The following is a 115,000-nucleotide window of genomic DNA, read 5'->3' as shown; positions in this document are numbered from 1 at the left end:
AGCCAGGATCAAACTCTCAGGTTGAACTCACCGCCACTGCCGGGACCGAAACCCCGAACACCGGCGATGATCAACGGGAACCGTCACCCAAGACAGTCCCGAGAACCTAAGCTTTGAACCATGTGATTCTCTGCGTAGCTTCCAGGATGCTCGACTAACAGCTCCGATATGTGCCCCGAACCGGGCCATACCGCGCCGCCGCCTGCGCATCCCTTCTCTCATACGATCAACTTGTCAAAGATCCGGGCGATTTCGAGAACCGAAACCACAGGCCCATTTGCAAAATGGGCCGAAACTCTTGCCTCAACCTTAAACCCGGAGACAGAATTTCGACGCGCTACAGCGCGTCGTTCGATCCATCCTCGGTGGGCTGATCCCTCTGCGTGTCGGCGGCGTCGGCCACCAGCGCTTCGGTGAGGCGGTATATAGACCCGGCGGTTTTGGCCCGCAACAGAAAAAGCTGCCACGGGGTGAAGTTTTTTTGACCGGCGCGTGACACCCCCTGGTCAGGCCAAGCCCAGTTCCCGCAGTTCGGCGAGGATATGGGGCGGCAACTCCCCTTCCGGCCCTGCGTCGTCCAGGTCGGGGGGTGCCGCGTCCGGCTCGAGGTAGCGCCAGCCTTGGAACGCCTTCTTGGATTGCGGCAGGGTCGCGACGAGCGTGGGGTCCAGGATGATGCGGCACCAGGTCTCCCCTTCGTCGCCGTCCATCATCTCGAAATCGAGCACCCGCTGCCGGCAGCGGACCTGGCCCTTGATGACCCAGTAGATGGACCCGCCGTCCGTGACCTCGTCGGGCCGCCTCGGCTTGCGTCGGGTGTACGCCGGAACGACGGCGACGCCGTCGCGGACGAACCGCCGTCCCTGCTGGACTTCGGCGAGATGGTCGGGATCGCTGATGCCGACCGCCAGTTTGATCAGGTGAATGGGCATGGAGTCCGAAAAGCTGGCGATGATCGTGTGACCAGCACCAGATAGCATACCGTGCCGCCGGATACAGGGGGCGCGCGAGTAAACAGATATGTGCCCGTTTCGAGCCTTGGGGAAAGGTGCCGAGCGGCGACCGTGACCTTGCATGGTTCCTGGTGAACGGGAGCATGCCACGACCGACTCTCTACCCGATAGAACACTTCGCCCACCAATCTTTCCGGTCGTGGCGATGATGATCACGGAACCGTGGTAGTAGTTCTCCGGTCTTGGGAGCATAATCCGTGGAGTTCGGCAAATATCGTTATCCAGCCGACGCATCGCCTCCTATGATCCGCCGCGGCCGATCAGGCCCGACGGGAAGCCGTACGGTACGCGGACTTGGCAGAGCGAGGCTTGATGACGTCCTTTGACCTGATCGTAGTCGGAACCGGCTTCGGGTCTTCCTTCTATCTGCACAAATATCTTCAGCACGCGAGGAGCGATGCGCGCATCCTGGTGCTGGAACGCGGAGGGAGCCAGGACACGAACTGGCAGGTGGCCGAGCGGCGGAATTCCGACATCGACCATACCGCCACTTTCCTCAAGCAGGGGATGCCCGACAAGGCGTGGCGCTTCACCATCGGCTTCGGCGGCGGCTCGAACTGCTGGTGGGCGTGTACGCCGCGCATGATGCCCAACGATTTCAGGCTGAAAAGCCTGTACGGTGTCGGGCGCGACTGGCCGATCTCCTACGACCAGCTGGAACCCTGGTACCAGGAAGCCGAGGAGATCATGGCGATTTCCGGTTCCGACACCGGCACGCCCTTTCCCCGCTCAAAGGCCTACCCCCAGCCGCCCCACCGCTTCACCGACCCGGACCGGCTGCTGAAGGCGGCGTACCCCGACGGCTGGTTTCCGCAGCCGACGGCGCGGGCCAGGGTCGCCACGGAGTCGCGGGCGGCCTGCTGCGCCAACGCCGTCTGCAATCTCTGCCCGATCAGCGCCAAGTTCACGGTAGCCAACGACCTGGCCGGCCTGTACCGGGATGATCGCGTCACCCTGCTGCTCCGGGCGGAAGCGCTCGCCGTCGAGACAACGGGCGGGATGGCGACCGGAGTGGTCTATCGCCGGGACGGAGCCGAGCATACCGCGCGGGGCGATCTGATCGTGCTGGGCGCCAACGCCATATTCAACCCGTTCATCCTGATGAAATCCGGCCTCGACCACCCGCTCCTCGGCCGGCGCCTGCACGAGCAGACGTCCGTCGACGCGCTGGTGTATCTGGACGGCGTGGATAATTTCCAGGGAAGCACGTCGATCACCGGTCACGGCTACATGCTCTATGACGGGCCGCACCGGTCCCGGTACGGAGCCTGCCTGATCGAGAGCTGGAACCGTCCCGAATTCCGCAACGAGCCCGGCCGCTGGAGGCAGATCCAGCTGCTGAAATGCATCGTCGAGGACCTGCCCCTGGAACGGAACCGCGTCGCCCTCTCGACCGAGCACCCGGACAAACCCGTCCTTCACTTCGAATCCCGGAGCGATTACGCGATGCGGGGCATTGCCGCGCTGGACGAGGCGCTGCCCAGGATCCTGGAAAAGCTGCCGGTCGAGCGCGTGGAGATCAAACGGCCCGTCAACGTCACGGAGGCGCATGTCCTGGGCACCACGGTCATGGGCGACGACCCGTCCGACAGCGTCATCGACGGCGACTTGGTGCACCACCGGGTCCGCAACCTGATCGTCGTGGGAAGCGGAGCGTTCCCGACCGGCGCCCCGGCAAATCCGTCCCTCACCATCAGCGCGCTGGCGCTCCGCGCCGCCGAACACCTGCATCGCCCCGGAGGGCGTTCCTCATGATGCGGCTGTCCCGAAGGGCCCTGCTCGTCGGAGGCGGGGCCGTCGTCGCCGTCACCGGCCTGGTCGGCGGAGTCGTGGCGAAGAACATCGACCCTGCGGAAGCCCTGATCCGCGCCGTGCTCCGGGACCGCTTCCCGGATATCCAGGTGACCGAGGACGATCTCAGCCGCTTCGCGTCGGATTACCTCACCCACAAGGTAGCCCCGGAGGAAGTCTGGCTGCTGCGCCTGGCGGGATCGATGCCCGGCGTGAGCCTCAGCCACCAGCTGAGGGACCGCCTTCCGGGCGGCGTACGGGACAAGCTTGCGGCGTTCGAGAACAGCGTCATGAACATGTTCCTACTGTCGACCGACTTCTTCCTTCGCGGGCCCGAAGCCGGGCCGGTGGTGAGCTACGTCGCCTACGCCGACCCTCTGGTCAATCCCTGCATGAATCCCCTGGCCCGTTTCGACGCCTGACGGCGGGTCTGGGTCGTTCAAGACCGAGGGTGCGTCCATCCGGTCAGGGGACTTCACCGACCATCAGGACCTTTTTCCTTTCGAGGAAGGCGGCGTCGTCGAGTTTCGTCACGGAGTTGACGTAGCGGTGGGTCCGGAGAGCCGACGCCGCGCAAGCCGCCTCCTCGACGGCACACCATTGCGCCCGCCGCTCCCCGATCAGTTTTTCCGCATGCTCGTTTCGAAGGTAGAAGCGCGTGCGGTCGACGACCACCGGCTGGTAGTCGTTTCGGAACTCGGGGATCGCGTAGATCTTCGAGTTCACGCCCCAGTGCTGATGGACCTCGATCGCATCCGGCCGCTCCTCGGCCAGGATGGCCGGCAGGGCCGCGTAACCCTGCCTCGCCAGCTTCCGGCTCGCCAGGAGGCCGAGGTCCACGACGCGGATCCGATCGCAGCACAGGGCGAGGCCGCCGACGTCGGGGGTGGCGAAGGTGATCATGTCCCTACCGAGCAGCCGTCTGAGGTGATCGACCGCGAGCCCGGTCCTGCGATAGGTCTCGGGAGTCGTGCCGTAGGCCTCCGCGACCTCGCCGCCGCCGCCGGACAAGGTCCGTGCCATCTGGGCGATCGGCTGCCTGGCGCTGACGATCCAGCTGAACAGGATCGTGAGGGCGCACACCGCGACCAGGGCCGGGCGCGCGGAAACCGTCCGGGCCGGGTCCGCCAGCCTGTCGTAAACGAGCCCGAAGATGAGCAGGACGAAAGGCAGGGCGAGGAACTGCATCCGGCCCACATAGCCCCAGTTCTTCCCGATCAGGATGGCGAACAGCACGACGGCGGCGACCGGGGCCGCAAGGGCAAGCACGTCGTTCCGCGCAGATCCCAGAGCTCGGAGCCGACCGGACAGCCCGCTCCACGGGATGATGAGCAGTGCCGACACCGCCAGGACCATGGGAAACAGCGTCGCCGTGATCTCGACGGCGGCGATCAGGCGGAGCTTGACACCCTGGAGGCCGGACAGGCTGTACGGGACGTGCATCTTGGCATGTACGGGATTCGGGAAGACGTCCCCGAAAACCGAGTACCGGACGATGGCATGCAGGCCGACGACCGCCATGCCGGCGGCCGCCAGGAGGATGAAGCTTCTGTACCGCCCCCGGAGGAGGAGCGGCGTCAGCAGCGCCGCGTAATAGATCATCGCCTCGAAGCGGGCGGTCAGAAAGACGACGATGGCCACGGCCAGGAGCAGACGGTTCTCCCGAACGTACAGCGCATGGAACAGCGCAAGCCCCGTGGCCGTCAGAAGCGTCATCTCCATGCCGTTAGACACCTCCGACACCGCCGGCCCGAACAGGGAGAAGACGAGCAGGATCGCAAGCCTGGTCCGCGGGCGCAGGCCGAGATGCCGGGCGATCAGCCAGACGAGGACGGTGGCGACGCCGAGGAACAGTCCGGCCGCCATCTGCGAGGCGTGGATCGCCCCTTCGAAGCCGGGCCGGAAAAGCGCCATGGCGGCGTTGATCAGGAACCACGCGGTGGAGGAGTATCCCTCGACCACCTCCGAAACGGACGTGAGCGCGATGAGGCCGCTTTCCGCGAAGGTGCGCGAGTAGGCGAGCGTGATCGCTCCGTCGTCCCAGGCATGGACCCCGACCAGGCGGGTGATGAGCACGATCATGACGAACTGCGTCCCGAGGGCCAGCGCCAACTCGGGGAACGGCGACCGCGCCATGACGCTCTCACGTGTCATGATTGCCGGCGTCAGGGGATCAGTCCGCATTGCGGTCCCGCGATTATGTCAGACGCGCGATCCTACGCGGAACACCGGTCATCGGTTGCCATGAATAGGGATATCCGTCGAACTCGCCCGGATTAGACAGGCCCGTCGCGATCAGGGCGGTCCGTAAGGCGAAGGGCGATGACCCAACACCTTCGAGCCGAGTTCCAAGGGATCAGGCGGCGATCTGGTTGATGCCGCGGCAATGGGCCTCGAACGCGTCGGAGATGAATTCCGGCCGCTTGTAGTAGCCTTTGATCCAGCTCGCCAGCATGCACAGTTCCTCAAGCTTCACGATCTCGTCGAGCGTGCCTTCGGGAAATCTGATCTGGAAGCTTTCGGCGATGAACTCCAGCACCTGCTCGACCTGCTCGATGGTAAGCCCCATGTCGGTCTCGAGAGTGGCTGTCCGGACCAGGATCTTCTCGTCGATACCGAACTCGTCCCGGATCAGCTTCACGATCCAGCGGAACATGTTCATCCAGTTCTTGACGTCTTCTGTGGATCTCGACATGGGTTCCATCAACCCACGCCGGGACAGCGGGGCCTCGTTCGGATCGAATTCACAACAGGTTAGCGCAATTCCGTTAAAAAAAGTTGTCAGCCCGATCGGACAAAAGCAGTAAAGACGCTAGGCGTTAGGTCAGGGAATCCATCCGGTAAGGCGCCACCACAGGAAGTTCAACGGCGTCAGGACCGCCAGGGTGACCAGTGCCAGCGGGATCGACAGGCGGAGCGCCTCGGCGACCCGGACATTCCCGAGTTGGAGGGCCACCACCAGCGGCGGCACCTGGTAGGGAAAGAAGACGACCGAGAAGCCCACCACCTGCGTCATGATGACCGTCACCAGCGGCCAGCCCGTGGCGCCCGCCAGTTCGCCGGCCAGGGGAGACAGGATCGCTGGCAGGCCGGGCATGGTCGATATGACGCCCAGCGCCGCCGCGGCCCCCGTCAGGGACGCGAAGTTGAGCGCATCCGCCCCGGGTTCGAGGGGAATGACCGCGAGCAGCCCGGCGCTGAGCACAGCGCCCAGCCCGCTATGGGTGACCAGGGCGGCCATCCCCAGCACGCCGGCCACATAGATGAGCGAGGCGAAATTGACCGAGCGGCTGAACTCCGCCGCCGGCACCAGGCCGCTGACCGGCATCAGGCAGACCAGGGCCGCCGTCAGCCCGACCCAGGCGGGTGAGATGCCGTGCAGGAAGTCGGTCGTCCAGAACCCCAGCGTCACCACCAGGATGGCCGCCAGGCGGCGCTCCGCCGCGGAGAGCGGCCGCCGTTCCCGCTCCCCGGCAGCTGGATCGGGCCGGTCGGGGAACAGCCTGCACAGCAGCGCCACCAGCACGACGCCCTTCAGCAGGCCGGTCACCGGCATGTGGAGCCACAGATAGCCGCCATAGGTCAGGGTCACCCCGAAGACCGTCTCGACCGTGCCGGCCATGACCATGTTGGGAACGTTCGCCGGCAGGATCGCCGCCGGGATCATGTAGGTGCCGAACGCCGCGGCCAGCACCATGGCGGTCCGTCCGCGCCGCCCCGCAACGAACCCGACGCGGTCGGCCAAGGCCAGGACGATCGGCAGCAGCAGGACGACCCGGCCCATGGTCGAGGGCATCAGGAAGGCGATGCCGCCGGAGATCGCGACCACCCCGGCGATCAGCCGGGGATAGGACGAGGCCAGGGCATCCACCAGCGTCCTGGCCAGCCGCTCGCCCAGTCCGGTCCGGGTCACCGCGACTCCGACCACGAGGCCGCCGAACACCAGCCACCAGGCGGTCGACTGGAATCCGGCGAAGATCACGTCCGGCGGCGCGATCCGCGCCAGCATGGCCAGCGTGAAGAACACCAGGGCGGTCACGAATTCGGGGACCACGCCGGTGGCCCACAGCCCGACGGTGAGAACCACCAGCCCGGCCGCCCGCCCCGTCGGCGGCTCCAGCCCGAACAGGGCCGGCACCAGGGCGAGCAGCGCGGCGAGGATCGCGGCGAAGGCGGCCAGGACGGGGGCGACGGGCAGCGGCCGGCGCACCCGGCCGGAAGCGAGGACGCTCAGGATGCGGCTCCCGCCATGGCGCGGCCGACCTTGGAGGCGTTGGGCCGCCCGAGCCGTTCGGAGATCCAGACGCCGGTGGCGGCGACCCGGTCCAGGTCCACGTCCGTTTCGATGCCGAGGCCGTTCAGCATATAGAGCACGTCCTCGGTCGCGACGTTGCCGGCGGCGCCCTTGGCGTAGGGGCAGCCGCCCAGGCCGGCGACCGAACTGTCGATCACGCCGATCCCGGCCTCCAGGGTCGCCAGGATGTTGGCGAGCGCCTGGCCGTAGGTATCGTGGAAATGGACCGCCAGCCGGTCGATCGGCACCGCCCGGACGACGGTGTCGATCAGGTCGCGCGCCTGCCCCGGCGTGCCGACGCCGACCGTGTCGCCCAACGAGACCTCGTAGCAGCCGAGCTTCATCATGCGCTCGGACACGTCGGCCACGACCCCGGGCTCGACCGGCCCCTCGTAGGGGCAGCCCAGGACGCAGCTGACATATCCCCGGACGCGGATGCCCTGGCGCAGCGCGGTCTCGACGACCGGCCGGAAACGCTCGAAGCTCTCGTCGATCGAGCAGTTGATGTTCTGGCGGCTGAACGACTCGGACGCGGCGCCGAAGATCGCGATCTCGTCCACGCCGGCGGCCATCGCGGCCTCCAGGCCCTTGGCATTGGGCACCAGCACCGGATAGGAGACGCCGGCGCGGCGATGGATGCCGGCCAGCACCTCGGCGGTGTCGGCCATCTGCGGAACCCATTTGGGAGAGACGAAGGCACCGGACTCCACGACCGGCAGGCCGGCCTCGGTCAAACGGTCGATCAGCTCGATCTTTACCGCCGCCGGAACGATCCCCTTTTCGTTCTGCAGACCGTCGCGCGGGCCGACCTCGACGATCTTGATCTGGCTCTTCAGCCCGGTGAAGGAGCCGGTCGTTGGATTTGCCATTTCAGACCTCCGTCATGGCGAACGCGATGCGGAGCTGGAGCCCCGATCCGCGATGGATGGTTCCGGCAGTGAAACAGATCTCCGCCGCCTTGTATGCCGGCCGAATGCGCATCTCCCGCCTGATCACCGCGCCGGTCGTTCCGATGGCTGATGATCGCGCTGAAGCCGAACGGCAGCAGCAGGATTCCCAGCAGGATCTCGGCCGCGGTGATCAGGCGGGAGAAGCCGGTATGCGGCTGGATATCGCCGTAACCCACGCTGCTGGGCGTGACCAGGGAAAAGTGGAGGCTCTCCGGAAAGGTGATGTCCCGGGGCACGCCGCCGGACCAGGGAGGTTTCCCGCCCCGATGATTCCTATACGTGCCAAGCCGACCGGTCCAGTGCGGCACCGTGTCCGGAACCGCCCCGGCCCTCCCCTGTTGGGTGCTTCTACCGGGTAGGGCCTTTGCCGGATCCGCCCTGCCCCAGTGACAGAGGACACCATGCTGAACCACTTGAGCATCGATCAGATCAAGCAGATCGCGGAACTTTCCAACGAGTGCCGGGCGATCCGCGACCTTATCCTGAACAAGACGTACCAGACCGACGTCGACGAGGTGCCCCGAGCCAAGGGCGAGCGCAACCCAAGCTCGTTCGACAGCCTGGAAGTGGTCGAGGCGGCGGACGACAGCGGCAAGTACCAGCGGCTGCGCGGCATGATCGCCGACCTGCCGCAGGATGCCCAGATCGAGCTGCGGGCGGTGATGTGGGTCGGCCGCGGCGATTTCGCGGCCGGCGAATGGGACAAGGCGATGGCCCGGGCGGACGGCAGCGCCAGCGAGACGGCGATCGACACCATGGCGGAGAAGGCCGACCTGCACGACTACCTGATGAAGGGACTGTACAAGCTCGACCTGCTCTGATTCCCGCGATGCCGCTGGCGCGCGGCGGCTACCAGCCGCCGCGCGCCAGCCACTGCTCCACCTGGTGGAGCCGGTCGGCACCCCAGAACGCCTCCCCGTCCACGATGAAGAAGGGGGCGCCGAACACGCCGCGCCGGATCGCCTCGTCGGTTTCCGCCCGCAGCCGGTCCTTCACCACTGGGTCCTGGATCCCGGCCGCCAGGTCGGCGGCGTCGATGCCCAGCGGTCCCGCGGCTTCCGCTACCTGATCGGCCGTGGTCATGTCCCGTCCCTCGCCCCAGTGGGCGTGATAGACCGCCTTGGCGAGATCGCGGGCTTTTCCGGGATCTCGCCCCTCGAGCCACCAATAGGCCCGCGACGCCGCCAGCCCGTTGAGCGGCACCTTGGCCGGCATGGTCATCGGCACGCCCAGCAGCCGCGCGAATCGCGGCGCGTCGTGGGACAGGTAGTCGCCGCGCAGCGGCTGCTCCATCACCGGCTTCATGCCGCTGACCTTGAACACCGCCCCCAGCAGGATCGGGCACCAGCGCACCTTGCGGCCATGGCGTTCCGCGATCCCGTCGATCTGGGTGGCCGCGAGATAGCCGTAGGGTGAGGCGAAGTCGAAATAGAAGTCGATCGGTGCGGTCATCGGCGCGTTTCCCCTGATTTTCCGAGCACCCTATCGGGCTCGGCGGACCGGGACAAGCACCCTTAGACCGGCTTTACCTTGGCGTCGAACGAGTAGCCGAGGCCGCGTTCGGTCCGGATGATCTGGGGCTCCTTCGGGTTCGCCTCGATCTTGCGGCGCAGGCGCAGGATCAGAACGTCGATGCTGCGGTCGAACACTTCCGCCCCGTCGATCCGGGTCAGGTCCAGCAGCTGGTCGCGCGACAGCACCCGCTGGGGCTGCTTCACGAAGGCGGCCAGCAGGGCGAACTCCGCCTTGGTCAGGTCCACGTCGCGGTTGTCGGGCGACGTCAGGCGCTGCGATGTCAGGTCGAACCGCCAGCCGGCGAAGCTGACGGAGGCCCGCAGCCCGTCGGCACCGCGCGCGGCCCCCTCCCCCACCCGGCGCAGCACGGCCTTGATGCGGGCCAGCAGTTCGCGCGGGTCGAACGGCTTGGTGAGGTAATCGTCGGCGCCCAGTTCGAGCCCGACGATCCGGTCGACCGCCTCCACCTTGCCGGACAGGATGATGACCGGAAGCTGGCTGTCGGCCCGCAGCTGCCGGACCAGCGCCAGCCCGTCGCCGTCCGGAAGCCTGAGGTCGAGGAGGATCAGGTCGACCGGTTCCGCCGCCAGCACCCTCTCCATGGCGGCCCCGGTCGCCGCCAGCGATACCCGGAAGCCCTCCCGGGTCAGGTACTCGGAGAGCATGTCCTGGACCTGTTCGTCGTCATCGACGGCAAGAATATGTGTCACGATACCCGGCCCGGATTGACGATGTCGCCAGGCCGCGGGAAAAGCCCCGGACCTACTCCCCGAAAGAGATAGGCCAACATGAGATCGACACGCAACAGCGGTCGAACCCCGGGGCGTGCGTCCTTTTGGATCGGGGCGTTCCGGGCCGCCGTATCGGACGGTCAGTCCTCGGCGGCGATCTGCCGGCCGATGATCAGCCGCTGGATGTCGCTGGTCCCTTCGTAGATCTGGCAGACCCGGACGTCGCGATAGATCCGCTCGACCGGGAAATCCTCCAGGTAGCCGTAGCCGCCGTGGATCTGGATCGCGTCGGAACAGACCCGCTCGGCCATTTCGGAGGCGTAGAGTTTCGCCATGGCGGCCTCCTTCAGGCAGGGGACGCCGGCGTCGCGCAGGGATGCCGCGTGCAGCACGAGCTGGTGGGCCGCCTCGATCCGGGTGGCCATGTCGGCCAGGCGGAACGACACGGCCTGGTGCTCGATGATCGGCACCCCCATGCTGCGCCGCTCCTTGGCATAGGCCAGGGCGTGCCGGTATGCCGCGCGGGCCATGCCGACGGACTGGGCGGCGATGCCGATGCGCCCTCCCTCCAGGTTGGCGAGCGCGATGCCGTAGCCGCGGCCCTCCTCGCCGAGCATCAGGTCCGGCGTCAGGCGGCAGCCCTCCAGCACGATCTGCGCCGTGTCGGAGCAGCGCTGGCCCAGCTTGTGCTCGATCCGGGCGACGGTGTAGCCGGGCGTGCCGGTCGGCACGATGAAGGCGCTGATGCCCCGCTTGCCCGCCGTGGGATCGGTCACCGCGAAGACGATCGCGACTCCGCCGTTCCGCCCGTTGGTGATGAACTGCTTGGTGCCGTCCAGGACCCAGTGGTTGCCGTCCCGCCGCGCCCGGGTGCGGATCGCCGCGGCGTCGGACCCGGCCTCCGGCTCGGTCAGGCAGAAGGCGCCCAGCATCTCGCCCCGCGCCATCGGGCGCAGGAACCGCTCCTTCTGGTCGGGCGTGCCGAACTTCAGGATCGGCATGCAGCCGACCGAGTTGTGGACGCTCATGATGGTGGACACGGCGCCGTCGCCGCCGGCGATCTCCTCCAGCGCCAGCGCGTAGGAGACGTAGTCGGAGCCGGCGCCGTCCCACTCCTCCGGCACGACCATGCCGAGCAGGCCGAGCCTGCCCATCTCGGCGAGCGCTTCCGCCGGAAAGCTCGACGTGCGGTCCCATTCCGCCGCGAAGGGAGCCAGCCGCTCGGCCGCGAACTGGCGCGCCATGTCGCGCACCATGGCCTGTTCCTGGGTGATCAGCATGTTTCCCGCCCCATGTCCATACCTTGATCCGTGACGCGCCGCGCCGTCACTTCTATTTCGATCTTCATGCGGGGATCGATCAGGCCGCAGACCACGCAGGTCGCCGCCGGCCGGATCTCCCCGAACACCTCGCCCAGCACGGGATGGAGGGCATCCCAATAGGACGCGTCGGTGATGTAGTAGCGCGCCCGCACCACGTCCTCCAGGCCGGCGCCGGCCTGGGCCAGCGCCGCCGCGATGGTGCGGAAGGTCTGGCGCGCCTGCTCCGCCACGCCGTCGGGGATCGTGCCGGCGGCATAGTCGAACCCGGTGGTGCCGGCCACGAAGATCCAGTCGCCGTCCACCACCGCACGCGAGTAGCCGGCGATCCGCTCGAACTCCGAGCCGCCGGAAATCAGCCTGCGCGCCGTCATTTCCCGGTACCGCCTTCCGTCAGTTCAGCCGCTCGACCGCCATGGCCGTCGCCTCGCCGCCGCCGATGCACAGCGACGCCACGCCGCGCCTGAGGTCGTGCTTCCGCAGCGCCGCCAGCAGCGTCACCAGGATGCGGGCGCCCGACGCTCCGATCGGGTGGCCCAGCGCGCAGGCGCCGCCATGGACGTTTACCTTGTCGTGGGGCAGGTCCAGCTCGCGCATCGCCGCCATGGCGACGACGGCGAAGGCCTCGTTGACCTCGAACAGGTCGACGTCGCGGGCCTGCCAGCCGACCCGGTCGAACAGCTTGCGCATGGCGCCGACCGGCGCGGTGGTGAACCAGCCCGGCGCCTGGGCGTGGGTCGCGTGGCCGGCGATCGCGGCCAGCGGCGTGACGCCGCGGCGCTCGGCCTCGGACCGGCGCATCAGCACCAGCGCCGCCGCACCGTCGGAGATCGAGCTGGAATTGGCGGCGGTCACCGTGCCGTCCGGGCGGAAAGCCGGCTTCAGGGTGCCGATCTTGTCCGGCACCGCCTTGCCCGGCTGCTCGTCGCGGGTCACCGTCGCCTCGCCCTTGCGGGTCCGGACGGCCTGGGGGGCGATCTCGGCGTCGAAGGTGCCGTCCTCGACCGCGGTGCGGGCGCGGGTCAGCGAGGCTACCGCATAGGCGTCCTGGGCCTCGCGGGTGAACTGGTAATGCCGGGCGCAGTCCTCGGCGAAGGTGCCCATCAGGCGGCCCTTGTCGTAGGCGTCCTCCAGCCCGTCCAGGAACATGTGGTCGAGTACCCGGCCGTGGCCCATGCGGTAGCCGCCTCGGGCACGGTCCAGCAGGTAGGGGGCATTGGTCATGCTCTCCATGCCGCCCGCCACCATCACCGCATTGGTGCCGGCGGCGATCAGGTCATGGGCCATCATCGCCGCCTTCATGCCGGACCCGCACATCTTGTTGATGGTGGTGCAGCCGACCGACTCGGGAATGCCGGCGCCGAGCGACGCCTGGCGGGCCGGCGCCTGGCCCAGCCCGGCCGGCAGGACGCAGCCCATGATGACTTCGTCGACCTGGTCCGATGCCAGCCCGGCACGCTCGACGGCGGCGCGGATCGCGGTGGCACCCAGTTCCGGCGCGGTGGCGGTGGCGAGTTCGCCCTGGAATCCGCCCATGGGCGTGCGCACGGCGGCGGCGATGACGATCGGGTCACCGTCCGGATATCGGCTGGTCATGGGATTCCCCCTCGGTTGTTCGCTCCGGCTGTCCCGCCGGTCAGGCCCCGATGTGACCCGACCAGCCGCCTTCGCGCAAGCGATCGATGAGGGAAACCGGTACCGGGCCGCCCTACTTGAGGCGGGGCAGCGGGATCGACGCGCCGCCGCCCCCGGGCGCCAGCTTGGTCTGGATCGGCGAGACCACCACGTCGATGTCGGTCCGCTTGGTGTCGTCCTTCTGGATGCTGATCCGGATCGTCGCCACCCGCTGGTCTCGCACGAAGGAGATCGAGGTGCGGCGGGCGCGGACGATGGCGGTTTCCGCCCAGCCCATCTTGGGCATCTCGGTCCGGTAGAACTGGGTCACCTGGATGACGGAATAGGGAGCGTTCAGGATCACTTGGCCGGTCCAGTCGTCGTCGTTGCCGACCAGGACGGTGTCGTCGATCGCGAAGCTGCTGCTCGGCGGGACCGGCAGCTGGGGGATCGTCAGCACGTCGGGGGGAATGCCCGGGGCGCCGTTGCCGGGAGCGTTGGAACCGGACGACGGCGGCAGGGGCTGCGCCACGGCCGGGACCGCCGCCGGACCGGCAAGCCCGACGAACAGCAGGAAAAGCAACGGGGCGGCGGTCGCCGCCCGGCCTTGACGAGCCATGCTATACCTCAACAAATCTAAACCGTGCGGTCCTGTTTCGACCAGAAAATCACGACATGAATCCTGACGGTGGAAGCCCGCCATCCGCCAGCAATCAATAAGGCTCATAAATCACAAAAATTCTCCTAATATGCAAGATTTAGGCGGCCTTCTTCGGGCCGGTCGCCGACAGGGCCGGATCGGCCGGGAACGGAGTCTGCGCCGAAAGTCATATGACTTATTGCCGGTTTAAAAGTGCTGCGGAACTCTGTTAAGAATCGCCCACACCAAACGGACCGCTTGAACAAAAGCGGCCATCGAACAGGGAAGAAACGCTCTTAAAAGGAGCTTGAGACTAGATCAGACGGCCCAGAAGAAGGTCGTTCCAGAAAGTCCAAGATTAGGCCTCGGCAGCGCCGGGGCTTTTTTATTGCCGAAATCCTGTCCTGCTTCCCCGCCTTGGTCGCCTGGCGCAGTTTTTTTGCTGTGCAGCATCGTCACCGGCAGGCGCGCCAGCGTCCCATGTCCAGGTGGAAATGGTCGCGGTGGGCGGCGTTGTAGTCGGGTCCCAGCACGGCGTTGAAGAACCGGCAGGCGCCGTCGTTCACTTCCCGCAGGAAAGCCCCTTCCGCGCTCCGGGCGTCGCTCCAGTGGCGGGCCAGCGAAACGATCCTGCCGTCGTCCAGGACGAAGCCCCGGATGTCGATCGCGTTGGCGGTCGCATGCTCGCTGCGCCGCCCCGCCGTCCGGCCATAGACGTTCCGGCAGTTGTAGGTGCCGACATGGTTGACCCGCGCCACGCCCGTGCCCAGGTGACGGCGCGCCGCCGGGTCCAGCACATGGCGCTCGAACAGGTAGAGCGCCGCGATCAACGGGCAGGTCGCGACGAACGCGCTGCTGTAGGCGGCTGCGACCTGACCGACCCGGGCGGTATCGACCAGTCCGCAGCCGTTCTCGACCGGCCGCTGCGGCTGGGGCACCGCGCCGACGCCGGCCTGCTCCAGCGCTGCGAAGCAGGCGCCGGGCTCCTCCCTCAACCCGGCAAGCTGGATCCTCGTGAAAGCACCGGGTTCCTCCCTCAGGTCGAGCGGCCCCCAAGGCGTCCACGAAGGCGGCACCGTAACCAACCCAGCATAGATCAATGCAGCTGCAGCACCCGTCATGATGCCGACAAGAAAAAGCAAGAACCTGACCATGGCGGTACCATATAGTCGTCCAGAGGCTTGCAACCAGATCCGGAAACTCCATCGCAGCTACTCGCCATGCTTTGGCCGCAACGGCGCCATAATCAGAGGCAGCCCTTTTTTGTCACGCATCCCGGGACTAATTATCCGCGTTGAGTGTTTTTCTTCCCGGGCGCGCGGGCCGTGATCTGCCGCCGCGCCCATCACCGGATCCAGTCAGGATATATGAACGACGAACCGCTCCGCCCGCGCCCCGCGCCGGGACTCGACCGCCGCAAGTTCCTGCTCGCCACGGCCGGCGCCGGTGCAGCCGGTCTGCTGCCGTTCCGGCCCGGCCTGGCCCAGGACGCCGGCCCGCAGCAGGAAACCGCGCCGGGGGCGCCGGCCGCGCCGGCTCCCGCGTTCACCTTCGACACCGTGCGGGAGCTCGCCCGCGAGTTGGCGAGGCGTGACTATTCGGACGACCAGGGCCGGGTGCCGCAGCCCCTGCGCGACCTGTCCTACGACCAGTACCGCGACATCCGGTTCAGGCCCGACCAGGCGGTCTGGCGCGGCGACAAGCTGTTCCAGCTCCAGTTCTTCCATCTCGGCTTCCTCTACCAGCGTCCGGTGCGGATCAACCTGCTGCGGGAGGGCCTCGCCAGCCCGGTCGAGTACCGGGCCGACATGTTCGACTACGGCGCCAATACGTTCGGCGGCAGCCTGCCGGCCGACCTGGGCTTCGCCGGGTTCCGGATCCATTATCCGCTGAACCGCCCGAACTATGCCGACGAGCTGGCGGTCTTCCTCGGCGCCAGCTATTTCCGGATCCTCGGCCGCAACCAGATCTACGGCAATTCGGCCCGCGGGCTGGCGGTGGACACGGCGGCGCCGAGCGGCGAGGATTTCCCCGCCTTCAAGGAGTTCTGGATCGAGGAGCCGGGCGCCGACGCGACCCAGCTGACGCTCTATGCCCTGCTCGACAGCCGAAGCGCCGCCGGAGCCTATCGCTTCGTGCTGCACCCCGGCACCGACACCCAGGCCGACGTGACGGCGGCGGTCTTCCCGCGCCGCGACATCGCCAAGCTGGGCATAGCACCGCTGACCAGCATGTTCTTCTTCGGCGAGAACCGGACCCGCACCTTCGACGATTTCCGCCCGGAAGTGCATGACGGCGACGGCCTGCAGATCGAGACCGGGCGCGGCGAGTGGATCTGGCGTCCCCTGGTCAACCCCAGGGACCTGCGGGTCAGCTCGTTCAGCGACGAGAATCCGCGGCGTTTCGGCGTGGTCCAGCGGGACCGCGACTACGACCACTACCAGGACCTCGAATCGCTCTACCACCGGCGGCCCAGCTACTGGGTCGAGCCGGTCGGCGAATGGGGCAAGGGACGGGTCGAGCTGGTCGAGATCCCCACCGAGGAGGAGATCAACGACAACATCGCGGCCTACTGGGTGCCCGAGCGCCCGGTCCGGGCCGGCGAGGGCCTGGACTTCGCCTATCGCCTGCGCTCGGTGCTGGAGACCCCCGGGCAGCCGCCGCTGGCCCGCGTGGTCTCCACCCGCATCGGCTCGGCGCGGGTACCGGGGCGCCCCGACCTGCCGAAGGAGGGACGCCACTTCGTGCTGGAGTTCCAGGGCGGCGAGCTGGAAGCCCTGCGGCCCGAGCAGCCGGTGGAGGCCGTCGTCACGACCACGGCCGGCGAGCTTCGGCCGGTGATCGCCCACCGCAACGGGGAGACCGGCGGCTGGCGGGTCTTCTTCGACCTGCTGCCCGACGGCAAGCCGGCCGACTTGCGCTGCGTGCTGCGCCTGCGCGGCCAGACGATCAGCGAGACCTGGGTCTATCTCTGGTCGCCCGCCTGATCCCGATAGAGCTGCCCTTCAGATGGAAACAACACCCATGTCCGACGCCAAGACACTCCGGCGCACGGCGCTCTGGCGCCGGACGCTCTATTTCGCGCTGGTCATCCTGTCGACGCTGGCGGCCTCGTACCTGATGGCCGACGTGCTCAGGGCCAACGGCTTCACCCCGATCGAGATGGCGATCTTCGCCCTGTTCACGATCAGCTTCGCCTGGATCTCCACCTCGTTCTGGACCGCGACGGTGGGCTTCCTGGTCCGGCTGATCGGGCGCGACCCCGCAGGACTGGACCCCACCAGGCCGGTGGACCTGACCGCCCGGACGGCGATCATCATGCCGATCTACAACGAGGACCCCGACCGGGTCTTCGCCGGCCTGGAAGCGACCTGGCGCTCGCTCCAGGGCACCGGCGAGGACCGGCATTTCGACCTGTTCGTCCTCAGCGACACCCGCAAGCCGGAGATCGCGGCGGCCGAGGAGGCCGGCTGGGCCGCGCTGTGCCGCCGGGTCGGCGGCGAGGGCCGCATCTTCTACCGCCGGCGCGAGGACAATACCGGCCGCAAGGCCGGCAACATCGCCGACTTCCTGCGCCAGTGGGGGGCCGCCTACGACCATATGCTGGTGCTCGACGCCGACAGCGTGATGTCGGGCGACACCATGGTGGCCCTGTCCAAGCTGATGCAGGACAACCCCGGCACCGGCATCATCCAGACCCTGCCGGCGCCGGTGAACCAGGAGACCCTGTTCGGCCGCATCCTCCAGTTCGGCAGCCGGCTGTACGGCCCGGCCCTGGCGAGCGGCCTGTCCTGGTGGCAGCTGGGCGAGGGCAATTACTGGGGCCACAACGCGATCATCCGCACCGGCGCCTTCATCGAGCATTGCGGGCTGCCGGTGCTGTCGGGCAAGGCTCCGCTGGGCGGCGAGATCCTGAGCCACGATTTCGTCGAGGCGGCGCTGATGCGGCGCGCCGGGTGGCAGGTCTGGATCGTGCCGGAGCTGGGCGGAAGCTTCGAGGAGCTGCCGCCGAACAGCATCGACTATGCCGTGCGCGACCGCCGCTGGTGCCAGGGCAACCTGCAGCACCTGCGCCTGCTGCCGACCCGCGGCCTGCATCCCTTGAGCCGGCTCCACCTGATCATGGGCGTGCTGGGCTATGTCTCGTCGCCGCTGTGGCTGCTGCTCCTGACGCTGAGCACGATCGACATCCTGCACCAGACGGTGACCGGCCACAGCTATTTCCAGCCCGGCTACAACCTGTTCCCGGACTGGCCGGTCTCGAAGATGGCGGAGACGATCTCGCTGTTCGGCGTGACCATCGCGATCCTGCTGCTGCCCAAGCTCTACAGCCTGATCCTGACGGTGGCGGACCCGGCGCTCCGGCGTGGTTTCGGCGGGGCGGGCAAGCTGGGAGCCAGCGCGTTCCTGGAACTGCTGTTCTCCATGCTGCTGGCGCCGGCCATGATGCTGTTCCACACCCATTTCGTCGTGGCGACCCTGATGGGCCGCAGCGTAACCTGGAACGCCCAGGCCCGCGGCGAGCGCGGCCTGAGCTTCCGCGAGGCGCTGGGACGGAACGGGCTGCACGTGGCGCTGGGCCTCGCCTGGGGCGCCCTGGTGCTGAACGTGGCGCCGGACTTCTTCTGGTGGCTGGTGCCGGTCATCACCGGCCTCGTCCTGTCGGTCTGGCTGACCGTCTGGACCAGCCGGACCGACGCCGGTCAGGCGGCGCGCCGCGCCGGCCTGTTCCTGACGCCGGAGGAGACCGATCCGCCGGCCGAGCTGCGCCGGCTGGCGGCGGCCGAGTCGGAACCGACCTCCGACATGGACGCCTCCGACATGGACTCCAGGGAAATCATGCGGGTGCCGCCGACCCGGCCCAGCGCGATCATCGAGCAAAGCTTGACGAACTGGACTCCCCGGGGCTTGAAGAACGGGCAACGGCCGGCCATCGAGGAGTCATGGCAAAGCTGAAGACCAAGAATCCCTGTACCGACGTCTGCAAGTACGACAGCGACAAGGTCTGCAAGGGCTGCGGCCGCACCCGGGCCGAAGTGAAGGCGTGGAAGTCCTTCTCCGACGAAGAGAAGGACGCCATCAACCGCAGGGTCCGGGAAACCCACCTCAAGGGCAAGGACAGGAAGAAGTAGGGGTATCAGGCGACGCGCCGGCCCTCGCGCCAGACCGTCAGCACCACCGGCAGGTCGCCGTCGAGCCTGACCCGGACCAGGTCGGCGCGGCGGCCCGGCTCGATCACGCCCCGGTCGGGCAGGCCCAGCATGTCGGCCATGTTGGCGGTCACCGTGGCGATCGCCCGGTGCAGCGGGATGCCGACCACGCCATGGAGCAGGAACGCGGCATGGAGCAGGCTGGACGGGACATAGTCCGAGGACAGCCCGTCCAGCAGTCCCTGCCCCGCCAATTCCGCCGCCGAGGCGTTGCCGGAATGGGAACCGCCGCGCACCAGGTTGGGAGCGCCCATGATCACCCGCATGCCCGATTGCCGCGCCGCGCGGGCAGCCTGGAGGGTCGTCGGAAACTCCGAGATCGTGATTCCGGCGGCCACCGCCTCGGCGACATGGTCCTCGGTGGTGTCGTCGTGGCTCGCCAGCCGCAATGCCCGCGGGCGCGCCAGTTCCAGGATCTGGTCGCGGTGCAGGCGGGCGTAGCGGTGCTGGCTCTCGATCCTGCTGTCCAGGTGGGCCTGGAACTCCGCCTCGGTCCAGTTCTTGGACCGGTAGAACAGGCGGTACTTGGACATTTCCGCCCATTGCCGCTGCCCCGGCGTGTGGTCCATCAGCGACACCAGCCGCAGCAGGGGATGGTCCGCGAACTGCTGGAAGATCTCCACCACTCCGGCGTCCGAGACCTCGCAGCGCAGGTGGATCAGATGGTCGGCGCGCAGCAACCCCTGACCGACGCAGGCGCCGATCGCCCAGACCGCGTCGGCCAGCATGCGCCGCCGCTCCCCGCCGCTGTCGTAGTCGCCGACCGACACCGCGTCGAACACGGTCGTGATGCCGGCGCCCGCGACCTGGAGGTCGTGGGCGATCACCGCGGCCTTTGGCGACGGCCACGTCACGCCGGGGCGGGGCGAGAAATGCTTCTCGAGATTGTCGGTGTGCATCTCGATCAGGCCGGGCAGCAGGAAATCGCCCTCGAAGTCCAGCGCGCCGGGAAGGTCTCCGGCGGAGTCGTCGATCGCCGCGATCACGCCGTCGCGGATCGAGAGGCTGCCGGTCGCGATGCCATCGCGCCCGACGATGCGGGCATTGGTGATGTTGGTTTCCATGCCCTTGCGAACCGTCTATGAAGGGATTCATCTAGATGACTGCCGTTGCCCGAGTATGTGGAGCGGCGGCGATGTTGTAAACAATCCATATCGGCAACCTTCCCCGGGGATGCAGCCCACATGAACCTCGACCGCGGCGCCGGAATCGCCCTGTGGCGACAGATCGCCGAAGAACTGCACGGGGACATCGAGCGCGGCACCTTCCCGCCCGGAAGCCGTCTCGCCACCGAGGAGGAACTGGCCGCCCGCTTCGGCGTCAACCGCCATACCGTCCGGCGGGCCTGCGCCCTGCTCCAGGACCAGGGCCTGGTGCGGATCGAGCAGGGCCGCGGCACCTTCGTGCAGGAAGGCGTGATCGACTATCCGCTGACGGAGCGGACCCGCTTCAGCGAGAACATCCGCCGGCAGGCGCGCACGCCGTCGGGCGAGGTTCTCCGGGCGACGGTGCTTCCGGCCGACGCCGCGACGGCCAGGGCGCTGGGCCTGGCCGTCGGCGACCCGGTATCGCTGGTCGAGCTGCTGTCGCTGGCCGACGGCCAGCCGATCGGCATCGCGGCGCATTATTTCGCGGAAGCGCGCTTTCCCGACCTGATCGCCACGTACAACGAGGCCGGCCGGATCACCGAGACGCTGCGCCGGCTGGGGGTCCCGGACTATACCCGCAAGACCACGCGGGTGACGGCGCGGCTTCCCGACAGCTACGAGATGCGCCACCTGAAGATCGCGCGCACGACCCCGGTGCTGGTGACCGAGGCGGTCAACATCGACCCCGCCGGCCGGCCGCTGGAATTCGGCGTCGCGCGCTTCGCCGGAAACCGGGTGCAGGTGGTGGTGGACGGGTGATCCGTAACGGCCCGATCGCGGAATTTTCATTTTGATCGGTTGTTCATGTAAACGAGCACCTGATTTCCGGACAATGTCATGATCACGCGCGGTCCAATCGTCGCCCTGTCGCTTCTGGTCATGGCCTGCGTGCCGACCACCGGCGAACGCTATTCCCCGGATTGGGGTGGATATTCCGGCCGAAGCCAGGTCGAGGATCTCCACTGGTCCTGCCAGGCCGGGAACCGGCGTGCCTGCGTTGCACTGGGGGCGGCCATCGAACGGCAACAGGATGCCCGGCGCGACATCTGGGATCGGCGTGACCCCTGGGATCGATACGGCCGCCGGGATCGGCGCGACCGTGATCGGCATCGCTACACCCGCGACAACCGCTTCGTTCCGGCTCCTCCGGTCCGGCGTGACATCAGTCCGCCTGACCTGGGGGCAGCCGCCGAACGGCGTCGGGACGCCGAGCGCAACCGGACCATGGACCGCAACGACCGGGACAACCCCTTCCTGAACGACCCCCGCTTCCAGCGCGACGACGATCCGCGCGACCCGGGGGCGGCCGCCCGGGAACGCCAGGGCGGTGGCAATGACCGCGACAATCCCTTCCTGAACGATCCACGGTTCAGCGGTCCCGCGCAGTGATTTCCATGGCCACTAGAGCTGTGCCCGATCGGGTTGAACTGCTTCGGGCCACGAAGCCTGCCGTTCCACTCGCCGCACCGTGTTGCGCCATGGGCGCAACCTACGGCTCGATGCAGGGTGAAGGCGATGCGGGCCGACGATCGTAGGTTGCGCCCACGGCGCAACGCATCGGATCGGGCACAGCTCCAGCGGGAGTCAGGTTCTTGAGGCGGACCGCCCCATCAGCCCCCGAACCAGCCGCTTGACCGCCGGCAACCGCCCGCCGGAGCCGTGCGCGGCTTCTATATAATCGAACATCATGGCCGAGTCGGCCGGTCCCAGCGGATCGTAGTGCGGCCGGAACCGCCCGCCGCGTACCGCGACCGCCTTCAAGGCGGTCATCTCCAGCAGCCCTTCCGCCCCGCGCGTGGTGCCGAAGCCGCTGGCCCCGCGCCCGCCGAAGGGCAGCCTGGGATCGGCGGTCGGGACGATCAGGTCGTTGACCGTCACCGCCCCGGCGCGGATGCGGCCGGCCAGGGCCAGCGCCCGCTTCTCCGGGCCGAAGACGGCCGCTCCCAGGGCGTAGTCGCAGTGGGACGATGCCGCCAGCGCGTCCTCCTCGCCGGCGACCGGCACCAGGGAGAGGACGGGCGCGAAGATGTCCTCCCGCAGCAATCCAAGCTCAGGCACGGCGTCGGCGACCAGCAGGGGCGCCATCTCCGGCTCTTCCGCGCGGAACGGGCGGCCGATCAGCCGGCAGCCGGCCGCCTCCGCCTCCTCCACCAGCCGGGCGACCTGCTGCCGGATGCGTTCCGGCACGGCGACGGGCGCCGCGTTCAGGACCAGGGGAGCCAGCCGGCGTTCCAGGTCGAGCGCCAGCGACCGGTCGGCGAAGACCCGGCGGGGCGCTATGCAGGTGGCCCCGCCGTTGAGCCGCACCCCGTAGGCCAGCGCCCGGGCCGCCATGTCCGGATCGGCGCCGGGCAGCACGAAGACGGCGTCGTTGCCCGACAGTTCCATCACCGCCGGCGTCAGGTGCTCCGCCAGGTCGGCCGATACGCGCCGGCCGGTCGCGACCGAGCCGGTCAGCACCACCTTGTCCACTCCGGCGGCGATCGCTTCCCGCCCCGCCTCGACCGAAGCGTCCAGCAAGTGGCAGAGACCGTCCGGCAATCCCGCCTCGCCGAGCAGGCCGAGCAGGGCATCCATCGGAGCGACGCAGCCGGGCGCCGGTTTGACCAGGACCGCGTTGCCGGCGGCGAGCGCCTGGACGATCTGGACGCCGGGCAGGAACAGGGGATAGTTGGACGGTGCGATCACCAGCACGACGCCCAGCGGGTCGCGCCGGATTTCCGCCGCCACGCCGAACAGCCAGGCCGGCCGGCCGCGCGATCCCAGCTTGCGGGGCGCCAGCAGGGCCACCGCCTCCCGCTCCAGGAAGCGGCAGGCGTCGAGCAGCGGCAGGATCTCCAGCGCCGCGGTCTCGCCCGGTGCCCGGCCGGGACGCTCGCCGACCGCGTCGGCCAATGCCCGGGCATCGCGCGCGATCAGGCGGCGCAGCCGGGCGACCACGTCCAGCCGGCCGGCCACGGCGGTTCGCTCCCAGGCGGCCTGGGCGGACCGCATCTCCGGAATAATCTCGGCGCCGCCGCGAGGGTGCTGGACTTCGGGAGTCATCAATCCAGTTTCTGTCGTGCCATGACGATCCATTATGCCCCATTCCTTCCGGCGGACTCTCGCCAAACTCCCCATCGATTAAAACCAATCGAAAGAGCTTACCCATTCGCTCGCGAAGCGGTCTTAACCGGGCTGGAAATGGGCAGATACGTCGAACCTCGCCTCATTCAACAAACAGGGAGCGGATTCCAGAATGCCGAACGGGTCCCCGTATCCAGTGTCGCGACGCCATGGTGACGCGCCATGAGCCGCCGGATCGTGATCGTCGGTGCGGGACCGGGCGGTCTCGCGTCAGCCATGCTGCTGGCCAAGACGGGAGCTGATGTCACCGTCGTTGAGCGGCTCGACCGGATCGGCGGCCGATCGTCCACCATCGAGGCGGAGGGCGGCTACCGGTTCGACATGGGCCCGACCTTCTTCCTGTACCCCCGTGTCCTGAAGGACATCTTCGCCGCCTGCGGCAAGGACCTGGACCGCGAGGTGGACCTGATCCGGCTCGACCCGCAATACCACCTGGTCTTCGAATCCGGCGGCGAGCTGAAGGCGTCCGGCAATCCGGCCACCATGGCGGAACAGGTCGCCAAGCTGTGCCCGGCCGACGCCGCCAACCTGCCGCGCTTCATGGCCGACAACCGGCGCAAGCTGGCGGCCTTCCGGCCGGTGCTGGAGAAGGCCTTCTCCAGCGCGCTCGACCTGCTCGACCCGGCGCTGCTGAAGTCGCTGCCGCTGATGCGGCCGCACCAGTCGGTCGATGCCGACCTGGGCCGCTATTTTTCCGATCCTCGGGTGCGGCTCGCCTTCTCGTTCCAGAGCAAGTACCTCGGCATGTCGCCGTTCCGCTGCCCCAGCCTGTTCACCATCCTGTCCTTCATGGAATACGAGTTCGGCGTGTTCCATCCGCGCGGCGGCACCGGGGCGGTGATGGCGGCGATGGCCCGGGCCGCGACCGACATGGGCGTGCGCATCCGCCTGTCCGAACCGGTCGAGGAGATCCTGTTCGAGGGCCGCAAGGCGGTCGGCGTCCGCACCCCCGCCGGCGAGTACAAGGCCGACGCGCTGGTGCTGAATTCCGACTTCGCCCAGACCATGAGCCGGCTGGTGCCCAACCACCTGCGCCGGCGCTGGACCGACGAGAAGATCGAGCGCAAGAAATTCTCCTGCTCGACCTTCATGCTCTATCTCGGGATCGAGGGCGAACTGCCCGACCTGGCGCACCACACGATCTACCTGACCAAGGATTACGCCCGGAACATCAAGGAGATCGAGGACGGGCTGGAACTTCCGGCGGAACCCAGCTTCTATGTCCAGAACGCCTGCGTCACCGACCCGGAGCTGGCGCCCAGGGGGCACAGCACGCTCTATGTCCTGGTCCCGGTCGCCCACCGCACCGGCGGGATCGATTGGCAGCGGGAAAAGGCGCGCTACCGGTCGCTGGTGCTGAAGCGCCTGGAACGGATCGGGCTGACGGACATTGAGAAGCGCATCCGGTACGAGAAAATACTGACGCCCGAGGGATGGGAGAACGACATGCAGATCTATCGCGGCGCCACCTTCAACCTGGCCCACTCGCTGGACCAGATGCTCCATCTCCGGCCGCGGAACCGGTTCGAGGACCTGGAAGGCGTCTATCTCGTCGGCGGCGGGACCCATCCCGGCAGCGGCCTGCCGGTGATCTTCGAGAGCGCCCGCATCACCAGCCGCCTGATGGCCGACCAGCTCGGCCTTTCGCACGACTGGGAGGCCGGGACCCGCATGGCGGCCGGCCAGACGGCCCTGATCGAGGAGCGTGCGTCGTGAGCGGCCGGAACGGCGGCCAGGCCGGAGGCAGGATCGGCGTGATCGGCGGCGGGCTGGGCGGCCTGGCGGCGGCCTGCACCCTGGCGGCGCGCGGCCACAAGGTCGTGCTGTTCGAGGCGAACGCCTGGGCCGGCGGCAAGGCCGCGGTGCTGGAGGAGAGCGGTTTCCGCTTCGACATGGGGCCGACCATCCTGACGGTGCCGCGCGTCCTCCGGCGGATCTTCGCCGAGGCCGGGCGCGACATGGACCGGGAACTCGACCTGGTGCGGCTCGACCCTCAATGGCGCTGCTTCTTCGAGGACGGCTCCGTCCTGGACCTGGTCGAGGACGTCGAGACCATGGCGGCCGAGCTGGACCGCTACGCTCCGGGCAGCAAGGCGGGCGCCGGATACCGCGACTTCATCGCCCGCTCCAAGCGGCTGCACGAGGTGTCCGACCGGTTCTTCTTCTGGAAGTCGGTAGAGGACATCAAGGACACGCTGAACTTCAAGGCGAACCTGAACGCCTCCACCCTGTCGGACGTGCTGAGCCTGCGCATGGGCTCCACCGTCGCCGGCACGGTGCGCAAGCACGTCCCCGACGCCCGGATCGCCCAGATGCTGGACCATTTCGTCCAGTATGTCGGATCGTCGCCCTACGGCGCTCCGGCGGTGCTGTGCTCGATCGCGCACATGCAGACCGACGGCGGCGTCTGGTACCCCATGGGCGGCACCCGCGCCGTGCCCCTGGCGCTGGAGAAGCTGGCCCGCGAGCTGGGCGTCGAGTTCCGGCTGAACACCGGGGTGCGGAAAATCCTGACCTCCCAGGGCCGCGCCACCGGGGTCGAGACCGCGTCGGGCGAGACCGTGGGGCTGGACGCCGTGGTGTCCAACATGGACTCGGTGCGGACATACCGCGAGCTGGTCGGCGGCGAGGTCGGCGTCAATTTCGAGCGGAAGCGGAAGCCGGAGCCGGCCTGCTCCGGCGTCGTGCTGTATCTGGGCCTCGACCGCGCCTACGAGCACCTGGCCCACCACGACTTCGTCTTCTCCCGCGACGCGGAGGAGGAGTTCGACTGGATCTACCGCAAGGGGGAGCCGGCGCCGGACCCGACCTGCTACATCGCGGCCCCGGCGCGGACCGAGCCGGGCGTCGCCCCGCCCGGCGGCGAGGCGCTCTACGTCCTGGTCCACACCCCCTATCTCCGCCCGCACCATGACTGGTCCAAGATGCTTCCGGCCTACCGCCGGGTGATCCTGGACAAGCTGGCGCGGACCGGCGGAATGAAGGACCTGGAAAGCCGCATCAAGGTCGAGCGCTGGCTGACGCCCCAGGACATCCACGACCGCTACCGCGTGCTGAACGGCGCCATCTACGGCCTGGCGAGCCACGGCAGGTTCTTCGGCGCCTTCAAGCCGGGCAACAGGAGCCGCGAGCTGGCCGGACTGTACCTGGCGGGCGGCGCCGCCCATCCGGGTCCGGGCATGCCGATGGTCATGATGTCGGGCTGGATCGCGGCCGACACGCTGGACCAGGACATGGGCGGCGCCGCGCAGCCGGCGGCGTTCGAGACGGCTCCCCGGCCGACGGCCAGCGTGGCATGACGCCGGCCGAGGCGGTGCGGTCAGCACGGTCGCCCCGCATCGTCCGGCTGTTCGGCCCCTACATGTGCCGCTACGTCGCGCGCCGCTTCCACGGCGTGCGGCTGGCGCGCGGCACGTTCCCCGACCTTCCGCCCGACCGGCCCGTGATCGTCTGTTCCAACCATCCCTCGTGGTGGGACCCGGCGATGTTCATGGTGCTGGCGACGCTGCGCTTCCCCGGACGCTTCGGCTACGGCCCGATGGAGGCGAAGGCGCTGGAGCGGTACGGCTTCATGCGCCGGATCGGCCTGTTCGGGATCGAGCCCGGCACGCCGCGCGGTGCGGCGACCTTCCTGAAGGTCTGCACCGGGCTGCTGGACGATCCCCGCACCATGCTGTGGATCACGGCGGAGGGGAGCTTCACCGACGCCCGGATCCGGCCGGTCTCCCTGCGCCCCGGCATCGCCCATCTGGCGCGCCGGGTCGAGGGCGCCTCGGTCGTGCCGCTGGCGCTGGAATATCCCTTCTGGGACGAGCGCACGCCCGAGGCGCTGTGCCGCTTCGGGCCGGTGATGCGGAGCGGCGGCGGCACGGTCGAGGAATGGCAGGCCCGCCTTGAATCGGCACTGGCCGAAACCATGGACGCCCTCGCCGCCGACTCCATGGCCCGCGATCCCGCCCGCTTCGAGCCGCTGATGAAGGGCGCCGCCGGTGTGGGCGGCGTCTACGACCTGTGGCGCCGCGCCAAGGCGCTGGCCCGCGGCGAACGCTTCCACCCCGAACACGGCAGGGATCACCCGTGATGGAGAATTTCGCCTGGGTCTGCGCCTGGCTCGCCATGATTCCGGCCGTGATGACGGTGTGGAACCTGCTGCTCTACCGCCCGCCGCCGAAGTCCGGCCAGGCGCCAGGCGGAGGGCGGGCCGGCGTTTCCGTGCTGATCCCCGCGCGCAACGAGGCGGACAAGATCGAGGCTTCCGTCCGGGCGGCGCTGGCGAGCGCCGGGGTCGACCTGGAGGTGGTCGTGCTGGACGACCATTCCACCGACGGCACGGCCGACGTGGTGCGCGCCATCGGCGACCCGCGCGTGCGGGTCGAGCAGGCCCCCGCCCTTCCCGCGGGGTGGTCGGGCAAGCAGCATGCCTGCTGGCATCTGGCGAAGCTGGCCCGATATCCGCTGCTGGTCTTCGTCGATGCCGACGTGAGGCTGGCGCCCGATGGCCTCGCCCGCATGGCCGCGTTCATGGCGAAGCACCCCGCGGCAGGCCTGGCCAGCGGCTTCCCGCGCCAGGAAACCGGGACATGGCCGGAGCGGCTGGTCATTCCGATGATCCATTTCCTGCTGCTGGGCTATCTGCCCTTCATCGGGATGCGCCTGTCCGGGGCGCCTGGGCTGGGAGCCGGATGCGGCCAGCTCTTCATCGCCCGCGCCGATGCCTATGCCCGCGCCGGCGGTCATGCCGAGATCAAGCAGTCGCTCCACGACGGGATCAAGCTGCCGCGCGCCTTCCGCCGCGCCGGCATCCATACCGAGCTGTTCGACGCCGACGAGATCGCCACCTGCCGCATGTACCGCAGCGGGACCGAGGTCTGGCAGGGCTTCACCAAGAACGCGACCGAGGGGATGGCAACCCCCGTCGGGCTGCCGGTCTGGACCGCCCTGCTGGCCGGGGGCCATATCCTGCCGTTCCTGCTGCTGCCGGGCCTGCTGCTGTTCGACGGCCCGCCCGAGGCGCTGTTCCCGGCCTGCGTCGGCATCGCCGTGGCGCTCGGCACCCGCCTCGCCCTGGCGTTCCGTTTCGAGCAGAGCATCGCCAGCGCCTTCCTGCATCCCGTCGGCGTCACGATCATGCTGGCGATCCAGTGGTCGGCCCTGTGGACCTCGCTGCGCGGCCGGCCCTCCACCTGGCGCGGGCGCGCTTATCCCACGGGCGAATCATGATGATCGGGCCGCCCGACTGTTGCACCTGCAAATGCCGTTTGACCGGAGCCCCGGATGCCTACCGCCGCCTACATCAACGCGATCGGAACCGCGGTTCCAACCCATGACGTCCACGACAAGTTCGTCAGCTACGCCCCGGCCCTGCTGACCGACGAGCGCCTGCGAAAGCTGTTCCGCCGGATGGCGGAGCGGTGCCAGATCGAACACCGCTATTCCTTCTTCGAGCCGGACCCCGACCCGGAGGTCCTGGATACCGGCGGCTTCTTCACGCGCGGCGCCTTTCCCGACACCGCCACGCGGATGAAGTTCTACGAGCGGCACGCGCTCGGCCTCGCCACCGCCAGCCTGGAAGCCGCCGGGATCGAGCGGCACCGCGACGGGATCACCCACCTGATCGTGACGTCCTGCACCGGCTTCTACGCCCCCGGCCTGGACCTGGAGCTGGCGCGCCACTTCGGCCTGGACCCGTCGGTGGAGCGGACCATCATCGGCTTCATGGGCTGCTACGCCGCCATGAACGCGCTGAAGGCGGCCCGGCACATCGTGCGGTCCGAGCCCGGCTCGAAGGTCGCGATCGTCAACCTGGAACTCTGCACCCTGCACCTCCAGGAGACCGCGGACATCGAGGAGATCCTGAGCTTCCTGATCTTCGCCGACGGCTGCTCCGCCTGCCTGGTCAGCGCCGAGCCGGACGGGATCGAGCTTCAGGGTTTCCGGGCCACGGTGATCCCCGGCAGCGCCGACCAGATCACCTGGCATATCGGCCGCAACGGCTTCGACATGCGGCTGGCCGGGACCGTTCCCGGCACCATCGGCCAGGGGCTTCCCGACGCATTGCCGTCGATCCTCCAGGGCCGCAGCCCGTCCGACGTGGAACTGTGGGCGGTCCATCCCGGCGGGCGCTCGATCCTGGACGCCGTCGCCGGGGCGATAGAGGGAAAGGGCGACCAGCTCTCCGACTCGCGGGCGGTGCTGCGCGACTACGGCAACATGTCGTCGGCGACGGTCATGTTCGTGCTGAAGCGCATGCTCGACCGCTTCCGCGATACCCGAATGGGCGGCAACGGGCTGGGCTGCGCCATGGCCTTCGGGCCGGGGCTGACGGCGGAAAGCATGCTGTTCCGCCTCGCCGCGGCATGACCGCGTCCACCGACCTATCCCGGCGGAGCACCCGGCCGGAGCTGATGGACACGGAGGAAGTCGGCTTCGAGGAGTTCCAGCACTGCCTGCGGGACCTGCGCCGGATCAACCTGTGTACCCTGGCATACCGCCCGACCCTGACCTGGCTCGACCGGGTGGTGAAGCGGACGGGGCGGAGCAGGCTGCGCATCCTGGACGTCGGCTTCGGTTATGGCGACATGCTGCGGGAGATCCACCGCTGGGCCGGCCGGCGCGGCGTCGAGGTCGAGCTGTCCGGGGTCGACCTGAACCCCTGGTCCGCCCGGGCGGCCGGGCTGGCGACACCGCCGGACGCCGGGATCGACTATCGGGTCGGCGATCTTTTCGACCTGCCCGGGAGCCATCATGCCGACGTGGTGATCAGCGCGCTGTTCACCCACCACCTGGAAGACGAGTCCCTCGTCCGCTTCCTGCGCTGGATGGAGGATCGTGCCGGTCTCGGCTGGTTCAGCAACGACCTGCACCGCCACGCGATCTCCCATGCCTTCGCCCGCGCGATGGTGGCCACGCTGCCGGTCAACCGGCTGGTGGTCCACGACGCCCCGCTCTCGGTGGCGCGGGCCTTCACCCGGGCCGACTGGGAGCGCGTGATCGCCGAGGCGGGCTTCGCGCCGGGAGAAGTCTCGGTCGAGTGGTTCACGCCGTTCCGCTACGGCGTCGGGCGGATCAAATGAACTCCGCGATCCATGACGCCGTGATCGTCGGCGGCGGGCCGGCCGGCGCCGCGTCGGCCTGCCTGCTGGCGAAGGCCGGGCGCTCCGTCGTGCTGTTCGAGCGGGAGGCCGGCCCGCACCACAAGGTCTGCGGCGAGTTCGTCAGCGTCGAGGCCGCCGCGTACCTGGAGCGGCTGGGCCTGGACCTGTTCCGCCTCGGCGCGCAGCCGATCCATTCCGTCCGGCTGGTCCGGGGTTCGGCCGAGTCCTCGTCCCGCCTGCCTTTCCCGGCCTTCAGCCTGTCGCGCGAGGTGATGGACGAAGCCCTGCTGCGGGCGGCGGCGGACAGGGGCGCCGAGATCCGGCGCGGCGTCGCGGTCCGCTCCCTGGCCGAAGGCGAGGATCGCGTCACCCTCCAGGCGGACGGCCCGGTCGCCGCCCGGGCGGCGCTGCTCGCGACCGGCAAGCACGACCTGCGCGGCCACCGCCGGCCGCCCGGCTCCATCAACGACCTGATCGGGTTCAAGCAGTATCTGACGCTGGCGCCGGAACAGGCGGCACGCCTCGCCGGGCATGTGGAGGTGCTGCTGTTCCCCGGCGGCTATGCCGGTTTGCAGCCGGCGGCGGACGGAAGGGCCAACCTGTGCCTCGTGGTCGCCAAGCCGGTCCATGACCGGGTCGGGCGCCGGTGGGACAGGCTGCTGGATCATCTTTGCGAGGAGTCCCCCGCCTTCGCGGCCCGGCTGGCCGGCGCCACGACCTGCTGGGAGCGCCCGCTGTCGATCTACGGCATTCCCTATGGCTTCGTGCATCGGGGCGACACCGCGTCCCGGCGGCTGCACCGGCTGGGCGACCAGCTCGCGGTGATCCCGTCCTTCTGCGGCGACGGCATGGCGATCGCCCTCCACTCGGCCTTCCTGGCGTCCGACCGGGTGCTCGCCGGGCAGGCGCCGCTCGACGGATCGGCTTTCGCCGGGCAGATCCGCACCGCCACGCTGCTTGCCCAGGCGATCCGCCGCCCGGCGCTCCAGGGGATCGCGGCCGGTACCGTCAGGCTGGTGCCGGGACTGCTGAAGGCGATAGCATATGCTACCCGCGTTCCCCAGCAAGCGATCCCATGACCGCCCGCTACGCCCTTTACTTCGCCCCGCCCCCGGACAGCGCCCTGTGGAAATTCGCCAGCCGCTGGCTCGGCCGCGACGCGGCGACGGGCGAAACCCTCGATCCGCCGGACGGCGTGTCCCCGGACTGGACCGCCGATCCGCGCCGCTATGGGTTCCACGCCACCCTCAAGCCGCCCATGGCGCTGGCCCCGGGCCGGGACGAGGCGGAACTGCTGGCGGCGGCCGCTGACTTCGCCGCTGGCCATACCCGCTTCACCGCCCCCTCCCTCCGGTTGGCGGAGTTGGGCCGTTTCCTTGCCCTGATCCCCTCAGCCCCGTCGGAGGCTCTGGACGAGTTCGCCGCCGAGTGCGTGCGCGCCTTCGACCCGTTCCGCGCCCCGCCGCCGGCGTCCGATCTGGAAAAGCGCCGCGCCCATGGGCTGACGCCGCGCCAGGACGATTATCTCCGGCATTGGGGCTATCCCTATGTCTTCGAGGAGTTCCGCTTCCACATGACCCTGACCGGCAGCCTGAACGACGATGCCAGGACCGCCGCCAGGAGCCTGCTGGAACCGGCGGTGGCACCCTTCACCCCGGACCCGCTGGTGATCGACGCCCTGTCCATCTTCAAGCAGGACACCCGCGACGCCCCGTTCCGGATCATCGCCCGGTTCGGCCTGCCATAGAAGACGCTGGAGCGGGGGGAAGAGATTTGGCCACAGATGAACGCAGATGGACACAGATAGTATATTGACAATTAATCGCGGTAGGGACGCCCGTTACCGGGCGCCCCCCGCACAGAACCGGACGTGCCCGATTAAGGCATCCGGCTCCCACCTTGGGTGTTTGACGCGAAAGCGGTTTCCGGGCCAGGGATGGATGATGCGCGGCCGTGGCAGCCAGTGATCGGCAAGGCGCGTGAGCTTTCCCACGGTGTCTTGTCCTTCTGGCTGCGCCGGCGCAGCGCCCTCATCCACAGGACGCCGACATGGTAGCGCAGGTTGGCAAGGGCCCGGTAGTTGGTCGGGACGGCGAAGTAGGCGTAGAAGCCGCTCATCACCTGTCCCAGCCACCGGCCTTGCTCCGGGATGCCCTGGTGCCGGCGTCGCCGGAGTTCCTCCTTGATTTCCTTGAGCTTGGCCTGCTTGCGCTGGCGCCGGGTCTGGCGTTTCAGCAGGAAGCCGCCACGCCGGGACCGCCCACAGATGTGGGTGAAGCCCAGGAAGTCGAAGGTCTCCGGTTTGCCCGCGCCGCGCCTGGCCCGGTCGGCAGCTGCCTGCCGGCCGAACTCGATCAGGCGGGTCTTGTCGGCGTTCAGTTCCAGGGCGAACCGCGCCAGGCGCTCCCGCAGGTCCGCGAGGAACCGCTCGGCGTCCGACCGGTGCTCGAACCCGACGACGGTGTCGTCGGCGTAGCGCACCACGGCCATGGTCCCGGTCGCGTGGCGCTGGCGCCACTGCCGGACCCACAGGTCGTAGACGTAGTGGAGATAGACGTTGGCCAGCAGCGGCGATGCCACCGCCCCTTGCGGGCTGCCGGCCGTCGCCGGCTGCCGTTTCCCCGTCTCGTCCACCACGCCGACCGTCAGCCACTTGCGGATCAGCCGCAGGACGCGGGCATCGCCGATCCGGTGTTCCAGGAACCGCATCATCCACATGTGGTCGATGCTGTCGAAGAACGCCCGGATGTCTGCATCCAGGATCCAGTTCACCCGGCACTCGCCGATCGCCACCGCCAACGCGTCGAGCGCGTCGTGCTGCCCCCGTCCCGGCCGGAAGCCGTAGGAGAAGCCGAGGAAGTCTTCCTCGTAGATGGCGTTCAGCACCTCCACCAGCGCCCGCTGGACGATCTTGTCCTCCAGCGCCGCGATCCCGAGCGGCCGCATCCGGCCGTCCGGCTTGGGGATGAGATGCCGGCGTGACGGATGCGCCCGGTAGCGGCCGGAATGCACGCGGTCCTTCAGGTCCGCCAGCCGTTCCTCCAGCCCCTCCGCGTACTCCCGCCACGTCATTCCGTCCACACCCGGAGCCGCGTCCCGCTTCAATGCCCGATAGGCAAAGCGCAGCAGGTCGGTATCCACGTGCGTCAGAAGGGTGGTGAACCGCTCCTCCTTTCGCTCCCGTGCCGCTTGACGTATGCGCTCCAGCCCCGAGAGCACGGGTGCCCGGTCCTGAGCCCGGCCCGTGTGCGGCGGAGACGCATTCCCCTCGGCCCCACCCCTTCCCTCCACCGGCTCCGCGTCCGCGTTCGCCGGTTTCACAGGTACTATGGATGGGTCTGACCTCTTCGGCGCGTGCATCACCGGCTACGGCTCCTCGCCTTCCCGGTGCGGACCGCCAGGCCATCGGCCCGTGGTCACGCCGAAGATCTCCCGGTTCCCGCTCGAGGAGCGTCCGCACATGCCAGGGTCTCTGACCACGCCGGACCGCCGGGGTGCTCGCATGACGCGCCCCGCCGTATCGCCTTCCAGGCACAGAACCCTGTCGGCATCCGGGATCGAGATTCTTACGCGGCTCAATGGCTGGCCTATGCGCCCCCCTGTCAACGCTTCGCCGTCGGCCTCACGACCGCCGCCGCATGACTCGGGGCCGGTGTGGATCGCTACTCCTTCACCGTACAGGACTTTCACCCGCTACTCCTTGCCGGTCTCCCGGCGCTCTCTGCGTCCATCTGCGTGTATCTGTGGCTATATCATGATTCCTGCCTGGACAGTACTGGAGCGGGAGAGAAACATTTGACCACAGATTACGGCGATATACTCAGATCATCCAGTCCGTATCTTTGTCCATCGCCGTAATCTGTGGCAATAGCCTGAGTCACATTTGCGTCATTCCCGCTTTGCCGCCCTGGTCGGTTCCCCGCTCCCTGATCCGGCTCTCCTGCCAGGGCCAGCGACCCTTGATCTCGACCTCCAGGGAGAAGCTGAGGAACGTCCGGATCAGGACGATCACGCCGAGGGCGCCGACGGTGCTGAAGTCCAGGGGAGCCGCGACCGTCGCGATGATGTCGGCGGCGACCAGAAGCTCCAGGCCGATCAGGATGCCGCGGCCGAGATTGGCCCGGTATCGCTCGTAGGCATCGTTCCAGCCGGCGGCACCGAAGCCGTCCCGGATGAAAAGCGCCGTGGCGATTGTCGCCCCCAGGACGATCACGGCGATCCCGACCGCCTCGATCCCGCTCGTGACCAGTTCCGCGATGTGGACGATCGTGCCCCGGGACTCCGACAGGAAGCCCCCGACCTCCTGGGCGTGGGCCGCGGAGGCGCCGAACAGGCTGTAGAGAAGCAGGCAGGCCGCGAGCATGGGAGAGATCCTGTGTGTCCGTTCCCCGGGGAACGGGCTTGCTCACCCAAGGTTCAGGCGTTTTTCCGTGAGCAGGCGGTTGAACCGGCTGCGGGGCTTCAGTTCGATCCGCCGTGCCGCCAAGTCACGCGCCACCTCCGTCCGGCCGGCCCGCTGCGCCGCCTCCAGCAGGGTCAATGACAGGACGTCGCGCTGGGCATCGCTGCCGCCGAGGCGGCGGGAAATCGCCGTCAGGGGCAGCAGCAGGTCCGTCGCGGCGGCATGGTCGCCCCGGCCGAACGCCAGCAATCCCAGGCTGGCCGGCAGGCCGACCTCCCGGGTCATGGCGGCGTTGGCGCCGGATCCGGCCGCCCGGGCCGTCAGGGTCGCGACCAGCCGGCCGGCGGCGCCATCCCGTCCGGCCGCGACGAAGGCCATCATGGCGTGCATGTCGTTGAAGGCGTAGTAGCCATCGCCTGCCATCGGCTCCCACCCGTCGGCGACCTCGCGCCAGCGGTCGCCGGCGTCGATCCCGGCCAGGTGCAGCCGCCACAGCAGCGCCGTCGCGTCCGACAGTTCCAGCCCGATCGCCTCCGGCCGGGGCCGGACATGGCGGTCGTAGATGTCCAGCACGGCCCCGGTCTCGCAGCGGTCGAGATGGTGGAGCGCCAGGTGCCACCAGTTATGGACCGCCAGCAGGTTGTCCGGCGCCCAGTCCGCCTCGCGATCCCTCATCCAGGCGATGCCCTCGCCGGAGCGGCCCTGCATCTCCATCACGTGGGCGACGGCGTGGATCGCCCAGGGATTCCGCGGGATCAGCCCGACCGCCCGGCGCCCCGTCTCCTCCGCCGCCGCGAAGTCGCCGTTCTCCTCCAGCCCGAAGGCGTGCATGCCCAGCACGTAGCCGTGGCCCGGCAGGCCCGGATCGGACCGCGCCAGCACCCCGGCGGGCCGGTCGCGGAGCGCCGCCGAGTCGCCGACGAAGAAATCGGCACTGGTGGGCGAACTGGAGGGCCGCCAGGTCGCCGGGATGGTCCTCCAGCACCCGCCCGTAGAGTTCCGGCGTGCGGTGGAAGTCGCCGTCCAGCCAGGCCCGCGCTGCGGCGATGTGGCCGCGCTCCCGGTCGTTGGCCCGCGCGGCCAGCGCTTCCGCCGCCTCGACGCTGCGGCGAAGCTCCGGCTCCACGGACTTTTGCGCCGCGATCAGCAGAAGCCCGGCGCGGAAGCAGTGGCCCATGACGAAGTCCGGGTGCTCCTCCAGCGCCCGATCGATCACCGCCAGCGGATCGGTGAAGTAGCCGTTCATCAGCGCGACCGCCGCGTCGAGCCGCTCCACCGCCGCGGGGTCGTCGGTCGAAAGGGGCTCGCCCCGCCGGTCCCTCATGGCGCCTTCCCCGGCCGGCTCAGAGGCCCTTGGTCGAGCCGCCGTCCACGTCGATCAGGGCGCCGTGGATGAACTCGCCGCCCTCCCCCGCCAGGAACGTGACGACCGAGGCGATCTCGTCGGGCTCGCCGAACCGCATGACCTTCTGGGCCTGCACCATCCGGCTCGCCGCCTCCTCCGTGTCGATGCCGTGGGACTGCGCGAACTGGCGGATGCGGGTCTCCAGCCGCTCGGTCCGGATCGGCCCGGGATTGATGCCGTTGACCCGGACGCCGTCGGCCAGCCCCTGGTCGGCGAGCGCCTTGGTGAAGTTCATCAGGCCGGCATTGACCGAGCCGCCGATGGTGAACTCCGCCGTCGGGGTCCGGCCGCCCGAGCCGATGATGTTGATCACCTGCCCGCCGGTCCGCTTCAGGTGGGGCCAGGATTCGCGCGCCAGCCGGACCGCGCCGAAGAATTTCAGCGCGAAGCCGTCCTGCCAGTCGTCCTCCGACAGGTCCAGGAACGGCCCGCGCTTGGTCGCCCCGGCATTGTTGACCAGCAGGTCGAGCCGGCCGAACATGTCCACCGCGGTCTCGACCAGCGTCTCGGCAAGCTCCGGCTCGCGCAGGTCGCCGTGCAGGATCTCGATCCGCTGCCCGGTCTCGCGGGCCAGGTGGCTCGCCAGGGTCTCCAGCGCGGTCGCCGTCCTGGAGGTGATCAGCAGGTCGAAGCCGGCTTCGGCCAGCGCGGTGGCGATGGCCTTGCCGATCCCCCGGCTGGCTCCTGTCACCAGGGCGACGCGCGTCTCTTCCGTCATGGAGGTCTCCTTGCGGCTTCGGGCCGGCAGCGTGAGGCTTGGGGGCCGCAGGAACCATACGGAGCTATGGGGTCTTTGCCAAGCCCGGCACCGGCCGCTCCAGCCCGGGAATTCCGGCCAGCAGCCGCTCGATCGCCCGGGCGACGCCGAGCACGGCGCGGTCGGCGCCGTAGCGGCCGCAGATCTGGATGCCGAACGGCGTCCCGGTCGCGTCCAGCCCGCAAGGCACCACGACGATCGGGTGGCTCAGCACCGTCAATCCGTAGGTGATGGCGAGCCAGTGCATGTAGTTCCGGGTCGGCGCCCCGTTGATCGTTTCCGGATACCACTGCTCGACCGGGAAGGGCGGGACGGCCACCGCGGGGCAGATCAGCACATCGACCCCCTCCATGAAGGCCACGAACCGGCTGAAATACCGGGTCTGCTCGGACATGGCCCAGGCGACGTCGCGAATGTCGAGCTTGAGGGCCGATTCCATGTTGGCGACCACGTTGGGCGCCAGGGCGTCGCGGTGCTTCTCGAACTTTTCCCGGTGGGACCCGACGAAGATGACCGAGCGCAGGATCTCGAACACGGTGTCGATCCCGGCGAGGTCGGGCCCCTCCTCCGCCACCGCGCCGAACGCGCCGGACATCCGCGCGACCGCGGCCCGGAAGGTCGCCCGGATGCCGTCGTCCACCGGGGCGAAGCCCAGGTCCTCCGACACCGCGACGCGCAGGGACGCCGTGTCCACCTCCGGCAGGGTCAGGAAGGAAGACGGATCGGCGCAGCCGGGCAGCGGGTCGCGCGGGTCGGTGCCGGCCATGGCCGACATCAGCAGGGCGGCGTCGGCGACGGTCCTGCCCATGGGGCCGTCCACCGAGGACGGCGACCAGGCGATGCCCCGGCGCTCGCTGGGGACCATGCCGGGCGACGGGCGGTAGCCGGTGATGCCGCAGAAGGCGGCCGGCGTGCGCAGGCTGCCGCCATGGTCGGAGCCGGTGGCGAGCGGGACCATGCCGCAGGCCAGCGCCACCGCGGAGCCGCCGGACGAGCCGCCGCAGGTGCGGGCGGGGTCGAACGGGTTGCGGGTCGCGCCGAACACAGCATTGCGGGTATTGGCGCCGGTGCCGAATTCCGGCGTGTTGGTCTTGCCCAGCACGATGGCGCCGGCCCGGCGCACCGCGGCGACGACCCGCTCGTCCTCCGCCGGGACATGGTCGGCATAGAGCCGGGAGCCGTAGGTGGTCCGGACGCCGCCGGTGTCGCTCAGGTCCTTGATGCCGATCGGCAGCCCGTGCAGGGGACCCAGCGGACCGCCGCCCATGACGGCCGCCTCGGCCTCGGCGGCCTCCATGCGCGCCCGGTCGAAGCAGCGGCTGACCAGGGCGTTCACGGTCGGATCCACGGCCTCGATTCGGCTGATGCAGGCGTCCACCAGCTCGCGCGGGGATATCTCCTTGCGCCCGATCATCCGGCGGAGGGTGACGGCGTCGAGATCGCACAGGTCCTGGGAAGTCATCACGTTTCCTCTTTTCTGCCGGCCCCCGGGGCCGGTTCGCGTGCCCTTACTACGCTGTCTATCAATCACGCCTTGCGAAGTCCCGGCAATTTGGTGAAATTGGCGCTCCGGATCTTTCGTATTAGCCTTTTCAGTCGCGTTCCGCGGTCAGGATCACCGACATGTCCCATTCCGGCCAGACCCCGGCGCCCTCCGCCGGGGAGGCGAAAGCCGCACCGCAGTCGCTGCTGGGCTGGATCTGGCGCTCCTACCTGCGCACCGCGCTGATACCGCTGCTGTTCGTCGAGCTGGCGCTGATCGGGATCTACCTGTTCTCCAACGCCCTGATCCGGGACGAGAACCTGGAGGCGATGCGCGCGGTCGCCCGCGACCAGCTGACCCGCACCGCCCGCCAGGAGGCGGAGACGCTGAACGCGACCCTGGCCGGGATCAGCTCCGCGACCTCCCTGCTCGCCCGCCAGGCGGAGCTGGCTTACCGCACGCCCTGGCAGGCCCCGCCCGAGGAGGTCGAACGCTACGCCTACGGTCCGCAGGGCTCCTGGTACACCATTCGCGACATCGGCCTGGGTGCGGCCTTCTACAGCGGCATCGTGCCGGTGGGCGAGGCGGAGCGGGCGAAGGCGCTCCGGCTGTCGCAGCTCGACCCGTTCCTGAAGAACCTGCAGCAGACCAATCCGCTGATCGCCCAGGCCTATCTCAACACCCGGGACAGCCTCAACCGGATCTACCCGTATTTCGACGTCTCCGGCCAATATGCCGAGCTGATGGACATTCCGTCCTTCAACTTCTACTACGAGGCGGACGCCGCCCATAATCCGGACCGCCGGACGGTCTGGACGGACGTCTATGTCGATCCGGCGGGCAGCGGCTGGATGGCGTCGGCCATAGCGCCGGCCTATGCGGACGGCGTGCTGGAAGGCGTGGTCGGCGTGGACGTCACGGTGGGCCGGTTCGTCGAACGGATCGCCGGGCTGCAACTGCCCTGGGACGGCTACGCGGTCCTGCTCAACCGCGACGGGGTGCTCCTGGCCGTGCCGCCCGCCGCCGAGCGCGATTTCGGGCTGACCGAACTGACCGAGCACCACTACGACAAGGCCATCATGGCCGACACCTTCAAGCCGGACGACTTCAACATCTTCCGGCGGCCGGACCTGGCCCCACTCGCGGCCCTGGTCGGAGCCTCGGGCTCCGGAGCCGGCACCCTCGCCCTGGGCGGGGAAGGCGGCGGTTCGCGCCTGGCTTCCTGGGCGACCATCGGCGAGACCGGCTGGAGGCTGCTGGTGCTGGCGCCGGAGAGCAGCATCTTCGCCGACGCGACGGCGCTGAAGGACCGGTTCGACCGTATCGGCCTGATGCTGATCGCGGCGGTGACCCTGTTCTATGCCGGCTTCTTCGCCATGCTGTACCGGCGCGCCCAGGGCATGAGCCGGGCGATCTCCCGCCCGCTGGCGGAGGTCGACGCGATCACCGACCGGATAGGCGCCGGCCAGGACCTGGAGCAGGCGCCCCGCTTCGGCATCCTGGAGCTGGAACGGACCGCCGGCCGCATCGTGGCGATGGGGCACCGGCTGGCCGAACACCGGCAGGCGATCGCCGCGACCACGGGCGCGCTGGAGGCGCGCAACCGCCTGCTGGCGACCATGCTCGACACCGTGCCGGTACCCCTGTTCATGCTCGATCCGTCCGGGCGCTATATCGGCTGCAACGGCCATTTCGCCGCCTTCGCCGGGGTGCCGCGCGACGGCGTGGCGGGACGGACCCCGGCCGACCTGTTCGGGGCGGCGGCGGCTCAGTTCGCCCGCGACGCCTCGGGAGCCGGCCGGGACGGCGGACCGGAGGAGGACCCGGACGGGGGCCGGACCCGCCAGTACGAGGCGGTGCTGCACGACGCGGCGGAGGGCGAGGACCGCACGGTGATGGTCGGCGAGGCCGCCTTCCGCGGGGCGGACGGCGCGGAGGCCGGCATGGTCGGCACCTTCTTCGACGTGACCGAGGCCCAGCGCGCCGCCGACACGCTGCGCCGCGCCAAGGAGCAGGCAGAGGCGGCCGACCGCAGCAAGTCGGAGTTCCTGGCCAACATGAGCCACGAGTTGCGCACCCCGCTGAACGCGATCATCGGCTATGCCGAGATGCTGGCCGAGGATGCCGAGGACCGGGGCGACCAGTCCTACGTTCCCGACCTGGAGAAGATCCGATCCAGCGGCAAGCACCTGCTGTCCCTGATCAACGACATCCTGGACCTGTCCAAGATCGAGGCCGGCCGCATGTCGGTCGACATCGCCCCGTTCGACGCCGACCGGCTGGTCGAGGAGGTCCGGGCGATCTCGACTCCCCTCGCGGACGCCAACGGCAACCGGATCGAGGTCGAAGCCGGCCCCCTCCTGGGGATCATCCTGTCCGACCAGACCAAGCTTCGGCAGATGCTGCTGAACCTGGTGGGGAACGCCTGCAAGTTCACCTCCGGCGGGGTCATCCGCATCGCCGCCCGTACCATCCGCACGCCGGCCCCCGCCGTGGAGTTCGCGGTCAGCGATACCGGTATCGGCATGACGCCGGAGCAGCTGAGCCGGCTGTTCCGCCGCTTCACCCAGGCCGACGCCTCGACCACGCGGCGCTACGGCGGGACCGGGCTGGGGCTGGTGATCAGCCGGCATTTCGCCGACATGCTGGGCGCCCGGATCAACGTGTCGAGCGAGCCGGGCAAGGGCAGCACCTTCACCATCACCCTGCCGGCGGAAATTCTCTCACCGGCGGCGCCAGCGGCCGCGGAGTCCCGGCCGGATGCCGCGGCGATCGCCGGACCGTCCCCGGCGGCGCCCGGACGGTCCGTCCGCGTGCTGATGATCGACGACGACCCGGCCCTGCACGACGGGGTGGACGCAGCGGTGGAACGCCTGCGGGCCGCCGATCCCTCGGCCGGCACGCTGATGGTGCTCCACGCCTTCGGCGGGACCGAGGGGCTGCGGATGGCCCGCGCCTTGCGGCCGGACATCCTGGTCCTGGACGCGGAACTGCGCTGCCGCGACGGCCGGTCGCTGCCGGAAAACCTGCTCGGGGAATTCGGCATGGCCTGCCCGCCTCAGATCCTGCTGGTTCCGTCGGGCTCGGAACCGATCCCGTTCAACCTGCTGGCCGACGCCGCCGAGTGCCTGGCCAAGCCCGCTTCCGCCGACGCCGTCGCCGAGGCGATCCGCCGCGTCGCCTCCACCGGCGCCGCGATGCCCTCGGCGGAAGTCACCGGCTCCAGCGCCTGCGACGTGCTGGTGGTCGACGACGATGCCGTCGCCCGCGACGTGCTGCGCCGGACCCTGGAACGCGCCGGCTTCACCGTCGCCGAGGCCGAGGACGGGCTGGCGGCGCTCGACGGGATGCAGACAGGCCGGCCGCTGGTCGTGGTCCTGGACCTCGGGATGCCGGCCCCGGATGGCTTCCAGGTGCTGGAGGTGATGCGCGGCGACGGCCGCCTGAACGGCATCCCGATCGTCGTCGTGACCGCGCTGGACCTGGACGAGGAGCAGGCCGTCCGAATGGACGGGCAGGTTGATCGTGTGTTACGTAAAGGTGCATATGAACGGGACGATCTGGTCAGGACGATCCGCCGGCTGATCGTCGGGGAGCAGGCCGACCGCGAACTTGCCGATCTTGCGGGACCGTGACGGGGGGCGTCGATTGACTTGTATCCTGATCGTCGAGGACAACGACCTGAACCGCGACATGCTGTCGCGGCGCCTGACGCGACGCGGGTTCCGGGTGATCGTGGCGGTGGACGGTGCCGCCGGGGTGGAGACGACGATCCGCGAGCATCCCGACCTCGTCCTGATGGACATGAGCCTGCCGGTGATGGACGGGTGGCAGGCGACCCGGACCATCAAGGCCGATCCGGCGACCGCCGCGATCCCGGTGATGGCCCTGACCGCGCACGCCATGACGGAGGACCGGGAGCGCGCCATGGCGGCCGGCTGCGACGAGTTCGAGACCAAGCCTGTCGACATCGACCGACTGCTGGCGAAGATCGAGTCGCTGCTGGCCCGCTTTCCCGCGGTGAACGGGTCATGAGCGGCGTTCCGCTCGGCGTCGAGGCGGCCCATGGCGAACTGCGGCGGCTGACCGGAAGCATCGCCGCCCACGGCGCCCGGGTGACGGAGGCCGGACCGTCGATCACCGACGAGGACGACGTGAAGATGCTGGGCTACATCACGGTCTCGATCGAGTCGCTTCGGGAGCTGACCGGCACCGGCACCCCGAACGACCTGCTGAGCCGGCCGCACCGTCACGCCATCCGCAATTGCCTGAACGCGATCAAGGGCGGTGCCCAGCTGCTGGTCGAGGGCGCTCCCGACAACGGGCTGGAGCCGAACGGACCGGCCGCGCGCGCCGCCGAGGCGATGGCCGAGGACAGCGACGCCATCCTGGCCTGCCTGGACGCGGTCCGCGTCGAAACCGGGTCCGAGTGACGGCGCCCCCCGCTCAGACGTACAGCCGCTCGCCCTCCAGGTCCTTGTAGAGATCCGCGACGTACTCGCCGTACCCGTTGTAGAGTCGGGTCGGCACCATCTCGCCCGTGCCCAGCACCCGCTCCCTGGCCTGGCTCCAGCGGGGATGGGGCACCTCCGGATTGACGTTGGCCCAGAAGCCGTACTCGGCGGCCTGGATCTGCTCCCAGAAGCTGACCGGGCGCTGGTCGGTGAAGGTGAAGCTGACGATCGACTTGATCGACTTGAACCCGTATTTCCAAGGCACCGCGAGTCGCAACGGCGCGCCGTTCTGCTTGGGCACCGGCTTGCCGTACATGCCGGTCACCATGAAGGCCAGCTCGTTGGTCGCCTCGGCCAGGGTCAGTCCCTCGACATAGGGCCAGGGATACCAGAACTGGCGCTGCCCGCTCGCCATGCCGGGGTCCTGGAAGGTCCGCATCACCACATACTTCGCGGAGCCGAGCGGCCGGGCGAAATCGACCAGGGCCTTCATGGGAAAACCGCTCCAGGGCACCGCCATCGACCAGGCCTCGACGCAGCGGTGGCGGTAGAGGCGTTCCTCCAGCGGCATCCGCTTCAGCAGGGCGTCGATGTCGACGGTCTGCTCCTGCTCGACCATGCCGTCGAACGTCACGGTCCAGGGACGCAGCTTCAGCTTCTGCGCCGCCCGCCAGATGTTCTTCTGGGAGCCGAACTCGTAGAAATTGGTGTAGGTGGTGGATTCCGCCGGGTCGGTGATCGCGCGATCCAGCGTGAAGCGTTCGTTGCGCGGCACCGGGTAGAGGCCGGCGGTCGGATCGTCCGCCGCGACCTCCGTCTGGCCGAACGCCGGACCGCCCGGGATCGAACCGGCCGCCGCGATGGCCGGCGCGGCCACGGCGGCCTTCAGCAGGCTGCGCCGGCTGAGGAAGACGTCTTCGGGTGTCGCCGCCGAGTCCGGCAGCTCCCACCCCCGTCTGGATCGGATCAGCATGGCATTCCTTCCTCGGCAATCTGCGTTCGGGTCCGCAAACCCGTCGCGTGCAGATTTGACCTTGGAGCGGTGCGCGTGCAAATCAAGTTCGGGTGATCGCGCCGTGACGCGCGATCACCGGGACCCCGACGGACCTCAGCCTTCCAGCATGCTGCGCAGCATCCAGGCGGTCTTCTCGTGGAGCTGCATGCGCTGGGTCAGCAGGTCGGCCGTCGGCTCGTCGCCGACCTTCTCGGCGGCCGGGAAGACCGACCGCGCGGTGCGCACCACCGCTTCCTGGCCGGCGACCAGCTGGCGGATCATCTCCTCCGCCTTGGGCACGTCGGTCGCCTCCTGGATCGAGGTCAGGGCCGAGTACTGGGCGTAGCTGCCGGGAGCCGGGAAGCCCAGGGCGCGGATGCGCTCGGCGATCAGGTCGACCGCCAGGGCCAGCTCGTTGTACTGCGTCTCGAACATGAGATGCAGCGTGTTGAACATCGGCCCGGTCACGTTCCAGTGGAAGCTGTGGGTCTTCAGATAGAGCGTGTAGGTGTCGGCCAGCAGCCGGGACAGGCCCTCGGCGATCTCGCGACGGTCGTTCTCGGCGATGCCAATATCGATCTGCATTATTCGTCCCCCTGGAAAACCGGATCGGAACCTGATCCGTATCACAGATGTGGGGCTTCGGCCGCGAGCCGGCAAACAGTCTTTTTAGAATCGTTCCAAACTTCGTGGCATGCGCTGAACGCATGGCGCAACGATCCAGCCGCTGCACCATCCGGCGCGGCCTGCTGCATTTCGGCGCATTGCAAAGCCGTCAGTCGACCTGGGTGCTCAGCACTTCGGGCGGTCCGTCCGGGTCGAGCGCCGTGCAGGCCGCCGTCTCGGGGTCGAGCCAGGGGTTCGCCAGGGTCTCGTCCTCGTCGGCTTCGGGCAGCAGGAGGTGCATTCCTTCGCGTCCCGCCAGCTCGGCCTGGTCGGCCGCGACCTTGCGCGCTCCCGCCTCGTCCGGCGCGCGGATGATCAGCCGGCGGGTCTTGCGGTAATGCTCCCATTTGCGGGCCAGGGGGAGCACGGGTTCCAGAACGAAGAACGGCATCGATTCGTCTGTTCCTTCGGCCGCCGGCGGTCGAATGCCGCCGGCGGGGGTGGGGGTCGGCTCGCCCGATCAGCTCATGGACGAACGAAGCATCCAGGCCGCCTTTTCATGGGCGTCCATGCGATGGTTCATCAGGTCCTCGGTGACGGTGTCGTTGGCCTCGTCGCAGATCTGGACGACGGCGCGGCAGGCCTGGGTGACGGTCTCGTTGTCGCGCACCAGCTGCTCCAGCATGCCGCGCGAGTCCGGCACGCCGTGCTCGTCCTCGATCGTGCTCAGCTTCAGGATCTGGCTGAGGCTGCCCGGCGCGAAATAGCCCAGGGCACGGATGCGCTCGGCGATCTCGTCGACCGCGGTGGTCAGGTCCGTATACTGCGTCTCGAACATCTCGTGGAGGCTGTGAAACTGGGCGCCGGTGACGTTCCAGTGAAAGCCATGGGTCTTGCCCAGCAGCGTATAGGTATCCGCCAGCACCTTCGCCAAGCCGTCGGAAAGCGCTTTCCGCTTGTCTTCGGGAATGCCGGTATGGACAGCCATCGGTTCATGGGACTGCGCGGTCGTACTTTCGAACGCCATGGTCTTCTCCTTGAAACATCGTGGATTCACTTGTCCACCCTGCCAATCCAAACTTGACCGCTGCTCGGCCAAGTCAACCCCGTCGCGGCTCATTCGCCGCGACGGGACCGGGGCAGGCGGGATTCCCTGCTTCAACGAGAAAATGGGTAAAAGGTGCCGTGACCCTGCACATTTGACGCAGCCATGCGGTGTCCGGACACCGTCTTCCGAGCGGGATCCGGGCGGTCCAACTCCTTTGCCGGGAGCAGGACCCGCCGTTCCGTCACTGCGCCGCCACCAGCGACTGGCGCATCTCGACCGCCCGGTCGGCCAACCGCCCGGTCAGTTCCGCCAGATGGTCGAAGCTGGCGGTGAAGATGCCCAGCCCAAGGGTCAACGAGCGGAGCTCGACGATCAGGTCGCGCAGTTCCGCCTCCGGCATGAGTGCCTTGACCTCGTCCCAGCCGTCCCAGCCGGCGCGCCCATCGAAGCCCAGGATCTGGCCCCGGCGGCCGGTGATCAGCCGCTGCACCTTGGGCGTGAACTCCGTCGGAGCGGCGATGGTCACCTGCAGGATCGGCTCCAGCAGCACGGGATCGCATTTCGGCATCGCCTCGGTCATGGCCATGCGGCCGACCGTCTTGAAGGCCTGCTCGCTGCTGTCCACGGCGTGGAACTGGCCGCCGGTCAGGGTCACCGCGACGTCGACCACCGGGAAGCCCAGCGGCCCCTGCGCCAGGTATTCCCTCACGCCGGCCTCCACCGCCGGGATGAACTGGCGCGGCACCACGCCGCCGACCACCTTCTCGTCGAACACGAACCCGCCGCCGCGCGGCAGCGGCCTGACTTCCACATGCACGTCGGCGAACTGGCCGTGGCCGCCGGTCTGCCGCTTGAAGCGGGCATGCTGAGCCGTTCCCTTGCGGATCGTCTCCCGGTAGGCCACCTGCGGCGCCCGCGAACGGACCGGCAGGTTGTACTTGCTGCGCAGGCGGTCCATGGCGAGCTGGAGATGGATGTCGCCCTGGCCCCAGAGCACGATCTCGCCGGTATCGGCGTTCTGGTTGACCGACAAGGACGGATCCTCCTCGGTCAGCTTGGCCAAGGCCGCGCTCAGCTTGACCTCGTCGTTGCGCTGCTCGGCCGAGATCGCGGCGGAATAGACCGGCGACGGCGGCGCCGGCCACAGCGGCGTCCGGATCCGGCCGCCCTGGTCGTCGAGCACGTCGCCGGTCGTCACATGATCCATGCGGCCGAACGCCACGACTTCGCCGGTTGCCGCCGCCGGCTGCTTGTGCTGCTCGTGCCCGTGCATGCGGTAGATGCCGCTGACCCGGTCGCCGCCGAGGGTCATGCCGTCGGTGACCTCGCCCTTCCAGACCCTGGAGAAGCTGAGCTTGCCGGCGTGCGGCGCGTGGTAGGTCTTGAAGACCTGCGCCACCGCGCCCGCCGCCAGGGGGATCTCCAGCCGGGCCGCCGTGGCGGCGGCCTCGGGCGTCTCGTGGCGCAGCGCCTTCAGCAGGCGCCGGACTCCGTTGTCGTTCTCCGCCGAGCCGATGAAGACCGGGACGATCAGGTCGGACGCCAGGTCCTTGGCGAGTTGCCGGTAGACCTCCTCCTTGTCCGGCGCCACGTCCTCCAGGAGCTGCTCCAGCAGGCTGTCGTCGAAATCGGCCAGCGCTTCCAGCAGTTCCTGCCGGGCCGCCTGCTCGCGCTCGCGCACCGTGTCGGGCACCTGGACCAGGTTGGAAGGGGCGTGGGGGTTGTAGTGGTAGGCCCGTTCGCTGACCAGGTCGACGCAGCCGGTGACCGTGTCGCCCTCGCGGATCGGCACCTGGCGGAGCACCAGCGGGCGGGTCGAGGCGGCCTGGAGCGCCTGCATCAGGTCGCGCACCCGGACGTCCTGGGTGCCCATGGAATCCACCTTGTTGACGAACAGCATGTGCGGGATGCCGTTGTCGTCGAGGAACTTGAACAGGGGGGCCAGCATCGGCGCCTTGTCCGCCGTCGGCTCGCACACGACGACCGCGACGTCCGCGACCATCAGGGCCGACTGGCCCTCCGCGGACAGCTCGACCGAGCCGGGGCAGTCGAGGAACGTCCAGCGCTCGCCGAGATAGTCCGCGCTGGCCAGCCCGACCTCGACGCTCATCTTGCGGGCGCGCGCTTCCGGCGCGCTGTCGCCCACGGTATTGCCGTCCTTGACGCTGCCTTTGCGGGTGACGGCGCCCGCGGCGAACAGCAGGCTTTCCATCAAGGTGGTCTTGCCGCTGAGATAGGGGCCGACGAGGGCGGCGCAACGTGGCCCCGCAATTCTGGTGCTTGGCATTCGGAACCTCCCACTACCGTTTTGACGGATCGGGGGCGTCCGCGGGCTCGGCCTGTCTTGGAACGACGGCCGTGGACGTCGTCGACCCGCTAGCGTATCGGTACGACCGATCGTCCTCCCGCCGCCGATGGCTGTCCACGAAAAAGAGCATGCTGCACCGCCGAAGTGATGCGACAGTCCCGCGCGCCGGCGATGTCTTTTGCAAACTATACCAAATGTTCTGTCTATTCTTGCCGGCGGGCTGCGGCACTTATCCCCGTTGACAGCCCCGCCTTTGATATCGATAGCTGTACTCGCGACATAAGCCAACCCGACCGGGGGAATAATCATGCGCTTGCTCATCGCGGGATGGAGCGGCAGGATCGCCCTGGTCGGGGCCATCCTCCTGATGCTGACGGGCGTTGCCGGCGCGGATCCCGGCAAGCCGACTCGCGACGAGGTGGAGGCGCTGACGCTGAAGGCCGCCGCGCTGATCGAGTCCCAGGGGATCGAAGCCGCTCGCGAGGCCTTCAACCGGGCCGGCGAATTCCGCTTCGGGGAGATCTATGTCAACGTGATCGATTTCACCGGCACATGGCTGGCCTACCCTCCCCGCCCGGCCGGAGTCGGCCAGAACGTGGTCAACCTGAAGGACGCCGACGGCCGCTTCATGGTCAAGGACATCCTGAAGGTCGCGCAGGAAAGCGGCCACGGCTGGGTCAGCTATCGCTGGCTCAACCCGGTTTCCAACCGCATCGAACCCAAGACCTCCTTCGTGAAGCGGGTCCCGGGCAAGGATCTGGTGGCCTATATCGGCATCTACGAATAAATCCGCCGACGGAAGGTGCGCGTCCCGGCCAAAAAGAACGCCCGCAAATCGAATGACTTGCGGGCGAGTTGAACAGGGAGGCTTCACGTCTGGGAGACGCGGGTCCGAAGACCCAACCCCGGACCGAGATCCGGAGCGAAACAGCGGATATTGCATCGCAACACCGCCGGATGATTATTTGGTCATCCGCTGCCCGAATTCCATGCATAATTCAAGGAAGCGCCCATGCAACCTCCGCATGGCTTTGATATGCAACGATCTGTTCAGAACGTCGTCTCCGCCACTTTGCGCACCAGGAAGTCACGGAACACGGCGATGCGCTTGGAATGGCGCAGTTCCTCGGCATAGACGAAATAGGTCTCGACCGTGGGGCCGTTCAGCTCGGGCAGCACACGCACGATGTCGCGGCTGCCCTCGACCATGTAATCCGGCAGGGCGGCCATGCCCAGACCGCTCTCCACCGCCTTGAAGATCGCGTATACATTGTTGACGCGCATGATGGGACTGCGGGTCCCCTGGGGCGGATCGCCGGCGTCCAGCAGCCAGTTGATGTTGGTGATGGGCGCCCGCATGTCCGAGGGGTAGGCGATCAGGTCGTGGTTGTCCAAGTCCTGGACCGTCTTGGGCACGCCCTTCCGCTTGAGATAGCTGACATGGCCGTAGACATGGAACCGTATCGTCATCAGGTGACGCTGGATCAGGTCGGGCTGGCGCGGCGAGGTCATGCGGATCGCGATGTCCGCCTCGCGCATGCCCAGGTCGAGCTCGGTGTCGTCCAGGAGGAGGGTGAGCTGGATCTCCGGGTAGATCTGCAGGAACTCGCGGGCGCGCGGGGTCAGCCAGGTCGTCCCGAAGGCCACCGTGGTGGTGATCTTCAGCGGACCCTTGGGGTGCTCGCGGCTCTCCGTCAGCATCGCCTCGGTCATCGACAGCTTGGCGAAGACGTCGCGCGCGGTCTGGTAGAGCAGGTCGCCCTGCTCGGTCAGGATCAGCCCGCGGGCGTGCCGATGGAACAGCGGCACGTTCAGGCTTTCCTCGAGCGCGCTGATCTGGCGGCTGACCGCGGATTGACTTAAATTCAGGCTTTCGCCGGCATGAGTGAAGCTGCCGGCTTCGGCCACGGCGTGAAAGACCCGAAGCTTATCCCAGTCCATGAAACGTCCCGTTCATCGGCGGGCGGAATGATGTCCGACCGTCGCGTCATCTTGGTCCGCGGAATGCGCAGACCGTACGATGATATACCGCGACGTACATCAAGGCCACGGTCGTTAGGATCGAAAGAGCACGAATAACGGGCAGCCGCCGCGAAAATGCCGGAGTCCGGCCCCGGAAACCCGAGCGGCGGCTGTCCCAGGCGGCGAATTCAGTCCCAGGCGCCGATCATCTGGGTGGTCGTCGCCTCGCGGAGCGCCTCCTCGGGCGATCCCTCGGACTGGGCCAGGAACTTCTCCGCCTCCAGCGCCGCCATGCAGCCCATGCCGGCCGCCGTCACCGCCTGGCGGTAGACCTTGTCCTTGACGTCGCCGGCGGCGAACACGCCGGGCACGTTGGTTGCGGTCGAATCCGGGGCGGTCAGGATATAGCCTTCCGGATCGGTGTTGACCTTGCCCTGGAAGACCTTGGTCGCCGGATCATGGCCGATCGCGATGAACACGCCCTCGACCGGCAGGGTCGAGACGTCGCCGGTCTTGACGTTGCGCAGCTTCAGCCCCGTCACCGCCTTGGGCCGGTCGTCGCCGCCCTCGCCCAGGATCTCGTCCACCACGGTGTCCCAGACCACCTGGATCTTGGGATTGCGGAACAGCCGCTCCTGCATGATCTTCTCCGCGCGGAACGAGTCGCGCCGGTGGATCACGGTGACCTTGGAGGCGTGGTTGGTCAGGTACAGCGCCTCCTCGACCGCGGTGTTGCCGCCGCCGACCAGCGCTATCTCCTTGCCGCGGAAGAAGAATCCGTCGCAGGTGGCGCAGGCGGAGACGCCGGCTCCGGCGAAGGTGCGCTCGCTCTCCAGCCCCAGCCAGCGCGCCTGGGCGCCGGTCGCGATGATCACGGTGTCGCCGGTGAAGAGGTCGCCGCTGTCGGCCTTGGCCCGGAACGGGCGCTGGGTGAAGTCGACCTCGGTGATCACGTCGAAGAACATCTCGGTCCCGACATGCTCGGCCTGGCGCTGCATCTGCTCCATCAGCCAGGGTCCCTGGATGACGTCGGCGAACCCGGGATAGTTCTCCACGTCGGTCGTGATCGTCAGCTGGCCGCCCGGCTGGAGCCCCTGCACCAGGATCGGCTTCAGGTTGGCGCGGGCGGCATAGATCGCGGCGGTGTAGCCGGCCGGGCCGGCGCCGATGATCAGGACCTTGGAATGATGGTGAGCGGGCATAGGCTGCTGGCCTCGGCTGGAATGGGTTCGCTGTATCCGGCTGAACATGATCGGTGTGAACATGGGCCGACGCCGCTTCAGCGTCAACCGGCGGGCTGCGGAGGCTCGATCCGCTGGCCGGTCCGCGCCTCGATCCGGCGGCGGATCTCGGCGCCGACCATGGCGGTGTCGTCGAGCGGCCTGTAGGTCCAGTGGTCCAGCTCGCCGGTGAAGGTCCGGATGATGCCGGCATCCTTCAGGGCCTGGTGGAAGGTCTGGAACTTGGGCGAGCCGCCGTCCAGCTCGATGATGTAGACCGGCTTGCCGGTCGAGCAGGCCTCCGACACCATGGACACGCTGTCGCTGGTCACGACGATCACGTCGGCCAGGGCCAGGAACGCGAAATACGGGTTCTCGCCCTGCCCGTCCCAGACGACCGACGGCACGTCGGCCATGCGGGCGCGTAGGATCGCCTCGTTGTCGGCGCCGGTCCGGCGCGACGGCGTCACCAGCAGCCCGGCGCCGTGGCACTTGGCGAGGTTGGCCAGCTTCTCCGCCACGTCGCCCATGATCACCGGGGTCATGCGGAACAGCTTGTTGGTCCCGCCGATCAGTACCGCGATGCGCGGATGGGGCAGATGCCCGTAGGCCGGCCCCATCCGGGCCGCCGCATCGGCCAGCTTGGCCGGCGTGACCATGTGAAGCGCGCCGCGCGTGGTGATCACGTTGGGGCCGCGCAGCTTGTCGTGCTGCGGCACCACCACCAGGTCGAGCAGGCGGGGCGGGATCTGGGGGTCCTGGATATGGACCGCGAAGGTCTTGCCCCTGCTGGCCCGGCGCACGCCCAGGGCCGGCGTGACGCCGGCGCGGCCCGACGTGATCAGCAGGTCGGGCCACGGCGGCTCCAGCGCGTCGCTGCCGGGCGCGGTCGAATGCCTCGGCCCCAGCCGGAAGAAGGGGCTGAGCTGGCGCCAGGGGCTGCGCAGGGTCACGCGCTTGACGATGGGCGGAAGCCCCACCGCCTCGGCCAGTCCGATGCACTGGTTTTCCATGCCGGCCTTGCCGTCGGTGACGACCCAGCAGGTGAGATTTTGCACGATCACGGGCCTTCGTGGTTGCTGACCGGGGGCGTCGATAGCACAATCCGCCTATTATAAAGTTTCGCACTTGTAAGACGGCTCTGTCTTGGCGTAAACCAGTGCTCTGTGTAATATCCTTTCCAATTCATCCCGAGGGGCTACAAGAGAAGACCATGCGGCGAGTCAAACTCGACCGGATTGACCGGCGCATCCTGCGCGACCTTCAAGCCGACGGTCGCATGACCAACGTCGAGCTCGCGCGGCGCGCGGGCATCTCGGCGCCGCCCTGCCTTCGGCGCGTCCGCGCCCTGGAAGAGGCCGGATTCATTCGTGGCTACCATGCCGACATCAACCCCGAAGCCCTCGGTTACGGCGTGACCGTCTTCGCCCACGTGGGGCTGACCAGCCAAGCCGAAGCGGACCTAAAGAAATTCGAGGAGTTGGTCAATAGCTGGCCGCTGGTGCGCGAGTGCAACATGCTCGCGGGCGAGACGGACTTCCTGCTGAAGATCGTGGCGGAGGACTGGGACTCCTACCAGCGCTTCCTCACCACCAAGCTGACCAGCGCGCCCAACGTCAGCCACGTCAAGTCGGCGCTGGCGATCCGCACCTCCAAGGCCCTGCCGGGCGTTCCCATCGACACCGAGATCGGCGACCTGCCGGACGAGGAGGAACTGGAGGAGGAGGAATAGGGGCGGGAGCGCCGCCTGCCGGAACCCCGGAAAAGAAGATGCCGCAAAAAGAAAATGCGGGCTTTCGCCCGCATTTTTTCATGGCAGTCCGTGGCGTGGCAGTCGAGCGTCAGGCGTCGAGGCGCCTCAGCGGAACTCGACCTTCACGACCTCGTAGCTCTTCGAGCCGCCGGGGGTCGGCACCTCGACCATGTCGCCCACGGTCTTGTTGATCAGCGCCCGCGCCAGCGGGGAGCTGACCGACAGCAGGCCCTGCTTGATGTCGCTCTCGTCCTGGCCCACGATCTGATACGTGGTCTCCTCGTCGGTGTCCTCGTCGGCGACCGTGATCGTCGCGCCGAACTTGACGGCGTCACCCGAAAGCTTCGAGACGTCGATCACCTCCGCGCGGCTGATCTTGTCCTCCAGTTCGAGCACCCGCCCTTCGATGAAGCTCTGCCGCTCGCGCGCCGCATGGTACTCGGCGTTCTCGGAAAGATCGCCGTGCTCCCGCGCTTCCGCGATGGCCTTGATGACCGCCGGCCGCTCGATCGTTTTCAGGTGCCTTAACTCCTCTTGGAGGCGGTTGTAGCCCGCCGCCGTCATTGGAACTTTTTCCATTTCCCGGTCCACTCGACGCTGAAGAAGACTGCGGCGCGGCCAGATCAGCCGCGCCGGGAGCCTCGATCCCCTTAGTACGACCCGCTCAGGTAGGACTGGAGCGGTGCCACGTCAAGGCTACCACTCCGAAGCGCCGAGATAGCCTCGACGGCAGCCCGCGCCCCCGCGACGGTCGTGTAATAGGGAATGTTATTGACGAGTGCGGTCCGGCGCAAGCTGAAGCTGTCGGACATGGCCTGCGCGCCGTCGGTCGTGTTGAAAACCAATTGCACGTCGCCGTTGATCATTGCATCGACGATGTGCGGTTGCCCTTCGAGCACCTTGTTGACCCGGGTCACCGGGATCCCGGCCTCGCCGAACGCCTTCGCGGTTCCCGCCGTGGCGAGCAGGGAGAAGCCCATCTCGCGAAGCTTGGCCGCGATCGGCACCATCGCCGCCTTGTCGTGGTCCTTGACCGAGATGAAGACCCCGCCCGACAGCGGCAGGACGACTCCGGCGCCGGACTGGGCCTTCGCGAAGGCGCGGCTGAAATCCTTGTCCAGCCCCATGACCTCGCCGGTCGACTTCATCTCCGGCCCCAGGATGATGTCCACGTTGGGGAAGCGGGCGAACGGGAAGACCGCCTCCTTCACCGCGGTGTGCGGCGGATTGGGTCCCTTGAGGTCGAACGCGTCCAGCTTCTCGCCGGCCATGACCCGCGCCGCGATCTTGGCGATCGGCGTGCCGGTCGCCTTGGCGACGAAGGGCACCGTGCGGCTGGCCCGCGGGTTGACCTCCAGGATGTAGACCTGGGTGCCCTTGACCGCGAACTGCACGTTCATCAGCCCGATCACGTCCAGCGCCTCCGCCAGCATGCCGGCTTGCCGGGAGATGTCGGCGACCACGTCGGACGGCAGCGAATAGGGCGGCAGCGCGCAGGCGCTGTCGCCGGAGTGGATGCCGGCCTCCTCGATATGCTCCATGATGCCGGCGACATAGACCCGGGTGCCGTCGCGGACGGCGTCCACGTCCACCTCGATGGCGTCCTGCAGGTAGCTGTCGATCAGCACCGGGTTCTTGCCCGAGACCTTGACGGCGGAGCCCATGTAGCGCTTCAGGCCCGCCATGTCGTGGACGATCTCCATGGCGCGGCCGCCCAGCACGTAGCTGGGCCGGATCACCACGGGGAAGCCGATCCGGGCGGCCACCTCCTCAGCCTCCTCCAGGGAGCGGGCGAGGCCGTTGGCCGGCTGGTGCAGGCCCAGCCTGTGCAGCAGCTGCTGGAACCGCTCGCGATCCTCCGCCAGGTCGATCGCGTCGGGCGAAGTGCCCAGGATGGGGATGCCGGCGGCTTCCAGGTCGCGCGCCAGCTTCAGCGGCGTCTGGCCGCCGAACTGGACGATCACGCCCAGCACCTCGCCCCGGCTCTGCTCGACCCGGACCAGCTCGATCACGTCCTCGGCGGTCAGCGGCTCGAAATAGAGCCGGTCGGAGGTGTCGTAGTCGGTCGATACCGTCTCCGGGTTGCAGTTGACCATGATGGTCTCGTGCCCGGCCTCGTGCAGCGCGTAGGCGGCGTGGACGCAGCAATAGTCGAACTCGATGCCCTGGCCGATGCGGTTGGGGCCGCCGCCCAGGATGATCACCTTCCTGCGGTCCGACGGCTCGGCCTCGCACTCGGCGCCGCCGAAGCCGTCGGCCTCGTATGTCGAGTACATGTAGGGCGTCTGGGAAGCGAACTCCGCAGCGCAGGTGTCGATCCGCTTGTAGACCGGCGTGACGCCCTGCGCGCGGCGCGCCGCCGCGACCTCCGCCTCGGCGGTGCCGACCAGCTCGGCCAGCCGGGCATCGCTGAAGCCGGCCTGCTTGAGGCGCAGCCAACCCTGCCGGTCGGCGGGCAAGCCGCCGGTGCGGACGGCGGTCTCCGCCGCGACGATCGCCTGGATCTGCTCCAGGAACCAGGGATCGTACTTGCAGGCGGCCTGGACCTCGTCGACGCTCAGGCCGTGCCGGAACGCCTGGGCGATCACCAGCAGCCGGTCCGGCGTCGGACGGCTCAGCGCCGCCCGGACGGTCAGAGGGTCGGGATTGCCGTCGCCGATCAGCACCTCGTTGAAGCCGGTCAGGCCGGTCTCCATCGACCGCAGCGCCTTCTGCACCGACTCGGCGAAGGTGCGGCCGATCGACATGGCCTCGCCGACCGACTTCATGGAGGTGGTCAGCAGGGGCTCGGTGCCGGGGAACTTCTCGAAGGTGAAGCGCGGCATCTTGGTGACGACATAGTCGATCGTCGGCTCGAACGAGGCGGGCGTGACGCCGGTGATGTCGTTGTCCAGCTCGTCAAGCCGGTACCCCACCGCCAACTTGGCGGCGACCTTGGCGATCGGGAAGCCGGTCGCCTTGGACGCCAGCGCGGAGGAGCGGCTGACGCGCGGGTTCATCTCGATCACGACCATGCGGCCGTCGGCCGGGTTGACGGCGAACTGCACGTTCGACCCGCCGGTATCGACCCCGATCTCGCGCAGCACCGCGATCGAGGCGTTGCGCATGATCTGGTATTCCTTGTCGGTCAGCGTCAGCGCCGGCGCCACGGTGATGCTGTCGCCGGTATGGACGCCCATCGGGTCGATGTTCTCGATGGCGCAGACGATGATGCAGTTGTCGGCGCCGTCGCGCACGACCTCCATCTCGTATTCCTTCCAGCCCAGCACCGACTCCTCGATCAGCACCTCGCGGGTGGGCGACGCGCGCAGGCCGCCGCGCACGATCTCCTCGAACTCGGCCCTGTTGTAGGCGATGCCGCCGCCGGTGCCGGCCAGCGTGAAGCTGGGGCGGATGATCGCGGGCAGGCCGGTCTCGGCCAGCGCTTCAAGCGCCTCGTCGAAGGAGCGGACCATGCGGCTGCGCGGGCTTTCCAACCCGATCTTGTCCATGGCGTCGCGGAACAGCAGCCGGTCCTCGGCCTTGGCGATCACCTGCTTGTTGGCGCCGATCATCTCGATGCCCAGGCGCGCCAGCGTGCCGTCGTCGTCCAGGGCTATCGCGGTGTTCAGCGCGGTCTGGCCGCCCATGGTCGGCAGCAGCGCGTCCGGCCGCTCCTTCTCCAGGATCTTGGCGACCGTGGCCGGCGTGATCGGCTCGATATAGGTCGCGTCGGCCAGGTTGGGGTCGGTCATGATGGTGGCCGGGTTGGAGTTCACCAGGATGACCCGGTACCCTTCGGCGCGCAGGGCCTTGCAGGCCTGGACGCCGGAATAATCGAACTCGCAAGCCTGGCCGATGACGATGGGGCCGGCGCCGATGATGGCGATGGACTTGATGTCGGTACGTTTTGGCATGGCGCTCGGGCTCTGGTAACTTCAGGCGCAACAAAAATCCCCTCCCCGGAAGAACAGGGAGAAGGTTCGAATGACTGGCACGCCGATCCGACCGCTGAAGACCCCGGAGTGGCGGCCCGCCCCTATATAGAGGCTCAAGTCCGCCGCGGGAAGCGCGACGTTGCCCGGTGATTGCAGGATTGCCTTGGGCGCACGCGTGGGAGCGTCGCGCTTCGCGCGTTGGAGCGCCACGCTCGGCGCGGCGGTTCAGCGGGCGGGGCTGGGATCGAGATAGCGGCGAAGGGTCTCCAGCGGCGCCACCCAGACGGCGCACAGCCCGGTGTCCTGCCGGTCGAACAGGTAGACCTTGTCGAGCGTGCTGCGCTTTTCCGGATCGTGCAGGTTGACGCCGGATCCCCAGCCGATGCCGTAAGGCCGGTCGTCGGCCGACTGCACCCGGAAGATCCAGTTGAGCCGCTGGACGAAGGCCCCCCGGCGGCAGGCCTTGGACAGGACCGGATCGACCTTGGCCACTTGGCGGACGCTGCCCTTGAGGCGGTAGACGATCCGCTCCGGCCGGATCGGAGTCGCGCGGAACGGGTACAGCCAGTCCGGCGGCCAGGGGGAGACCGGGAACGCCTCGAAATGCGGCGGCGCGGTGCGGTCGAGGCTCTGCTGCTCCGCCCGGGACGGCCCAGGCATCAGCGCAAGCAGGAATGCGGGTATCAGGAAGTACGGGCGGCGCATCGTCGGGATACCCGGTGCGGCTCCTGCCGGACGGAGGGGCAGGATCACGGATGGACACGGATATCCACGGATTAACACGGATGGAGTGAAGAAATGGTTCGCGGCGGGCAGCCGCGGAAAAGCGAACGCCGGGGAAGCGGACTTCCCCGGCGTTGCCCAGGTGCCGACCCTTGCGGGAGGAGCCTCTTACTTCTCGCCGCCGCCCAGGCTGTGGACGTAGACCGCGAGCTGCTTGATCGTGACCGGGTCCAGACGGCTGCTCCAGGCCGGCATGACGCCGGCGCGGGCATAGGTGATCGTCTCGACGACGGTCTTCTTGTCGCCGCCATAGAGCCAGATGTTGTCGTTCAGCCGGGGAGCCCCGACTTCCCGCATCCCCTCGCCCTTCTCGCCGTGGCAGGAGGCGCAGTTCTCCGCGTATACGGCGGCGCCGCGGCCGGCGGCGGCCTTGTCAGTCTCCCGGCCGGTCAGCGACAGGACGTACTCGGCCGTGTCGTCGATCTGCGGACGGGTCAGCAGCTGGTCGGCGCCGAACTTGGGCATCTCGGAGATGCGGGTGTCCTCGTCGTTGGTCGACCGGATGCCGTGCAGCAGGGTGGTGTGGATGTCTTCCGCCTTGCCGCCCCACAGCCAGTCGTCGTCGGCCAGCGTCGGGTAACCCTTGGCACCGGCGCCGCCGGCCGCGTGGCAGGCCGCGCAGTTGTCGGCGAAGGCGGTGCGGCCGCCGGCCGTGGCGAAAGCCAGCAGGTCCTGGTCGCCCAGGATCTCGTCGAACGAGGACGTCTCGATCTTCGAGCGGAAGGCGCCCTGGGCCTCGCGGGCTTTCGCCAAGTCCGAGACGACCGTCTCGCGCTGGCTGTAGCCCAGGATCCCGGCGGTGTAGGTCTTGCCCAGCGGGATCGCCGGGTACAGGATCCAGTACACCACCGAGAAGGCGACGGTGACGTAGAAGACGTAGAGCCACCACTTCGGCAGCGGATTGTTCAGTTCCTGGATACCGTCCCACTCGTGGCCGGTGGTGTCGACCCCCGACAGGGAGTCCTTTTCAACCTTGGTCGGCATGACCTATTTCTCCTGGCCTTCATCCTTGAACGGGATGCGGCTGGCCTCGTCGAACTTCGACTTGTTCTTGGGCCGCAAGGCCCAGAACAGGACGCCGACGAACAGCAGCATCAACCAAACCGTCCAGAAGGAGCGCAAAAATGACGCGATTGCGTTCAGATCCACTGGTTCCACCAATTATTGCTTGAGATCGGCCGGCTGATACTTCGTGAAATCGACCAGCGTACCGAGCATCTGGAGGTAGGCGACCAGCGCATCCATCTCGGTCACGACCTTCGGGTTGCCGTCGAAATCGGCGACGACAGCCTTGGGATAGCGGGCCAGGAGGCCGTCGGTCTCGCCGTCGGGACGCTGCTGGACCTCCAGGTCCTTGGCGGCGACGTCGATCTGCTCGGAGGTGTAGGGCACCCCGACGATGCTCAGGGTCTTCAGATGGTCCTTGATGTCGGCATACTTCAGCGGGCGCTCCAGGAGGAAGCCGTAGCCCGGCATGATGGACTCCGGCACCAGGGCGCGCGGATCCACCAGATGGGCGACCTGCCACTGGTTGGAGTATTTGCCGCCGACCCGGGCGAGGTCCGGGCCGGTGCGCTTCGAACTCCACTGGAACGGATGGTCGTACATGCTCTCGGCCGCCAGGCTGTAGTGCCCATAGCGCTCGGCCTCGTCGCGGAACGGACGGACCTGCTGGCTATGGCAGTTGTAGCAGCCTTCGCGGATATAGATGTTGCGGCCCATCTGCTCGAGCGGGGTGTAGGGGCGGACCCCCTCCACCTTCTCGATGGTGGTCTCGATGGTGAAGAGGGGGACGATCTCGACCAGGCCGCCGATGGAGACGGTGAGCAGGATCAGGACCATCATCAGGGTGACGTTCTTTTCGATCAGCCCGTGATTGAAAAGGCCGGACTTCTTGTCGGTGCTAGCCATCGTGCTGGGTCCTTACTCGGCGGCCGGCGCGAACTTGCGCGTCGGAGCGGTGACGTAGGGCTTCTCGACCCGGATGTCGCCCTTGGTCGTCCGCCACAGGTTGTAGACCATGATCAGGGCGCCGATCAGGAACAGCACGCCGCCCATGGCGCGGATCACGTAGAAGGGATGCATGGCCGCCACGGTCTCGACGAACGAGTACTGCAGGAAGCCGAGGTTGTCGTAGGCGCGCCACATCAGGCCCTGCATGATGCCCGAGATCCACATCGCGGTGATGTAGAGGACGATGCCGATGGTGGCGGTCCAGAAGTGATAGCTGACCAGCCGCAGCGAGTAGAGCCGCTGGGCCTTCCAGAGCTGGGGAACCAGGTAGTACACCGCGCCGAAGCTGACGAAGGCGACCCAGCCGAGCGCGCCGGAGTGGACGTGGCCGACGGTCCAGTCGGTGTAGTGCGACAGGGCGTTGACCGCCTTGATCGACATGACCGGGCCTTCGAAGGTGCTCATGCCGTAGAACGCGACGGAGGTGACCAGGAAGCGCAGCACCGGGTCGGTGCGCAGCTTGTCCCAGGCGCCGGACAGGGTCATGATGCCGTTGATCATGCCGCCCCAGGACGGCATCCACAGCATGACGGAGAAGGTCATGCCCAGCGTCTGCGCCCATTCCGGCAGGGCCGTGTAGTGCAGGTGGTGCGGACCGGCCCAGATGTAGAGGAAGATCAGCGACCAGAAATGGATGATCGACAGCCGGTAGGAATAGACCGGCCGGCCCGCCTGCTTGGGGATGAAGTAGTACATCATGCCCAGGAAGCCGGCGGTCAGGAAGAAGCCCACCGCGTTGTGGCCGTACCACCACTGGACCAGCGCGCCCTGCACGCCCGCGAACAGCGGGTAGCTGGCGGTGCCGAAGAACGAGACCGGGACGTTCAGGTTGTTGACCAAGTGGAGCATCGCGATGGTCACGATGAACGCCAGGTAGAACCAGTTGGCGACGTAGATGTGGGGCTCGCGCCGCTGCATGATCGTGCCGACGAAGGTCAGCAGGTAGACCACCCAGACGACCGTCAGCCACAGGTCCACGTACCATTCCGGCTCGGCGTATTCCTTGCCCTGGGTGATGCCCAGCACGTAGCCCGACGCCGCGAGCACGATGAAGAGCTGGTAGCCCACGAACAGGAAATTGGCGATCGCCGGCCCGCCCCAGAGCGGAGCCCGGCAGGTGCGCTGGACGACGTACAGCGAGGTGGCGAACAGGGCGTTGCCGCCGAAGGCGAAGATCACCGCCGAGGTGTGCAGCGGCCGCAGGCGGCCGAAGCTGGTCCATTCCAGGCCCAGGTTCAACGCCGGGAACGCCAGCTGCAGGGCGATCACGATGCCGACCAGGAAGCCGACGACACCCCAGAAAACAGTGGCGATGACGAACAGGCGGATGACAGCCTCGTTGTACGAGACGGTCTCCTCACCTGCCCGCTCGCCTCCCACGGACGAACCGTGGGACAGGGTCGCTGCTGTCATTACCTATATCTCCCGTCTGGCGGGGCCGGGCCGGACGGGCCGGTCGTTCCTCGCCACCGTAAGGTTGCTCTTGATTCCATCGTGCCGGGTCCGCACCGCCGCGACGGCACGCGGCACGTACGCAAATCCCTTTGACGGGTGGGGACTATGGGGATGCCGCTGGCCGGCAACATTGATCTACGTCAAGGACCCGCGGGCTCGGGGGCTGCCATCGTCACGCCAGCACCTGTGGTCGAGACGTCCATGCACGACACTTATGTTGCGAAACCCTTAGCCCGCCGTCAGATCGACCAGGCTTTCCCGGTGGTGCAGACGATCGCACCCGATCTCGACGTCGAGCGATGGCGCGATTTTGCCGCAGCCGTCCTGGCGGTTCCGGAGCTTGAAACCGGCGGCCATTCCCCCTCGGGGAAGAATCGGACCCGGTCCCGGGGAATCATGACCGTGCAGAACGCCCGCGGCTATATCCACGGCCTGTTCAGCTACGCGGTGGAGAACCATCTGCGGCACGGCCGGGTGCTGGCGGTCGAGAACTTCATCGTGCTCGACCTGTTCGACCTGGCGGGCGCCGCCGACGCGCTGCTCGGCGCGATGGACAGGATCGCCGACGACCTCGGCTGCGCCGCGATCCACACCAACCTGCCGGACGACTATTCGAGCCTGCCGGAATACTGCAACTGGCTGCTGAACAGCTTCCGGGAAGCCGGCCACGCCGTCGAGACCCTGAGGCTGTGCAAGCTGATGATCGACATGGCGCCCGTGGCGCTGGACGTGGCCAACGACCATTAGGGGGGCCTCTCGCTGTTGCCAGGGCGCCGGCAGCCGCTAGACTGCGGGCCATGAGCGACATTGCCCCCCGACCGACCATCCGCCTGCAGCCGAGCCGGCACAAGCGGGTCCAGCACGGCCATCCCTGGGTCTATTCCAACGAGATCCACATGGACAACACGGCCAAGGCGATCCCGCCGGGCAGCGTCGTCCGGGTGGTCACCCACGACGGCGCGCCGCTGGGCGCCGCCACCTTCAACCCGCACACGCTGATCTGCACGCGGATGCTGGCGCGAGACCCGGAGGCGCAGGTCGACCGCGGCTTCCTGGCGGAGCGGCTGCGCCGGGCGCTCGACCTGCGCGAGCGGCTCTACGGCCGGCCGTTCTACCGGCTGGTCCATGCCGAGGCCGACGGGCTGCCGGCCCTGGTGGTCGACCGCTTCGGCGACACCGTGGTCGTCCAGGCGAATTCCGCCGGGATGGACCGGCTGACTCCCGCCTTGCTGGAGGCGCTGGACGAGGTGCTGTCCCCCGCCGCGGTGGTCCTGCGCAACGACAGCCCGGCGCGCGGGCTCGAAGGCCTGGGCGGCGAGGTCAGGGTCGCCAAGGGGGCGCTGGACGGCCCGATCCGGCTGGAGGAGAACGGCAGCATCTTCTTCGCCGATCCGGGCGCCGGGCAGAAGACCGGCTGGTTCTACGACCAGCGCGACAACCGCGCGGCGATCGCGGCGCTGGCGCGCGGCGCGCGGGTGATCGACTTCTACAGCTACAACGGCGGCTTCGCGGTGCAGTGCGCCAAGGGAGGCGCCGCCTCGGTCGTCGCGGTGGACCGGTCGGAAGCGGCGCTCGCCAACGGCGCCCGCGCCGCCGAGGCCAACGGCGTCGCCGGCCTGTGCGAGTTCCGCCGGGCCGACGCCTTCGAGGAGCTGGAACGGCTGGCTGCCGCCGGCGAGCGGTTCGGCGTGGTGATCGCCGACCCGCCGGCCTTCGTGAAATCGAAGAAGGACCTGCATGCCGGGACCCGGGCCTATCGCAAGATGACGCGGCTGGCCGCCTCGATCACGGCGCCGGGCGGCTTCCTGCTGGTCGCCTCGTGCAGCCACAATGTGGACGTGCCGCTGTTCGCCGAGCAGGTCTCCCGGGGCCTGGGCGACGCCCGGCGCTCGGGGCGGATCCTGCGGACCGGCGGCGCCGCGCCCGACCACCCGGTGCATCCGTACCTGCCGGAGACCGCCTACCTGAAGGCGCAGGTGCTGCAACTGGACTGATGCCGGGACCGGGCCGGCGCCGGCGGTCCTTCCGCCCGCGGAACAAGAAAGGCGGAACGCCTTGACCAGGTCGATCAAGCAATGGGCCGCGTGGCGCCCGGCATGGCCGGGAGCCCTCCCGCGCGGCTTCCGGGGGCTCGCGGCGGCCCTGGCCCTGGCGGCCTGCGCGCTGGTGCCGCCCGCATCCTGGTTCGCGGCGGAGTGGGCGCGGGGGGAGGCGCTGGAGGAACTGGCCGAAACGGCGCAGGCGCGGCTGTCGCTCTATACCGCCACCCTGACCGCGGAGATCGAGAAGTACCGCGTCCTGCCGCTGACGCTGGCCTGGGACCCCGACGTGGCGGCCCTGCTCGCCTCGCCGCGCGACGCAGCCCTGGTCGACCGGGTCGACCGCAAGCTGGCGGCGCTGAACGCCGGGGCGTCGCTGTCGGCGCTCTACGTCATGGCGCGCGACGGCACCACGCTGGCGTCGAGCAACTGGACCGAGGAGACCAGCTTCATCGGCCGCAACTTCGCCTTCCGGCCCTATTTCCGCGAGGCGCTGGCGGGGCGCGTCGGGCGTTATTTCGCGATGGGAACGACTTCGCAGAAGCCCGGCTACTACATCGCCTATCCGGTCTGGGCCCCCGTATGGGCGGAGCACCACACGGTCGGCGTGGTGGTCGCCAAGGTCGCCATGGAACCGCTGGAGGCGACCTGGCACGACATGGCCGGCGAACGGGTCTTCGTCACCGACCGCCGCGGGGTCGTCTTCATCACCAACGTCCCGGACTGGCGCTTCCGCACCCTGGCGCCGCTCCCCCCGGAGGTCCGGCGCGAGTTCGAGGCAAGCCAGCAGTACGAGGGCACCGGCCTGGAGCCCCTGCCCCCGCTGGACAGCGCGCTGGTGCACCGCGGGCCGGTCCCGGACACGGACTGGAAGGTCCATGTGGCGCTCGACAGCAGGCCGGCCGATGCCCGCGCCCGGTCGGCCGGCCTCGTCGCCGGCATCGCGACGCTCCTGCTGCTGGCGGCCGGGCTGGTGGTTCTCCAGCGCCGCCTGGCACTGGCGGAGCGGCTGGAATACCAGCGGCGCGCCCAGCTGATGCTGGAGCACCGGGTCACCGAGCGGACCGCCGAGCTGAGCTCGGCCAACCTGCGCCTGACGGACGAGATCGCGGAGCGCGGGCGGGCGGAACAGGCGGCGCGCCGCGCCCAGGAGGACCTGATCCAGGCGGCGAAGCTGGCGGCTCTCGGCCAGATGGCCGCGGGGATCGTCCACGAGGTGAACCAGCCGATCTCCGCGATCCGGTCCTACGCGGAGAACGCCGCGCTGCTGCTGGACCGCGGGCGCCTGGACTTGGTGCGCGGCAACCTGCTGGAGATCACGGGCCTGACCGAGCGGGTGGCAACCATCACCCGGCAGCTCAAGACCTTCGCCCGCAAATCGTCCGGCATGCTCGGTCCCGTCTCCCCCCGCCTCGCGGTAGATCGGTCCATGGCTCTGCTGGGCGCCCAGGCCGCCGCGCTGGGCGCCGACATGGTGCTCGAAATGCCGGACGAGGCCACGCAAGGACCGCTCCCGATGGTGCTGGCCGACGAGGCCCGGCTGGAGCAGGTGATCGTCAACCTGCTGCGCAACGCGCTGGACGCGGTTTCCGCCCGCAACCGCCGGCTCGTCGCCGTCAGCCTGGAACAGGAGGACGGACATGTCCTGCTGAAGGTTCGCGACACGGGCCCCGGCATCCCGGAGGACGACCTGCCCCGGCTGTTCGACCCGTTCTTCACCACCAAGGAGGTCGGGGTGGGGCTGGGGCTCGGCCTGTCGATCAGCTACGGCATCGTCCAGGACTTCGGCGGCCGGATCGCCGCCGCCAACCACGAGCAGGGGGGCGCCGTCTTCACCGTGGCCCTGCGTCCCGCGCCGCCGTCCGGCCCGGCGCTCCCGCCCGCCTGATTTCCGTCGCCATTGTCCTTCATTTGGCCATCTTTCGGGTCCCGGGGACTTGTGCCGATGGGTTCCCGGGGCCATCTCGGCTAGGCCAAAGCGCAAGGGTCCGGGCCCCGCTGGCGGCCGAGGCGTCGGCCGTGATGTCGGACCTTCGTCAGCAACAGCCGACGCAGCAGCGTAAACGGGTCATTCGGCACATGGACGCCCTTCTCGCCGTCCTTTCGGCGGACTTCCTCGGCAAACCCGCCTGGATCTGGTTCACCTTCATCGCCATCGTCATCGCCCTCCTGGCCTTCGACCTCGGCGTTCTCCACCGCAAGACGCATGAAATCGGCATCGTCGAGAGCCTCTGGCTGAGTGCCGGCTACATCGCCATGGGCTGCCTGTTCGGCACCTGGGTCTGGTGGTATTTCGGTCCCGAGCCGGGCATGCAGTACTTCACCGGCTTCTTCGTCGAGAAGAGCCTGGCGATGGACAACGTGTTCGTCATATCGCTGATCTTCAGCTACTTCGCCATTCCCCGGCTCTACCAGCACCGGGTGCTGGTCTGGGGCATCCTGGGCGTCATCGTCCTGCGCGGCATCATGATCGGCCTGGGCGCCGCCCTGGTCACCGAGTTCGACTGGATCCTGTTCATCTTCGGCGCCTTCCTGCTGGTCACCGGCGTCAAGATGCTGCTGGTGTCCGACAACATGCCGGACATCGAGAAGAACCCGATCCTGAAGTTCCTGCGCAGGCGGCTCAACGTGACCGACAAGCTCCACGGCGAAAAGTTCTTCGTGAAGCTTCCGGATCCGAAAGGATCGGGCCGGATGGTGCGGTTCGTGACGCCGCTGTTCCTGGCGCTGGTGCTGATCGAGTTCGCCGACCTGGTCTTCGCGGTGGACAGCGTGCCCGCGATCTTCGCGATCACGACCGACCCGTTCATCGTCTATACCAGCAACATCTTCGCGATCCTGGGCCTGCGGGCGCTCTACTTCGCGCTGGCGGCGATGGTCCACCGGTTCCATTACCTCAAGTACGCGCTGTCGCTGGTCCTGGTCTTCATCGGCGGCAAGATCTTCTACAACCAGTTCTACGGCAAGCTGGACCCGGTGATCTCCCTGTCGGTCACCTTCGGCCTGCTCGCCGCCGGCGTGATCGTGTCCCTGGTCATGACCCGTGGCGGCGGCGGCGGTGGCGGACCCAAGGCGGAGGAGGTGCCCGCCACCGCCCGCTGACGTCCTCTTGACGCGCATGTCCGGGGCCGCCCTTGGCAAAGGGGCGGCCCTGCGACATTTTCAGGTGAGCGCCGATCGTTCCCTTCGGGTACATTAGCGTAACCTGAAACGATTTGTCCGAGGAACTCCGCCATGTCCGCCAGCCGGCCCGGGGAAAACCGGGTCCCCGCCCCGGGGGCGACAGGCAGGTCGTGGTGGCGCCGCCTCCTGATCCTCCCGCCCATCCTGCTGGGCGCCTTCGTCTTCTTCAGTTTCGCCCGCGACAAGGCGGCGCCCGTCCAGGTCGAGCGGGCCGAGACCGCCCGGCCTGCACGGGTGATCGAGGTCGCGGCCCTTCCCGTGGCCCCGCGCGCCACCGGGTTCGGCACGGTGCGGCCCGACCGGGTCTGGACCGCGATCGCCCAGGTCGGCGGCACCGTCGTCGAGACCCATCCCGACCTGAAGCGCGGTGCCCTGCTGCCTGCCGGCGCCCTGCTGGTTCGGATCGATCCAGCCGACTACCAGCTGGCGATCGCCCGGATGGAGGCGCAGCGGCGTTCCGTCGAGGCGCAGATCCGGGAATTGGACGTCCGGGAGGAGAACCTCCGCCAGGCGGTCGCGATCGAGCGGGAGGCGCTGGCCGTCACGACCCAGGACGTGGAGCGCAAGCGCAACCTGCAGGCCTCCGGCGCCGGCAGCCAGTCGGCGCTCGACCAGGCGCTCAACTCGATGCTGGCCCAGCGCCAGCGGCTCCAGGGCCAGCAGACCTCGCTGGACCTGATCCCCAGCCAGCGCGACCAGCTGCGGGCCACGGCCGCGCTCCAGGACTCCCAGCTGGCCGAGGCCCGGCTGGCCCTGGAGCGGACGGAGATCCGCATGCCCTTCGCCGGCCGGATCAACGAGGTCTCGGTGGAGCGCGGCCAGTACGCCGCCCCCGGCACGCAGCTTGCCGGCGCCGACGGGATCGAGCTGGCCGAGGTGCCGGCCCAGGTGCCGCTCGACCGGCTGCGCCCCCTGGTCGCCGGCCTGCTCGGGGGAGGATCGGTCGAACCCGACCGCGGGCTTCCACCGCTCGACCGGCTCGGGCTGGAGGCGACGGTCCGGCTGCGCACCGGCACCCTGTCGGCCGAGTGGCCCGCCCGGTTCGCCCGGATGGGCGACGGCGTCGATCCCAAGACGCGCACGATCGACGTCATGGTCGTGGTGGACCAACCCTATGCCAGGGCGATCCCGGGGATCCGGCCGCCGCTGACCAAGGGCATGTTCGTCGAGGTCGAATTGAAGGCTCCCCCCGGCCCGCCGGTGCCGGTGATCCCCCGGGCGGCCCTCCAGCCCGGAGACCATGTCCATGTCGCCACCCGGGACGACCGGCTGGAGATCCGCCGCGTCACGGTCGCCGACGCCCATGGCGGTTTCATAACGGTGGCGGAAGGGCTGAGGCCGGGCGAGCGCGTCGTGATCTCCGACCTGATCCCGGCGGTGGAGGGCATGCTGCTGGCGCCGCTCCGCGACGAGGCCGCCGAGTCCGGGCTTGCGCGGGACGCCGCCGCGGCTCCCCCGATGCATTGACCGGCCGCCCGCCATGATCGCCTGGTTCGCCCGCCACCCGACCGCCGCCAACCTGCTGATGCTGTTCCTGCTGGTGATCGGGCTGGTGACGGCGCCGGGGCTGCGGCGGGAGACCTTCCCCGACTTCACCCTCAGCCAGGTGCAGATCCAGATCCCCTACCCCGGCGCCAGCGCGGAGGAGGTCGAGGAGGCCGTCTGCCAGCGCATCGAGGACGCGGTCGCCGGCGTCAGCGGCGTGGACGAGGTCCGCTGCGAATCGCGCGAGGGGCTGGCCGCCGCCATCGTCGACATGGTCGAGGGCGGCAATCCCGACCGCTTCCTGGAGGATGTCAAGGCCGAGGTCGAGGCGATCACCACCTTCCCCGACCTGGTCGAGCGGCCCGTGATCAAGCGGCTCAACCTGACCGACCGGGTGGTGTCGATCGCCATCACCGGCCCGATGTCGGTGCCCCACCTGAAAATCTACGCCGAGGGCGTGCGCGAGCGCCTGCTGCGCCTGCCGGAGGTGTCGGAAGCGACGCTGACCGGCTTTTCCCAGCGCCAGATCCGGGTCGAACTGGACCAGGGCGCGCTGCGCGCCCATGGGCTGAGCGTCGCCGACGTCGCCGGCATCGTCGGGCGCCAGAGCCTGGACCAGCCGGCCGGCACCCTGGAGACGGAGGAGCGCAGCCTGACCGTCCGCTTCGCCGACGAGCGGCGGACCGTGCGCCAGCTGGCCGACCTCGTCGTGATCGGCGGGACCGGCGGCGGGGAGGTGCGGCTCGGCGCCATCGCGACGATCACGGAACGGTTCGAGCTGGACGAGGCCAAGACCCTGTACGACGGCAAGCGCGCCGCCATGCTCCGCGTGACCAAGACCAAGCGGGAGGACACGCTGCGGGTCATGGCCGCGGTCCGGGGATTCATCGAGCAGGAGCGGCGCACGGCACCGCCGGGCGTCGGCTACGCGCTGACCCAGGACGTCTCCTCGATCGTGCAGGACCGGCTGGACATGCTGACCGGGAACGCCTTCCAGGGGATCGCGCTGGTCTTCCTGTCGATGTGGCTGTTCTTCAGCCTGCGCTATTCCTTCTGGGTCGCCATGGGCCTGCCGGTGGCGCTGGCCGGCACCGTCTTCGCCATGCAGTTCATGGGCCTGTCGATCAACATGATCACCATGGTGAGCCTGCTGATCGCGCTGGGCCTGCTGATGGACGACGCCATCGTGATCGCCGAGAACGTGGCGACCAAGCTGGCCGCCGGGCTGCCGCCGATGGAGGCGGTGATCGACGGCACGCGCGAGGTCGCGTCGGGCGTCTTCGCCTCCTACGTGACCACGGTCTGCGTGTTCGGGCCATTGATCCTGATGCAGGGCGACATCGGCAAGGTGATGGCGGTCCTGCCGGTGGTGCTCATCGTCGCGTTGACGGTCAGCATCGTCGAGGCCTTCCTGATCCTGCCCCACCATCTGGCGAAGAGCATCCCGCCCGGCGGCGAGCGGCGGAACGCGGTGCGGGTGCGGCTCGACCGCGGGTTCGACTTCGTGCGCGACCGGCTGCTCGGCGGCCTGGTGGACCGGGCGGTGGAGTGGCGCTACCTGACCCTGGGGCTGGTCATCTGCGCGGTGCTGGTATCCGCCGCCATGCTGGCCGGCGGCATCGTCAAGTTCCGGGCCTTCCCGCAGATCGACGGCAACGTGCTGGAGGCGCGCATCCTGCTGCCCCAGGGCACGCCGCTGGCCCGGACGGAGGAGGTGGTGGACCGGGTGACCGGTGCGCTCGACCGCGTCGCCGCGGAGCTCGCCCCGCGCCAGCCCGACGGCGCCGCCCTGGTGCGGGCGGTGACCGTGCGCTTCAACGAGAACCAGGACGCGTACGAGACCGGGCCGCACCTCGCCTCGGTCTCCGCCGACCTGCTCACCGCCGAGCGGCGGGACGGCACGATCGACGAGATCACCGCCCTGTGGCGGGCCGAGATCGGCCCCCTGCCCGACGTGCTGGCGCTGACCTTCAAGGAGGCGCAGGTCGGCCCCGGCGGCCTGCCGATCGACATAAGGCTGGCCGGCGGCGACCTGGACCGGCTGAAGGCGGCGTCGCTGGAGCTTCAGGACTGGCTGGCCCGCTACCGGGGGGTCGAGGACCTGTCCGACGACCTGCGCCCCGGCAAGCCGGAGATGGGGCTCCGCCTGCGCGAGGGCATCTTCGGCCAGGGGCTGGACTCGGCGGATCTGGCGACCCAGCTCCGGGCCGCCTATTTCGGCCAGACCGCGGCGGAGCTCCAGGTCGGCAGCGAGTCGATCGAGATCGACGTCCGGCTGGCCGCGGCCGACCGGACCACGCTGGCCGACCTCGAGGATTTCCCGGTCACCCTGCCCGACGGAAGCCAGGCGCCGCTGCGCTCGATCGCGGTGCTGGAGCCGGACCGCGGCTATGCCCGGATCGGCCGGATCGACGGCCGGCGCACCGTGATCGTCCGGGGCGAGATCGACACCCGGATCGCCAACGCCAACGAGGTGATCGCCGACACCCGCGCCCGCTTCCTGCCCGGGCTGCGCGACCGCTACCCGGAGATCGACATCACGCTGGAGGGCCAGGAACGCGAGCAGGGCAAGACCGGCGACAGCCTCAAGCGCGGCTTCATGATCGGCCTGTTCGGCATCTTCGTGCTGCTGAGCCTGCAGTTCCGCAGCTATGTCGAGCCGGTCATCGTCATGGTCGCGATCCCGATGGCGCTGATCGGCGTGGTCTGGGGACACTGGCTGGCCGGCTTCGACGTGTCCATGCCGAGCATGATCGGCTTCGTCTCGCTGGCCGGCATCGTGGTCAACGACTCGATCCTGCTGGTCGAGTTCGTCAAGCTGCGCGCGCGCGAGGGACGCGACGTCGTGTCGGCCGCCCGGATCGCCAGCCGCCAGCGCTTCCGCGCCGTGCTGCTGACCTCGCTGACCACCATCGCCGGGCTGCTGCCGCTGCTGGCCGAGCGAAGCCTCCAGGCCCAGGTGCTCCAGCCGCTGGTGGTCAGCCTGGTGTTCGGCCTGCTGGCGTCCACCGTGCTGGTGCTGGTGGTGATCCCGTCGCTCTACGCGATCCTGCACGATTTCGGCCTGACCGCGCTCGCCCGGGAAGACCGCGAGGCGGCCGCCGCGGCGATGGCGGCGGCCGAGTGACCGGGAACGAGCGGGTCGGAAGAGGGCGGCAAGGCAGGGGCAGGACAGCCCGGCCGTCACGAACCCGGACCGGAAGATCGGGATAGGGAATGCCGGTTCATGTCACTGGCTCCCCAAGGGAAATGCATGATACAAAGCGCATGTTTTCCGTAGCGAACAGACGACATGGTTGGGATGCCCGCCACGCTTGATAAATAATTTGATTGCGAATAAAAAGACATGGCGATCACAATGCCAATAAGCTTCAATAATTAATCAGGGGAAACCCGGGGATTACCTGGTCATGTCTAGAATTCTGCCATGTTTCAGATACCATGTCATATCCACCCGGGCACATCTTATTTTACTTTCCCTTGGCCTGCTTATACCGGCATCCGTTTTCACATCCTATCTGCTGATTCAGCAGGTCGATCTTCAGCGGTCGCACATCGAGCAGGATTTGCACCAGGAGGCGCGATCGATCACGGCCATGGTCGATCGGGACATACGGGGCGTCATGGCGATGCTGGAAACACTGGCCCTGATGCCGGCCATCCAGCAGGATGATTTCGCGACGGTCCACCAGCAGGCGAGCCGGATCACCGAGCGCTATGGAATGGTCATCATCCTGACCGACCGGTCCGGAAAGCAGCGTCTCAACACGCGCGTCCCCTGGAACACGCCGCTGCCGTCCTTCCTGGACGACAATGTCGCCCGATCCATTCTCGAAACCAGGATGCCCCACGTATCCGACCTGTTGATCGGTCCGCTTTCCGGAACCGAGGTCGTCGGCATCGTCGTCCCGGTCCTGCGCGGCGGCGACGTCGTCCATTTCCTGATCGCGAGCCTGCCGCCGAGGCGCATCCAGGAAGTCCTGGTCCAGGCGCGCATCGGCGACGGCCGGACCGCCACGGTCACCGACCGCAAGGGCAAGCTCCTGACCCGCGTGCCGGCCTCGAAGCGCCCGGGCCGGGACATGGCCGCCGCCGGTCCCGGAGAGGCCGATCTCGTTTCCGGCTACAGCCGATCCGACCTGACGGGATGGACCGCGACCGTCACCCTGCCCGGCCATGCCGTCGATGCGGAGGCCATGGCCGGGCTCCGGTCTCCCGTCCTGCTGGGCGGCGCGCTGCTCGCCCTCTCCGCCCTCCTGGCCTATGGCCTGGGCCAGCGAATGTCGCGGGCGGCGAGACTGCTGACCACGGCCGGCAGTGCCTTGCGCGGCGGCGAAGCGGTCCCCCGGATCCGCACCGGCTGGCGCGAGGCCAACGAGATCGGCCTGGCCCTCACCACCGCCTTCCAGAAACTGGACGAGGGATCGACGGCGCTCCGCGCCGCCGAAAACCATTCCAGGCTCCTGGAGCTCAGCTCCCCGGTGGGGATCTTCCGCACGGACCCCGAGGGGCGCTGCACCGGCGTCAACGAGCGCTGGTGCGAAATGGCCGGCGCGCGGCCGGAGCAGGCGCTCGGCAACGGCTGGACCGATTTCCTGCATCCCGGGGACTATGACCGAGTCTTCTCGGAATGGCGGCGCAGCGCCTTCGAGAACCGGCCCTTCCGTCTCGAATACCGTTTCCTGACGCCGTCGGGCGAAACCACCTGGGTGCTGGGCGAAGCCCTGGTCGAGCGGAACGATGCGGGGGAGATGACCGGCTTCGTCGGCACCACCACGGACATAACCGCGATCAAGCTGCTGCAACGCCGGCTGATCGACGCCGAGGAGCAGCTGGCCCTCGCGATGGCCGCCGGCCGCATGTTCGCCTTCGACTGGGACATCGGGACCGACGGCGTGCGCCGGAGCGAGAGCTGCGCAGGGATCCTCGGCCTGGACGGAGACGCGACGGCGGACACCGGACAGAACTTCTTCGCGTCCGTCCATGCGGAGGATCGCGACGGGTTCGCCGCCACCGTGGCGCGGCTGGAGCCGGCCTCCCCGAACTACACCGTCTCCTACCGCTACCGGCGCCCGGACGGCGCGGTGGCCTGGCTCGAGGAATCCGCGGCGGCCGTCTTCGATCGGGAAGGCCGCAAGGTCCGCCTGACCGGGATCACCGCCGACGTCACCGCCCGCAAGCAGGCCGAGGCCGCGTTGCGCGAGAGCGAGGAACGCCTGCGCTTCGCGCTCGACGCCGCCGTGATCGGCACCTGGCAGATGGAGGTGGCCGACGGCCGGATGGCCTGGAGCGATATCCAGTACCGCCTCTTCGGGATCGATCCGGCCACGCCGGCGCCGAGCCTGAACGCGTTCGGAGCCCTGATGGAGCCGGAGGACCGCACCGCCCTGATGGACCGGATCGATCAGGCGATCCGAACGGGCGAAGGGTTCGAACTGGATTTCCGCATCCGGCGCTCCGCGGACCCGACCCGGGGCGCGGGGGAGATCCGCTGGCTGGCGATCCGGTGCGGCGTGCAGCGGAGTGCGGCCGGCAGGCCCGAGCGCATCATCGGCGTCAATTGGGACATCACCGAGCGCAAGACCGCCGAGGCCATCCTGCGCGACAGCAACGCGGCCCTGGAGGCGCGGGTCGCCGAACGAACCCGCGCCCTGACCGACGCCGCCCGGGAGCTGACGGCGGAGATCCGCCGGCGGGAGGAAACCCAGGCGGCGCTGCTGCAGTCCCAGAAGCTGGAAGCGCTGGGCCAGCTGGTCAGCGGCGTCTCGCACGACTTCAACAACATCCTGGCCGTCATCCAGAGCAGCTACAGTCTGCTCAGGCGGCGGATCGACGTTCCGGAGCAGGTCAGGATCCTCGACCTGGGAGAGCAGGCGGTGGTCCGGGCCACCGGCCTGATCCATCACCTGCTGGCCTTCGCCCGGCGCGAGGAAACGCGGCCGGCCCTGGTGGACCTGACCGCCATCCTGCGCGAGAGCGAAGACATGATCTGCCACACAGCGGGCAGCGGGGTGCGCTGCGCCTTCGATCTCCAGGCGGATCTCTGGCCGGTGATCGTCGATCCCTCCCGCCTGAACGCGGTCCTGCTGAACCTCGCCGCCAACGCCCGCGACGCCATGCCGGACGGCGGCGAGCTGGAGATAACCGCCCGCAACCATCCCGCCGACCAGCGCACGGGCTCCCGCGAAGGGATCCTCATCTCCGTGAGGGACAGCGGCGTGGGCATGACGCCCGAAGTGGTCGCCCGGGCGTCGGAACCCTTCTTCACCACCAAGCCGCGCGGCCGGGGCACCGGCCTGGGACTCGCCTCCGCCCATGCCCTGACCGCGCAGTCCGGCGGCAAGCTGCGCATCCTCAGCGCCGTCGGGGCCGGGACCACGATCGAGCTGTACCTGCCCCGCGCCCAGATCTCGGCGCACGGGGACGAAGCGCTGCCGGACTCCGGATCGGCCCCGCCGGAAGGCGGTGCCACGATCCTGCTGGTCGACGACGACGACAGCCTCCGCGCGCTGACCGCGCACCTGCTGCGCGACCTCGGCTACGCGGTGATCGAGGCCCAGAGCGCCGAGACCGCGATCGCCCTGGCGCATCTCACGGACACGCTGGACCTCGTCGTGACCGACATCATGATGCCGGGGGACTCCGGCCCGGTGCTGGGAGCCCGGCTGCGGCTGGATCGGCCGAACCTTCCGGTCCTCTTCATCAGCGGCGACCGCCACGACACCGTGCCGGACGGCGAGCGGCTGCTCGGCAAGCCGTTCAGCAAGACGGAACTGGCCGAGGCCGTCCGGGAACGGCTGGGCCGCCTGCCGTCGGCAACGCCGGCCGGGTCCGCGGCGGCGCCGGACAAGCTCCGCAACCGGCTGAGGAATTTCCGCCTCCGCGATGCCTACGAACGCTGGAAGACGGCGCGCGGCGCGGACGGCCGCCTGCCGGACCCCGATCTCTTCCCGCCCGGCGACCCGCTCGTGGCCGACGACAGCTTCCTGGTCGAGGTGATCGGCAGCGGCCGTACCGGGGAGTTCCGCTTCCTGAGGATCGGCGACACCCTTGCCCGACGGCTGGGCCGGCCGCTGGTGGGGGAACTGGTCGACGACGGCGGCGACGAGCTGGGTTCCGCTGGCGCCTCGTACCGGCGCTGCGCGGAGTCGGAGTCGCCGTCCTACGAATACGCCCGCTACGCGCTCGCCGACGAGGCGCCGCTGCTGTTCGAGCGGCTGTTGCTGCCGCTTTCAAGGGAGGGGTCCGTGGTGACCCACATCCTGGGCGTCGCCTGTTTCACCGATCTCGCGAATTCCGACCTCCAACAGCGGAGAAGACCATGAACGACTCCTCCGGAGTCGACTTCGACATGCCCGATCTCGCCGGCGCCGTCGAACGGTTGCCGCCGTCCGAGGTCGATGCGCTGCCGTTCGGGGCGATCCGCCTCGACGCCAAGGACGAGGTTGCCTTCTACAATGCCGCGGAGGGCCGGCTTTCCGGCTACGGGACCCGTCCGGCGCTCGGCCGGCCGTTCTTCTCCGACATTGCGCCCTGCATGGACAACGAGGCTTTCCGCGGCCGGATCGAGCGTGCCAGGGCAGCCGGGAAGTTCGACCTGGAGTTCGGCTGGGTCGGCGATTTCGCCGACCGCTCGCGGGAGCTTCAGGTGCGCATCCAGCCCGCCTCGGATGGCGGCTGCTGGATATTCATCCGGCGCGACTGATCCGCCGTGAAACGGTTGCCCTACCGCCGGAACACCCCGACGAGTTCGACGTGGGACGACCAGAGGAACTGGTCGATCGGCGTGACCCGTTCCAGGCGATAGCCGCCGTCGACGAGCGTCCGGGCGTCGCGCGCGAACGTCGCGGGGTTGCAGGACACGCCGACCACCGTGGGGACGGCCGACCCGGCGAGCTGGACCGACTGGGCACGGGCGCCGGCGCGCGGCGGGTCGAAGATCACCGCATCGAAGCGGGAAAGTTCGTCGGCGCTCAGCGGGTCGGCGAAGAGGTCGCGGCGCTCCGCCGTCACGCCCGCCCGCCCCCGGCCGGCGGCACCCAGCGCCGCGTGCGCCGAGGCATCGCCCTCGACCGCGTGGACGGCGGTCTCCGGGACGGGTCGCGAGGCAATGGGGAAGCTGAAGGTGCCGAGCCCCGCGAACAGGTCGGCGACGCGGGCTGCGGCCCCGACCCCTGCCAGCACCGCCTCGACCAGCGCCGCTTCGCCGGCGGCACTCGCCTGCAGGAAGGCTCCGGGCTCCACCGGGACGGCGACCCCGCCGAACCGGGCATGGAGCGCGCGGCGGGCGGCGACCGGTTCCGCCGGGGCCGCGGCGGAACGGCGCCACGACAGCCGGCCGATGTCATGGGTCTCCGCGAAGGCGGCCATGCGTTCCCGCGCGTCCAGCCCGGGTTCCGGACAGCCGGTCAGAACCAGGTCGATGCCGCCGTCCAGCACCGCCACGGAAATATCGGCCGATTCGCCGTCCTGCAGGATGGCGCAGGCAAGGGCCTCCAGCGGAGCCAGCAGCTCCAGGATCGCCGGCTCGACCACCAGGCAACCGGTCACCGCCGAGATCCGGTGGCTCGACCTTTCGTTGAAGCCCAGGACGCATCGGCTTCCCCGCCTGGTTGCCGCGAACGTGGCGCGCCGGCGGCTCGCCGCGGGGGTCCGGACGGTCGGAGCGACCTCGGCGCCGGCAAGCCCGGCCCGGGCCAGCGCGGACGACACCTGGGCGCGCTTCCAGGCACCGTAGGCCTGATCCCCGACATGCTGGAGCGCGCAGCCGCCGCAGGTGCCGAAATGCCGGCAAGGCGGCGCCGCGCGGTCCGGTCCGGGTTCCGTCACCTCCAGCAGGGTAGCGGCGACGCCGTCGCCCCGCGGCTCGCCGAGCGCGGCGCGGACGCGGTCGCCGGCCACCGTCAGCGGCACATAGACCCGGCGTCCGTCATGCTCGGCGAGGCCGTCGCCCCGCGCGCCGATTTCCCGGATCTCGAGCAGGACGGGAGCGCCGGAGGCGGATGCGGCCCTCCTGCGGCGATGCCGCTGCTGCGGTCGGCGTGCCATGGCTCAGCCGGCCAGCTCGGTCAGGCGCGTGCGGACATCGGCCGGGATTTCGACCGAACGGCGCTCCGCCACGTCGATGATCACGCAGATCGCCTCGCTGGTCGCGATGCAGGTGTCGCCCCGGAACACGGCACCTGCCAGGGTCAGCGACGAACGGCCGAACCGGGTCACCCGCAGGCCGATCCGGATCCGGTCGGGATAGTGCAGCTCGGCCCGGAAATCGATGGTGAGCCGCGCGATCACGACCGAGCGCGGACCCGAGACAGGCGAATTGCCGGAATCATGGAACAACGCCACCCGGGCGCTCTCGAAATAGGTGCTGATGGCGGCGTTGTTGACGTGCCCGACGGGGTCCAGGTCCGCGAAGCGGACGGTCTCGTCGATCCAGTACCGGTAGGAGGCCGGGCTGGTCGTTTCCGGAGTTTCCGTATCTGCCATATCGTTCATCCCTGTCTGTCAAAGTCCAGGCCCGGATCCTCACATGCCGAGACCGCTTCCGCTCCGGCCATGCTCCCGGATGCAGCAAAGCGGGTTCTCGTTCGTTATCGCAAGGGGAAGGCCGGTGCTGCGGCGCGGGGCATATTTGCCACGCGCCTTTCGATCCGGAATGCTATAGCTCGCACATCGACCCATCACCAGACGCGACCATCATGCCCCAAGGGGACCCGAAATGACCGACCAGAACAACAGCCCTGCCGAAGCCATGTTCGACAAGGCGCTCGACATCGCCGAGAAGCACCTGGAGGCGGCGATGAAGGAAGGCGGGCCGCTGTCCTCCTATGTCGCCGTCGCCATGATCGAGGCCGCGGTCAACCAGGCCGTGGAGGAGACCAGCCACGCCGATGTGGTTGACATGCTGCGCGACCTGGCCAGCCAGATCGAGCAGGATGCCGAGGAAGAGGACTGACCGGCGCGGCGCGGCTCCCGCCATGTCCGGGACGGGGTGCGCCTGAAGCCCGGCGCCCCTAGTGCGTGACGCTTTCCCGGACCCAGCCGGCGACGATCTGGCTCGCTTCCAGAGTCGGAACCAGCGGACAATGCCAGAGATAGATGGTCAGGGCGGCTTCGAACGCGAAGCGGTCGGGCTGCCCTTTTCCACGAAGCTCCCGATAGGCCCGGACGACCGCCGGCATGCAGGCCGCCGCCTCTCCGCCGGATCCTGCGGGCGGAATACTTGTCATGTGCGCCTGGGAATCACTGCCTGAAAATCGCTGGAGTCGGTGTTACTTGTCGCCGCCGGGCTTGGAGGTCCGGTTCGCCGGGACACCGTAGAGCTCCAGCCGGTGGCCGATCAGCTCGTACCCGAGATCGCGGGCGATCCGCTCCTTCAGCCGCTCGATCTCCTCGTTGACGAACTCGATCACCTCGCCGGACTGGAGATCGATCAGGTGGTGGTGATGTTCCTCCCGGTTCTCCTCGAACCGTGACCGGCCGTCGCCGAAATCCAGCCGCTCGATGACGTTCGCCTCTTCGAACAGGCGCACGGTCCGATAGACGGTGGCGATGCTGATCTTGGGATCGATCTCGACGGCACGGCGGTACACCTGCTCGACATCGGGATGGTCGGTCGATTCGGAAAGCACCCGGGAGATCACCCGGCGCTGCTCCGTCATCTTCAGACCTTTCTGGACGCACAGTTCTTCCAGGCGCGTGGGCATGGGTTCCTCGATTTTCTGCGGACTAGCGCTCTAGACTAAACTGTTTCTAAAGTGGGTTCGCCTGTCCGTTCGACAAAATTTTTTCCGTCATCGGGCATACCAGGGTCCCGGGATCGAGATTGTGACACGGGTCCCCCCTTTTCCGCCACCGGCATCGGCGGTCCCGGGTCCGGTTTGCATGGTCGCCCCGATCTGCCTGAGCAGCCCCTTGATGAGCCGAAGACCGAGGCCGCGATCGGTATTGGCGCCGGACATGCCGACGCCGTCGTCCGAAACCTCGAGCACGGCCTCGTCGCCCCGGGCGCGCAGGCTGACCCGGATCGTCCCGGCCCCCTCCGGGAAAGCATGCTTGAACGCGTTCGCCACCAGCTCGTTGGCGATCAGCCCCAGGGGAATGGCGGTGTCGAGATGGCAGAACAAGGCGTCCCCGGCGACTTCCAGGTTGACCCCGGGAGGATTGCCGAAGGTGCGGGCCAGCGCGTCGCACAGCGCGCTCAGCTGGCGTCCGAAGTCGATCCGCGAGAACTCCTTCGAGGCATAGACCTGCTCATGGATCCTGCCCATGACGCCGATCCGCTGCCCGATGATCTCCATCCGGTCGCGGGCCTCCTGATCCTCGATCTGCATCGCCTCGAGCTGGATCAAGCTCCAAACCACCTGGAGGTTGTTCTTGACCCGATGATGCACCTCCTGCAGCAGCTCCTGGCTCTCGGCCAGCGAGGTGGCCAGCCGATGCTGGGCTTCCTTCAGGTCGGTAACGTCCAGGGCGACGCCGTCCCAGGCCGTCTCGTTGTCGCCGGTCAGCACGGGGCGCGCCATGACGCGGACCCACCGGACCGGGCCGGCGCCGGGTCCGATCCTGGCCTCCAGGTGCCGGGGTTCCAGCGGCGTCTTCTCGGGAGCCGGGGCTTGGCGGCCACCATCGGCCGGCCGGAAGATCTCCCGCCAGCCGTCGCGGTCCTCGGGATGGATCAGCATCTCCAGCTCGTCGGCCCCCGGCGGCGCTTCCGGCATCCCGCCGGCGAGGTTGTTCAGCCCGGCGCTCAGGTAGGGATAGCGTACCTTGCCGTCGGGATCGCGGACACGCCGGAAAATCACGCCGGGCAGGTTGGCCGCCACGTCGGCGAGCCGCCGTTCGGCCATCCGCTCGCCTTCCAGCGCCAGCAGCCTGCGCTCCATGGCATGCCGGCGGCTGGCATTGCCGACCAGCAGGGCGCCCAACCAGACGGTGGCGGCCAGCGCAAGCAGGCCGCCACCGGTCACGGCCATCAGGGACCGGCGCATGGGACCGGCCACCGTCTCTCCGGGGGCACCCACCACCACGGTCCAGCCGGTCAGCGGCGACGTGGCGAAAGCGGTATAGACCTCCTCGCCCTCCTTGTTGCGGGCGAAGAAGAAGCTTTTGTCGCCCCGGTCGATTCTCTGGCGCAGCGACTCGGTCACCGGCTTCCCGACGAACTCCTCCTGCCTGCGGGTCCGGGCGAGGATCACCCGGTCGGCGTCGAGGGCGGCACCGAACCAGCCCGCCGGCATCTTCGGACCGCCCAGCGCCGCGCTGAGCGCCCGGCTGCGCAACGCGGCCGATAGGGCATAGACGGCCGTGCCGTCCCGCAGCACCGGGACCACGATCGACACGAAGGGCTCGCCCCGCGAGTCATGCCTGACCTCGCTCACCATCGGCAATCTTGCCGTCAGGGCATCGAGAACCATGCCGGCCGGCGGGGGAGTGGTGGTCGCATCCGCGTTCCCGCCGTCGGCGGGCAGGGTGAGCAGCGGAGTCCCGTCGCCGGCGCGCAGCAGCCGCAGGGACAGCCAGTTCGCCCGGCTTTCCAGCAACCGTCGCGCCACCACCGCGAAATTGACGATGTCGTTGTCGTCGAGATGGATCGATGTCGCCAGCGACTCCAGCCCCGCGATGTTGGACACGAGTTCCCGTTCCAGCGCATCCTCGAGTGCCGCGGCGGCATGGTTGAGCATGTTCTCCACCGTCTCCTTCTGCTGACGGTCGAACAGCACGACCATGGCGCTGGAAAATGCCAGGAGCGGCAGCAGGACGGCCGTGGCGAGGACGACGACTTGGAGACGCTGCTTCATGGCGGGCTTGAACTCGAATCGGCCCGGGTCCGCCGGGGCGGGAGCGGCTGCGGACGACGTCTGCGGGGCCAAAAGGCAACTCTTATCCGGTTTGACCCAACGACGACAGTCGGTAGTTCGTCAGACCCCGGAACCCGGGGCCGCGACACGCCCGGGATGGCCCTACTCCCCCATCCACCAGGCATCGATCACCATGCCGTAGACCGGAGTGATCGCCGGCCTGCGGAGCCGGAACCAGTAGGCGACCCGGTCGTCCGGCAGGTGGTAGAGCGGAACGGCATAATGTCCCCAAGTCAGCGCCCGGTCCAGCGCGCGGACCCGGGCGACCAGGTCCGCCCGGTCCCGGGCCATGCCCAACCCGCGCGCCAGCGCGTCGATCGCCGGGCTGCGGATGCCGGCATAGTTCCGGCTGCCCTCCTGGCCGGCGGCGTCGCTGCCCCAATAATAGAGCTGCTCGTTGCCCGGCGACAGGGTGGAGGTCCAGCGGTTCAGCGTCATGTCGAAATCGAAGGACTCCAGCCGGGCCTGGTACTGGGCGCTGTCGACCGTGCGGACACGCGCCGAGACCCCGATGCGTCGCAGCGCCCTGGCGAATTCCAGCGCCACCTTCTCGTCCCCGGGCGACACCAGCAGGATCTCGAACTCCATCGCGACGCCTCCTGTGTCGACCAGGCGGCCATCCCGGACGGTCCAGCCGGCCTCCGCCAGCAGTTCCTGGCCCCGGCGCAGGTTGGCGCGCAATCCCGTCGGCCCGCTTCCGTCGGTCGCGGGCGGGACATGGGCCGGCCCGAACGCCTCGGCGGGCAGATGGCCGCGCAACGGTTCCATCACCGCCAGCTCCGCCGGGCCGGGCGGACCGGCCGCCGCCAGTTCGGAATTCGGATAGTAGCTGGCCGTGCGCCGGTAGGCGCCGTGGAACAGCGTCCGGTTGATCCACTCGAAGTCCAGCGCGAAGCCCAGTGCCTCCCGCACCTTCGGGTCCGCGAACCAGGGGCGTCGGGTATTGAAGATCAGGCCGCGCATCGGCTCCGGCCTGCCGTGGGGCAGCCGCTCCAGCGTGACCCGGCCGTCGCGCGCGGCCGGGAAGTCATAGCCGGTGGCCCATTTGGCCGGATCGGTCTCGCGCCGGAAATCGTAGGCTCCGGCCTTGAAAGCCTCCAGCGCCACGCCGTCGTCGCGGTAATAGTCGTAACGGATCTCGTCGAAATTGTACTGCCCCCGGTTGACGCCGAGGTCGCGGCCCCAGTAATCCGGCATCCGCTCGTAAGCGATCGTGCGGCCCGGCTCGAACCGGGCGACCCGGTACGGTCCGCTGCCCAGCGGCGGCTCCAGCGTGGTCCGGTCGAACTCGCGGCCCTTCCAGTAATGCTCCGGCAGGATCGGCATCAGGCCCATGATCAGCGCCATCTCCCGGTCCATGCCGCCGGCATCCCCGGGATTCCGGGCGAAGGTGAACCGCACGCTCCGCTCGCCGGTCCGGGCGGCGTGGGACACCCGCCCGTAGTAGCTGCGGTGATTCGGACGGCCGTGGTCGCGCAGCGTGCGCCACGAGAACAGCACGTCGGCCGGCGTGATCGGCACGCCGTCGTGCCAGCGCGCCGACGGGTTCAGGGTGAACTCGACCCACGAACGGTCGTCCGGCACCGTGATCGACTCGGCGATCAGCCCGTAGAGCGAGAACGGCTCGTCCCAGCTGCGCTGCATCAGGCTTTCCGTCACGTAGCCCAGCCCCAGCGCCGCGCGCCCGCGCACGATGAAGGGGTTGAGCGTGTCGAAGGTGCCCCCGGCGGCGTTGCGGAAGACGCCTCCCCGGGGCGCTGCGGGATCGGCGTAGTCGAAGTGATCGAAACCGGCGGGGTAGCGCGGCTCGCCGTGCATGGCGACGGCATGGGCCGGGCGCGGCTCGTCCGCGGCGGCGGGGCCGGCGGCAAGGAGGGCCGGGACGAGCAGGGCCGCCAGCAGGCGGCGGATCGGAATTCCGTACATGGATGGCGAGTGTCGGCATCCGGCCGCCTGCGCGCAAGCCGGATCGAACGGGCGGGCTCCCCCGAAGGGAGGCCACCAACGAAGCAGCACTCAAGGGGTGCGACCAATAGGAGCCGTGACGATGCGCCTATTTGCAAGTATGGCCGGTTTATGGTCTCTACGCTAAACTCCGGCACGCGCCAGAGGCCCGGTGCCAGAAGCCTGGCGGAAGAGCCGGCGCGGTCGGGGCCGCGCCGAACCGGCGCAACCGATCGGAACCGAGGGAAAAGTTCATGGATATCTCGAAGATCCCAGTGGGCAACGACGCACCGTGGGACGTCAACGTCATCATCGAAATCCCGATGGGCGGCGAGCCGATCAAGTATGAGGTCGACAAGGAAAGCGGCGCGCTGTTCGTGGACCGTTTCCTGCACACCGCGATGTATTATCCGTGCAACTACGGTTTCATTCCGCACACCCTGTCCGACGACGGCGATCCGTGCGACATGCTGGTGGTCGGCCGCCGGCCGATCCAGCCGGGCGCCGTCCTGCGGTCGCGGCCGATCGGCGTGCTGATCATGGAGGACGAGGCCGGCCAGGACGAGAAGGTCCTCGCGGTTCCGGTCAACAAGCTGCACCCGTTCTACAGCGACGTGAAGTCCTACAAGGACCTGCCCGAGATCCTGCTCGACCAGATCGCCCACTTCTTCCAGCACTACAAGGACCTGGAGAAGGGCAAGTGGGTCAAGATCAAGCGCTGGGGCGACGCCGAGGAGGCCGCCAAGATCATCCAGCACTCGATCGACAAGTACAACGCCGAAGGGTGACCGGATCCCGGGCGACCGGCCGGGTGAGCGTCCTGCGGGGCGACATCACCCTCTGCCGGGTGGACGCGATCGTCAATGCCGCCAACGGCGCGCTCAAGCGCGGCGGCGGCGTCGACGGCGCGATCCACCGTGCGGCCGGCCCCGACCTCCAGCGCGAGCTGGACGGCATCGGCGGCTGCCCCACCGGCGAGTGCCGGATCAGCGGCGCCTACGGTCTTCCCGCATCCAGGCTGATCCACTGCGTCGGGCCGGTCTGGCGCGGCGGCTCCGCCGGGGAGGACGAGGCGCTGGCCGGCTGCTACCGTTCGGCCCTGCTGCTGGCGGACCGCCACGGCCTCGCGACCATCGCCTTTCCGGCCATCAGCACCGGCATCTACGGGTTTCCCCCCGACCGCGCGGCGCGCATCGCGGTCGATACCGTGCTGGACACGCTGTCCGGCCTGCCCGGCATCGCCGAAGTCCGGTTCGTCTGCTTCGACGAGGCCACCGCCGGCCTCTACCGGGAGCTGCTTGGGGCGTAATACCGCACCCGCATCCGGGAAGCTTGAATTGTCGGGATGATCCCGCACGGGTATGGTGCCGCCCATCAAAGAGACCTCCGTCCCGCCGGCCGGTTGTCGGCACCGGGGCCGGATGGCTTGATCACGATCCGGGACCGGCCATGACCGTTCGCAATCTCGACTCCCTGCTGAAGCCCACGTCGATCGCCCTGGTCGGTGCCAGCCGCCAGCCGAAATCCATCGGCGCCGTGGTGGCCCGGAACCTGTTCAACGCCGGTTTCGACGGGCCGGTGATGCCGGTCAACCCGCACGAGCGGTCGATCGAGGGCGTTCTGTGCTATCCCACGGTCGAGTCGCTGCCGATCACGCCGGACCTCGCGGTGATCTGCACGCCGCCCGACACGGTCCCCGACCTGGTCCGCCGGCTGGGCGAGCGCGGCACCAAGGCGGCGATCATCATCACCGCCGGCTTCGGCGAGCTGGGGCCGGAGGGCAAGGCCCTCCAGCAGCGCGTCCTGGACGCGGCGCGGCCCCACCTGATGCGGATCGCCGGGCCGAACTGCCTGGGCGTCATGGTGCCCGGGCGCGGCATCAACGCCAGCTTCGCCCATGTGAATCCCATCAGGGGCGACATCGCGCTGATCGCCCAGTCCGGCGCCGTCGTGACCTCGATCGCGGACTGGGCGACCAGCCGCAACGTCGGCTTCAGCCACCTGATCTCGCTGGGCGGCATGGCCGACGTGGATTTCGGCGACCTGCTCGACTACATGGCGGCCGACCACAACACCCGCGCCATCTGCCTCTATGTCGAGGCGATCACCCACGCCCGCAAGTTCATGTCGGCGGCCCGAGCCGCGGCGCGCCAGAAGCCGGTCATCGTGATCCGCTCGGGCCGGACCGACGAGGCGGCGAAGGCCGCCAGCTCCCATACCGGCGCGCTGGCCGGCCATGACGACGTCTACGACGCGGCCTTCCGGCGCGCCGGCATGCTGCGGGTGGTCGAGCTGGACGAGCTGTTCGACGCCGTCGAGACGCTGGCCATGGGCGTGCAGATCACCGGCGACCGGCTGGCGATCGTGACCAACGGCGGCGGCATCGGCGTGATGGCGACCGATACCCTGATCGAGGAGGGCGGCTGCCTCGCCGGGATCGACGAGGCGGTCATGGCGAAGCTCGACGCCGTCCTGCCGCCGACCTGGAGCCGCGGCAACCCGATCGACATCATCGGCGACGCCTCCGGCAAGCGCTATGCCGACACGCTCTCGGCCCTGGTCGGCGACCGCAACCATGACGCCGTCCTGGTGATCAACTGCCCGGTCGCGGTCGCCGACGGGGCCGAATCGGCGCGCGCCGTGATCGAGTCCCTGAAGGGCCGCAAGCATCCGGTCCTGACCAGCTGGCTGGGCGACTCCTCCGCGCAGGAGGCCCGGCACCTGTTCGCCTCCAGCCGGATCCCGACCTACGAGACGCCGAGCAAGGCGGTCCGCGCCTTCATGCACCTGGTCCGCTACCGCAAGAACCAGGAACTGCTGATGGAGACGCCGGCCAGCACGCCCGAGCAGTTCCAGGTCGACGAGAAGGCGGCGCGCGCCGTGATCGACGCGGCGATCGCGGACGGCAGGGGCTGGCTCAGCGAGTTCGAGGCCAAGCACGTGCTGGAGGCCTACGGCATCCCGGTGGTCGAGACGCTGAAGGCCGGCACCCCGGACGAGGCGGCGGAAGCCGCGCGCCGCATCGGCAAGCCGGTGGCGCTCAAGATCCTGTCCGTGGACATCATCCACAAGTCCGACATCGGCGGCGTCCAGCTCCACATCAAGACGCCGGAGGAGGTCCGCGCCAAGGCCGTCGCCATGCTGGAGCGGGTCCGGGCGCTGCGGCCCGACGCCGTCATCGAGGGCTTCACCGTCCAGGCCATGGCGAGCAAGCCCGGCGCCCACGAGCTGATCGTGGGCGTCGCCGACGACCCGCTGTTCGGGCCGGTACTGCTGTTCGGCCAGGGCGGCACCTCGGTCGAGGTGGTCCAGGACAAGGCGCTGGGACTGCCGCCGCTCAACACCAACCTGGCGCGCGAGATGATGTCGCGCACCCGGGTCTGGAAGCTGCTCCAGGGCTACCGCGACCGTCCGCCCGCCGCGAACGACCAGGTGGCGCTGACCCTGATCAAGGTCAGCCAGCTGGTCACCGACATCGCCGAGATCGTCGAGCTGGACATCAACCCGCTGCTGGCCGACGACACCGGCGTGCTGGCGCTCGACGCCCGCATCAAGGTGGCAGTGCCGGCCCTCGTCCCGGGATCCCGGCGGCTCGCGATCCGGCCCTACCCCAAGAAGCTGGAGAAGCGGGTCAAGCTCAACGACGGGCGGGAGTTCCTGCTGCGCCCGATCCGGCCCGAGGACGAGCCGATCATCCACCGGATGTTCGAGCGCATGACCCCCGAGGACATCCGCCTGCGCTTCTTCGCGCCGATGAAGCGCCTGTCGCACCAGATGGCCGCCAAGCTGACCCAGATCGACTACGACCGGGAGATGGCCCTGGTCGCCGTGGCTCAGATGGCAGACGGCCAGGACGAGCTCTACGGCATCGTCCGCATCGCCGCCGACCCGGACAACCAGAAGGCGGAATACGCCGTGATGGTCCGCAGCGACATGAAGGGCAAGGGGCTGGGCTATGTCCTGATGACCCAGATCATCGAGTATGCCCGCTCCCGCGGCATCGGCGAGGTGTTCGGCGAAGTCCTGCGCGAGAACACCACCATGCTGGCGATGTGCCACGAGCTGGGCTTCACCCGGCGGGAGAACCGCGACGAGCCGGGGGTGGTGGAGGTCCGCATTTCCCTGGCCGAGCCCGCCGGCAAGACCTGACCGGCCGCTCCCGCGGGGAACCTCCCTCGGCCCTCCGCGTTGGAGAGCCGACGCGGAGGTAACTTGACCGACCAAACGGATACGGACCACGAGGCGGGCCAGCGCCGCCTGCTCCGGCGCAACAGGAGGCTGGCCACCGGGCTCCTGCTGTTCGCGGCCAGCCTGTTCGTGGCCTTGCGCTTCGTGCCGGAGCCGGGATTCTGGACCCTGCTGCTGCGCGCCGCGTCGGAGGCGGCGATCGTCGGGGCGCTGGCGGACTGGTTCGCGGTGACCGCGCTGTTCCGCCGGCCCCTGGGCCTGCCGATCCCGCACACCGCGATCATCCCGTCCAACAAGGACCGCATCGGCGACGGGCTCGGCAGCTTCGTCGAGCGCAATTTCCTGGAGCCGTCGCTGGTGGTGGCGAAACTCCGCTCGGTCGATCCAGCGGCGCGGCTGGTGCGCTGGCTGAACGCGCCCGGCACGGCGGAGGCCCTGGCAGCCCGGCTGGTCGCGACGATGCCCGGCGTGATCCGGTCGATCGAGGACCGCGAGCTGCGCGACTTCTTCGGCCGGGCGCTGGGCGAGCAGCTGCGCGGGACCGAGGTGGCGCCGGTCATCGGCAAGGTCCTGGGCGTGCTGGTCGCCAGCGGCCAGCACCAGCCCCTGCTGGAACGCGCGGTGGCCTGGGCGCTCGACCTGGTGGACCGCAACCAGGGCCGCCTGGAGGCGATGGTCGGCCAGCGCAGCGGCTGGTGGATCCCCAAGGCGATCGACCGGCGGGTCGCCCGTTCCCTGAGCAGCGGAGCGCACGACTACCTGAAGGAACTGCTCGATCCGGCCTCGCCGATGCGCATCCGGATGGAGTTGGCGATCGAGGACCTGGCCCGGGACCTCCAGGACGACGCCGACACCCGCGCCCAGGTCGAGGCGGCCAAGGCCCGGCTGCTCGACCAGCCGGAGATCCAGGCCTGGCTGGGCGGGTTGTGGGACGAGGTGCGCCGGATCACCCTGCACGACCTGGAACGGCCCGACGGCCGGACGCGCGAGGCGCTGGTCACCGGCCTGAGGTCGCTGGGATCCGCGCTGGAGGCGGATCCGGCGATGCGGGCCCGCCTCAACGCCTCGATCGAGCGGCTGGCGCTGGACCTGATCGCCCCCTGGCGGCGCGGCATCGGCCGCTTCATCGCCGAGGTCGTCCATGGCTGGGACGCCCGGACGGTGTCGGACAGGATCGAGACGGCGGTGGGCAGCGACCTGCAATATGTCCGCATCTCCGGCACCATCGTCGCGGCCCTGGTCGGCTCCACCCTGTTCCTGGCAACCCGGCTGATCGAGTGACGCCGGGTCAGCGCCGGCCCAGCGACTCCAGCAGGGCGGAAGCCGACGGCTCCCCCAGGTCGGCGGCGCGCCGGTACCATGCGGCCGCACTTTCCGGATCGCCCGCGACGCCGCGGACGCCGAGGGAATGGAGATAGGCCGGGTCCAGGGTCCGGCCGGCGGCCAGCGCGCCCCGGGCGCTGCCCTGGGATGCCGCCGTCTCGAACAGCAGCCGGGCCGAGGCGACGTCGCCCAGCGCCATCAGCCGGTCGCCCCGATCCATCAGCGACTTTTCGACCGAGGCCGTGATCCGCGGTGGCGGCGGCGGTTCCGGCGGCGGGGCCGGGGGTGGCTCGACGGCGATGACGGTGGCGGGTGCCTGCTCCGGGACAGGCTCCGGCTGCGGCGGTTCCGCGAGGGCCGGCTGCAGTTCGGGCGGCAAGGGAGCAGGCTCCTCTGGCGGTGCCGGCAGCTCGACCGTCGGCTCCTCGAACGCGGGCAGCTCGACTACCGGCTCTTCGGGTATCGGCAGTTCGATCACCGGTTCCTGGAGCGCCGGCTGCTCGGCGGGCGGTGGCTCGGCAGGCATCGGCTCGGGTTCGGGCGCCGCGTCGCTGGCCGTGGGGAGCGCCCCCGGCGACGGCTGCTCGTCTTCGAGCTCGGCCACCATGACCGCCGGCTCGGCCGCCCGGATGCCGACGCCCGGTTCCGGAACGACCGAGCTGACGACGACGGCGTGCGGATTGTCGGAAACATGCACGGTCGGCACGTCGTATTGCGGTTCGGGCGCGATGAACGCGGTCGCGGCGACCGCCAGGACGATGCCGGTGGCCCAGGGCAGCGTCCGGCCGCGGGGCGGTTCCGGCTGAGCGGGGTTCCTCATGGAGGGCGGCGCCCAGGCCGGCGGATCGGGAAGGGTGTCGCGATCCTCCGGAGCGCGGGCCCTGGATGCCGCCGCAGGCCGCGTCCGCAGGTCCTCGAAGACGTCCTGCATCGAGCGCCGGGCGCCGGCTGGGCAGCGCGACGGATCTCCCCGCGGCATGGGCGGCACCAGGTCGAGCGGCTGGAACATCGGGAAGTCCGAAACCGTCCCGGCCGCGGGCACGGCCCGGCTGGCACGGGCCAGCATGATCGCATCGGCGGTCAGGCGTTCGATCTCGCCCGGTATGCCGCCGCTCCGGGCGACGATCCGCCGCACCGTGTCGGGATCGATACCGGCCGCGCCGCCGCAGTCCGCGAGCAGGGCGGCGACGTAATCCTCGGCCGCCCTGTCGTCGAGCGGATCCAGATGCACCCGGGCCGTGATCGCGCCTCGCACCGGTCTGGAAGCTGAACGGACCAGGATCTCCATCGGGCCGGTGCGCCCGGCCAGGAGCAGGGCGAGCGAACCGCTGCGGGTCAGCAATGCGATCCTCTCCAACGCGGCCCCGTCCAGGGTATCCGCTCCGTCGACCACCAGCAGCGCCGGAGGCACGGAAGCGGGGGTTCCCTCCAGCGGCGATGCCTTCCGGAAAGACCCGCCGGCCAGCCTCGCCGCTTCCCGAATGGCCGTGCCGGCATCGGGCACGACGGCGCACAAGGTGCCCCGGGCCGTCTGCCAGGCCGCCAGTTCGCGGACCAGCCGGGTCTTGCCGACCTCCGGCGAACCGGTGAGCAGCACCAGAGGGTTGGGAAGCATCAGGGCGGCGCGGATGCGGTCCAGGGCCTCGCCCCTGCCACCGCCTGGCCAGAACGGGCGCACCCCTACGGAAATGCTTTTATCGTTCATTGAGACGAAACACGAAGACACCGGGTGTTGCCCCTTTGCAGGGGTTCTGGGACGTTATCAGGTCCGCCGAGCCTAGCAGAGGAAGCGGCGGTTGTGGTCCGCGCAGCAGTCCATGGACCACTGGTATACCACTTTAGATTTCAACGTTCCTGGAATGTGCCTCGACCAATGGTGTTCCTGATCGGAAAACTTCACTGGGAGGAGAATGGCGCGAGTGACGGGACTTGAACCCGCGGCCTCCGGCGTGACAGGCCGGCGCTCTAACCAACTGAGCTACACCCGCGTCGTGGGGAGGCGTATCTACGATCCCGCGGAGGCGTTGTCCAGAGCCGATTTCCATTTTTTTCGCGAAGCGTGCATTTTTCGCCGGCGGCGACCGCTTGACAGTTCAATGACAAAGGCACATCATAAAGGTGTAGCAAGAACGAGGAGGTCGTCAGATCAGGATAAGCTTCTCCGCGGCTGGTTCTCCGGCCAAAATCCAGAAGAAAGGCCAATGGCCGATTGATTGGAGGGTGAGTAAAATCCATGAGTCCGCCGGCGATTACATGAATTTGCCGTTAAATCGGCACTTCACATGCTACCAAGTTTGATCCGGTATTGCACCGGTCTGCGGTAACTTCTTAACCGCTTCCGAACCCCCGCTGCTCGAGAGCATGCGGGGGTTCCTGCTTTCGCAGGCCGGAGTTACGGCCCCGTTCAGCGATCCGGGCCTGCCGGCTGGCTGCCGCGCAGTTCGCCGCTGCCGGCTTCCGAACTGCGTCCACCCGATTTCTCCACCCGCAACTCCTCCGGCCCGGGCGCCAGGGACCGGAACTCCGAAGCATCCTCTCCCGGCTTCTTGACGTTCAGCCGGTCGTCCGCGATCTCCAGCACGCCTTCGGCCCCCGCCACTTCGTCGGCGCGGCTCCAGCCTGGCTCGAGATAGGCGGTTCCCAGGCTCTCCAGCCCGCCGGGCCGATGCCGGTCGATCACGGCGAGCGCGCGGTCATGGCCCGAGGCGGCGGTCTCGACCACCACGATGGAGCCGCCCCGGCGGAGTCCCTCCACGGCGCGCTGGGCGACCTCCAGGGTGATGCCGCGGTCATGCAGAACCTGGATCAGTTCCCGGCCGCGGATCCGCTCGGCGAGGGGACCGATCACCACCAGGGGACCGAGACCCGAGACATTGACGTCGTGCTTTCCGGGACGGTCCGTCGGGAGGTCCCCGGCGGTCGCCGTCCCGTGCCGCCCGGCGGCATGGGGCGACAGGACGTTGACCGCGCCGTCGCCGAACCCTTCGGCGCCCAGTTCGTCCATCACGCGCAGGGCGGTATCGAATCGGGTGTAGAGAGCGACCAGGTGCGCCTCTTCCATGGCATCGGCTCCTTCCAGTCAGGACTGTTGGTCAATCCTGGATCAACCGCCCCCGGCAAAGACGGTTCCGGCGGAGGCGCCGGGGCGGATTTCCGTCAATCTTGTGACAACAGGCCGCACGGTCCGGCGCATGGTTTGGACAGCCGCGCGCGACCGCATCGTGTAGCTTTCGCACAAGCCCACATGCGCGCCCTGTCAAGTAACGGAGATCCTGGAATGGACGTCTATCTGAAGCCCCTGGCCGCCGGCGTTCTCGCCCTGGTCGGCCTGCTGGTCATCATCGCCCTGTTCGTCACCCACCCGACCTGGCTGGTACCGACCATGGTGGCCGCCGCCGCGGCGAACATGGTGATCCTGCTGATCGCTGCGCAGTAACGGTAAATTTCCTTTCCCGCCCGCCGGCGGCATCGCGCGGCGGTTCGGGTCCTCCTGCCGACCCGGCTTGGCGGCCGGAAGGGCGGGAGGGCCTGAACCGCCGCGGCGCGTCCCTTCAGGTTCCGACCGCCTGGAGCATGCGGCCGCCCGAGCTGTCGGAATTCCGGCAGTGGACCATCGTGAACATGCCGAACGGCGGCAGCTTGGCGATCGTCACGATCTCGATCCCGGCGTTCGACAGCAGCGGCGACATGGGCATGTCGGCATGCCAGCCCAGCAGTTCGGCGAAGTTGGCGATCATCCGCTCGAACTTCAGCCGCAGGCCGGCCTTCTCCGCCGAGAAGTGGTTGACGATGTAGATGTCGCCGCCCGGCTTGCAGACCCGCTTCAGCTCGTCCATGACGGCCTGGGGATCCTCCACCACGGTCATCACATACATCGCGACGACCACGTCGAAGCTGTGGTCCTCGAACGTCATCTTCTGGGCGTCCATCTCGACCAGGCTCTCGACGTTCCGGATCCCCTTCTTGGCGACCCGCTCGCGCGCGATGTTCAGCATCTCCTCCGACGCGTCGATGCCGACGATCGTGTGGTCGGAATTGTAGTCCGGCAGGGACAGGCCGGTGCCGACCCCGACCTCGAGGATGCGGAGCTTCTTGCGCGCATTGATCCGGTCGAGCGTCTGCTGGCGCCCCGCCTCGAAGCTCTTGCCAAAGACGAGATCGTAGACGCCGGCATAACGGCGGTAGGCAGCGCGTACGGTATCTATGTGCATGTTCTTGTTCTGTCGTTGAGAAACCAGACGGGTTTTTCCGGCTCATCCTCCCGCAGGCGGAAATGTGCGAGCCGCAGATGTAACATCGGTCAGCACGCACCTTTCCGCAATGGCAAAAAAAGAAGAGATGAGGCTGTGATTATATTGAACGACCAGTGAAAAATGACCCTCACCATCTTTGATATACAGTTGAGCGTGGGGAATCAGCCTTGCGTACACTTCGGCCGCTGCCACGGGTACCTGATTGTCCATGTCGCCGTGCCAGATCACCGTCGGCACCGCGATGTCTCCGACGTGGAAATTCCACGGCTGGGCGAAGTTGCGCGCATCGTCGAGGGCTCCCTGCGGACCGTTCCGCAGCGCCTCCCGGAAGCTGTCCAGCACATGGATGCCGGCCCGGCCGGCCAGGACGCGGCAGTCCGCCTCCGGCAGGCGGCCGAACCGCAGCAGCGTCCGCAGCAGCGAGGCCGACCGCAGGCCGAGGACGAGGCGTCGGCCCAGGCCCACGGCCAGCGTCGCGGAACCGGGGAGCCGGTCCAGCATCATCAGCCGAGCCGCGGCGCCTCCGGCTTCCCACCCCATGTTCGGCGGCGCTATGCCGCAGATCAGCGCCAGCCCGGTGACGCGGTCCGCGAGCAGCGCCGCGCAGGCGGCGGCATAGGGCGCCCCGCCCGAGACGCCAGCCACCGCGAAACGGCCGATCCCCAGCGCGTCGGCCGCCGCCGCCACGTCGGCCGGCCAATCCACCAGCCTGCGTCCCGGCTTGGGATCGGACAGGCCGTAGCCCGGACGGTCCAGCGCGACCAGCCGGATAGCCGAAATCTCGACCATGCCCGGTTCCAGCCGGCAGCTGGGAAAACCGTGGCAGTAGATGACGGGCGGTCCGTCGGGGTCGCCGTACTCGGCGTAGCCCAGGCGCCGGCCGTCCGGCAGAAGGATGGTATCCCGCTTGATGTGGTCTTGCTGCAATCCAGGGCCCCGGAACTCGGATGTGGAGGGTCTCTCACCATCCGTCGAGAACAGGCGGTGGTCCAGGAATTGCGCCGGGGCGGTCGAAAATCGAGGCTAGAACTCGATACCGAACAGGGCGCAGGCGCCGGCCGCGACCAGCACCCACAGAGCGGACATCAGGACGATCCAGAGGGCGAGGCTCAGCCGTGCGGACAGGGGGCGGGCAGCGTCGGCGGACGCCTGCGCGGGTGCGGTCCTGTCCAGCATCTTCGTAACCAAACCCATCCCAGAGCCCTCGCCTGAAGTTCAGGCATATTTTATGCAATTTTATGTATTCCGTTACGAAGATTAAGGGGATACCTCCTTCGGCATCGGGTGGAACGGCAGAGGGGACGGTCCGGCCCCGGACGTCGGACCGCCCCTCCGACACCGGCCGCGCCGTCAGTCGGCGCCGCCGGGTTCGCCGGTGAAGGCGATGATCATGTCCTCGTCGCGGGCGATGAACTGGCAGGCCAGCCGGAACGGCGGAGCGACGTGGTTGACCTCGGCGTCCTCGATCTGGGCGGCGGTGATGCGGCCGAGCGACTGGAGGGTCGCCTTCTCCTTGTCGGTCAGGTCGATCGCCATCTTCGGCTTGCCGGCCAGGTACTTCACTTCGATCAGGCAAGATCCGCAGTCGCCCTCGCGGCAATCATGCGGAATCCTGACATCGTTCTTCTCCGCCAAGGACAGAACGGTCTTTGTATCGCCGGCGGTCGCATAGACCGTGACGTCGCGATGCAACGTCGGCGACGAGAACGTGATGATTGCCATGTTCAATCTCCAGCATGACTTTGTAAAGCGTCTCTGCCTGTCCCTTTTTATTTTGAAATCACGTTAGACCCGGCATTCGGGGGCACAAGCGGCGAATTGACGCTGTGCGTCATGGCGCCTCCCGACCGGGGTAGGACCATTGGATGGGATGGGTACCGGGGCGCCGGACTCCAAATCCGGGATCATGCCTGTCGCACCGTCCCCACCTCTTGCCGCACCGGCCATGCTCCGCGCCCTGCCCCAGGTCCAGAAGCTGCTGGAGAGTGCCGAGGCCGCCGCCCTCCTGGCGGAGTTCCCGCGCGCGCTGGTGACCGAGGCGGTCCGCGGCGCGCTCGACGCGCTGCGCCGCGCCGTGCTGGACGGGGCCGCGTGCTTCGAGAATTTTCCCGCGGACAGCTTCTTCGACTCGGTCCGGTCGGCGCTGGAACCGCTGCGCCATGACCGGATGCGCCGGGTGATCAACGGCACCGGCATCGTGATCCACACCAACCTGGGCCGCGCTCCCCTGGCGGAACCGGCGGTGACGGCGATCGCCGATGTCGCCGCCGGCTACACGAACCTGGAATTCGACCTGGAGAGCGGCGCCCGCGGATCGCGCTACGCCGCCGTCACCGGCCTGCTGTGCCGGCTTACCGGGGCGGAGGCGGCCCTGGTGGTCAACAACAATGCCGCCGCCGTACTGCTGGCGCTGAGCGTCGTGGCCGGGGGCGGCGAGGCCCTGGTCTCCCGCTCCGAGCTGGTGGAGATCGGCGGCTCCTTCCGGGTGCCCGACGTGATCCGCCAGGGCGGCGCCCGGCTGGTCGAGGTCGGAACCACCAACAAGACGCGGACGTCCGACTACGAGGCGGCGATCACGCCGGAGACCCGGGTGATCCTGAAGGTCCACCAGAGCAATTACCGCATCGTCGGCTTCACCAGCGCACCCGACCTTGCCGAGCTGGCGGAACTGGGCCGGCGGCGCGGGCTGGTGGTTATGGAGGATCTGGGAAGCGGCACCCTGCTCGACCTGCGCGACATCGGCCTGCCCCACGAACCGACCGTGGGGGAAAGCATCGCATCGGGCATCGATCTGGTGATGTTCAGCGCGGACAAGTTGCTAGGGGGTCCGCAAGCTGGCATCATAGTAGGCCGTCGCGACCTGATTGTCCAGTTAAAGAAGCATCCGCTGCTGCGGGCGGTCCGGATCGACAAGCTGTCGCTGGCGGCGCTGGAAGCCACGCTGAAGCTGTACCTGGACCCTGCCCGAGTGGTGGCTGCCGTGCCGGTGCTCGCCATGCTGGCGGCGCCGCTGCCCCTGCTGGAGGAGCGGGCCGGCCGGCTGGCGGAACTGCTGGCCGGCATCGACGGGCTGGAGGTCGCGGGCGCCGAAGGCAAGAGCTATTCGGGCGGCGGCTCCCTTCCGGAGACGGCGCTGCCGACCCGGCTGGTGACGCTTCGGGCGGCGGGGGTGGGCACGGCGGAGCTGGCGCGGCGGCTCAGGCTGCACCGGCCGGCGGTGGTCGGCAGGATCGCCGCGGACCGGTTCGTCCTGGACGTGAGGACGCTGGCCGACGCGGACCTGCCGGTGATCGCGACGGCAATCCGGGAGGCAATCCGGGAGGCGGTCCGGGGAGTCCCGGCCCCATGAGGAGCGCGCTGGTCGGCGTGATCGGCCATGTGGACCACGGCAAGACGGCCCTGGTCAGGGCGCTGACCGGGATCGACACGGACCGGCTGGAGGAGGAGAAGCGGCGCGGCATCTCAATCGCGCTGGGCTTCGCCCATCTGGCGGTGCCGGGCGGGGAGATCGACCTGATCGACATGCCCGGCCACGAACGCTTCGTCCGCACCATGATCTCAGGCGCCACCGGCATCGACGCGGTCCTGCTGGTGGTCGCGGCGAACGAAGGGATCAAGCCGCAGACCGTCGAGCACGTGGAAATCGCCGGCCTGATCGGCGTGAAGCGGGGCATCGTCGCGGTCGCCAAGTGCGACCTGGTGGATGCCGCAGGGGCCGAGGCCGCCGGACGGGCCGCCTGCGAGCTGGCGCGGGCCGCAGGCATCGCGGAGGTCACGGCGGTCCCGACCTCCGCCGTGACGGGAGCGGGCCTGGACCGGCTGCGCGAGGTGCTGGCAACCTTGCCCCGCGGCTCCGGGACCGGGGTGGATGCGGGGGTCTTCTATCTGCCGGCCGACCGGGTCTTCGCGGTGGCCGGCTTCGGGACGGTCGCGACGGGCACGCTGCGGCGCGGCGCGCTGCGGGTCGGCGACGCGGTGGAGATCCAGCCGGGCGGGCGGAGCGCGCGGGTCCGCAGCCTCCAGATCCATGGCCGGGCGGTCGACACCGCCGGGGCCGGTCGGCGCACCGCCGTCAACCTGCGCGGGGTCGAACGCTCCGATCTGGCCCGGGGGGCGGCCTTGGCGACGCCTGGCCTGCTGGTCCCCTCCGCCTGGCTCGACGTGGATCTGCGGCTGCTGCCCTCCGCCGGCCGGGATCTCGGGAGCGGGTCGGCGGTCCGCCTGCTGGTCGGCACCACGGAGACCTCGGCACGGATCCGGCTGCTGGACCGGGACCGGCTGGAGCCGGGGGACCGCGCCCCGGTCCAGCTCCAGGCCGGCGAGCCGGTCGCGGTGCCGGCCGGCGAACCCTTCATCATCCGCACGCCCTCGCCGCCGGCCACGATCGGCGGCGGGCGGATCCTCGACCCGGCGTCCCGAAGGCGCCGGCGCCATGACGCCGCCGCGCTGGAGTTCCTCAGCGTGCTGGCGACCGGGGCGCCGGCCGCCGTGGTCGCGGCCCGGCTTCGGGCCGCCGGCGCCGAGGGGTGTACGGTCGCGGAGCTGTGCCGGCTGCTGGCGGTTTCACGTGAAATGCTGCGCGGCATCCTGCCCGGCGCGGGGGCCGAGCTTCTGGGCGAGGATGCCGTGCTCCTGGCGGAGGTGCTGCGCGACCAGGAATGCCGCCTGCTGGCGCTGGTCGAGGAGCATCACCGCCGCCACCCGACCGAGCCGGGCCTGCCCCGGGAGCGGCTGGACCGCACTGCCGCCGTCCTGGCCACCGGTTTGGTCCGCCAAGGCGTCCTGGCCAATGACGGGGGACGGCTGCGCCACCGGGATTTCAATCCGGCGGCCCTGATGTCCGATCGGGACCGGAGCGTCATCGAGGATGTCGAGACGCCCTTCCGCGAGGGCGGGCTGACGCCGCCGGACCTCGCCGCCGTGGTCGGTTCGGACAAGGCCCGGTTCCAGGCGGTGCGCTATCTGGTCCGCACCGGGACGCTGGTCCGGACCACCGACCGGGTGCAGAAGCGCGATATCCTGTTCCACCGGGACGCGGTCGCCAAGGCGAAGCGGATCATGGCGATCCACCTCGCCGACCGGGCCGGCGGCTTCCTGGTCGCCGACCTGGGCCGGCTGCTCGGCATCTCGCGGAAGTTCAGCATCCCGCTGCTGGAACACCTGGACGCCGACGGCTTCACGCGGCGCCAGGACGACCGCCGCGTGATCGCCCGGGCGGAGGAACGGACGCCCTGAGCGCGTAACCGGGGTCGGTGGGCCGGGGAACCGGGGTCAGACCACCATTTCCCATCGGCGTCGTGCCATGGTAGCGTTCCGGGAAAATGGTGGTCTGACCCCGGTTCCCCTCGTCGGCGCCAAATCCAGTCAGAACCGGCACCGGGTTTCCGGCCGGTCGTCGCCCAGGCTGTCCAGCTCCGTCACCTGGTGCAGGAAGCCTTCCTGGGGGGAGACGGAGACCAGCATGCGCGGGTTGACCAGCAGGATCGGCTGGCGCATCTGGCCGTCCCAGGGGCGGAAGCTGAGCGGCTGGCCCTTGAAGCCGCCCAGCGCGAAGTCGGGGCTGCGGATGAAGCCCTCGATCGTCTTGGGATCGGCCGAGTTGGTCCGGGTCGCGGCCTCGCCGATGGTGCGGACCGCCAGCCAGGCTGTGTGGTCGCGCTCGGTCATGCTGCGGCCGGCCTGACGCTCGAACCGGCGCTGGAGCTGGGTGGCACCCCAGTTCTCGGTCACCCTGGACCAGGCGGTGGGCACCAAACCCTGGGTCCCGCCGACCGGGCGCGGCCGGGCGGTCCGATGCACCAGGTACTCGCCGAACTGGTCCTCCTCGTCGGCGACGATCAGGATGTCGTAGTCGTCCACCTGGGTGAACCCCTGGATCGCGTCGCGCTCGTTGACGGCGCCGCTGTCGGTGCGGCGGTTGCCCACCTCGAAGGTCCAGGGCTTGTCCACCACGATGCGGGTGTTGTAGCGCTTGGCGGTCCTGCGGATCGCCTCGGCCAGCTTCTTGTCGCCCTCGCCCGGCCCCTCGACCAGGAACCAGCGGGTCCAGCGCTTGAACACGAGGTACTGGCCTAGGGCGTCCGCCAGCATGGCCCGGCTGGGGATGGTGTGCAGGACGTTGGCGCGGCACTGGTCGCGGCGCAGGCTGTCGTCCCGCGCCCGGGCATTGAGGATCAGGGCGTCGCCGGCTTCCGGCAGGTCGGCGACGGCGAGCAGGGCCTGGGCCGGCAGGTCGGAGACGATCAGCCGGACGCCGCGTCCCAGCATCTCGCGCGCGGCGGCGGCGGGGTCCCCGTCCTCCGGCACGATCGCCTCGTCCAGCTTGAAGTCCTGGCCGAGCAGCCGGCCGGTGGTGGCGTTGTCCTTGAGCCCGAGCTGGGCGCCCTGGATGCCCTCGTCCTCCAGGATCGGCTCGACGAAGGACAGCGGCTCGCGCGGGGGGTCCTGGCGGCCGAGATATCCGATGGTCACCTCCACGGCACGGGCCGGGATGGCGGCAGTGGCGACTAAGGCGCCGGCGGCGGCCGCGACGCAGGCGGCCCGGATGGTTCTGGACAGTTTCATTCGTTTCTTCCTCCCTGTCGTCCTATGTGCTCCCGGATCAGTCCAGGAAAAGGTCGGACATCAGGGGTTTCGACGGATCGACGGCATAGGGGGCGAGGTCGGTGATCCCTTCCTCCCTCAGCACCTCGTCGTCGATGAAGAAATTGCCGGTGCAGGTCCGGCTGTCGCGGCACAGGATGGCGTGGGCCGCGTCGGCGACGATCTCCGGCTTGCGGCCGGTCCCCGGATCGACGCCGGGGATCATGGCGAGGGCGGCGGTCGCGATCAGGGTGCGCGGCCACAGGGCGTTGACCGCGATGCCGACGTCCCGGAACTCGGCGCCCATGCCCAGCACGCACATGCTCATGCCGTATTTCGCCATGGTGTAGGCCGTGTGGTCCTTGAACCATTTCGGCGCCATCGCGAGCGGCGGCGACAGCATCAGGATATGGGGATTGGCGGCCTTGCTGAGATGCGGGATGCAGGCCTGCGACGTGGCGAAGGTGCCGCGCGCGTTGACGCCCATCATCAGGTCGAAGCGCTTCATCGGCGTTTCCAGGGTGCCGGTCAGGCTGATGGCGCTGGCGTTGTTGACCAGGATGTCGATCCCGCCGAACGTCTCCACCGCCCGGGCGACGCCGGCGGCGATCTGTGCCTCGTCGCGGATATCGACCTGGACGGCAAGCGCCTTGCCGCCGACGGCCTCGATCTCCTCCGCCGCGCTGTGGATGGTGCCGGGAAGCTTGGGGTGGGCCTCGGTCGTCTTGGCGGCGATGACGATGTTGGCGCCGTCGCGCGCCGCGCGCAGGGCTATGGCCTTGCCGATGCCGCGGCTGGCGCCGGTGATGAACAGGGTCTTGCCCGAAAGGGTGCCGGTGCCGGCGGGTGCCATGGTCGTTTCCTCCGAAGTCGCGGTGCGGCTGGTTCTCTCGCGGTCACTTGCCGGTGAAGGAAGGCTTGCGCTTCTCCAGGAAGGCGGCGACACCCTCCGCGAAGTCGGAGGTCACGGCGCTGGCGGCGAACCGCTCGGCCTCGGCCTGGAGCTGGGTTTCCAGGGTCGTGTTGAGCGATGCGTTGAGCAGCTGCTTGGTCCGCCCATAGGCCGCGGTCGGGCCGGCCGCGAGCCGGTTGGCGAGCTTGGCGGTCTCGTCCTCCAGGTTGGCGGAGGTGACGGCGCGGTTGATCAGGCCGAGGCTTTCGGCGTCGGTGGCGCTGAAGCGATCGCCCAGCAGCGCGATCTCCATCGCCTTCTTCATGCCGACGGAGCGGGCCAGATGGAAGGTCGAGCCGCCGTCCGGACTGACGCCGATGTGGCAATAGGCCAGCGTGAAGACGGCGTCGTCGGCCGCGATGGCGAGGTCGCAGGCCAGCACGAGGCTGACCCCGAAACCCGCGGCGGCGCCGCGCACGCTGGCGACGACCGGCTTGGGCATGCGCCGCAGGATGACGATGGATTCGTGGACCTGATGGATCAGACGCTCGAAATAGCTGCGCCTGGCGCCGCTGGATTCGGCCAGCAGGGCGGAGAACATCTTGATGTCGCCGCCGGCCATGAAATTGTCGCCGGCACCGCGGATCACCACCGCGCGGACCGCGTCGTCCTCCTCGCAGCGGGACAGGCCGGCCGACAGCCCCTCGGCAAGCTTGGTGTCGAGGGCGTTGAGCGCGCCCGGCCGGTTGAGCGTCAGCGTCGCGACGCCCCCCGCGATGTCGAGCAGTACCCGATCGTTGATGTCGGTGGTCAAGGCATGTCCCTTCCTGGCGGCTTGTCCATGGCATGCCCCGTGCCGCGCCGCCACGGCCGGGAGCTTGTCATCCTTGCCATCGGGATCGGCGGCTCGTGTCGGCGAATGCCGCCGATCCGGACGGTGTGACAAGGTACCCGTTGACGGGATGACGCTCAACAGGAGCGCGGTCCGGGTTGTTCGAGGGCGGCACCGTTCCAGGGCGGAGAATGTCATGATTCGTCATCATCGGCGCCGGGCCGGGAAGGTCGGAGCAGGAGCCGAAGCAGGGGCCGAAGCCGCGGAGGCCGGGGCCGGTTCGCGCAGCCGGAGGCGATCCTCGGGCCATTGGTCGGCCGGCAGCAGCCGATATTCCTCGTCGAAGAACGCTTCGGGCTCCTCACCGTTCCGGATGCGCGGGATCAATTGGGTGTGGTGCCTCTCGATCAGCTTCCGGCACAGGGATCGCCGCTCCGCCTTCGCCTCGCGGGCCTTGCTCTCCTCCTCCGGGTCCGGGCGGACGGGGGCGGCCTCGATCGGAGGGATGGACTCCGGCGGCATCGGCGGGTCGAACAGGATGTTGCTGAAATTATCCACGTCGCCGGGGGGACCGTCGGATTCCTCGGTGGGGGCGGGAACCTGGCCGTCACCATCCCCGGCACGGGCGGCGGACCCGCGCGCCGCCGGCTTGGCGACGGCGAGGCCGCGGAACCGGGCGATCTGGTCCACGGCGCGCAGGGCCGCGGAGTGGCGATGGCGATCCACCGCGTCGAGCATGACGCGCTTGAGGATGCCGACCAGCTCGTCGGTTTCCTCCCGCTGGCGCCGGTCCTCCTCGGCGGCGAGGTGGGCCACCCGGGCGGCGACCTCGCCCTCCTTCATCAGGCGCGAGCCGGTCTGGCGCGCGCTGTCATGGGCATAGCCGGAGAGCCGCGCCGCCTCCGCCAGGCTGCGGCCGGCCGCGACGTGGCGGGCGAAGGCTTCACGGCGGCGGGGGAGCTGGGGGATTACTTCGGGCATGACGGGGCTCTCCGGGCGGGGGATAGATTCTAGGTGTTTTATCCTTTTTTATTCAGGAATTCAATCTTAAGATCGGCAGGCGTGAGCCCTGGGAGGGTGCGCGTCCCGCGCACCGTAGGCGGCGGGACGCCGCCGCTGCGCCAAGCCGGCTACCGGCCGGGAAGCGGCGCCGAGGTGCGGGGAGCGCGGGGGCCGCCCTTGGGGCGCGCGGCCTCGACCATCATCATCTCGCCGACATTCTCCGGGGTGATCAGCCCGACCAGACGGCCGGCGCTGTCGTTGATGCCGATGGCGGGAAGGCGGTTCTCCTGCATCAGGCGCAGGGCCTCCTCCAGGTTCTGGCGCTGGCCGATCACGGGAATGTCGGAGCGCATCACCTCCAGCACGGGAGTGTCGGGACCGCGATCCCGCAGGGCCTTGATCATGTCGTCGCGGGTCAGCACCCCGCGCAGCCGGCCGGAGCCGTCCACGACGGGGAACTCGTGCTGCGTGGTGTGGATCAGGCACTGCACGGCGTCCTCGACGACGCTGGCCGGGGACAGGCTTTGGAACTGGGTGATCATGGCGTCCCCGGCCATGACCCCGCGGGAGACCTCGCGGATCTGCACGGCATGGGCTTCCGACGAGGCGGCGAGATAGACGAACAGCGCGATGAACAGCAGCAGGGGATTGCCGAACAGGCCCAGCAGGCCGAACACGAAGGCGACGCCCTGCCCGATCGTGGCGGCCACCGCCGTGCCGCGCCCATAGCCCATGCGCCGGGCCAGGAAGGCCCGCAGGACCCGGCCGCCATCCATGGGAAAGGCGGGGATCAGGTTGAACAGCACCAGGAACACGTTAACCCAGGCGAGCCGGGCCAGCATGCTGACGCCGGGATTCTGGACCTCCGCCCCCTCGGCCGGCAGGCCGGCTCCCAGCGGAAAGCCGCCGGCCAGGAGGGTCACGTAGAGGACGGCGGCGATCACGACGTTGACGGCAGGCCCGGCCAGCGCGATCACCAGTTCCTGCGACGGCTTCTCGGGGATGCGCTCCAGCCGCGCCACGCCGCCGATCGGCAGCAGGGTGATGTCCGGCGTCCGCACCCCGTACCGCCGGGCCGCGAAGACATGCCCGAACTCGTGCAGCAGCACGCAGGCGAACAGCAGCACGATGAAGACGACGCCTTCCAGCGCCGCCGGCCCGCCGCCCTGGGCGTAGTGCATCGCGCCGATCCAGACGAGGAAGAGAAGGAAGGTGACGTGGATCCGGATGACCGTGCCCTTGACGGTCCCGATGGGGATTGACCAGCTCATGGCAGCCCTCGCGTTCGATGCCCGGTTCTATGCTCTGCGGGTTCACCGGAGAGGAACAGGCCGATGCGGGATTCCGTGCCGTGATCATGCAGGGTGCGGCGGATGGGCGCGGGAGCGCCGACGGGATGGCCGGGCGATCAAACGGCCTGCCCCGGGGCTTTCGATCGAAGCGCAGCGGCATTCGCTGCCAGCATCCCTGTCGTGCTACCGGGCGATGCTTTCGAGTTCGGCAATCCTCTTCTTCAGGCCCGAGGAAAAGTCCCTGTCTTCGGACTCCAGGATCCTGTTCGCCGCCTTGACGACCTCGGCTTCGATTACCGCATCCCTCGGGATCCTGCCCTGTCGAAAGAACCAGAGGGCAACATCGGGCCAGTCCCACAGCGGACTGTCAGTCGTGATCTTGACGACCGGTGCCGGAAAATCCTTGCCCCTCTGCCCCTTGGAATATTGCGTGATCGCTTGCCGCGTCATCCCGACACGCGATGCGATCTCTGACAGGTTTACCAGCGGATCCGGCTCGACCCTGTTCACCGCGGCTCCGGTCGAACTTACGGCCTCGATTGCGGAAGACACGGCCTCATCGATGGACTCCGCGTCGCGGGCGAAATCCAGGATGATATGCCCCTTCTGAAACGAGATCGTCGCGTCGTCGCAGCCGGCATCGTAGAAGCGGGACTCGAAATCGTCGGCCTCAGGATCCAGGCCCGAAGCGATGATGCTGAACTCAAAAGTCTTCATCGTCTGCTTCCCTCCCGTGGGGACACCGCTTCACTGCGCGCCTTATCTGCCGGGCATGAGCTTCGGCATTCCTGGGAGTGCCGTTGACCCCGACCTGGCAACCATCCCTGTCCGCGTGGGCGCAGAACAACCTGCCCCAATGACCAAGGGGGCGGAAAACCCATCCCTGGGCTTCCGCCTGGGAGATGGCTTCCTCGACCTCTGCTGGTGTGCCACGGCCTAGCCATTCCAAAGTCTTGATGTAGCGGCCCCGTTGACAAATGTCAACATGCCCTTGGCTCCTGACCTTTAACAATTTTGCTAAATTGAATGTATCGGGTGCGATAGCATGCGCGAGCCGAAATGCACAGGTGGATAATGTCGGCGTTCGCCCTCACGGTCGAAGGCCGGCCCGCGCGGGGGCTTCCCGGCGGGCGGCGGCCGATAGGCTGACGTCGGAAAGGGGGGTGGTTAGCGAAGATGGGAACTGTGGTCCGGCACTCTCACAGGCGGAGCGTCCTGAGGCGCAGGGCGTTGCCGATCACGCTGACGGAGCTGAGCGCCATCGCGGCTGCGGCGATGATCGGGCTGAGGGTCCAGCCGAACAGCGGATAGAACAGGCCGGCGGCGACGGGGACGCCCAGCGCGTTGTAGACGAAGGCCAGGACGAGGTTCTGGCGGATGTTGGACATGGTGGCCCGGCTGAGCGTCCGCGCCCGCGCGATGCCCGCCAGATCGCCCTTCACCAGGGTCACGCCGGCGCTCCGGATGGCGACGTCGGTTCCGGTGCCCATGGCGACCCCGACGTCGGCCTCGGCCAGGGCCGGCGCGTCGTTGACGCCGTCGCCCGCCATGGCGACGATGCGGCCCTGGGCCTTGAGGCGTTTCACGACCCGGTTCTTGTCCTCGGGCAGGACCTCCGCCTCGATGTCGGGGATGCCGAGGGTCCGGGCCACGGCTTCGGCGGTGGTCCGGTTGTCGCCGGTCAGCATCACGATGCGGATGCCGTCCTCGCGCAGCCTGGCGAGCGCCTCCGGCGTGCTGGCCTTGACCGGGTCGGCGACGGCGATCACGCCGCCGGGCCTGCCGTCGATCGACGCGAACAGCGCCGTCGCGCCGTCGCGCCGAAGCGCGTCGGCGCGGCTCTCCAGGTCGCCCGGATCGACGCCCTGGTCCCGCATCATGGCGGCGTTGCCCAGGGAGACCGCGCGCCCGCCGACATGCCCGGCCACGCCCTTGCCGGTCACCGACCCGAAGCCGGTCACGTCGAGGGGGTCCAGCCCGCGGTCCCGGGCGGCGGAGACGATGGCCGCCGCCAGCGGGTGCTCGCTCGACCGTTCCAGCCCGGCGGCCAGCGACAGGACCGTCGCCTCGTCGAAGCCCGGCGCCGGGACGACGGCGACGACGCGGGGCCGGCCCTCGGTCAGCGTGCCGGTCTTGTCCACGACCAGCGTGTCCACCTTCTCGAACCGCTCCAGCGCCTCCGCGTTCTTGATCAGCACGCCCGCGCCCGCTCCCTTGCCGACCCCGACCATGATGGACATCGGCGTCGCCAGCCCCAGGGCGCAGGGACAGGCGATGATCAGGACCGAGACGGCGGCGATGAGGGCGTGGGCGAAGGCGGGGGACGGCCCCCAGGCCATCCAGGCGGCGAAGGCCAGCACGGCCACGACGATCACGGAGGGCACGAACCAGGCGGACACGATGTCGGCGAGCCGCTGGATGGGAGCCCGGCTGCGCTGGGCCTCCGCGACCATGGCGACGATGCGGGACAGCATCGTGTCGGAACCGACCCCGTCCGCCCGCACGACCAGCGCGCCGGTCTGGTTGAGGGTGCCGCCGATGACCTTCGCCCCCGGCTCCTTCTCCACCGGCATCGACTCGCCGGTCACCATGGATTCGTCCACGGCGCCGCGCCCGTCGAGGACGGTCCCGTCCACCGGGACGCTCTCGCCGGGCCTGACCCGCAGGCGGTCGCCGACCCGCACCCGGTCGAGCGGAACCTCCTCGTCCTCGCCGCCGTCGCGGATGCGCCGCGCCGTCTTGGGCGCCAGGTTCAGCAGGGCCTTGATGGCGCCGCCGGTCCGTTCCCGCGCGCGGAGTTCCAGCACCTGCCCCAGCAGCACCAGGACGGTGATGACGGCCGCCGCCTCGTAATAGACCGCGACCAAGCCCTCGGCGCCGCGGAACCCGGCCGGGAAGAGGCCCGGCAGGAAGGTGGCGACGAGGCTGAACAGGTAGGCGGCGCCCACGCCGAGCGCGATCAGCGAGAACATGTTGAGGCGGCGGGTGACGAAGGACCGCCAGCCGCGTTCGAGCAGCGGCCACCCGGCCCAAAGGACGACCGGCGTGGCCAGCAGGAACTGGATCCACAGGGAGACGCGGGGCGGCAGGATACCATGGAGCCCCATGCCGGGGAGGTGCGCCGCCATCTCCAGGATGAACAGGGGGACGGTCAGGACGGCGCCGATGCGGAAACGCCGGGTCATGTCGGCGAGTTCGGGGTTCGACCCGTCCTCCGCGCCGCCCGCGACCGGCTCCAGCGCCATGCCGCAGATGGGACAGGTGCCGGGGCCTTCCTGGCGGATCTCCGGATGCATCGGGCAGGTGTAGAGGGCGCCTTGCCCGGCTGGCTCCGGCGGCGCGCCCGCGGCGTTCAGGTAGCGGTCGGGATCGGCGACGAACCTGTCATGGCAGGCGGAGGAGCAGAAATGCAGGGTCCGCCCGCCATGCTCGGCGCGGTGCCGGGATGTGGCCGGATCCACGGCCATGCCGCAGACGGGGTCCTTCGCCGTCGGCTTGCCCCGGTCCGGATGGGAATGGCCGTGGTGATGGCCGTGATGATTGCCTGCGGGATGCGGATCGGCCATGCCGGTCCTCCGTTTCCTTGTGCGTCATCGCCGGCCCGCCGGGCCGGGATCAGTGCCGCGCGTAGACCTTGGCGCCGCCGCCGGCGTCGAACAGGATCACGTCGTAGGGCTGGCCGGTGCCCATATCCATGCCGGGCGCGTCCGCCGGCATTCCGGGTGCGGACAGCCCCGTCGCCTTCGGCTTCTCCGCGAGCAGGCGCAGGACGTCCGTCGCCGGGACATGTCCCTCGACCACGTAGCCGCCGACCTTTGCGGTGTGGCAGGAGCCGAGCGCGTCGGGGACGCCGCTGGCCGTCTTGACCGGCTGGACGTCCTCGATGTCGTGGACCTTCACGGTGAAGCCGGCTGCCTGCATGTGCTTCACCCAGCCGCCGCAGCAGCCGCAGCTGGGGGATTTCCAGACTTCCACCTCCTGGCCGGCGGCGGCCGGGTCGGCATGGGCGGGCATGACGGGGGCGAAGGCGGCGGCACCGATCGCGAGGGCGCCGGTCAGGGCGGCGAGCAGGGTCTTGCTGGTCTTCATGATACCTCCCGGAGCGGGGCGCCCGCACCGCATGCGGGCGCCCCCGAGGGTTTTCGGCGGATCGGTTCCAGGCGGCGGGAACCGCCCCACTCACATCATGCCCATGGGGCCGGAAAGCAACCTCTCGGCCTTTTCCCGCTGATCCTCGGACAGGGCGGCGAACAGGGGGCCGGCGGCGGCGTTCAGCGCGCTCATCGCCTCGGCGCGGGCCGTCATGATCCGGGCGCGCCGCCCGAGACGCTCCTGCCAATCCGAAGAGGCGGCGGCTTCCAGGCTCATCATCTGCCGGTGCATGGTCCGATGGGTCTCCGCGTTCCGGCGCATCGCGTCGGCGAAGTCGTTCCAGACATTCTGCTGCGCGTCGGTGATGCCGATCTCGGCCTTCAGGAAGGCGACGCGGCCCTCGACATGCTCGAAGGGCATGCCCATGCCGCCACCCATGCCGCCCTGGCCCATGCCGCCCTGGCCCATCCCCTGCATCATGGGCATGCCTGCGGAACTGCCGCCCTGGCCGGAGCGCATCATCGGGCAGCCCGTCATCATGCCGCCTTGGCCCATCATGCCGCCCTGATGGCCGCCCATGGACATGCCCTGCATCGGCATCCGCTGGCCGCCCATGCCCGGCATTCCCATGCCGGCGCCCGGCTGCGGCGCCGGATCGGGGGCGGGCTGCGCCTGCGCGGTCTGGCCGGCGGGATGGTGGGCTTGGTGGTCATCCCCCGGGGGCCGGGGTTGCGGCTGGGCCTGGGCGAGGGCCGCCGAGGCCAGCAGAACGAAGGCGGGGAGAGTCATGCGGGTAAAGGTCTTCATCATTTCCTCCTGGAGATCCATGCCGTCTCCGCGACGGGGCGCGAAGGGACGGCGGAGCGACGGGCAAGCCGGGTTCGACTCCCGCCGCCGGGCAAGCCGGCGTTCCGGGCCGATCAGGCGAGCGGTCTGGGAGGATGAAGGACGGGAGCCGGATCTATGCCATCCAGCAATGCGGCGGCCGGCGGCAGCTCCGACCCGGCGGGCGGGCCGATCAGCGGCAGGACGAAGGAAGCGGGAAGACCGCCGGTCACCGTCATGCACTGGAGGCCGATGCGGCATTTGAGGCCGGCATCTCCCCTGCCGGCGCAGTCACCCCCGTCCATACCGGACGCGAGGGTTGTCGCGGGTCCGGCGAGATGGCCTTCCGGTCCGGCGGATTGGTCGGCGACATGGTCGCAGCCGTGCCGGAGGTGATGGGCGAGCGCGGCGTCCGACACGAACGCGGCCCCGGGCAGCGCCAGCAGGAGCAGGCACGCCACCACGGTCCTCGCGATCTTGCCGATACCGTTTCGCATCCTCGAAGGTCTCGCCAGCGTCTCCGGAATTCGGGCTTTCCGCAGCCTCGTCCCGAGTGTACGCGATGTTCAGCCGCGGACCTTGATCCGCATCAAGATCCGGCCCGGAAAACAGACAACACAAACCTCAAACGTCCAGGTTCGCCACCTTCAGCGCGTTGTCCTGGATGAATTCCCGCCGGGGCTCCACGATGTCGCCCATCAGGGTGCTGAAGACCTCCTCGGCCTCGTCGGCGTGGTTGACCTTGACCTGGAGCAGGGAGCGCTTGGTCGGGTCCAGGGTGGTTTCCCAGAGCTGCTCGGGGTTCATCTCGCCCAGGCCCTTGTAGCGCTGGATGGTCACGCCATGGCGGCCCAGTTCCATGATCGCGTCGAGCAGGGCCAGGGGGCCGGTGATCGGGCGGAGTTCCTTGTCCTTGTGGGTCAGGCGGCCGATGCCGGCGTAGTTGGCCTTGAGCGAGGCGGCCATGGTGTTGAGGGTGCGGGCCTCGACGCTTTTCAGGAGGTCGCGGTCCAGGACGTGGCGGTGGGTCACGCCGCGCCGGGTGCGGGAGATCACCAGGGCATCCTGGTTGGCGCCGCCCTGCCAGCCGCCGCCGGTCATGCCGTCGCTGTCGGACAGGGCGTTGAGGCGCGTCGCGATCTCCGTTGCCAGCGCGCCGGCGCGCTCGGGGTCGTTGAGGATCGCCAGGTCGTAGGCGCCGGCGATGGCGGCCTGCTCGACCACGCGCAGGCTGCCGGCCTTGCGGGTCACGGTCTCCATCGGTCCGCGCGCGGCGCGGGCCTGCTCCACCAGGGCCTTCAGGCGCTCGCCGACAACCATCACGCCGTCGGACGAGGGACTGAAGATCACGTCGTCGATGCCCTCGTCGGTCAGGTAATCCTCCAGCGCCTTGTCGTCCTTCAGGTACCGCTCGCGCGAGTTGCCGCGCTTGATCCGGTAGAGCGGCGGCTGGGCGATGTACAGGTAGCCCTGCTCGATCACCTGCGGCATCTGGCGGTAGAAGAAGGTCAGCAGCAGCGTGCGGATGTGGGAGCCGTCCACATCGGCGTCGGTCATGATGATGATCTTGTGGTAGCGCGTCTTGGCGACGTCGAACTCCTCCCGGCCGATGCCGGTGCCCAGCGCCGCGATCAGCGTACCGATCTCCGCCGAGGAGAGCATCTTGTCGAAGCGCGCCCGCTCCACGTTCAGGATCTTGCCGCGGAGCGGCAGGATCGCCTGGTACTGGCGCGAGCGGCCCTGCTTGGCCGAGCCGCCCGCCGAGTCGCCCTCGACGATGAACAGTTCGGACAGCGCCGGGTCGCGCTCCTGGCAGTCGGCCAGCTTGCCCGGCAGCGAGGTGATGTCCAGCGCGCCCTTGCGCCGGGTCAGCTCGCGCGCCTTGCGGGCGGCCTCGCGGGCGGCGGCGGCCTCCACCACCTTGGCGGTGATCCGCTTGGCCTCGTTCGGGTGCTCCTCGAACCAGGTGGCGAGCGCCTCCGATATGGCCGACTCGACCACGGGCCGGACCTCGGACGAGACCAGCTTGTCCTTGGTCTGGCTGGAGAACTTGGGATCCGGCACCTTGACCGACAGCACGCAGGTCAGGCCCTCGCGCATGTCGTCGCCGGTCAGGTTGACCTTCTCCTTCTTGGCGATGCCGGATTCCGTGGCGTAGTTGTTCAGCGTGCGGGTCAGCGCCGCCCGGAAGCCGGCCAGGTGGGTGCCGCCGTCACGCTGCGGGATGTTGTTGGTGAAGCACAGCATCGTCTCGTGATAGCTGTCGTTCCACTGGAGCGCCGCCTCGACCGTGATCTCTCCGCCCAGCTCGCTGGGGCGGACGGCGGACAGGGCGATCGCCGGCTTGTGCAGCGCCGCCTTGGAGCGGTCCAGGTACTGCACGAAGGCTTCCAGCCCGCCCTCGTAATGGAGGTCGACGACCTTGGGCTCGACCCCGCGGGCGTCGGTGAGCTGGAGATAGACGCCGGAATTGAGGAAGGCCAGCTCGCGCAGCCGGTGCTCCAGCGTGCCGAAGTCGAAGTCGGTCTTGGTGAAGGTGGCCTTGGACGGCAGGAAGGTCACCTCGGTGCCGGTCAGCGGCTTGCCGCCGACGAGCGGCGCCTCGCCCGAGTCCTTCAGCGGCTCGACCCGGTCGCCGTGGCGGAAATCCATCTCCCAGATCCGGCCGGCGCGCCAGATGCGCAGCGTCAGCAGCTCGGACAGGGCGTTGACCACCGACACGCCGACGCCGTGCAGGCCGCCGGAGACCTTGTAGGAGTTCTGGTCGAACTTTCCGCCGGCATGGAGCTGGGTCATGATGACCTCCGCCGCCGAGACGCCTTCCTCCTCGTGCATGTCCACGGGGATGCCGCGGCCGTTGTCGCGGACCGTGACCGATCCGTCGGCGTTGAGCACCACCTCGACCTTGTCGCAATATCCCGCCAGCGACTCGTCGATGGCGTTGTCCACCACCTCGTAGACCATGTGGTGGAGGCCCGAGCCGTCATCGGTGTCGCCGATATACATGCCAGGGCGCTTCCGCACCGCGTCCAACCCCTTCAACACCTTGATGGAGTGGGCGCCGTATTCCTGCGGAGCGGAGTCGGGTGTCTTGAAAGCTTCCTGTGCCATCGGTCGATACTATCAGAGTTTCGGGGTACATGCCGGGGGATTAATCCCCACGGCGGAGAATTGCGGCGGCTTCCCGCTAGGCCGGATGCACATGGGCGTCCTCCACGCGGAAGAAGCCGGCCCGGTCGCCCAGCTCGGCGAAGATGCCGGCGTCGGTGCCGGTCAGCCAGGCCTGGGCGCCGAGGTCCAGGATCTCTGCGAACAGGGCGCTGCGCCGGTCGGCGTCCAGGTGGGCCGCCACCTCGTCCAGCAGCATCAGGGGCGGCTGGCCGCGCTCGGCCGCCATCAGCCGGGCGTTGGCCAGGACGATGGCGATCAGCAGGGCCTTCTGCTCGCCGGTCGAGCAGAACTCGGCCGGCATGTCCTTGCCGCGGTGGCGGACCGCGAGGTCGCTGCGGTGGGGACCCGCGGTGCCGCCCTCCCCCGCGCTCCCGGAACCGTCGTGGCGGCGGGACTCGGAGAGCCGGCGGCGCAGCGCGTCCTCGGCCGCCAGCGCCGGCTGGTCGGCCAGCCAGTCCTCCACCGTGCCGGAAACCGAGAGGTCGGCGCGGGGGAACGGGCCGGTCGCCTGCTCGCACGCCTGCTGGAGCCGCGCCACCATGTCGCGCCGGGCGGCGGCGACCGCGACGCCGGAGGTCGCCATCTCGTCCTCCAGCGCGGACAGCCAGGAGTCGTCGCCGCGCCCGTCGCGCAGCAGCCGGCTCCGTTCGCGCAGCGCGTGCTCGTAGCGGCTGAGCCGCCCGGCATGGGCCGGGTCGAAGCCGAACACGAGCCGGTCCAGGAAACGGCGCCGGCCGCTCGCCCCCTCGACGAACAGCCGGTCCATCTGGGGCGTCAGCCAGGTCAGCGCCACATGCTCGGCGAGAGCCACCTGGCCGCGCACGGGGTGGCCGTCGATCCGGACGAGGCGGCGCTCCGACTGCCCGTCGGCGGCGCCGTCGCGGCCGGTGCCGATGTCGACCGGGCCGAACGGGGTCGCGACCCGCGCCGCGACCGCCCAGCCGCTGCCTTCCGGCGCGCCGATCCGCTCCACGTCGGCCAGGCGGGCGCGGCGCAGGCCGCGGCCGGGCGACAGGAAGCTGACGGCTTCCAGCAGGTTGGTCTTGCCGGCGCCGTTCGGCCCCGTCAGCACGACGGGGCGCGCGTCGGCGTCGAGACGCGCGCCGTCGTAGCAGCGGAACTGCGTCAGGGTCAGGCGGGTGACCGCCAGCCGGGGGGCTGGCGCATCGCGGAGGGCTATCGGGGCTGGCGGCATCGCAACTGGCGGCATCGGAACTCCGGCCATACCCGCGGCGGCGCCCGGACCCCTGCCCGGCCACGCCGCGAGGGCCGCGCTTCCCGCACGGCCGCGCGTCAAACGCGCATCGGCATCAGAACATACAGGGCCGAACTGTCGGCCACATCCCGGACGATCGTGGGCGACGCGGCGTCGGCCATGGTGAACCGGGCGCCCTCACCCTCGATCTGCTGAGTGATGTCCAATAGATAGCGAGAGTTGAAACCGATTTCGAGGGGGGAGCTGTCATAACTGACCTCCAGCTCCTCGGTGGCGCTGCCGGCCTCGGGGCTGGTCGCCGACAGGGTCAGGTTGCCCCGGTCGATGCTCAGCTTGACCGCCCGGCTCTTCTCGGTCGAGATGGTCGCGACCCGGTCCACCGCGCTGGCGAAGACCCGGCTGTCCACCTCCAGCACCTTGTCGTTTCCGGTCGGGATCACCCGCTCGTAGTCGGGGAAGGTGCCGTCGATCAGCTTCGAGGTCACCGTCACGGCGTCGAAGCCGAAGCGGACCTTGGTCTCGGACAGGCTGACCTCGATCCGGTCGGCCGCCTCGTCGATCAGCTTGCGGATCTCCAGCACGGTCTTGCGCGGCACGATCACGCCGGGAATGCCGGCCGCCCCGTCGGGCAGCGGGATCTCGACCCGGGCCAGCCGGTGGCCGTCGGTCGCGACCGCGCGCAGCACCGGCATCTCCGCCTCGCCGGCGCGCGACTTGGTGGCGTGCAGGTAGATGCCGTTGAGATAGTAGCGGGTCTCCTCCGTGGAGATCGCGAAGCGGGTGCGGTCCACCAAGTTCCGCAGGTCCGACGCGGCGAGGCTGAAGCGGTGCGCCATGTCGCCGCCGGACATCTGGGGGAAGTCCTCGACCGGCAGGCAGCCCAGCTTGAAGTTGGAGCGGCCCGACCGAAGCGTCAGCAGCCCGTTGTCGCCGTAGCTGTCCAGCTCCACCTGGCTGCCGTCGGGCAGCTTGCGGACGATGTCGTACAGGGTGTGGGCCGGCGCCGTGGTCGATCCCGGCTGGGCGATGTCGGCGGGGACGGATTCGACGATCTCCAGGTCCATGTCGGTCGCGGTCAGGGCCAGTTCGCCGTTCTCGGCCTTCAGCATGACGTTGGACAGGATGGGGATCGTGTTCCGGCGTTCCACCACGCTTTGAACATGCCCGAGGGAGCGGAGGAGGGCGGCGCGTTCGATCGTGATTTTCATGCTGATCCGCTGGTCTCGAGGGGCTTTAGCCGGTTCCGACAGGTGTGGCCGCTGCCGCGCGCACCCCGTCGGATACCGCGAAGCGGGCGGCGACTATAGCACACGCATGCGAAAAGCTAACGGATTCCGAACGCGATCCGCCGGCCTGAAGCGGCATGCCGGAACGGTCGCCAGGGCCGCTCAGCCCTCCAGCATGCGGCGCAGCAGCTCGACGTCCTCGGCGAAGCTCTGGTCGGAGGTCCTCAGCTCCTCCACCTTGCGGACGGCGTGCATCACGGTGGTGTGGTCGCGGCCGCCGAACTTGCGGCCGATCTCCGGCAGGGAGCGGGCGGTGAGCTGCTTGGCCAGGTACATGGCGACCTGCCGGGGCCGGGCGACGGCGCGGGCGCGCCGGGCGGAATGCATGTCGGCGAGGCGGATGTTGTAGTGCTCCGCCACCTTCTTCTGGATCTCGTCGATGGTCACGCGGCGGTCGTTGGCCCGAAGCAGGTCGTGCAGGACCTCCTGGGTCGATTCCAGCGTGATGGCCCGGCCGACCAGCTCGGCGTGGGCGACGATGCGGTTCAGGGCGCCTTCCAGCTCGCGGACGTTGGAGGTGATCTTGTGGGCCAGGAACTCCAGGACCTTGGAGTTGATCTGGACGTTCATCGACTCGGCCTTGGCCTGGAGGATGCCGAGCCGGAGCTCGTAGGTGGTCGGGTGTATGTCCGCGACCAGCCCCCAGCCCAGGCGGGAGCGGAGCCGCTCCTCCATCCCTTCCAGGTCGGACGGCGACTTGTCGGCCGAGATCACGACCTGGCGGTTCTGGTCGACCAGGGCGTTGAAGGTGTGGAAGAACTCCTCCTGGGTGCTGTCCTTGCCGCTGATGAACTGTACGTCGTCGATCATCAGCACGTCCACCGACCGGAACTGCTCCTTGAAGGCCATGGTGTCCTTGAAGCGGAGCGCCCGGATGAACTGGTACATGAACTTCTCGGCCGACAGGTACAGAACCCGGCGGTTGGGGTCCTTCTTGCGGATCTGCCAGGCGATGGCGTGCATCAGGTGGGTCTTGCCCAGCCCGACCCCGCCGTAGAGGAACAGCGGGTTGAAGGTGACGGTCGCGGCGTCGGTGACGCGCCGGGCGGCGGCGTGGGCCAGCTCGTTCGGCTTGCCGACGACGAAGTTCTCGAAGGTGAAGCGCGGGTCCAGGTGGGCGAAATGCTCGTCGCGGCCGTCCAGCCCGAGCTGGGCGCCGGAGGTGGGACGCTCCTCCTCCACCTCGTCGGAGGGAATCGGGGCGGACAGGTCGCCCGCCATGTCGCCGGGCAGGCCCATGTCGTCGTTGGCGGAGGCGCCGACGTCCAGCCGGCTGGGCGCCACCACGATGTCCACGGACTGCACGCGCGGGTTCTCCCCGGACCACAGGGCGCGGATCCGGTCGGCATAATGGGTCAGCACCCAGTCGCGCATGAACCGGGTCGGCACGGTGATGCGCACCTCGCCGCCCTTCAGCTCGCTGACGGTGAGCGGCTTCAGCCAGCTCCGATACGCCGTCTCACCGACCTCGTCCTTGAGCCGGCCGCTCACCCGCGCCCATTGCTGATCCAACGAACCGCCTACCGACAT

98 protein-coding genes, 1 tRNA gene and 1 rRNA gene (1 of these 100 cut by a window edge) are annotated in these 115,000 nt (G+C 69.0%); 37 read left to right on the top strand and 63 right to left on the bottom strand.

Annotation, left to right across the window (positions count from 1 at the left end):
- Both IGS68_RS00495 and IGS68_RS00490 read right to left on the bottom strand, forming a co-directional pair.
- Positions 1 to 24: ribosomal RNA gene (locus tag IGS68_RS00495) — 16S ribosomal RNA — on the bottom strand (it extends 1,467 nt beyond the left edge of the window).
- Positions 25 to 506: 482 nt separating this feature from the next.
- Positions 507 to 932: a DUF1489 family protein gene (locus IGS68_RS00490; RefSeq protein ID WP_201076498.1), complete on the bottom strand. Its 426-nt coding sequence runs from the start codon at positions 930 to 932 to the stop codon at positions 507 to 509.
- 393 nt (positions 933 to 1,325) lie between these two features.
- On the opposite strand from IGS68_RS00490, the gene IGS68_RS00485 reads away from it, so the two are divergent.
- Positions 1,326 to 2,768, top strand: coding sequence for a GMC oxidoreductase (locus IGS68_RS00485; RefSeq protein ID WP_201076496.1), 1,443 nt, complete (start codon positions 1,326 to 1,328; stop codon positions 2,766 to 2,768).
- Entirely contained in the window at positions 2,765 to 3,226 is a 462-nt protein-coding gene (locus IGS68_RS00480) for a hypothetical protein (protein WP_201076494.1), read from the top strand. Before IGS68_RS00485 ends, IGS68_RS00480 begins: the two co-directional genes overlap by 4 nt.
- A 43-nt stretch (positions 3,227 to 3,269) precedes the next feature.
- Here the strand turns inward: IGS68_RS00480 and IGS68_RS00475 are convergent, their stop codons facing one another.
- From IGS68_RS00475 to IGS68_RS35285, 5 genes are all read right to left on the bottom strand, one after another.
- Positions 3,270 to 4,958, bottom strand: coding sequence for a hypothetical protein (locus tag IGS68_RS00475; protein WP_201076492.1), 1,689 nt, complete (start codon positions 4,956 to 4,958; stop codon positions 3,270 to 3,272).
- 202 nt (positions 4,959 to 5,160) lie between these two features.
- Positions 5,161 to 5,499: an acyl carrier protein gene (locus IGS68_RS00470; protein ID WP_201076490.1), complete on the bottom strand. Its 339-nt coding sequence runs from the start codon at positions 5,497 to 5,499 to the stop codon at positions 5,161 to 5,163.
- A 129-nt stretch (positions 5,500 to 5,628) separates the two neighbouring features.
- Complete coding sequence (locus IGS68_RS00465) at positions 5,629 to 7,014, bottom strand: SLC13 family permease (RefSeq protein ID WP_247881112.1); 1,386 nt, start codon at positions 7,012 to 7,014, stop codon at positions 5,629 to 5,631.
- Between the two features lie 20 nt (positions 7,015 to 7,034).
- Entirely contained in the window at positions 7,035 to 7,967 is a 933-nt protein-coding gene (locus IGS68_RS00460) for a hydroxymethylglutaryl-CoA lyase (protein ID WP_201076488.1), read from the bottom strand.
- Positions 7,931 to 8,284 carry a potassium channel family protein gene (locus IGS68_RS35285; RefSeq protein ID WP_247881111.1) on the bottom strand — a complete coding sequence of 118 codons (354 nt, stop codon included), beginning with the start codon at positions 8,282 to 8,284 and terminating at the stop codon, positions 7,931 to 7,933. The genes IGS68_RS00460 and IGS68_RS35285 overlap by 37 nt, the downstream gene beginning before the upstream one ends.
- A gap of 165 nt (positions 8,285 to 8,449) precedes the next feature.
- Between IGS68_RS35285 and IGS68_RS35280 the strand changes: the two genes are divergently transcribed.
- On the top strand, positions 8,450 to 8,869 hold the full coding sequence (locus IGS68_RS35280; RefSeq protein ID WP_203098717.1) for a DUF3775 domain-containing protein: 420 nt from the start codon (positions 8,450 to 8,452) through the stop codon (positions 8,867 to 8,869).
- Positions 8,870 to 8,897: 28 nt separating this feature from the next.
- Here IGS68_RS35280 and IGS68_RS00450 read toward each other — a convergent pair whose 3' ends face one another.
- The 7 genes from IGS68_RS00450 to IGS68_RS00420 all read right to left on the bottom strand — a co-directional run bounded on the left by IGS68_RS00450 (position 8,898) and on the right by IGS68_RS00420 (position 14,862).
- The gene (locus IGS68_RS00450) at positions 8,898 to 9,500 is read right to left on the bottom strand and encodes a 2-hydroxychromene-2-carboxylate isomerase (protein ID WP_201076486.1); all 603 of its coding nucleotides are present in this window, start codon (positions 9,498 to 9,500) and stop codon (positions 8,898 to 8,900) included.
- 62 nt (positions 9,501 to 9,562) lie between these two features.
- Positions 9,563 to 10,273: a response regulator gene (locus tag IGS68_RS00445; protein ID WP_256445743.1), complete on the bottom strand. Its 711-nt coding sequence runs from the start codon at positions 10,271 to 10,273 to the stop codon at positions 9,563 to 9,565.
- Positions 10,274 to 10,434: 161 nt separating this feature from the next.
- The gene (locus tag IGS68_RS00440) at positions 10,435 to 11,574 is read right to left on the bottom strand and encodes an acyl-CoA dehydrogenase family protein (protein ID WP_201076484.1); all 1,140 of its coding nucleotides are present in this window, start codon (positions 11,572 to 11,574) and stop codon (positions 10,435 to 10,437) included.
- A complete protein-coding gene (locus IGS68_RS00435) occupies positions 11,568 to 11,987 on the bottom strand; it encodes a RidA family protein (protein WP_201076473.1) in 420 nt (139 codons plus the stop codon). Before IGS68_RS00435 ends, IGS68_RS00440 begins: the two co-directional genes overlap by 7 nt.
- A 19-nt stretch (positions 11,988 to 12,006) precedes the next feature.
- On the bottom strand, positions 12,007 to 13,209 hold the full coding sequence (locus IGS68_RS00430; protein ID WP_201076467.1) for an acetyl-CoA C-acetyltransferase: 1,203 nt from the start codon (positions 13,207 to 13,209) through the stop codon (positions 12,007 to 12,009).
- Between the two features lie 112 nt (positions 13,210 to 13,321).
- On the bottom strand, positions 13,322 to 13,846 hold the full coding sequence (locus tag IGS68_RS00425; protein ID WP_201076465.1) for a hypothetical protein: 525 nt from the start codon (positions 13,844 to 13,846) through the stop codon (positions 13,322 to 13,324).
- 476 nt (positions 13,847 to 14,322) lie between these two features.
- Positions 14,323 to 14,862, bottom strand: a complete 540-nt coding sequence (locus IGS68_RS00420) for an extensin family protein (RefSeq protein WP_247881110.1) — start codon at positions 14,860 to 14,862, stop codon at positions 14,323 to 14,325.
- Between the two features lie 372 nt (positions 14,863 to 15,234).
- Here IGS68_RS00420 and IGS68_RS00415 point away from each other — a divergent pair, with 372 nt between their 5' ends.
- Genes IGS68_RS00415 through IGS68_RS00405 form a run of 3 tightly spaced genes read left to right on the top strand, consistent with a single transcriptional unit; the run spans position 15,235 to position 18,999 of the window.
- Positions 15,235 to 16,854 (top strand): OpgD/OpgG family glucan biosynthesis protein, encoded by a 1,620-nt coding sequence (locus tag IGS68_RS00415; RefSeq protein ID WP_201076461.1) that lies wholly within the window; start codon positions 15,235 to 15,237, stop codon positions 16,852 to 16,854.
- Between the two features lie 37 nt (positions 16,855 to 16,891).
- Positions 16,892 to 18,823, top strand: coding sequence for a glucans biosynthesis glucosyltransferase MdoH (gene mdoH, locus IGS68_RS00410; RefSeq protein WP_201076459.1), 1,932 nt, complete (start codon positions 16,892 to 16,894; stop codon positions 18,821 to 18,823).
- Positions 18,811 to 18,999, top strand: coding sequence for a DUF1289 domain-containing protein (locus tag IGS68_RS00405; RefSeq protein WP_201076457.1), 189 nt, complete (start codon positions 18,811 to 18,813; stop codon positions 18,997 to 18,999). The genes mdoH and IGS68_RS00405 overlap by 13 nt, the downstream gene beginning before the upstream one ends.
- A gap of 5 nt (positions 19,000 to 19,004) precedes the next feature.
- On the opposite strand, the gene IGS68_RS00400 is transcribed toward IGS68_RS00405, so the two are convergent.
- Positions 19,005 to 20,141: an alpha-D-ribose 1-methylphosphonate 5-triphosphate diphosphatase gene (locus IGS68_RS00400; protein WP_201076456.1), complete on the bottom strand. Its 1,137-nt coding sequence runs from the start codon at positions 20,139 to 20,141 to the stop codon at positions 19,005 to 19,007.
- A gap of 120 nt (positions 20,142 to 20,261) precedes the next feature.
- Between IGS68_RS00400 and phnF the strand changes: the two genes are divergently transcribed.
- Positions 20,262 to 20,984, top strand: coding sequence for a phosphonate metabolism transcriptional regulator PhnF (phnF, locus tag IGS68_RS00395; RefSeq protein WP_201076455.1), 723 nt, complete (start codon positions 20,262 to 20,264; stop codon positions 20,982 to 20,984).
- A gap of 78 nt (positions 20,985 to 21,062) precedes the next feature.
- Complete coding sequence (locus IGS68_RS00390) at positions 21,063 to 21,614, top strand: hypothetical protein (protein ID WP_201076454.1); 552 nt, start codon at positions 21,063 to 21,065, stop codon at positions 21,612 to 21,614.
- 195 nt (positions 21,615 to 21,809) lie between these two features.
- Here IGS68_RS00390 and IGS68_RS00385 read toward each other — a convergent pair whose 3' ends face one another.
- The gene (locus IGS68_RS00385) at positions 21,810 to 23,270 is read right to left on the bottom strand and encodes an aldehyde dehydrogenase family protein (protein ID WP_247881109.1); all 1,461 of its coding nucleotides are present in this window, start codon (positions 23,268 to 23,270) and stop codon (positions 21,810 to 21,812) included.
- A gap of 243 nt (positions 23,271 to 23,513) precedes the next feature.
- Between IGS68_RS00385 and crtI the strand changes: the two genes are divergently transcribed.
- From crtI to IGS68_RS00345, 8 genes are read left to right on the top strand one after another with little or no spacing between them, the layout of a single operon-like run.
- Complete coding sequence (gene crtI, locus IGS68_RS00380) at positions 23,514 to 25,067, top strand: phytoene desaturase family protein (protein WP_201076452.1); 1,554 nt, start codon at positions 23,514 to 23,516, stop codon at positions 25,065 to 25,067.
- Entirely contained in the window at positions 25,064 to 26,650 is a 1,587-nt protein-coding gene (locus tag IGS68_RS00375; protein WP_201076450.1) for a phytoene desaturase family protein, read from the top strand. Before crtI ends, IGS68_RS00375 begins: the two co-directional genes overlap by 4 nt.
- Entirely contained in the window at positions 26,647 to 27,432 is a 786-nt protein-coding gene (locus IGS68_RS00370; RefSeq protein ID WP_201076449.1) for a lysophospholipid acyltransferase family protein, read from the top strand. The genes IGS68_RS00375 and IGS68_RS00370 overlap by 4 nt, the downstream gene beginning before the upstream one ends.
- Positions 27,432 to 28,571, top strand: coding sequence for a glycosyltransferase family 2 protein (locus IGS68_RS00365; RefSeq protein WP_201076448.1), 1,140 nt, complete (start codon positions 27,432 to 27,434; stop codon positions 28,569 to 28,571). The genes IGS68_RS00370 and IGS68_RS00365 overlap by 1 nt, the downstream gene beginning before the upstream one ends.
- Before the next feature lie 54 nt (positions 28,572 to 28,625).
- Positions 28,626 to 29,711 carry a type III polyketide synthase gene (locus IGS68_RS00360; protein WP_201076444.1) on the top strand — a complete coding sequence of 362 codons (1,086 nt, stop codon included), beginning with the start codon at positions 28,626 to 28,628 and terminating at the stop codon, positions 29,709 to 29,711.
- Between the two features lie 44 nt (positions 29,712 to 29,755).
- Entirely contained in the window at positions 29,756 to 30,424 is a 669-nt protein-coding gene (locus IGS68_RS00355) for a methyltransferase domain-containing protein (RefSeq protein WP_201076442.1), read from the top strand.
- The gene (locus tag IGS68_RS00350; protein WP_201076440.1) at positions 30,421 to 31,524 is read left to right on the top strand and encodes an NAD(P)/FAD-dependent oxidoreductase; all 1,104 of its coding nucleotides are present in this window, start codon (positions 30,421 to 30,423) and stop codon (positions 31,522 to 31,524) included. Before IGS68_RS00355 ends, IGS68_RS00350 begins: the two co-directional genes overlap by 4 nt.
- On the top strand, positions 31,521 to 32,192 hold the full coding sequence (locus IGS68_RS00345; RefSeq protein ID WP_201076438.1) for a DUF1045 domain-containing protein: 672 nt from the start codon (positions 31,521 to 31,523) through the stop codon (positions 32,190 to 32,192). Before IGS68_RS00350 ends, IGS68_RS00345 begins: the two co-directional genes overlap by 4 nt.
- A gap of 131 nt (positions 32,193 to 32,323) precedes the next feature.
- Here the strand turns inward: IGS68_RS00345 and ltrA are convergent, their stop codons facing one another.
- The 5 genes from ltrA to IGS68_RS00320 all read right to left on the bottom strand — a co-directional run bounded on the left by ltrA (position 32,324) and on the right by IGS68_RS00320 (position 38,471).
- A complete protein-coding gene (gene ltrA / locus IGS68_RS00340) occupies positions 32,324 to 33,664 on the bottom strand; it encodes a group II intron reverse transcriptase/maturase (protein ID WP_371821867.1) in 1,341 nt (446 codons plus the stop codon).
- Positions 33,665 to 34,322: 658 nt separating this feature from the next.
- Entirely contained in the window at positions 34,323 to 34,808 is a 486-nt protein-coding gene (locus tag IGS68_RS00335) for a DUF1622 domain-containing protein (protein ID WP_201076436.1), read from the bottom strand.
- A 42-nt stretch (positions 34,809 to 34,850) separates the two neighbouring features.
- Positions 34,851 to 35,729: a tetratricopeptide repeat protein gene (locus IGS68_RS00330; RefSeq protein WP_201076434.1), complete on the bottom strand. Its 879-nt coding sequence runs from the start codon at positions 35,727 to 35,729 to the stop codon at positions 34,851 to 34,853.
- Positions 35,730 to 36,190: 461 nt separating this feature from the next.
- Entirely contained in the window at positions 36,191 to 36,970 is a 780-nt protein-coding gene (locus tag IGS68_RS00325; RefSeq protein WP_201076432.1) for an SDR family oxidoreductase, read from the bottom strand.
- Positions 36,971 to 37,034: 64 nt separating this feature from the next.
- On the bottom strand, positions 37,035 to 38,471 hold the full coding sequence (locus IGS68_RS00320) for an amidase (RefSeq protein ID WP_201076430.1): 1,437 nt from the start codon (positions 38,469 to 38,471) through the stop codon (positions 37,035 to 37,037).
- Between the two features lie 161 nt (positions 38,472 to 38,632).
- On the opposite strand from IGS68_RS00320, the gene IGS68_RS00315 reads away from it, so the two are divergent.
- From IGS68_RS00315 to IGS68_RS00305, 3 genes are read left to right on the top strand one after another with little or no spacing between them, the layout of a single operon-like run.
- Positions 38,633 to 42,127 (top strand): ATP-binding protein, encoded by a 3,495-nt coding sequence (locus IGS68_RS00315; protein WP_201076424.1) that lies wholly within the window; start codon positions 38,633 to 38,635, stop codon positions 42,125 to 42,127.
- A 13-nt stretch (positions 42,128 to 42,140) separates the two neighbouring features.
- The gene (locus IGS68_RS00310) at positions 42,141 to 42,527 is read left to right on the top strand and encodes a response regulator (RefSeq protein ID WP_201076421.1); all 387 of its coding nucleotides are present in this window, start codon (positions 42,141 to 42,143) and stop codon (positions 42,525 to 42,527) included.
- Positions 42,524 to 42,925 carry a hypothetical protein gene (locus tag IGS68_RS00305; protein ID WP_201076411.1) on the top strand — a complete coding sequence of 134 codons (402 nt, stop codon included), beginning with the start codon at positions 42,524 to 42,526 and terminating at the stop codon, positions 42,923 to 42,925. Before IGS68_RS00310 ends, IGS68_RS00305 begins: the two co-directional genes overlap by 4 nt.
- A gap of 13 nt (positions 42,926 to 42,938) precedes the next feature.
- Here the strand turns inward: IGS68_RS00305 and msrP are convergent, their stop codons facing one another.
- The 5 genes from msrP to IGS68_RS00280 form a co-directional block, all read right to left on the bottom strand.
- Complete coding sequence (gene msrP, locus IGS68_RS00300) at positions 42,939 to 43,919, bottom strand: protein-methionine-sulfoxide reductase catalytic subunit MsrP (protein ID WP_201076409.1); 981 nt, start codon at positions 43,917 to 43,919, stop codon at positions 42,939 to 42,941.
- 135 nt (positions 43,920 to 44,054) lie between these two features.
- Complete coding sequence (locus IGS68_RS00295; protein ID WP_158043402.1) at positions 44,055 to 44,525, bottom strand: Dps family protein; 471 nt, start codon at positions 44,523 to 44,525, stop codon at positions 44,055 to 44,057.
- A gap of 190 nt (positions 44,526 to 44,715) precedes the next feature.
- On the bottom strand, positions 44,716 to 44,997 hold the full coding sequence (locus tag IGS68_RS00290) for a hypothetical protein (protein WP_201076407.1): 282 nt from the start codon (positions 44,995 to 44,997) through the stop codon (positions 44,716 to 44,718).
- 69 nt (positions 44,998 to 45,066) lie between these two features.
- Positions 45,067 to 45,573, bottom strand: a complete 507-nt coding sequence (locus IGS68_RS00285; protein ID WP_247881108.1) for a Dps family protein — start codon at positions 45,571 to 45,573, stop codon at positions 45,067 to 45,069.
- Between the two features lie 262 nt (positions 45,574 to 45,835).
- A complete protein-coding gene (locus IGS68_RS00280; protein ID WP_201076405.1) occupies positions 45,836 to 47,881 on the bottom strand; it encodes an elongation factor G in 2,046 nt (681 codons plus the stop codon).
- Positions 47,882 to 48,209: 328 nt separating this feature from the next.
- Between IGS68_RS00280 and IGS68_RS00275 the strand changes: the two genes are divergently transcribed.
- Entirely contained in the window at positions 48,210 to 48,689 is a 480-nt protein-coding gene (locus tag IGS68_RS00275; RefSeq protein WP_201076404.1) for a cache domain-containing protein, read from the top strand.
- A 263-nt stretch (positions 48,690 to 48,952) separates the two neighbouring features.
- Here the strand turns inward: IGS68_RS00275 and IGS68_RS00270 are convergent, their stop codons facing one another.
- The 3 genes from IGS68_RS00270 to IGS68_RS00260 all read right to left on the bottom strand — a co-directional run bounded on the left by IGS68_RS00270 (position 48,953) and on the right by IGS68_RS00260 (position 52,142).
- Positions 48,953 to 49,843, bottom strand: a complete 891-nt coding sequence (locus tag IGS68_RS00270) for a LysR family transcriptional regulator (RefSeq protein WP_201076402.1) — start codon at positions 49,841 to 49,843, stop codon at positions 48,953 to 48,955.
- A gap of 209 nt (positions 49,844 to 50,052) precedes the next feature.
- The gene (trxB, locus tag IGS68_RS00265; protein WP_201076400.1) at positions 50,053 to 51,066 is read right to left on the bottom strand and encodes a thioredoxin-disulfide reductase; all 1,014 of its coding nucleotides are present in this window, start codon (positions 51,064 to 51,066) and stop codon (positions 50,053 to 50,055) included.
- Between the two features lie 83 nt (positions 51,067 to 51,149).
- Positions 51,150 to 52,142 (bottom strand): mitochondrial fission ELM1 family protein, encoded by a 993-nt coding sequence (locus tag IGS68_RS00260; RefSeq protein WP_247881107.1) that lies wholly within the window; start codon positions 52,140 to 52,142, stop codon positions 51,150 to 51,152.
- A 155-nt stretch (positions 52,143 to 52,297) separates the two neighbouring features.
- On the opposite strand from IGS68_RS00260, the gene IGS68_RS00255 reads away from it, so the two are divergent.
- Entirely contained in the window at positions 52,298 to 52,816 is a 519-nt protein-coding gene (locus IGS68_RS00255; RefSeq protein ID WP_201076398.1) for an Lrp/AsnC family transcriptional regulator, read from the top strand.
- A gap of 126 nt (positions 52,817 to 52,942) precedes the next feature.
- Here IGS68_RS00255 and greA read toward each other — a convergent pair whose 3' ends face one another.
- From greA to ccoN, 7 genes are all read right to left on the bottom strand, one after another.
- Positions 52,943 to 53,416 carry a transcription elongation factor GreA gene (greA, locus tag IGS68_RS00250; protein WP_158043374.1) on the bottom strand — a complete coding sequence of 158 codons (474 nt, stop codon included), beginning with the start codon at positions 53,414 to 53,416 and terminating at the stop codon, positions 52,943 to 52,945.
- Positions 53,417 to 53,487: 71 nt separating this feature from the next.
- Positions 53,488 to 56,733 carry a carbamoyl-phosphate synthase large subunit gene (carB, locus tag IGS68_RS00245; RefSeq protein WP_201076396.1) on the bottom strand — a complete coding sequence of 1,082 codons (3,246 nt, stop codon included), beginning with the start codon at positions 56,731 to 56,733 and terminating at the stop codon, positions 53,488 to 53,490.
- A 246-nt stretch (positions 56,734 to 56,979) separates the two neighbouring features.
- Positions 56,980 to 57,459: a hypothetical protein gene (locus IGS68_RS00240; RefSeq protein ID WP_201076392.1), complete on the bottom strand. Its 480-nt coding sequence runs from the start codon at positions 57,457 to 57,459 to the stop codon at positions 56,980 to 56,982.
- A 186-nt stretch (positions 57,460 to 57,645) separates the two neighbouring features.
- On the bottom strand, positions 57,646 to 58,521 hold the full coding sequence (gene ccoP, locus IGS68_RS00235) for a cytochrome-c oxidase, cbb3-type subunit III (protein ID WP_201076391.1): 876 nt from the start codon (positions 58,519 to 58,521) through the stop codon (positions 57,646 to 57,648).
- Between the two features lie 3 nt (positions 58,522 to 58,524).
- Positions 58,525 to 58,686, bottom strand: coding sequence for a cbb3-type cytochrome oxidase subunit 3 (locus tag IGS68_RS00230; RefSeq protein ID WP_201076390.1), 162 nt, complete (start codon positions 58,684 to 58,686; stop codon positions 58,525 to 58,527).
- A gap of 12 nt (positions 58,687 to 58,698) precedes the next feature.
- On the bottom strand, positions 58,699 to 59,448 hold the full coding sequence (gene ccoO / locus IGS68_RS00225; RefSeq protein WP_201076388.1) for a cytochrome-c oxidase, cbb3-type subunit II: 750 nt from the start codon (positions 59,446 to 59,448) through the stop codon (positions 58,699 to 58,701).
- 12 nt (positions 59,449 to 59,460) lie between these two features.
- Complete coding sequence (gene ccoN, locus IGS68_RS00220) at positions 59,461 to 60,963, bottom strand: cytochrome-c oxidase, cbb3-type subunit I (RefSeq protein WP_201076383.1); 1,503 nt, start codon at positions 60,961 to 60,963, stop codon at positions 59,461 to 59,463.
- A gap of 243 nt (positions 60,964 to 61,206) precedes the next feature.
- On the opposite strand from ccoN, the gene IGS68_RS00215 reads away from it, so the two are divergent.
- The 8 genes from IGS68_RS00215 to IGS68_RS00180 all read left to right on the top strand — a co-directional run bounded on the left by IGS68_RS00215 (position 61,207) and on the right by IGS68_RS00180 (position 75,417).
- Positions 61,207 to 61,752 carry a hypothetical protein gene (locus IGS68_RS00215; RefSeq protein WP_201076380.1) on the top strand — a complete coding sequence of 182 codons (546 nt, stop codon included), beginning with the start codon at positions 61,207 to 61,209 and terminating at the stop codon, positions 61,750 to 61,752.
- A gap of 50 nt (positions 61,753 to 61,802) precedes the next feature.
- Complete coding sequence (locus IGS68_RS00210) at positions 61,803 to 62,999, top strand: class I SAM-dependent rRNA methyltransferase (protein WP_201076379.1); 1,197 nt, start codon at positions 61,803 to 61,805, stop codon at positions 62,997 to 62,999.
- A gap of 61 nt (positions 63,000 to 63,060) precedes the next feature.
- Complete coding sequence (locus IGS68_RS00205; protein ID WP_201076377.1) at positions 63,061 to 64,932, top strand: sensor histidine kinase; 1,872 nt, start codon at positions 63,061 to 63,063, stop codon at positions 64,930 to 64,932.
- A 191-nt stretch (positions 64,933 to 65,123) separates the two neighbouring features.
- Positions 65,124 to 66,146 (top strand): TerC family protein, encoded by a 1,023-nt coding sequence (locus IGS68_RS00200; RefSeq protein WP_201076376.1) that lies wholly within the window; start codon positions 65,124 to 65,126, stop codon positions 66,144 to 66,146.
- Between the two features lie 132 nt (positions 66,147 to 66,278).
- A complete protein-coding gene (locus IGS68_RS00195) occupies positions 66,279 to 67,694 on the top strand; it encodes an efflux RND transporter periplasmic adaptor subunit (protein WP_201076375.1) in 1,416 nt (471 codons plus the stop codon).
- A 13-nt stretch (positions 67,695 to 67,707) separates the two neighbouring features.
- The gene (locus IGS68_RS00190) at positions 67,708 to 70,839 is read left to right on the top strand and encodes an efflux RND transporter permease subunit (protein WP_201076374.1); all 3,132 of its coding nucleotides are present in this window, start codon (positions 67,708 to 67,710) and stop codon (positions 70,837 to 70,839) included.
- 469 nt (positions 70,840 to 71,308) lie between these two features.
- Entirely contained in the window at positions 71,309 to 75,037 is a 3,729-nt protein-coding gene (locus tag IGS68_RS00185) for a PAS domain-containing protein (RefSeq protein ID WP_201076373.1), read from the top strand.
- A complete protein-coding gene (locus tag IGS68_RS00180) occupies positions 75,034 to 75,417 on the top strand; it encodes a PAS domain-containing protein (protein WP_201076360.1) in 384 nt (127 codons plus the stop codon). Before IGS68_RS00185 ends, IGS68_RS00180 begins: the two co-directional genes overlap by 4 nt.
- Before the next feature lie 20 nt (positions 75,418 to 75,437).
- Here the strand turns inward: IGS68_RS00180 and IGS68_RS00175 are convergent, their stop codons facing one another.
- Entirely contained in the window at positions 75,438 to 76,760 is a 1,323-nt protein-coding gene (locus IGS68_RS00175; protein ID WP_201076350.1) for a class I SAM-dependent RNA methyltransferase, read from the bottom strand.
- Positions 76,761 to 76,763: 3 nt separating this feature from the next.
- The gene (locus IGS68_RS00170; protein ID WP_201076349.1) at positions 76,764 to 77,198 is read right to left on the bottom strand and encodes an acyl-CoA thioesterase; all 435 of its coding nucleotides are present in this window, start codon (positions 77,196 to 77,198) and stop codon (positions 76,764 to 76,766) included.
- A 232-nt stretch (positions 77,199 to 77,430) separates the two neighbouring features.
- Between IGS68_RS00170 and IGS68_RS00165 the strand changes: the two genes are divergently transcribed.
- Positions 77,431 to 77,667, top strand: coding sequence for a hypothetical protein (locus tag IGS68_RS00165; RefSeq protein ID WP_158043355.1), 237 nt, complete (start codon positions 77,431 to 77,433; stop codon positions 77,665 to 77,667).
- 58 nt (positions 77,668 to 77,725) lie between these two features.
- On the opposite strand, the gene IGS68_RS00160 is transcribed toward IGS68_RS00165, so the two are convergent.
- The 4 genes from IGS68_RS00160 to IGS68_RS00145 form a co-directional block, all read right to left on the bottom strand.
- The gene (locus tag IGS68_RS00160; RefSeq protein ID WP_201076347.1) at positions 77,726 to 77,941 is read right to left on the bottom strand and encodes a hypothetical protein; all 216 of its coding nucleotides are present in this window, start codon (positions 77,939 to 77,941) and stop codon (positions 77,726 to 77,728) included.
- A 42-nt stretch (positions 77,942 to 77,983) separates the two neighbouring features.
- A complete protein-coding gene (locus IGS68_RS00155) occupies positions 77,984 to 78,418 on the bottom strand; it encodes a Fur family transcriptional regulator (protein WP_201076345.1) in 435 nt (144 codons plus the stop codon).
- A gap of 87 nt (positions 78,419 to 78,505) precedes the next feature.
- Positions 78,506 to 80,512 carry a sensor histidine kinase gene (locus IGS68_RS00150; protein ID WP_201076344.1) on the bottom strand — a complete coding sequence of 669 codons (2,007 nt, stop codon included), beginning with the start codon at positions 80,510 to 80,512 and terminating at the stop codon, positions 78,506 to 78,508.
- A gap of 162 nt (positions 80,513 to 80,674) precedes the next feature.
- Positions 80,675 to 82,498, bottom strand: coding sequence for an extracellular solute-binding protein (locus tag IGS68_RS00145; RefSeq protein ID WP_201076342.1), 1,824 nt, complete (start codon positions 82,496 to 82,498; stop codon positions 80,675 to 80,677).
- Positions 82,499 to 82,770: 272 nt separating this feature from the next.
- Here IGS68_RS00145 and ppa point away from each other — a divergent pair, with 272 nt between their 5' ends.
- The 4 genes from ppa (at position 82,771) to IGS68_RS00125 (ending at position 87,985) form a co-directional block, all read left to right on the top strand.
- Positions 82,771 to 83,304 carry an inorganic diphosphatase gene (gene ppa / locus IGS68_RS00140; protein WP_201076340.1) on the top strand — a complete coding sequence of 178 codons (534 nt, stop codon included), beginning with the start codon at positions 82,771 to 82,773 and terminating at the stop codon, positions 83,302 to 83,304.
- Positions 83,305 to 83,327: 23 nt separating this feature from the next.
- The gene (locus IGS68_RS00135) at positions 83,328 to 83,825 is read left to right on the top strand and encodes a macro domain-containing protein (protein ID WP_201076338.1); all 498 of its coding nucleotides are present in this window, start codon (positions 83,328 to 83,330) and stop codon (positions 83,823 to 83,825) included.
- Positions 83,826 to 83,965: 140 nt separating this feature from the next.
- Positions 83,966 to 86,665, top strand: coding sequence for a bifunctional acetate--CoA ligase family protein/GNAT family N-acetyltransferase (locus tag IGS68_RS00130; protein WP_201076336.1), 2,700 nt, complete (start codon positions 83,966 to 83,968; stop codon positions 86,663 to 86,665).
- Positions 86,666 to 86,728: 63 nt separating this feature from the next.
- Positions 86,729 to 87,985, top strand: coding sequence for a DUF445 domain-containing protein (locus IGS68_RS00125; protein WP_201076334.1), 1,257 nt, complete (start codon positions 86,729 to 86,731; stop codon positions 87,983 to 87,985).
- Between the two features lie 7 nt (positions 87,986 to 87,992).
- Here the strand turns inward: IGS68_RS00125 and IGS68_RS00120 are convergent, their stop codons facing one another.
- The 3 genes from IGS68_RS00120 to IGS68_RS00110 form a co-directional block, all read right to left on the bottom strand.
- On the bottom strand, positions 87,993 to 89,732 hold the full coding sequence (locus tag IGS68_RS00120) for a hypothetical protein (RefSeq protein WP_201076332.1): 1,740 nt from the start codon (positions 89,730 to 89,732) through the stop codon (positions 87,993 to 87,995).
- A gap of 206 nt (positions 89,733 to 89,938) precedes the next feature.
- Positions 89,939 to 90,015: transfer RNA gene (locus IGS68_RS00115), tRNA-Asp, on the bottom strand.
- A 416-nt stretch (positions 90,016 to 90,431) separates the two neighbouring features.
- The gene (locus IGS68_RS00110) at positions 90,432 to 91,088 is read right to left on the bottom strand and encodes a hypothetical protein (RefSeq protein WP_201076330.1); all 657 of its coding nucleotides are present in this window, start codon (positions 91,086 to 91,088) and stop codon (positions 90,432 to 90,434) included.
- Positions 91,089 to 91,304: 216 nt separating this feature from the next.
- On the opposite strand from IGS68_RS00110, the gene IGS68_RS00105 reads away from it, so the two are divergent.
- A complete protein-coding gene (locus IGS68_RS00105) occupies positions 91,305 to 91,463 on the top strand; it encodes a hypothetical protein (RefSeq protein WP_201076328.1) in 159 nt (52 codons plus the stop codon).
- Between the two features lie 115 nt (positions 91,464 to 91,578).
- On the opposite strand, the gene IGS68_RS00100 is transcribed toward IGS68_RS00105, so the two are convergent.
- From IGS68_RS00100 to IGS68_RS00085, 4 genes are all read right to left on the bottom strand, one after another.
- Entirely contained in the window at positions 91,579 to 92,238 is a 660-nt protein-coding gene (locus IGS68_RS00100) for a class I SAM-dependent methyltransferase (protein WP_201076327.1), read from the bottom strand.
- 42 nt (positions 92,239 to 92,280) lie between these two features.
- Positions 92,281 to 93,207 (bottom strand): alpha/beta fold hydrolase, encoded by a 927-nt coding sequence (locus IGS68_RS00095; protein WP_201076326.1) that lies wholly within the window; start codon positions 93,205 to 93,207, stop codon positions 92,281 to 92,283.
- Positions 93,208 to 93,303: 96 nt separating this feature from the next.
- Entirely contained in the window at positions 93,304 to 93,474 is a 171-nt protein-coding gene (locus IGS68_RS00090; RefSeq protein ID WP_201076325.1) for a hypothetical protein, read from the bottom strand.
- A gap of 156 nt (positions 93,475 to 93,630) precedes the next feature.
- A complete protein-coding gene (locus IGS68_RS00085; protein ID WP_201076324.1) occupies positions 93,631 to 94,002 on the bottom strand; it encodes a 2Fe-2S iron-sulfur cluster-binding protein in 372 nt (123 codons plus the stop codon).
- Between the two features lie 184 nt (positions 94,003 to 94,186).
- On the opposite strand from IGS68_RS00085, the gene selA reads away from it, so the two are divergent.
- Positions 94,187 to 95,629: an L-seryl-tRNA(Sec) selenium transferase gene (selA, locus tag IGS68_RS00080; protein WP_201076323.1), complete on the top strand. Its 1,443-nt coding sequence runs from the start codon at positions 94,187 to 94,189 to the stop codon at positions 95,627 to 95,629.
- On the top strand, positions 95,626 to 97,515 hold the full coding sequence (gene selB, locus IGS68_RS00075; RefSeq protein WP_201076322.1) for a selenocysteine-specific translation elongation factor: 1,890 nt from the start codon (positions 95,626 to 95,628) through the stop codon (positions 97,513 to 97,515). Before selA ends, selB begins: the two co-directional genes overlap by 4 nt.
- Before the next feature lie 129 nt (positions 97,516 to 97,644).
- On the opposite strand, the gene IGS68_RS00070 is transcribed toward selB, so the two are convergent.
- From IGS68_RS00070 to dnaA, 14 genes are all read right to left on the bottom strand, one after another.
- Positions 97,645 to 98,844: an ABC transporter substrate-binding protein gene (locus IGS68_RS00070; RefSeq protein ID WP_201076314.1), complete on the bottom strand. Its 1,200-nt coding sequence runs from the start codon at positions 98,842 to 98,844 to the stop codon at positions 97,645 to 97,647.
- Positions 98,845 to 98,881: 37 nt separating this feature from the next.
- Positions 98,882 to 99,715: an SDR family oxidoreductase gene (locus IGS68_RS00065; RefSeq protein WP_201076312.1), complete on the bottom strand. Its 834-nt coding sequence runs from the start codon at positions 99,713 to 99,715 to the stop codon at positions 98,882 to 98,884.
- Positions 99,716 to 99,758: 43 nt separating this feature from the next.
- The gene (locus tag IGS68_RS00060) at positions 99,759 to 100,568 is read right to left on the bottom strand and encodes an enoyl-CoA hydratase/isomerase family protein (RefSeq protein ID WP_247881106.1); all 810 of its coding nucleotides are present in this window, start codon (positions 100,566 to 100,568) and stop codon (positions 99,759 to 99,761) included.
- A gap of 225 nt (positions 100,569 to 100,793) precedes the next feature.
- Positions 100,794 to 101,567: a terminase small subunit gene (locus IGS68_RS00055; protein WP_201076308.1), complete on the bottom strand. Its 774-nt coding sequence runs from the start codon at positions 101,565 to 101,567 to the stop codon at positions 100,794 to 100,796.
- A gap of 149 nt (positions 101,568 to 101,716) precedes the next feature.
- The gene (locus IGS68_RS00050) at positions 101,717 to 102,859 is read right to left on the bottom strand and encodes a site-2 protease family protein (RefSeq protein WP_201076306.1); all 1,143 of its coding nucleotides are present in this window, start codon (positions 102,857 to 102,859) and stop codon (positions 101,717 to 101,719) included.
- Between the two features lie 204 nt (positions 102,860 to 103,063).
- The gene (locus IGS68_RS00045) at positions 103,064 to 103,597 is read right to left on the bottom strand and encodes a hypothetical protein (RefSeq protein ID WP_201076304.1); all 534 of its coding nucleotides are present in this window, start codon (positions 103,595 to 103,597) and stop codon (positions 103,064 to 103,066) included.
- Positions 103,598 to 104,079: 482 nt separating this feature from the next.
- Positions 104,080 to 106,446, bottom strand: a complete 2,367-nt coding sequence (locus IGS68_RS00040) for a heavy metal translocating P-type ATPase (protein ID WP_201076303.1) — start codon at positions 106,444 to 106,446, stop codon at positions 104,080 to 104,082.
- A 49-nt stretch (positions 106,447 to 106,495) separates the two neighbouring features.
- Positions 106,496 to 106,969 carry a DUF411 domain-containing protein gene (locus tag IGS68_RS00035; RefSeq protein ID WP_201076302.1) on the bottom strand — a complete coding sequence of 158 codons (474 nt, stop codon included), beginning with the start codon at positions 106,967 to 106,969 and terminating at the stop codon, positions 106,496 to 106,498.
- Between the two features lie 90 nt (positions 106,970 to 107,059).
- Positions 107,060 to 107,782 carry a Spy/CpxP family protein refolding chaperone gene (locus tag IGS68_RS00030; protein WP_201076301.1) on the bottom strand — a complete coding sequence of 241 codons (723 nt, stop codon included), beginning with the start codon at positions 107,780 to 107,782 and terminating at the stop codon, positions 107,060 to 107,062.
- 110 nt (positions 107,783 to 107,892) lie between these two features.
- Positions 107,893 to 108,294 (bottom strand): hypothetical protein, encoded by a 402-nt coding sequence (locus tag IGS68_RS00025; RefSeq protein ID WP_201076299.1) that lies wholly within the window; start codon positions 108,292 to 108,294, stop codon positions 107,893 to 107,895.
- 127 nt (positions 108,295 to 108,421) lie between these two features.
- A complete protein-coding gene (gene gyrB / locus IGS68_RS00020; RefSeq protein ID WP_201076296.1) occupies positions 108,422 to 110,908 on the bottom strand; it encodes a DNA topoisomerase (ATP-hydrolyzing) subunit B in 2,487 nt (828 codons plus the stop codon).
- 76 nt (positions 110,909 to 110,984) lie between these two features.
- The gene (gene recF / locus IGS68_RS00015; RefSeq protein ID WP_247881105.1) at positions 110,985 to 112,178 is read right to left on the bottom strand and encodes a DNA replication/repair protein RecF; all 1,194 of its coding nucleotides are present in this window, start codon (positions 112,176 to 112,178) and stop codon (positions 110,985 to 110,987) included.
- An 83-nt stretch (positions 112,179 to 112,261) separates the two neighbouring features.
- Positions 112,262 to 113,392 (bottom strand): DNA polymerase III subunit beta, encoded by a 1,131-nt coding sequence (dnaN, locus tag IGS68_RS00010; RefSeq protein WP_201076287.1) that lies wholly within the window; start codon positions 113,390 to 113,392, stop codon positions 112,262 to 112,264.
- A gap of 180 nt (positions 113,393 to 113,572) precedes the next feature.
- Entirely contained in the window at positions 113,573 to 115,000 is a 1,428-nt protein-coding gene (dnaA, locus tag IGS68_RS00005; protein WP_201076286.1) for a chromosomal replication initiator protein DnaA, read from the bottom strand.

It is taken from the genome of Skermanella sp. TT6, from assembly GCF_016653635.2.
GTDB lineage: Bacteria > Pseudomonadota > Alphaproteobacteria > Azospirillales > Azospirillaceae > Skermanella > Skermanella cutis.
This window is presented reverse-complemented; position numbering and strand designations above follow the sequence as displayed.

Coding starts and splice junctions, on each gene's coding strand:
- IGS68_RS00490 (WP_201076498.1), bottom strand. CDS start 932: ATGCCCATTCACCTGATCAAACTGGCGGTCGGCATCAGCGATCCCGAC.
- IGS68_RS00485 (WP_201076496.1), top strand. CDS start 1,326: ATGACGTCCTTTGACCTGATCGTAGTCGGAACCGGCTTCGGGTCTTCC.
- IGS68_RS00480 (WP_201076494.1), top strand. CDS start 2,765: ATGATGCGGCTGTCCCGAAGGGCCCTGCTCGTCGGAGGCGGGGCCGTC.
- IGS68_RS00475 (WP_201076492.1), bottom strand. CDS start 4,958: ATGACACGTGAGAGCGTCATGGCGCGGTCGCCGTTCCCCGAGTTGGCG.
- IGS68_RS00470 (WP_201076490.1), bottom strand. CDS start 5,499: ATGTCGAGATCCACAGAAGACGTCAAGAACTGGATGAACATGTTCCGC.
- IGS68_RS00460 (WP_201076488.1), bottom strand. CDS start 7,967: ATGGCAAATCCAACGACCGGCTCCTTCACCGGGCTGAAGAGCCAGATC.
- IGS68_RS35280 (WP_203098717.1), top strand. CDS start 8,450: ATGCTGAACCACTTGAGCATCGATCAGATCAAGCAGATCGCGGAACTT.
- IGS68_RS00450 (WP_201076486.1), bottom strand. CDS start 9,500: ATGACCGCACCGATCGACTTCTATTTCGACTTCGCCTCACCCTACGGC.
- IGS68_RS00440 (WP_201076484.1), bottom strand. CDS start 11,574: ATGCTGATCACCCAGGAACAGGCCATGGTGCGCGACATGGCGCGCCAG.
- IGS68_RS00435 (WP_201076473.1), bottom strand. CDS start 11,987: ATGACGGCGCGCAGGCTGATTTCCGGCGGCTCGGAGTTCGAGCGGATC.
- IGS68_RS00430 (WP_201076467.1), bottom strand. CDS start 13,209: ATGACCAGCCGATATCCGGACGGTGACCCGATCGTCATCGCCGCCGCC.
- IGS68_RS00425 (WP_201076465.1), bottom strand. CDS start 13,846: ATGGCTCGTCAAGGCCGGGCGGCGACCGCCGCCCCGTTGCTTTTCCTG.
- IGS68_RS00415 (WP_201076461.1), top strand. CDS start 15,235: ATGAACGACGAACCGCTCCGCCCGCGCCCCGCGCCGGGACTCGACCGC.
- mdoH (WP_201076459.1), top strand. CDS start 16,892: ATGTCCGACGCCAAGACACTCCGGCGCACGGCGCTCTGGCGCCGGACG.
- IGS68_RS00405 (WP_201076457.1), top strand. CDS start 18,811: ATGGCAAAGCTGAAGACCAAGAATCCCTGTACCGACGTCTGCAAGTAC.
- IGS68_RS00400 (WP_201076456.1), bottom strand. CDS start 20,141: ATGGAAACCAACATCACCAATGCCCGCATCGTCGGGCGCGATGGCATC.
- phnF (WP_201076455.1), top strand. CDS start 20,262: ATGAACCTCGACCGCGGCGCCGGAATCGCCCTGTGGCGACAGATCGCC.
- IGS68_RS00390 (WP_201076454.1), top strand. CDS start 21,063: ATGATCACGCGCGGTCCAATCGTCGCCCTGTCGCTTCTGGTCATGGCC.
- IGS68_RS00385 (WP_247881109.1), bottom strand. CDS start 23,270: ATGACTCCCGAAGTCCAGCACCCTCGCGGCGGCGCCGAGATTATTCCG.
- crtI (WP_201076452.1), top strand. CDS start 23,514: ATGAGCCGCCGGATCGTGATCGTCGGTGCGGGACCGGGCGGTCTCGCG.
- IGS68_RS00370 (WP_201076449.1), top strand. CDS start 26,647: ATGACGCCGGCCGAGGCGGTGCGGTCAGCACGGTCGCCCCGCATCGTC.
- IGS68_RS00365 (WP_201076448.1), top strand. CDS start 27,432: ATGGAGAATTTCGCCTGGGTCTGCGCCTGGCTCGCCATGATTCCGGCC.
- IGS68_RS00360 (WP_201076444.1), top strand. CDS start 28,626: ATGCCTACCGCCGCCTACATCAACGCGATCGGAACCGCGGTTCCAACC.
- IGS68_RS00355 (WP_201076442.1), top strand. CDS start 29,756: ATGGACACGGAGGAAGTCGGCTTCGAGGAGTTCCAGCACTGCCTGCGG.
- IGS68_RS00350 (WP_201076440.1), top strand. CDS start 30,421: ATGAACTCCGCGATCCATGACGCCGTGATCGTCGGCGGCGGGCCGGCC.
- IGS68_RS00345 (WP_201076438.1), top strand. CDS start 31,521: ATGACCGCCCGCTACGCCCTTTACTTCGCCCCGCCCCCGGACAGCGCC.
- IGS68_RS00335 (WP_201076436.1), bottom strand. CDS start 34,808: ATGCTCGCGGCCTGCCTGCTTCTCTACAGCCTGTTCGGCGCCTCCGCG.
- IGS68_RS00325 (WP_201076432.1), bottom strand. CDS start 36,970: ATGACGGAAGAGACGCGCGTCGCCCTGGTGACAGGAGCCAGCCGGGGG.
- IGS68_RS00320 (WP_201076430.1), bottom strand. CDS start 38,471: ATGACTTCCCAGGACCTGTGCGATCTCGACGCCGTCACCCTCCGCCGG.
- IGS68_RS00315 (WP_201076424.1), top strand. CDS start 38,633: ATGTCCCATTCCGGCCAGACCCCGGCGCCCTCCGCCGGGGAGGCGAAA.
- IGS68_RS00305 (WP_201076411.1), top strand. CDS start 42,524: ATGAGCGGCGTTCCGCTCGGCGTCGAGGCGGCCCATGGCGAACTGCGG.
- msrP (WP_201076409.1), bottom strand. CDS start 43,919: ATGCTGATCCGATCCAGACGGGGGTGGGAGCTGCCGGACTCGGCGGCG.
- IGS68_RS00295 (WP_158043402.1), bottom strand. CDS start 44,525: ATGCAGATCGATATTGGCATCGCCGAGAACGACCGTCGCGAGATCGCC.
- IGS68_RS00290 (WP_201076407.1), bottom strand. CDS start 44,997: ATGCCGTTCTTCGTTCTGGAACCCGTGCTCCCCCTGGCCCGCAAATGG.
- IGS68_RS00285 (WP_247881108.1), bottom strand. CDS start 45,573: ATGGCGTTCGAAAGTACGACCGCGCAGTCCCATGAACCGATGGCTGTC.
- IGS68_RS00280 (WP_201076405.1), bottom strand. CDS start 47,881: ATGCCAAGCACCAGAATTGCGGGGCCACGTTGCGCCGCCCTCGTCGGC.
- IGS68_RS00275 (WP_201076404.1), top strand. CDS start 48,210: ATGCGCTTGCTCATCGCGGGATGGAGCGGCAGGATCGCCCTGGTCGGG.
- IGS68_RS00270 (WP_201076402.1), bottom strand. CDS start 49,843: ATGGACTGGGATAAGCTTCGGGTCTTTCACGCCGTGGCCGAAGCCGGC.
- trxB (WP_201076400.1), bottom strand. CDS start 51,066: ATGCCCGCTCACCATCATTCCAAGGTCCTGATCATCGGCGCCGGCCCG.
- IGS68_RS00255 (WP_201076398.1), top strand. CDS start 52,298: ATGCGGCGAGTCAAACTCGACCGGATTGACCGGCGCATCCTGCGCGAC.
- greA (WP_158043374.1), bottom strand. CDS start 53,416: ATGGAAAAAGTTCCAATGACGGCGGCGGGCTACAACCGCCTCCAAGAG.
- carB (WP_201076396.1), bottom strand. CDS start 56,733: ATGCCAAAACGTACCGACATCAAGTCCATCGCCATCATCGGCGCCGGC.
- IGS68_RS00240 (WP_201076392.1), bottom strand. CDS start 57,459: ATGCGCCGCCCGTACTTCCTGATACCCGCATTCCTGCTTGCGCTGATG.
- ccoP (WP_201076391.1), bottom strand. CDS start 58,521: ATGCCGACCAAGGTTGAAAAGGACTCCCTGTCGGGGGTCGACACCACC.
- ccoO (WP_201076388.1), bottom strand. CDS start 59,448: ATGGCTAGCACCGACAAGAAGTCCGGCCTTTTCAATCACGGGCTGATC.
- ccoN (WP_201076383.1), bottom strand. CDS start 60,963: ATGACAGCAGCGACCCTGTCCCACGGTTCGTCCGTGGGAGGCGAGCGG.
- IGS68_RS00215 (WP_201076380.1), top strand. CDS start 61,207: ATGCACGACACTTATGTTGCGAAACCCTTAGCCCGCCGTCAGATCGAC.
- IGS68_RS00210 (WP_201076379.1), top strand. CDS start 61,803: ATGAGCGACATTGCCCCCCGACCGACCATCCGCCTGCAGCCGAGCCGG.
- IGS68_RS00200 (WP_201076376.1), top strand. CDS start 65,124: ATGGACGCCCTTCTCGCCGTCCTTTCGGCGGACTTCCTCGGCAAACCC.
- IGS68_RS00195 (WP_201076375.1), top strand. CDS start 66,279: ATGTCCGCCAGCCGGCCCGGGGAAAACCGGGTCCCCGCCCCGGGGGCG.
- IGS68_RS00190 (WP_201076374.1), top strand. CDS start 67,708: ATGATCGCCTGGTTCGCCCGCCACCCGACCGCCGCCAACCTGCTGATG.
- IGS68_RS00185 (WP_201076373.1), top strand. CDS start 71,309: ATGGTCGATCGGGACATACGGGGCGTCATGGCGATGCTGGAAACACTG.
- IGS68_RS00180 (WP_201076360.1), top strand. CDS start 75,034: ATGAACGACTCCTCCGGAGTCGACTTCGACATGCCCGATCTCGCCGGC.
- IGS68_RS00175 (WP_201076350.1), bottom strand. CDS start 76,760: ATGGCACGCCGACCGCAGCAGCGGCATCGCCGCAGGAGGGCCGCATCC.
- IGS68_RS00170 (WP_201076349.1), bottom strand. CDS start 77,198: ATGGCAGATACGGAAACTCCGGAAACGACCAGCCCGGCCTCCTACCGG.
- IGS68_RS00165 (WP_158043355.1), top strand. CDS start 77,431: ATGACCGACCAGAACAACAGCCCTGCCGAAGCCATGTTCGACAAGGCG.
- IGS68_RS00160 (WP_201076347.1), bottom strand. CDS start 77,941: ATGACAAGTATTCCGCCCGCAGGATCCGGCGGAGAGGCGGCGGCCTGC.
- IGS68_RS00155 (WP_201076345.1), bottom strand. CDS start 78,418: ATGCCCACGCGCCTGGAAGAACTGTGCGTCCAGAAAGGTCTGAAGATG.
- IGS68_RS00150 (WP_201076344.1), bottom strand. CDS start 80,512: ATGAAGCAGCGTCTCCAAGTCGTCGTCCTCGCCACGGCCGTCCTGCTG.
- IGS68_RS00145 (WP_201076342.1), bottom strand. CDS start 82,498: ATGTACGGAATTCCGATCCGCCGCCTGCTGGCGGCCCTGCTCGTCCCG.
- ppa (WP_201076340.1), top strand. CDS start 82,771: ATGGATATCTCGAAGATCCCAGTGGGCAACGACGCACCGTGGGACGTC.
- IGS68_RS00130 (WP_201076336.1), top strand. CDS start 83,966: ATGACCGTTCGCAATCTCGACTCCCTGCTGAAGCCCACGTCGATCGCC.
- IGS68_RS00120 (WP_201076332.1), bottom strand. CDS start 89,732: ATGAACGATAAAAGCATTTCCGTAGGGGTGCGCCCGTTCTGGCCAGGC.
- IGS68_RS00110 (WP_201076330.1), bottom strand. CDS start 91,088: ATGGAAGAGGCGCACCTGGTCGCTCTCTACACCCGATTCGATACCGCC.
- IGS68_RS00105 (WP_201076328.1), top strand. CDS start 91,305: ATGGACGTCTATCTGAAGCCCCTGGCCGCCGGCGTTCTCGCCCTGGTC.
- IGS68_RS00100 (WP_201076327.1), bottom strand. CDS start 92,238: ATGCACATAGATACCGTACGCGCTGCCTACCGCCGTTATGCCGGCGTC.
- IGS68_RS00090 (WP_201076325.1), bottom strand. CDS start 93,474: ATGGGTTTGGTTACGAAGATGCTGGACAGGACCGCACCCGCGCAGGCG.
- IGS68_RS00085 (WP_201076324.1), bottom strand. CDS start 94,002: ATGGCAATCATCACGTTCTCGTCGCCGACGTTGCATCGCGACGTCACG.
- selA (WP_201076323.1), top strand. CDS start 94,187: ATGCCTGTCGCACCGTCCCCACCTCTTGCCGCACCGGCCATGCTCCGC.
- selB (WP_201076322.1), top strand. CDS start 95,626: ATGAGGAGCGCGCTGGTCGGCGTGATCGGCCATGTGGACCACGGCAAG.
- IGS68_RS00070 (WP_201076314.1), bottom strand. CDS start 98,844: ATGAAACTGTCCAGAACCATCCGGGCCGCCTGCGTCGCGGCCGCCGCC.
- IGS68_RS00065 (WP_201076312.1), bottom strand. CDS start 99,715: ATGGCACCCGCCGGCACCGGCACCCTTTCGGGCAAGACCCTGTTCATC.
- IGS68_RS00055 (WP_201076308.1), bottom strand. CDS start 101,567: ATGCCCGAAGTAATCCCCCAGCTCCCCCGCCGCCGTGAAGCCTTCGCC.
- IGS68_RS00050 (WP_201076306.1), bottom strand. CDS start 102,859: ATGAGCTGGTCAATCCCCATCGGGACCGTCAAGGGCACGGTCATCCGG.
- IGS68_RS00045 (WP_201076304.1), bottom strand. CDS start 103,597: ATGAAGACTTTTGAGTTCAGCATCATCGCTTCGGGCCTGGATCCTGAG.
- IGS68_RS00040 (WP_201076303.1), bottom strand. CDS start 106,446: ATGGCCGATCCGCATCCCGCAGGCAATCATCACGGCCATCACCACGGC.
- IGS68_RS00035 (WP_201076302.1), bottom strand. CDS start 106,969: ATGAAGACCAGCAAGACCCTGCTCGCCGCCCTGACCGGCGCCCTCGCG.
- IGS68_RS00030 (WP_201076301.1), bottom strand. CDS start 107,782: ATGATGAAGACCTTTACCCGCATGACTCTCCCCGCCTTCGTTCTGCTG.
- IGS68_RS00025 (WP_201076299.1), bottom strand. CDS start 108,294: ATGCGAAACGGTATCGGCAAGATCGCGAGGACCGTGGTGGCGTGCCTG.
- gyrB (WP_201076296.1), bottom strand. CDS start 110,908: ATGGCACAGGAAGCTTTCAAGACACCCGACTCCGCTCCGCAGGAATAC.
- recF (WP_247881105.1), bottom strand. CDS start 112,178: ATGCCGCCAGTTGCGATGCCGCCAGCCCCGATAGCCCTCCGCGATGCG.
- dnaN (WP_201076287.1), bottom strand. CDS start 113,392: ATGAAAATCACGATCGAACGCGCCGCCCTCCTCCGCTCCCTCGGGCAT.
- dnaA (WP_201076286.1), bottom strand. CDS start 115,000: ATGTCGGTAGGCGGTTCGTTGGATCAGCAATGGGCGCGGGTGAGCGGC.